The sequence below is a fragment of the Niveispirillum sp. CC-CTL257 genome, assembly GCF_059489915.1.
Genome location: NZ_JCAJXE010000001.1, coordinates 2,177,844 through 2,290,183, shown reverse-complemented (window position 1 = coordinate 2,290,183; position 112,340 = coordinate 2,177,844). Strand labels below are relative to the sequence as shown.

The window sequence follows — 112,340 nt, the reverse complement described above, 5'->3', positions numbered from 1 at the left end:
CAAGCGGGATGCGGGCCGCATCTTCCCCATGCCGTTGGGCTATTCCCTGCTCAACATCACCCTGGAAAGTGCGGCCCCGACGGCGGATGCCGCCGTGGCGGGCTGAGGGCCTGTCATGACCGGTCCCATCATGCTGGTGGTGATGATCGTGGGGGTGGCCTTTGCCCTGGCCCTGGAACAATCCATGCGCCGCGTCCGCGACACCCGTCGCCGTGTCACACAACTTGTCGGCAAAAAGCAGCAGCAGGTGGAACGGCTGCGCGTGGCGGGGCGGGAAAGTCTGACGCTGGGCCGGGAGGTGCGCAACCAGCAGCGCACCGTCGATCATCTGATCGAGGAGATCAGTCAGGTAGACGGGGAGCTGCAGCGTCTGGCCCACCCCGCCAACCGCACCTTTGTTCTGGACGAGAAACGCGGACCTGCCGATGCCGGCTGGCACGTGACGGTGGAGGCACCGACCGTCTCGGTTGGCCGCTATGGCCCCCCCTGGCAGGGCCAGCGTCGGTTCCGCGTCTGGGCCCCTGACGAACATGCGGCCCGCGCCAAGGTGGAAAAGCGGTATGGTGCCGATCAGGGCTATACCATCATCGCCGTGTTCCCCGCCCCGCCGCCGGTCGCCAACCGCAATGGCGACCCGGCGATGGTGTAGTTAGGCTGCCGCCTTCGCCTCCAGCACGGCCTGTTTCAGCAGGGCCAGCCGGTCATTGCCGAACACCATCTCGGTACCGTTGACCACAAAGCTGGGCACGCCGAAACAGCCGGCGGCCACGGCGGTCTGGACGTAGCTGTCCTGGATGCGGGCCGTTTCCGGATCGTCCAGCATGGGCTGGAACAGATGCGGTTCGATGCCCGCCGTATCGTTGGCGATCTTGATGCACAGGGCGTCGTCCGCCGGGCTGACCCCATCCACGAAGATCGCCTTCATCAGGGCGCGGGCAAAAACCTGCCCCGCGTCAAACCGGCGGGCGGCCACACAGGCCAGCGCCAGACGCGGCGGGTTCGGCATCACGACGTCCTTGTAGTCACGCAGCGGCACGCCGTAGAGCCTGGCAAAGCGGGCCAGATCGGTGCGGCGGTATTCGGGCCTGAACTGCCCTGAATGCGGCACGGCCTGTTCCACATCATATCCGGCGGCCTTGATGATGGCGCGGGCCGACACGGGATACCAATCCACCCGGCAGCCCGTTTCGATCTGCAGCTTCATCATCTGTGTCCCGGCCAGATAGGCATAGGGGCTGGCGGGCGAGAAATAGAAATCGACGGTGACGGGACCGGGCATGGCGGCCTTCATTTCCTGTGCGGGATGACAAGGGACGAATGGCGGAAAGCCTTGCCAGCCTATGGCCGCCGTTGCAAGGGGGATGCGGGAAGCCGCCACAGCTTTGACCGGAAAAGGGGAATTGCCCGGTTGAAAATCCCGTATTGCCTTGGAGCCCGCCTTTGGGGCATTGTGCGCCCCCGCGCATGGTGGGGGCCTGTAGCTCAATGGTTAGAGCCGGCCGCTCATAACGGTCTGGTTGGGGGTTCGAGTCCCTCCGGGCCCACCAATTTTTTCAAGGGGTTAGCGTCGCCACAACGGCGACGCTAACATCTCGTAAGTGAGCTGTAAGTGCAACGGGCGTCGGCGGACGCTGGCGAACCGGAGCGAATCTCCAGTCGCTGGATTTTGGACGTCGCTTCCACTCTGATGATGGCCGATACGGCACGCTTCCATCATCACTCTTCGTCCTACCATCGCGCGCTTCTCTGCAGATTTGTGGCGTTCCGAGTGCTTCTTGAGCTGGTAGCGTCATAAGCAACGACCCATGTAATTGCCTTTCCATCGCTCGATGGCGTTATAAAATTGGGTTATTGAATACATTTGTGGGCAAGTTTATTTGCCTATTCGTTTTAGGTTTCCAGAAAATCGACGCCGTAATTTTGTCGATCCGAGCATGACCTTGTCGCGCGGAATCCCATCCTGCCGTCTGGATTTCTATGATCCGATTGTGTTAGCTCATAGGTTGACTGAGTACGTTGCTGCTGAGGCATATAATTTTATGAGTCAGAGCTTCTTTGACCGGCCCATTCTGAACTCTCCCTACGCCTATCCGGGGCGGCATTGGGAGCTGGCTGCTGATCGGCAGCCAACCAACCGCATTGTAGAGGCGCGGCGTCATTCTGACCTGATTACCCCTGTGCCCATGCCGAAGAAGCGTAAGAAGGCAGCACAGCAGGACGAACTGAATCTGGGTGCGGGCGACGGCCTGTCCACCACGGAGCAAGAATACAACCCCACCCCCATCATCAACGAGATCAGAACCTACGTTGATCAGTGGCGGAACCTGCCCAATCCAGACCAGTGGCAGGTGACGCCGGAAACTGCCCGCCTGCTTCAGCATTGGCGGCATCACAGTTTCCAGGGCGTGCGGCCCTTCTTTTGCCAGGTGGAGGCGGTGGAAACCGTCATCTGGCTGACAGAGGTGGCACCGAAGCTGGGGCAGCGTACCGCGAAATTCTGGCGACATATCAAGGGGGCGAATGCCCAGGCCAATCCGGCCTTGATTCGTCTGGCCCTTAAACTGGCGACGGGTGCCGGCAAAACCACTGTCATGTCGATGCTGATCGCGTGGCAGACGGTCAATGCCGTCCGCCACCCCAACAGCAAAATGTTCTCGCGCGGGTTCCTGATCGTGGCCCCCGGCATCACCATCCGGGACCGTTTGCGGGTGCTACTGCCCAATGATCCGGACAGCTATTACCGTAACCGGGAAATCGTGCCATCCGACATGCTGGCCGATATTGATCGGGCCAAGATCGTCATCACCAATTACCACGCTTTCAAACTCAGAGAGAAGTTGGAGGTCAAACCCGGCACCCGCGCCCTGCTGGAAGGGCCGCGCGGGGAGAAGCTGCTGACCCAGGAAACGGATGGCGAAATGCTGCGCCGGGTCATGGGCGACCTGATGGGCATGAAGAATGTCGTCGTCCTGAATGACGAGGCGCACCATTGCTACCGCGAACGGGTGAGTGATGACGAGGACGCCCTGGATGACCTGAAGGGCGATGAGAAGGACGAGGCCAAGCGCAATAACGAGGCGGCTCGCCTGTGGATTTCCGGGCTGGAGGCCATTCAGCGCAGCAAGATCGGCATCGGTGCCGTTTATGACCTGTCGGCCACGCCCTTCTTCCTGCGCGGGTCGGGCTATGCGGAGGGCACGCTGTTCCCCTGGACGGTCAGCGATTTCTCCCTGATGGACGCCATCGAATGCGGGATTGTGAAGCTGCCGCGCGTGCCTGTGGCGGACAATATCCCCGGTGCTGAGGTGCCGAAGTTCCGAAACCTGTGGGAACATATCGGCAAGAAGATGCCCAAGAAGGGGCGCGGGGCCGGCAAGGTGCTGGACCCGCTGACCCTGCCGTCGGACCTGCAAACGGCATTGGAGGCGCTGTACGCCCACTATGCCCAGACGTTTGAGCTGTGGCGGCGGGAGGGGATCGGCGTGCCGCCGGTCTTCATCGTGGTTTGCAACAACACCGCTTCTTCCAAGCTGGTTTATGATTTCATCTCCGGCTTCCATCGGCAGAACCCGGACGGCACGCAGACCCTGGAAAGCGGGCGTTTCCCGCTGTTCCGCAATTATGATGAGTTCGGCCAGCGTCTGGCCCACCCCAACACCCTGCTGATCGACAGTGAGCAGTTGGAGGCCGGCGACGCCCTGCATGATGATTTCCGCGCCATGGCGGCGATGGAGATTGAGCAGTTCCGCAAGGAACGCATCGCCCGCACCGGCGATATCCAAGCGGCGGGTGATATCTCCGACACCGACCTGCTGCGCGAGGTGATGAACACCGTCGGCAAGAAGGGCAAGCTGGGGGAGCAGGTGCGCTGCGTCGTCTCCGTCTCCATGCTGACCGAAGGGTGGGACGCCAACACCGTCACCCATGTGCTGGGCGTGCGCGCCTTTGGCACACAATTGCTGTGTGAACAGGTGGTGGGCCGCGCCCTGCGCCGCCAATCCTATGATCTGAACGAGGATGGCCTGTTCAATGTCGAATATGCCGACGTGCTGGGCATTCCGTTCGACTTTACGGCCAAGCCCGTCGTCGCCCCGCCGGCCAAGCCGCGGGAGACGGTGCATGTCCGCGCCGTCCGGCCCGACCGTGACCATGCGGAGATCATTTTCCCGCGCGTTGAGGGCTATCGTGTCGAACTGCCGGATGAACGGCTGCGCGCCACCTTCGGCCCTGACCATGTGCTGGACCTGAACCCTGATCTGGTCGGGCCGTCCGTGACCAAGAACCAGGGCATCATCGGTGAAGGGGTGGACCTGACCATCAAGCATCTGGAAAAGATGCGTGAGGCCACCATCCTGTTCCACCTGACCAAGCACCTGATCTATCAGAAGTTCCGCGATCCGGGGGACGAACCGAAACTGCACCTGTTCGGCCAGTTGAAGCGCATCGTGCGCGAATGGCTGGATGGCGGCTATCTGCGCTGTACCGGCGGCACCTATCCGGCCCAGGTGATCTATCAGGAAATCGCCGACATGGCTGCGGAGAAGATCAAGGGTGCCATTACCCAGAGCTTTCTGGGCGAACGCCCGGTAAAGGCCATTCTGGACAGCTATAACCCCACCGGCTCTACCCGCTTCGTCAATTTCAACACCTCCAAGACCGACCGCTGGCAGACCGACCCGGCCAAGTGCCATGTCAATTGGGTGATCTGCGACAGCGATTGGGAGGCGGAATTCTGCCGGGTGGCAGAGGCGCATCCCCGCGTCCTGGCCTATGTGAAGAACCAGAATCTGGGCCTGGAAGTGCCCTGGCTGGACGGGTCCACGTCCCGCAAATACCTGCCCGATTTCATCGTCCGCCTGGATGATGGCGGGGCGGAACCGTTGAACCTGATCGTGGAGATCAAGGGGCAGCGCGGGGAGGATGCCAGGGCCAAGGCCAACACCATGCGCACCTACTGGGTGCCCGGCGTCAACAACCTGGGCAAGTTCGGCCGCTGGGCCTTTGCCGAGTTCACTGAAGTGTTCGAGATTGAGAAGAATTTCGGCACGCTGGTGGATGGGTTCACGCTGGGGAGGGTTGCTTGAGCGTCGCCCATTGCAATTTGGGAAATTACAATAGGATCGTAGTCTTTTTGCCATTTGCTATGCAGAGGGAGTTAATATGACCATCTACGGCAGTATCGAAGTTGTGTCTCTTGATACATTGAAGATAAATGTGTCGACAGAATTCATCATTCATGAGAATGGGGGTTTTGAATGGCGTGATCGTAATATACCAGAGTCACTTCTAAAGGAAATATTCATTAGATGCTACGTATCGCTTGGAGGAAAGTCATATCTGATTGGTATTGCGTATAGCTTGGATGAAGCGCAGACGATAATATGGTGTGAGATCCAGGAAATAATTCGGATTTTTAATTTGATTAGGGATAAAGCGGAAGAAAATGAGGCGCTTTCAAAGCGACTAAAAAAACTTAAAGAAGATTGCGAGAGACAAGTCATTGAATTGATTGCGCAGAAGAAGAAAGAGAAAGAGAAAGAGAAAGAGAAAGAGAAAGAGAAAGAGAAAAAACTAAAGCAAGAACAAGAACAAGAACGCAACAACCCATTTAAACGCTAAAAACTACAGGCTTAATCGATATGAAGGTGTTTCCATGATGCCTGTCTGTGGCACCCTTCAGAAAGCGAAAGGCCCCGGCAATTGCCAGGGCCAGACGCCGACCGGAAATTTCCAATCCATTTGTCCTTCATATGGGCGAACGCCGTCGAAAAGTCAATCCACCATGGGTGGAATTTGTTAAAATGAAAATCAACCTCTGTTACTTTGTTTGATCCCACCTGCTTCCCTAACCGTCGAGTGTGAGTTCCCATGCCGCCCAAATCCAAGCAAGACCTGACCGTTGAAACCCGGCGTCATGCGAACGGGATGGGAAAGAACCAGCCGACGGCGAAGCTGGCGACGGCGATGGAACAGGCGCAGCGGCGGGCGGAGGAGGCAAGCGATGAAGACTGAGATCATCCAGCAACTGACCGACAGTTTCGAGGACCACGCTCAGGAGGCGGATGGCGTCGAATACTGGCTGGCCCGCGATGTTCAGCATCTGCTGGGCTATGCGGAATGGCGCAATTTTCAGCGTGTCGTCACAAAGGCGAAAACCGCCTGTGAGGTTTCCGGCCACCTGATCGAACACCATTTTGTTGACGTCACCAAAAAGGTCGATCTGGGTTCCGGCAGCCAGCGGGAGATTGACGATCTCATGCTGACCCGCTTCGCCTGTTACTTGATTGCCCAGAATGGCGATCCGGGGAAGCCGGAAATTGCCTTTGCCCAGACCTATTTTGCCATTCAGACCCGCCGCGCCGAACTGATCGAACAGCGGTTGCTGGAGGCGGAACGCTTGATGGCGCGGCGCAAGCTGACGGAGACGGAAAAGGAACTGTCGTCTGTCATCTATGAACAGACCGGCGGCAATCAGGATTTTGGCATGATCCGCAGCAAGGGCGACAAGGCCCTGTTCGGACGGTCCACCCAGGAAATGAAGGCCCGGTGGAAGGTGCCGGATGGTCGCCCCCTGGCGGATTTCGCGCCGACCATCATCCTGAAGGCCAAGGACTTCGCCACCGAAATCACCATCTTCAACGCCCGCGAACATGCCATGCGCACGGAACGCCAGATTTCTGCCGAACATGAGCATAATAACGCGGCCGTGCGGGCAACGCTGCTGGACCGGGGTATCCGGCCGGAGGCGTTGAAGCCCGCGGAAGATATCAAGAAGGTCGAACGCCGGCTGGCGGCGGACGAACGCAAATCTCTGGCGAACCCGGATCGGTTGCCGGAGTAAATGCAGTATTACAAACTTCTGCCTTTGGAGAAAAAATGGAACATCCATTTATGTTTTTTGTTAACCACAAGGGCTTGGCATCTTTTCCTAGTGGGAAAGTGGAAAAAATGCCTGAAAAAATGCCTGGCTTTTACGCGTGTGTTCCTGGGTTTCCGGGGCCAATCGGCCCATGTTTGTACTGGGAAGCCATCGCAATTTGCGCTTTTTATTATGAGTGCATAAATGAATATTATAATATAATCATGAAAGCTTATGAAGATTGCATCTCAGGGCCGGATGATGTGGAGGGGTGCGATGTATCAAACCCCAATCTACACCTTAGGGAAATCAAAGAAGAAAATCAATTATTTTTGTATAACTTTATCAATGAGGACTGGGGTAAGCTTGAAATTTTTCAATACGAGCATGTCGATAATCAGGGGGAAACACGTTATCTTGAGGATTGCGCAGAAGAGCTTTGCGGAAGAACATTCAAGGAGATGTGGGAGGAATTCACAGAAAAAGTTAATGATCTTGGCTATGCAAACACCAATTCTTATAATTAATGCACAGTTCATTATCGGGACATTCATTGGGTGAGCGATAATTGCCAATGAGATATTTTGAAGGCAATCGGAATTTAACCAAATCCGGCGCAGGATTAATCGACTATTAGTGGAATATTTGATCGCTTTCGTCAATTTTTCCTAGCGCCACACCAGCTTCCATAACCTTTGAGTGAACCTCCATGCCGCCCAAATCCAAGAAAGACCTGACCGTTGAGACCCTGCGTCATGCGGAGGCGACGCGGAAGAACCTGCCGACGGCGGAGCTGGAGACGGTGATGGAGCCGGAGCAGCGGCGGGCGGTCAGGGTGGAGTATGAGCGGCGGAACCGGGATCTGGACCCGCAACTGGTCTGGCGGGGCAAGGATGAACAGGATTGGTCGGATCTGGTGGTCCAGGCCCCGCCCCTGTTCATCCAGGAGAAGGTCCACCCCAAGGTGCTGATCGACGATCTGCTGCGCCAGACGCGGCAGAAGCGGGCGGAGGAAGGGCCGGAATATCCCGACCTGTTCGCCGATTTCAACGGCCTGCCGGAGAAGGAGGCGGCGACCGAATTCTATACCCACGACGCCCATTGGCAGAACCGCATGATCCTGGGCGACAGCCTGTCCGTCATGGCCAGTCTGTCCATACGCGAAGGGCTGCGCGGCAAGGTGCAGGCGATCTATTTCGACCCGCCCTATGGCATCAGGTTCAACAGCAATTTCCAATGGTCCACCACCAGTCATGTCGTGAAGGATGGCGACCGGGGCCATATCACGCGCGAACCGGAACAGGTGAAGGCCTTCCGCGATACTTGGCGCGACGGCATCCATTCCTACCTGACCTATCTGCGCGATCGCCTGACCGTGGCCCGCGACCTGCTGACCGACAGCGGCAGCATCTTCGTCCAGATTGGGGACGAGAATGTCCACCGCGTGCGGGCGGTGATGGATGAAGTGTTTGGGGAGGATAACTGTTGCGCTCAAATTACTGTGATAAAGACAGCGAGCCAAACCTCTGAATTTATCGCAGGTACAGCGGACTACATTCTTTGGTACGGGAAGCAGAAAACTTTCACCAAGTATCGCGCGCCCCTTCTCCAAAAGGGAATGGAAGATGATAAATCCGGTGTTTACCGATGGGTAAGAGGGGACGACGGGTCTTTTGTTCCGGTAGATAATAGTAAGCTACAGCCCGGAGAAACGACAGGTATATGCCGACAAGATAACATTACATCTCAAAGGCCGCCCGGAAATTTTCCTGTCACTGTAGATGGTAAAATTTACGGACCAGGAAAGGGGTACTGGAAAACAGGCGAAATTGGGATCAATAGACTTATTCGAGCGGGTAGAATTAAAGCCGCAAAAAATAGTCTGACCTATGTCCGATTTATTGACGATTTCCGTGCGCAAGCTATCGGCAACGTATGGTCTGATACAGGCACAGGGAGTTTCACGGATGAGAAAGTTTATGTCGTCCAGAGTGGGGTGAAGGCGGTTCAACGCTGCCTCCTGATGACCACCGATCCCGGCGACCTCGTGCTGGACCCCACCTGCGGGTCTGGCACCACGGCTTATGCGGCGGAGCAATGGGGGCGGCGCTGGATCACTATTGATACCAGCCGTGTCTCCCTGGCGCTGGCGCGGGCCCGCATCATGGGGGCGCGTTACCCCTATTACCTGCTGGCCGACAGCGCCGAAGGGCAGCGCAAGGAGGCGGAGGTGACGCGCAGCGCCCCGCGCCTGGGACGGACCGGCGGCGATATCCGCCTGGGCTTCGTCTATGAGCGCGTGCCGCATATCACCCTGAAATCCATCGCCAATAATACCGAAATCGACGTGATCTGGGACCGGTTCCAGGCGGAGATGGAACCGCTGCGGGCCGACCTGAACCGCGCGCTGGGCAAGGATTGGGCGGAATGGGAAATCCCGCGTGACGCGGATGCCAAATGGCCGGACGCGGCCAAAGGGCTGCACGCGCAATGGTGGGAACGGCGCATTGCCCGCCAGCGGGAAATCGACGCCTCCATCAATGCCAAGGCGGATTTCGAATATCTGTTCGACCGCCCCTATGAGGATAAGGGCCGCGTGCGCGTGGCCGGTCCCTTTACGGTGGAAAGCCTGTCACCGCACCGGGTTCTGGCCGTCGACCAGGATGATGAACTGGTCGACCTGCTGGACGCCGCCGAAGGCCGGCGCAAGGCCGCCCAACGTGACGAGGCCGATTTTGCCGCCACCATCCTGGAGAACCTGAAATCCGCCGGGGTGCAGCAGGCGCACAAGGATGGGCGTATCAGCTTCACCAGCCTGACCGGCTGGCCCGGCCGCTTCATCGCGGCGGAGGGGCGGTATGTGGAGGATGAGCAAGAGGCGGGGCGTGCCGACGGCACGACAGGGAAGCCGGCAAAGGAGAAGCGGGCGGGCATCTTCATCGGTCCGGAATTCGGCACCGTGGCCCGGGCCGATCTGGTGGCCGCCGCGCGGGAAGCGGCGGATGCCGGCTTTGACGTGGTGATTGCCTGCGCCTTCAATTTCGATGCCCATTCGGCGGAATTCGACCGGCTGGGCCGCGTGCCCGTGCTGAAGGCCCGGATGAATCCCGACCTGCATATGGGCAAGGACCTGAAGGCCACGGGGGCCGGCAACCTGTTCACCCTGTTCGGTGAACCCGATGTGGATATTCAGACCCAGGATGATGGCCGCATCGTGGTCCAGATCAGGGGCGTGGATTTCTTCAAGGCCGGCAATATCCACACCGACGATACCAGCAGTATCGCCGTCTGGTTCATCGATACGGATTATAACGAAGAAAGCTTCTTCGTCCGCCACGCCTATTTCCTGGGGCAGAATGACCCGTACAAGGCGCTGAAAACCACCTTGAAGGCGGAAATCGACGCCGATGCCTGGGCCACGCTGAACAGCGACACCAGCCGCCCCTTTGACAAGCCCAGAAGCGGCCGCATCGCGGTGAAGGTGATCAACCATCTGGGCGATGAGGTGATGAAAGTGTTCAGCGTGGGGTGACAGTATGGATGAGCGTCAGCGCTTTATGCAGGCCTTCCGGGAAGCCAACGCCAACCCGGAATTCATCGCCCGCCACTTCGCCGATGTGCTGCGCGACCTAATGCGCGCGGTGGCGGTGCAGGATGCCACGCTGGGCGGGCAGACCTACAAGGCTGCCCAAGCCTGGGAAGAGGTGGAGCAATTGCTGGCACTGGCCGATCCGAAGATCGACATGCGGACCATCTTCGACCTGGCTGTGGATGATATCCGGGCAGGTCTGGCGGTGGCCGAAAATGACGAACGCGGGCAGTTGCGCCTGGATGTCGCGCGGGCCGCGACGCAGTTCCTGATTGAGAAATCATGTGCTGACAACGCCGCCACGGCCAGGGCCTCTGGGCGGTGGGATAGGCTACTGCATTCGCTGTCGCTGCTTGGTTATCGCCGCGGCGGGGCGTCAGGCCGATAGTTCGTCAATCTTCCTGAACAATACACCCCGCAGTTCCCGCAGCTCCTCAAACGCCGCATCTACCATCTCCGCCGACACGACTTCTCCCCTGCGGTCTGCCAGCCACAGTTTCAGCAGGCCGCCGACGCGGCCGAGGTCGGCATGCAGGCGGATCAGTTCCATGATGGCGTCGTAGTCCAGCATGCTGCGGATCGGGTGGTTCAAGCCGGCGGTGCGCAGGTAGGCGGACAGGGATAGGCCAGCCATCTTCGCCATGGCTTCGATCCGTTCCCGTTCATGGTCGTTGACCACGACGCGCAGGGTACGTTGCCGGTCCCTGGGGGCCTGAGCCGGATCGTCGGGCCGGTCCTTCATTGTCATGTCCATCCTTCTCCCGCTCTTGGCCCGGCGGATGCCGGATCGCGTCGAGCCGTCGGCGAGTAAGCTGTAATGTTGGGCTGTTGGCCAACATTACCTATCCTGCCCGGCTGCGCATATAGTTCAGGTGTTCGCGAGAATACTGATTTCTTCGCAGCTCATCGATATTAGTCTGAAGTATGTATTATTGTTCGTCTCTGTTCGTATTGGTTCTGAGCATTTTTTAGACTATTCGCCCCAATGTGATTTTACGTTACCGACTGTTCTCGCCGATTCGTATCGGTAAGCCAGAGGTGATTACATGACAGCAAGACGACAATTGACGGCGGGCAGGGTGGCGTTCCTGGCCCGCCGTGATGCCATCATGGCGGAATTGGAGAAAGGCTGGTCGATATCGGCCGTCTATCGCCAATTCGCGCCGCATCTGCCCTTGGGGCTGCGCCAGTTCCAAATCTATGTGCGGCGGTATCTGGTCGAGAAGGTGATGCCGCCCTTTGTACCGCCATCGCGCGGGCAACCGTTCGTGCCGCCGCCGCCGGCTCCCCCAGCATCAACGATCTCGCCGCCACCCGCCGCGCCCAAGCCGGTCCCGTCTGGCCCGGCGTTCGGCCCGGCGGGCAGGGTCGATCCAACCAACCTCTACTGATAGGGACATGAAAATGTGGGAAGTGCATGTGGTGTTTCAGAGCAAGGGCGGCATTGGCAAGTCCCTCGTGGCGACGTTCCTCACCCAATACCTGAGAGAAAAGTGGGCGTTTCCCAGCCAGGTTCTGGCCGTGGATGCGGATGGGCTGAACAATAGCTTTTCCAACACCCTCCAGGCAGGGGCGGCGGTGGTCGGCGCGGACATGGCCACCCTGACCGACGCTATCCGCGCCCATCAAGGGGACGTGGTGATTGATACCGGCCCAAGTTCGTATCTGGCCATGGGGGATTGGCTGACGTCACCGGAGACCGTGTCAACGCTCCTGAAAGAGGGCTGGACCATAAAAGTGCATTCCATCGTGGTCGGTGGTTGGGCGCAGGCGGAGACGCTGCAGGGCCTGCTGCATGCCATACAGGTCCTACCGCCCCAAATCCGGCTGATCGTGTGGCTCAATGACTATTTTGGGCCGGTACTCACCCCCACGGGTGCAGATTTTGAGACAATGAAAGTCTTCACCGAAAACAGACACCGGATATGGGGGCTGATCCGCCTGAGAATGCGGGGCCGTGACCTGCATGTGCGCGACCTGATGAAGATGCTGGCGCGTCGGCAGACGTTTGCGGAGGCGGTCAGTGATCCCACCGGTTACACCTTGGAGCGCTCACGGCTGGGCCTGCTGCGGCGCGAGATTTTCGGGGCAATCTCGCTGGTGCCGTGACTTATCCACAGTCGCGCGAGAAGGGAGGGATATAGGGTGGGTTGCCCTCCCCCTGTCCCTACGGCCCCGTGATGAAAGAGCGGGCCAGGGGGAGGGCTCTTCTCTGTTCTTCTTCTCTTCTCAGTGCCAGTGGCAATGCGGGTGGCATTACAGTGTGCAGTGCCACCCGCATTACAGGCGGCAATGCAGCGTGCATAACGGGTTTCGTTGTTTTTCAAACTCTTAGGTGGTCGATCTCCATCTTTTATTGGCTTTCGCTCGTCCTTCTGCGGCTGCCGTAGCTGCTGCCGCCAACTTCTCGTCCAGCATCGGAATGCGAAGCTGACCAGCATCGTCGGTGTCAATCCGACGCAAACGTTTCAGCTTTTCCAGCAAAGTTGCGGCCTTCGCGGCGTCCAATGGCAAGATATCCACAAGGGTGGCTGCACCGATTGGACCGGGGGCTGAGATGTAATGCGCGATCAACAACGCCCACGCGCCGATGTCCCGCATATCCCGGAGCCCGCTATACAGCCCATACAGGTCATGCCTGCCGAGCTTGATCCATTCCGCCGCTGCCGTGGCTGCTCGATCCCCTGGTGATGGCGGCAGGGTGCCCGCGTCCCTGGGGCTCATTGATCTGCCCGTAGGGATCAAAGTGCGTCATGGGGGCTCTTACCGGTCTTCCCGGTGACCTGGGCGGCGTCGGCAAGACGTTTCAAGTACGCCTCGCGTTCGCCGATGGGGACAAGGGTCTTGCGGCCGGATTTCAGCACCTTGATCCGGCCGGCCTTCACTTCGGCATAGAAGCGGGTCTTCCCGATGGAGAGTGAATGGCAGAATTCAGCCACTGTGCAGGCCACGGGGGTGATGCGGAGTTTGTCAATTGTCATGATGGCACCATTGCCGTTGATCGGAATGGTTCGTGATCATATGCAGATGCTCGCGGTCATCTATAGGGCGAGAGCCAATTTACGAATGGCTAAAATTTACCCATCCTTTTCTTCCGAAAAATACTTGACAAGCTAAACGTAGAACAGAATTGAATTATCGTCGTTTATTTCCCTGTTTCCGGCTCGCTCCCATTCTTGACGACAAAGGTCGATCCCAACATCTGGGTGCTTGTCGCGAAGATTTAACCATCTGCGAACGTCAGATTTAACGACCCCCTCGGTAACATAAGGGTCAACAATCCTGATGAAGTCAAAGAGCCATCCAATGCATTGACTAAATCTGTTCGATAGAATGCTCCCGCCGTTCACATAAATGGCGTAGTCCGTCAGTTGGATTAGGTCATCTCGGATATCTCTTCTTGCATTTATCGATATGCCTTTCTTTGAAACCCTGGTTCTCGAGATTCCGTCCTTGATGCTGTCGATCAATATATTAAAATGATAATCAAATAATTCTTTATCAAATAAGTCGCATGGCGCTATTCCGTTGGTCTTTGCGCGTTGCCTTTCTTTCTGTTCGACGGTAGAGGTCATGTCAATGTCGGTAAACAAAGTAGAAAATGTTGTCTCGTCGATTTGATCGAGTTTTGATTTTAACTTAGTCGACGCAGATAGCAGTGAGCGTAGCTCTCGCTTCACCATAATGCATTTGTCATTCGCATTGTGCCGCACTGTGTGTCTGCGCACGTAGTCGATTGCCTCGTTCAGCCGGTTCCGAAGCTCCGGCCCTCCCCCCGTGCTGCGTGCGATGCGCGCCCAAAGCTCATCTGAAATATGGCTCATATCGCCCCTCCCACTCACCCAACCAACCGTGCCACTGCCGCCGCTTTATGCTCCGGGGCCAAGTGGGCATAGCGTAGTGTCATCTGATAATCGGAATGCCCCAGCAACTCCCGGACGGTGTTCAGGTCCACGCCGCGCATGACCAGCCAGGATGCGAAGGTGTGACGCATGTCGTGCCAGCGGAATTTCGTGATGCCGGCGTCCTTCAGAACCTCCTCCCACGAACTGCGCACATTGTCGAAGGGGCCACCGTCACGGCTGGGGAAGACAAGGGGGCTGGTTTCCATCCGCTGGGTGTTCCAGGCGGCCAGCACCTCCATGGCGGCGCTGTTCAGGGGGATGTGGCGGGTCTTCTGGCTTTTGGCCTTGAAGCCATGAATGGTCAGGATGGCGCGATCCAGATGCATATCATCCCAAGTCAGGTTCGCCAGTTCCCCATAGCGGAGCCCGGTGTGCAGGGAGACCAGCACCATCGGTTTCAGGTGGTCGGCATAGGGCACGGCCCGCAGGTCCGGCAGCAGGGGATATTTGCGCACGGTCCGCCATGCATTGGCGCTGTCCCGGCCCGTGCGTAACCGCTCCTCCCGGTCGTCCAGCGCGGTCAGCAGGCGCTTATGCTCATCATCGGTCAGGAAGCGTACCGTGGCCCGGTCATCCACGCGGGTGCGCTTTACCTTCTCGATTGGGTGGGTTTCGATGAAGCCCCATTGCTGAGCCTTGCCCAGCGATGATTTCAGGTCGTCCAAGTCGCGGTTGACGGTGGATGGCTTGGTGCCGGCCTTCAAGCGTTCCGACCGCCAGCGCTCCACCAGCAATGGGGTAATCTCGCTGAGCTTCAGAGGGCGGAACTCGGCAAAGCTGGTGTTCAGCCGCCGGAGGGTTCCCTTGTGGGTGCGGACATTGGCGATGGCCCAACTTCCATATTCCCCGTCCACGAAACTGCCGAATGTGTGTTCCTGGGCGGGCATGGCCACCTCTGCCGCCGGGTCCTTGCCCTGGAAGGCGGAACCCAGGATGTCCTTCGCCTGGTCACGGGCCTGCTGCGGGGTGACGACGCTGGTACGCCCCAGGCTCATCCGTTTGCCGCGCGCATATTCGACGTAATAGGTCATCGCCCCGCTCGGCTGCACCCGCAGCAGCAAACCCTTCAGGCGGGTGTCCCGGACCTCATAGGGCCGATCAGCCGGTTTCAGGCTTTTGATTAGCGGCAAACCCAGCAAACCTTGCACGGCGAATCCCCGTTTAAGTGCAACGGCACGAGCTTGCCGTAAGTGCAATGTAAGTGCAAGATTGATTTTGAACGGCGTTCTATGCTGATGTCCGTCAAAGGTCGTGGTTGGCTGATAAGTGCCATATATGTCTGAAAATATTATGTTTTCTGGCGTTCTTGCGCGTTCGTTGCCGTTCGTCCAAAATCTGGAAAAATGCCGCTCATAACGGTCTGGTTGGGGGTTCAAGTCCCTCCGGGCCCACCAGATTGAAAGGCCGTCGGCATTTTGATGCCGGCGGCCTTTCTGCATTCTGGGCTGGCTGACGCTCTCGCAGATGTGAGTCTTGCGATGTAACTGTATGCGTAGATGATAGAGTTATGCCCGCGTCACGGGCATTAGGTTTCGCCCGCGCTTCGGCCTCTGTCGCATTCTCCGCCGCTCGCCGCGCCCTCTCGCCCATCAGTCCTTACGGATATCGGTTTCGGCGCACCCATTTTCCAACGCTTGTTACAAAAAAGTTGGGCAACCGGACGATTTGGCCTTGCCGTCATGCATACACAGAACGTATAGAATTTATACACAACAAGCGATGGCGCCGGATGGATCAGGGGTTTGGTGGATAATTCGACTTCCGCCTTCCGATGATCTGATACCGGGTGCCGCACAGGACAGGGTCGGTCGTAACGGCTCTTCAAGGGGAGGTTCGAGATGTCTATGCGTGCGCAATTGTCGTGGCGTCCGTCCTTGCTGGCCGTGGGCCTGGCGCTGCTTTCGGGTGTGCTGCCGGCGGGCGCGCAGGAGAAGAAGGCGGATGCCGGCCCCATGCTGGATGAGATCGTGGTGGTCAGCCAGAAGCGGGCGGGTGCCGTGGATGTGCAGGCCGTGTCGGTCGCCATCACCGCCTTCGACGCCAATGCCATTGAAAAGAGCTTTGCCACTGATCTGGTGGATGTGGGCCGCATGGCGCCGAACATCCAGCTGAACCAGTCGGGTACCTTTGGCGGCTTCTCCAACTTCTTCATCCGCGGCATCGGGTCGTCCAACACGATCCGCACCGTTGACCCGGCGGTCGGCACCTTTGTTGACGGCATCTATATCGGCTTCGGCCCCGCCTCCATGCAGGACACGTTTGACATTGCGTCGGTTGAGGTGCTGCGCGGGCCGCAGGGCACGCTGTTCGGCAAGAATGTGACGGGTGGTGCAGTATCGGTGCTTTCCACCCGGCCAACCGGTGAGTTGGGTGCAGATATCAAGGTCACCTATGGCAATTATGACCGCATGGACGTGTCGGCGGCGGTGCAGTTCCCCATTGTCGAGGGTGAGTTGGCCGGCAAGATCGCCGCCATGTCGAAAAGCCGCGATGGCTATTTCAAGAACCTGACGACGGGCCGCAACAAGCCGGATGTCGATACCTCCATTCTACGCCCCACCCTGCGCTGGACGCCCAATGAGGTGCTGACCGTCGATCTGATCGGCGAATATTACCGGGACAAGGGCGGGTCATCGGCGTCGCAGAACCGGGACAGCCGGGTCAATCCGCGCATGCTGCTGGTTAATGGTCAACTGGTGGCCTCGCCCGCGACCGTGCAGCGCGTGTTCGGCTATACCCCGCCCACGGACAAGTATGACATCAACCATAATGACCAGGGCTATGTCGACACGAAGGCCGGCCACGGGATTATCGATGCCAGCCTGGATCTGGGCCATGGCATCGTCTCGCTGGTCACCGGTTATCGCGAGGTGAAGTTCAACTCCTCCACAGACTTTGACGGTTCGCCCTATGTGGTGTTCGAATTCCCGGACAACCGGGAGCGTCAGCACCAATATTCGGGCGAGCTGCGTTATGCCTCTAACTTCTCCGACACGGTGGAGTTCACGGCGGGCCTCTATTATTTCACGCAGGAAATGTACATCGCCGAACGCCGCGCGGCCTATGCCAGCGGTCCGGCGACAGCACCCGTCATTTCCCGCACCGTTGGTATCGCCAAGACCGATGACAGTTCCTATGCCGTCTTCGGCCAGGGGTCGGTGAAGTTCACCGATCAACTGTCGCTGATCCTGGGTGGCCGCTATACGGTGGAGAAGAAGGAGATCGAACTCTGCCCCTTCAACGCCGCCCTCTATACCAGCCTGAATTTTGAAGCCTGTCCCGTGGCGCGCCTGAACGGCGACGACAAGTGGAACAGCTTCTCGCCCAAGATCGGCCTGGATTATAAGGTCGATGATGATGTGCTGCTCTATGCGTCCTGGACCAAGGGCTTCCGCTCTGGCTCCTTCAATGCCCGCGCCACCAATGCTGCCGTGCTGGGGCCGGTGGATCAGGAAACCGTGTCCTCCTATGAGGCGGGCATGAAGAGTGAGCTGATGGGGCGGCGCCTGCGCCTGAATACAGCGGCCTTCCTGTCGGATTACACCAATATCCAGCGCACCGTGTCCGATACCGTCATCGTCAATGGCCTGCCGACAGTGACGCAGGTACCGCGTAACGCGGCTTCTGCCACCATCTGGGGTCTGGAACTGGAAGGGTCGTTCCTGGTCACCGATGCCCTGACGCTGGATGCCTCGCTGGGCTATACCAATGCCGGTTATGATAGCTTCGCCAATATCGATACGAACCGGAACGGTGTGTATGAGCCGGCCATCGACGGGCCCATCGCCAAGGATCTGAAGTTCGAGCGCGTGCCGAAATGGCAATATGCCGTCGCGGCCAGCTATGAGGTGCCGGTGTCGGACACCAGCTCCCTGCGCTTCCGCACCTCCTACACCTGGGTGGATGATCAGTTCATCGATACGCTGAACAGCCCGTCCCTGGCGCTGAAATCCTATGGTCTGTGGGATGCGTCGGTCAGCTACTCCCTCAATGACAGCTACACCGTATCTCTGTTCGGGCGTAACCTGAACGATGCTGAATATTATGATTTCGGCTTTGACGGCGGCACGCACCGCGCCGTCTGGGGTGGCACACCGCGCACCTATGGTGTGGAGCTGTCGGCGAAGTTTTGAGGCAACGTCCCGTAGGTCAGGTCGAGGCGTCAGCCGAGCCCTGACAGATCAGGCATGAAGCTTGTCCCGTCAGGGCTCGCTCCGCTCGACCTGACCTACGGCCAAGAGGGAAAACCCATGGCAACGACCCTGACCCTGGAACAGCGCATCGCACGGCTTGAGGCGCGGGCCGAGATCAATGATCTGGTGGCCCGCTACGGCCTGACCGTCGATGACCGTGACCTGGAGGGGCTGGCGGACCTGTTCACGGAGGATGGGGCTTTCCGGTCCAAGGACGGGGTGTTGGACGCCCGAGGCCGGGCGGCGGTGATTGAGCAATATCGCGGCCGGTTCGCAGCGCTCGGCCCCTGCAACCACTTCACCCATGATAAGATCGTCAGCTTCGATGATGCCGATCCTGATCGGGCCACGGGGATCGTCACGTCCCATGCCGAGGTCTGGCGCAATGGTCAGGCCATGTTGACGGCCCTGCGCTATCAGGATGAGTATCGGCGCGGGGCCGATGGCAAATGGCGCTTTGCCGACCGGTTGCTGACCTTCTTCTATTATCTGCCCGTGACGGAATATGCCGAGGCGCTGGGCGATCCGTTGCGCCAGCGGGCCTATGGCGACCGCCGCCCGGCCGATTTCCCGGAGGCACTGCCGACATGGCGGCTGTACCACCAGCAGGGCGGGAATGCCGACTGATGACCCACAGCCTGATGTCCGGCATCGACACGCCCGAAACCAAGGCCGCCGCCCGGCCCGTGCCGCGTGACGGGCTTTACGCCTGGTATGTCACGATCCTGCTGACGGTCGCCTATGCGGTGGCCTTCGTGGATCGGCAGATCCTGAATTTGCTGGTGGAGCCGATCAAGGGGCAGTTCACCCTGTCGGACACGCAGATCAGCCTGTTGCAGGGCCTGTCCTTCACCCTGGCTTATGTGCTGATGGGGCCGCTGTTCGGGCGGTGGACGGATATTGGCAATCGCCGCACCATCATCTGGACCGGGGTCACGATCTGGTCGGTCTTCACCATCTTTTGCGGCCTGTCTCAGACCTATTGGCAGTTGTTCGGGGCGCGGATGGGGGTGGGCGGGGCAGAGGCCTGCCTGATGCCGGCGGCCTGGTCGCTGCTGTCCGATTATTTCAGCAAGGACAAGCTGCCGCGCGCCATGAGCATCTTTCTCATGGGGCCGTATCTGGGCGGCGGTCTGGCGCTGATCTTCGGTGGGCTGGTCATCCAGCAGCTGGGCCATGTCGGGCCGGTGGATGCCGGTCCCTTCGGTCTGCTGGCACCGTGGCATCTGGCCTTCATCGTGGTGGGCGGGCCGGGTCTGGTTCTGGCGGCCCTGATGCTGACAGTGCGTGAACCACCACGGACCAAGGTAGTGGGGCAGGCGGAGCAGGAGCGGTTTACGCTTTCGCAGATATGGCAGTTTCTGAATGAACGGCGTGCCTTCTATGGCGCGTTCTATGGTGGCATGTCGCTGCATGTCATTGCGCTTTATGCCTTTCCGGCCTGGATCCCCAGCTTCCTGATCCGGCATTACGGGGTGTCGATGGCCTCGGTCGGGCTGGAATATGGGGCGTCGGTGCTGCTGGCGGGGTCGCTGGGCGTGTGGTGCGGGCCTTATGTGGCGAAGTTTCTGGCCGGGCGCGGCTATGTTGATGCCGCCTTCCGCACGCCGGCCCTGACCACGCTTGGCGTGGTGCCGTTCGCCGTGCTGCTGCCCTTCTGCCCGACCTATGATCTGGCGCTGGCGGCGGCGGTGGGGGTGACCTTCTTCTACACGCTGCCCATGGCCATGGCGGCATCTTCCATCCAGATGGTGACGCCCAACCGCATGCGCGGGGTTGTTTCCTCCCTCTATGTTTTCACGGTTTCCATCGTGGGCCTTGGGCTGGCCCCCACCTTCATCGCGCTGATTACCGACCGGTTGTTTGGTGATCCGGGCATGGTCGGCTGGTCGCTGGCCCTGGTCTGTTCGGTTTCCAGCATCGGGGCGTCGATCCTGATGCTGCGCGGTCTGGGCGCGTTCCGCGCGGCCCTGGCCGAAGGGGAGAAAGTGTCGTGAAGGTTCTTGTCTTCGGCGCTACCGGCGACCAGGGTGAGGCACAGTTGCGCCGCCTGATCGCCGCCGGCCACACGCCCGTTGCCGTCGCGCGCGACCCGTCGAAACTGGGTGTCGCTGGCGTGGACAGCGTGGCGGCAGATTACCGCGATCCCGACAGTCTGGCCCGCGCCCTGGACGGGGTGGAGGCCCTGTTCATCACCATGCCGTCCACATCGTTCCAGGCGGCGGAACCGTTGATCCGGGCGGTCGATGCTATCGGAAAGGCGGCGCGGCGACAGGGGCTGCGTATGGCGGTCTTCAACAGTTCGATGATCATCAAGGAGGAGAAGCGGGGCTTTGCCGCCCATGATGCCCGCTGGGAGATGCGCGAAAGGCTGCGCGACAGCGGTGTGCCGACCGTGTCGGTCCAGCCCGTGATCTATCTGGATAATCTGCAGCGCGCCTGGGCGCGGCAGCACATCCTGGGGGAAGGCCGCATCTTCTATCCCCATCATCCGGACCTGGATGTCTGCTGGATTTGCCAGGATGATGTGTCGGACCTGATGATCGCGGCGTTGGATCGGCCCCACCTGTCGGGCCGCGCCTATAATGTCGGCGGGGCGGAGGCTATACGGGGGCCGGATCTGGCCCGGCGGCTGGGGGCTGTGCTGGGCCGGTCCCTGCGGTTTGATCCGCGCCCGATCCCCGATTTCTGCGAGGCGATGGCAGGCGTGTTCAGGGATGTGACTACCCTGGACCATGAGCGCCTGACCGGTGAACTGCGCCGCATCTATGAATGGTACAATTTCGGGGAAGAAAAGCCCTTCTCCGTTGATATGGGCCCGATCCTGGCCGACCTCCCCGTGGCGCTGACGAGACTTGAAGATTGGGCGGCGCGTCAGGATTGGCAGCTCAACTAAACTCTCAGTGGAATATTAGATACATTTATTAATGATTTTGCATGTCTTGGGGGTGTGCCATTTTTAGTGAGTGCATATATCAGGCTTTCCTTTATTGACTCCGGATTGCTGCAAGGTCCAATGATTATTTCTTCAATCAAATCTCCCATATTGAATTTCGTGCCGCTATCTGAATTTATTTTATCTAAACTAAGCACATGTACTCGCTGAGGAATACCATTTATCGTCTCATATTTCATTGGAATACTGTAATTCTCATCATTTATTTCTGTATTTGTAGAATCAAAAATAATTCTCCACTCTGCCTCTTCTTTAAATCCTCTGTGTTTCAGTGAAAATATTGATGCCTTAATTACGGCGCCAAGTGCATGCTTCATTATGCTTACTGGTACATTGTAATTCATTTTATAAAGATGCGCTCTCAATCTTTCCATTGTTTTGTTCATTTCTAATATCATGTCAGGGCCATTTGTATATAATACTGGAGAAACATAGGTTGGTGTCTGGATGACGCTTGATAGTATTGTGTTGTTTTTGAAGACAATTGAGACGCCTGAGTTCCTTCCGTATGCCCTCCACATTGAGAGGCGACCATCTCCGTATTCCTTTTGATTGTGCTCACTGAGGCACAATACAAATACATTCTTCTTGAGATTCAAGGCATTGCTCTCTGTTGGATCGAATGTTCCGTCACAGTCTTGTTGGCATTTGCTTAAAATTTGTTCAATCTGTTTACTTAATTGATAGTCATCATGTGACCAGACAAAATTAAATATTTCCATTCCATGGTCTACTTCAGCAACATCATTCATTGAAAGAAGATTACGCATCCATAATTCTTGGTTAATTATTATCTTGTAGGCTGAATCGGCTGATGTATAATGAGCAAAATGAATGCCTCTTTCCTTTACTTCGTCCGCGCGACGAACGGAATATCCAAAAATGGCACTCTGTATTTCGTTAAAATATTCCATGGTGACCACTCACGATGCTCTGTGGGTTGATGCATTACGATAGCATTAGGGGCTTGTTTTTACACTCTGTAACTCGTTAGATTGTAACGTCAAACTGGCACCTCTCGCCTAGACGTAAGAAGTTGGCTTGGCCGTGTTAATCTGGATAGCTAGGCAGCGGCGTCCAGGCCGGCATAGAGTGCCGGCACCGGTGGGGAGGGGTGGTGATGATCCTGATTGTCGAGGATAGCGAGGAACAGCGCATCATCCTGTCGGCCATCATCGCCCATTCCAACCTGGGCCCCAGCCAGACCGTTGGAAGTGCCGAGGAAGCGTTGCAGGCGTTAGAGATTGACAGGATAGACGGGCCCGCACCCGATGTGCGCGCCATCCTGATGGACATCATGCTGCCCGGCATGGACGGGATCAGTGCCGCCGCCCGCATCAAGGCGAACCCGCGTCTGGCTCCCATTCCCCTGATCGTCATTTCGGCGCTGGAAGAAAGCGAAAGCCTGGCCGCCGCCTTTGCCGCCGGGGCCGCCGATTACATTGTGAAGCCGGTGCAGCCGGTGGCGCTGGCCGCCCGGTTGCGTACCACCCTGCGCCCCTCATCGGGTACACGGCTGAAGTCCGTGGATTGCCGGCAGGCGCTGGACGGCATCTTCGTGTCCGGCGTGCGGCTGGATGTTGCCATTGCCGACTGGCCAGAACTGAAGCTGGAACTGGGCCAGCATGGCGCAGAGGAAATCCGGGAAAAGCTGATCGAGGCCTTTTCATCCGTGCATGAACGGGCCGACAAATGGGTGTGCCGGGCGGGGGAGGGTGGTTTCTCCCTGCTGGTCGCGGGTGAGGAAAACGGTGCCGGCCTGTTGCAGCTGGCCGAAGAAATCGCCTGTGACATGCCCTGGCCGGCGGTGCGCGTGACCCTTTGCCCGGTGGGTGCGGCATGAAGGCGGACGATATCGGCAAGACCGTCGCCGCCCTGGTTTCCCGCCTGCCCACGGGGGCGGCACGGTTGCTTTATGGCGAGCTGGCGGGGGCGGGGGAGGCCAATGCCAAGGTGGCAGTGGTGCGCCGCGCCCTGGTGGAACGCATCAACGCCTCGCGACAGCAGCATGGCCGCCGCCTGTTCACCCAGCTGTTCGAACCCTTTATCACCGCCGATCTGGAAATGCTGCGCCCCGGCCATTCCGGCATCGGGGCGCTGCATACGGTGGATATTGGCGCCGTCTGGACCCAGGCGGCGGCGGGACCGCTGGCCAAGCTGGCAGCGGAGATCGAGGCGAAGCTGCCGACGCTGGTGGCCGAACGGCCCCTGGACCTCGTGCTGTCCCTGCCGGAAATCCAGGGATTGCAGGAGCAGGCCCGACGCGGAGTGCTGGAATGGCTGACGGGCGATGCCGCCCGGCTGCATAAGGTGCTGGCGGCGCTGAACAATTGGCGCGCGGCGGAGTTGCGGCGGTTGGGGGCGGATTTTGCGCCGCGTGCCCTGACGACCGAGGATCTGATCACCATCCGGGGCGCATTGACCCATGGCGCGTCCCTGCGTCCCATCGCGCAGGCGGTGCTGGCCGACAGCGGATCAGCGGAAACCATGGTGGAACTGGCGGGGTCGTTTGCCCTGCATCCGATCCAGTCCATAACCACGCCGGAAGCGCGCATGGCGTTGTATCTGGTGCCGCTGTCGCTGCTGCACCGGCGGCGTGCCTATCGGTCGGTGGTGCCGTTCCTGTTGGATGGCTCACCCACGGTGCAGGCCCGTATCCTGGAGGCCATGGACAGCCATTTTGGCCGTACCTGCGCCCGCATCGGCAAGGAGGCGGGGTTGCTGGCTGGGGCCGGACAGCCCATCAAGGGGCCGCTGGCCGCCACGACCCTGCGCCGGCTGGTGCTGGGAGAGGAGTTGGGCCATCTGGACGCCATCCTCGGCATCTATGAAGAGTTTGAAATCCTGGATGATCCGCGCCTGGGTGCCCAGGCGCGCGATTACATGGATCAGATGGTGAAGGCAGTGGAGCGCACGCTTTACCCCGCCTTGATCGACCGCTGTGTGGCGGCGGGGCGCGCGGTGGAACGGGCGATCCCGGATCAGGACGCGCTGGAATGGGCGCTGGGCCTGTGCGTGCGCTGGCGCGCCGTCATTGGCCGCGTCATGCATTGGGGCACCGGCCATAGCAATTTCAAGGAGCAGGTGCTGGAACTGGCCAAGGCGGGTTTCCAGTCGGCCCTGTCCGATCCGCGCGCCCTGTCCCCGTCGGACCGGCTGGGCCAGGCGGTGCGCATGCTGCAAATCTCCAAACCGCTGGGCGGCGGGGCGGAGGGGTGGATCACCCTGCTGGACAAGGGCCTGGTGCGCACCGTCAGTGACCGATTGCGGCAGGAGGACCCGTTGCGCGACGGCGAACGCGATCTGGCCGCCGCCCTGATGGTACTGGTGCGCGACGAACTTCGTCGGACCCGGCATTGGCGGGATACAGGGCTTGTCGCCCTGGATGAACTGGCCCTGGCGGCAGGGCTTTGACGCCCTGCTGGACTAGGCCCTTTGGCGGGGTCTCCGCCTATCGAAATTGTTCTATTTCCGAATAGATTAAGTTTTACCTATTCTTCTGGATACGCATCTACGGTGGCCCTGGACGGCTTGATCCCGTAGAAATTGCGAGACATGAAGAGTTCATTTTATTCCTTCCTGTTCAAAAGGTTAGAGCCTATCCGAATGGCTCGGGTTTCCTCTCTTTTCCCGCCGCTCCCCCATCGACCAAGGTTTGCCCGCATGTCCCAGACGATTATCCCCGTCATCCTTTCCGGTGGCAGTGGTACGCGGTTGTGGCCCCTCTCGCGCGAACAATATCCCAAGCAGTTCCTGCCGTTGGCCGGCAGCCGCAGCCTGTTGCAGCAGACGGTGGAACGCTGCATGGCGGCGGGCCTGGGCACGCCCATCCTGGTGGGGGCGGAGGCGCATCGATTTGTGCTGGCCGAACAGTTTCGCGACATGGGCATTACCCCGCGTGCCCTGGTCCTTGAACCCGCCGCGCGCAACACCGCACCCGCCATCGCGGCGGCGACATTGCTGGCGCGGGAGATTGACCCGGAAGCCCTGCTGCTGGTCTTGCCCGCCGATCATGTGATCCGAGATGGCGCGGCCTGGGCGGCTGCGGTCCATGTTGCCGCCAAGGCGGCGGCGCAAGGTCATCTGGTGACCTTTGGCATCAAGGCGGAAACACCGGAGACAGGGTTCGGCTGGATCCGCCCTGGTGCGGGGCTGGACGGGATCGAGGGGGCCTTCAAGGTGGAGCGTTTCGTTGAGAAACCCGCCTTGCCCAAGGCGGAGGAACTGCTGCGGGAGGGTTGCTCCTGGAACAGCGGCATGTTCCTGTTTGCGGCATCGGCCATGCTGGAGGAACTGACGCGGTTTGAACCGGCACTGCTGACGGCGGTGGCTTCATCCGTGGCAGGCCGGGCCAGCGATCTGGATTTCGTGCGTCTGGCGGCGGACGCCTTCAAATCCGCGCCGTCGGTCAGCATTGATGATGCCGTCTTTGCCCGCACTGACCGCGCCGCCACCGTACCCTGTTCCATCGGCTGGTCCGATGTCGGGTCCTGGTCGGCGCTGCATGAGGTGGTGGAGAAGGACGGGGACGGCAATGCCACGCGCGGCGATGTCATCCTGCGCAACTGCCAGGGGTCCTATGTACGCACCGATGGGGTACTGACGGCGGTGCTGGGCCTGTCGGATGTGGTCGTTGTCGCCACGTCGGATGCCATCCTGGTGGCGCACAAGGATGCGGTGCAGGATGTGAAGGGCGTGGTGCAGAAGCTGAAGGCGGACAAGCGCAAGGAGGCCGAAAGCCGCCCCCGCGTCTATCGCCCCTGGGGCTATTACCAGTCGGTGCATGCCGGCGACCGGTTCCAGGTGAAGCGCATCACCGTGAAGCCCGGCCATAAACTGTCGCTGCAAAAGCATTTCCACCGCGCCGAACATTGGATCGTGGTGAATGGCACGGCGCTCGTCACCCGCGATGGTGAGGAGATCCTGGTCCGCGAGAACGAGTCCATTTACCTGCCATTGGGCGCCGTCCACCGGCTGGAGAATCCTGGCAAGGTGCCGCTGAACCTGATCGAGGTGCAGTCGGGTTCGTATCTGGGCGAAGATGATATTGTGCGGCTGGAGGACACGTATGGCCGTGCCTGACGAACCGCCGGGGTCAGGGGGAAAAGTGGCGCCGGATTACCGCCTCCGCCGGCTTGCGCTGCACGGTGAAGTCGGTGTCCTGCGGGCCGCCGGCGTCGGGATCGCTGAACCAGCGCCAGAGCAGGATGTCGTGCAGGCCATGGCGGTTGAGGGCGGTCAGCCAATGGTCCAGGACACGGGCCTGCAAATCGCCATCGGGATGGGCGTCGCGTTCTTCCGGGCTTTCCCAGGGTTTGGCCTGTCCACCCACCGCACTGCGCAGGCCCAGTTCGCCGATCCAGAGCGGACCCTGTCTGGCCAGGGCGGCGGCCAGCGCGTCAATCCGGCCCGCCAATCCGGCATCATCTGCGCCCAGCGGCGGGTAGAGGCTGATGGAGGGGATGTCCAACAGGGTGCGAAAGGGCAGGCGGTCCAGCTCCCCATCCCAGTGCGCGACATAGGTCAGGATGCCCCGGAAGCGGGCGCGAACATCTGCAATGATGCCGGTCCAGGTGGGATCGCCGCTGACGCCGCGCAGCTCCGTTCCCAATGCCAGGGCTTCGGCCCCTTCTTCCTGTGCCAGGATGGCAAGATCGAGAAGAATGGCGCGGTATCGGCGCAACCATTCCGCCTGATCCGCCGCTTCCCTGAATTCGATGGCCCCGGCCCAGGTCTGTGGCACCCAGACATGGGGTTTCACCATGACCTTCATGCCCAGGTCTTTCGCCTGCCGGATGCCGGCGCGCAGGTGGTCCAGGCTGATGGCGTCGCCCAGTACGATCCGCGGGTCATGGGGACCCGACTGCCACAGGAACGGGATCAGGGCGACGGCATTGCCGCCCAGGTCGCGCAGATGGCGCAGGGAGCGTTCGCAGGCAGGCGAACCCAGCGGCGCGTCGGGCGTGGCGATCAGGTTCACGCCGCGCCACGGCACCTTGCCGGCGCCCGCACAGCCGGTCGGCAGGAGGCCCAGCCCCGCCAGACCTGCTGCAAGTTTCAGTATCCTGCGCCGCGAGGCATACCCTTCCCGCCGCAATCCGCAACCCTCCGCCCCTTCACTGCCGGACGCCATCGGGCACCGGCCACGGCCCCCTGTCAATGGTAAGCCCCATGCGCCACGCCCTGATCGCCGCTCTGTTCACCGCAACCGCCCTGGTCGCCCCGGCCCTGGCAGCCGATCCGGTAAAGCCCGGCACACGCAGCGTGACGCTGCGCGACCTGGGCTACCCGGACGGGGTCACCCTGTCCGGCATCTCCGCCCGGCAGGATATCTTCTTCCCGCTGCCGGCCTGGGTGCCGACTGACAATCTGAAGCTGGAAGCGAGGCTGGTCGGCAGTCTGGCCGAGGGGCAGCGGGCGTCCGTTCAGGTGCAGGTCGATGACAACCCGCGCTGGACGGGTGGGTTGAGCCAGACCTACAAGGACTACGCCCTGTCGATGTCCCTGTCGCGGCCCGACATAAGGCAGGGTTTCGCCAAGGCCAGCATCATCTGGGGCGCACAATGGACCGATAATCGTTGCGTCGATCAGCGGTTACCCGGCGGCTTTGTTACCTTGTCACCCGACAGCGCCGTGACCTACAGCATCGACCCCGCCAAGATCGACAGTGTCCGGGCCGCCTGGTCGGCGCTGGGGCTGCGTGTGCATCTGTTGCTGCCGGCGGGTGACCTGACGGTCACACAGTTCCAGGCGGCGGTGAAGCTGGCGGGTGACCTCCAGCGGCAGGGCCGCATCGTCACCTTTGATCGCCTGCCGACCCCGGATGCTGTTTCGGATCTGTCCGCCCCTCCGGCGACGACCGGCAGCATCGTGATCGCCACCAAGGCAGAGGTGGAGGCGCTGGGCGCTGCTATCCGTGCCCAGCCCGGCAAGGACACGCTTTGGCAATTGCGCGACGGCGGGGCCGGGGCCGATATCGCCCTGCTGCCCCTGGCCGAGGGGGTGGCGCTGGCCCTGCTGGACGGGATTGATGGGGAGAAGGTCCGGGTTCTGACCGATGGCTGGTCGCCGCTGGCCGACACAGGTGCGCAGGCGGTGAAGGTGGCCAAGCCGCTTCCGGCCAGCCTGATCGGCACTGATGGCATTCCCTTCGCCGCCCTGGGTCTGGGGCAGGGTGTACAGGAACTGGTCGACCGGGCGGAATGGCCGCTGCGCCTGGATTATACTCAGGTACCGTTGGGGCAGCGTCCGGCGGCGCTGGAGATTGAGCTGGCACCCGGCAGCACCATGGGCGACCGCCCGCAACTGCTGCATGTCTTCGTCAACAATACCCTGCTGCGTAGTGTTAGCCTGCCTGATGGCGGCAAGGTACAGCGCCTTTCGGTGCCGCTGCCCGACGGTCTGCTGGGCCGGTCCAACGCCATCCGCATCGTGTTGCAGCGGCAGCCGTCGGGCGGGGATTGCCGCGAGGCACCGCTGGCCAGCCCGGCGCAGATCCTGCCCGGCAGCCGGGTCACCCTGACGCCCGATGCGGCCAAGCCCGGCGATTTCTATGCCCTGTCACCGGCCATGGAGAAGGGCGCGACCCTGGTCGTGACGGCGGAGCAGCTGAAGGATGTCGCGGCGGTGAACCTTGCCGCCCGCATCGTGGCCGATCTGGTGCCGGCACAGGCACCCCTGTCGGTGATCGTGGGCGATGGCAAGGCCAAGCCCGCCACCCCCTTCATTCAGCTGCCGGGTGCCAGCCTTCCGGCCAAACCCGACCTGCCCGTGCGTCTGGATGGCGGGGCGGTATCGGTGAAGGACCGGTCGGGGCAGACCCTGCTGGATGTCACGGGCACCAGCGGCCTCATGACAGCGCAGCTGGCCAGCCTGGACGGTATGCCGGGGCTGTCGCTGGCCACCAATGATGGCCGTATTTCGCCCCTGATGCCGCGTCTGGCCTTTGACAAGGGCAATGTCGCCTTTGCGGACGATACCGGGGTGCTGATGGCCTTTGACACGGTGCGCGACCGCGCGGTGCGGGTGGTGGTGGCCGATGATGCCGGCTGGGCCGACTGGCTGGATCGGTTCCGCATCCTGCTGGTGCTGGGGGCCTGGGGTCTGCTGACCCTGGTCGGTGTGGGCGCGCTGCGCCGCTGGTATCGCAACCGCGCGCCAAAGGCTTGATCAGGCATGGCCATCATTCCGCCTCCTGCCGCCCCCAGCAACGGCGACATCGTCCCCCCTATCGGTGAGCTGCTGCTGGCCAAGGGGTTGCTGACGGTGGCGCAGGTGGAGCGTGCCCTGGAACTGCAGCGCAAATGGAAAGTGCCCTTCGGTGACATCGTCATCTCCCAGGGCATGGTGAAGGCGCGTGAATTTTATCGCACGCTCGCCGACCGTTTCCGCCTTCCCTTCATCGACATGATGGCCGAACGGCCCGAGGAAGGGCTGGTGGAAAAGGACAAGGTGGATGATTACAGCCGCCTGCTGCTGCTGCCCTGGAAGAAGGAGGGCGATGTGGTCACGGTGGCGACCGCCGATCCGGGGCCGCGCGCCATGCTGTTCGCCCGCCAGACCTATGGTCCCAAAACCCGGATGGTGGTGACGTCGAAATTCGACATCGTCTGGACCCTGCAACGCCTGTTCGAGGCGGAGTTCAACCATCTGGCCGTCCACGCCCTGGCCGATATGGACCCGACCAGTTCGGCCCGGACGGTGGTGACGCCGGGCCAGACCTTGTTCCTGTATGGCCTGCTGTCGGTCTTCCTGCTGGGTCTGGCCTTCGCACCCATTGGCACCCTGATCGTGACCAATGTCATCATGGCCCTGTTTTATCTGGGCAATTTCTTCTTGAAGACCATCCTGGTCTGGTTCGGATCGGATGCCAAGCAGGTGGACCGCAAGGTGACGGATGCAGAGGTCGCGGCCCTGCATGATGATGACCTGCCCACCTTCACGGTCCTGGTGCCCATGTACAAGGAGCCGGAGGTGCTGCCCATCCTGGCGGCGGCGCTGCGCCGGCTCGACTATCCCATCGCCAAGCTGGACATCAAGCTGGTGCTGGAAGCCGGCGACCACGAGACGATCAATGCCGCCAAGTCACTGGGCCTGGAGGGCATTTTTGAGATCATCCGGGTGCCGCCGACCAAGCCGCAGACCAAGCCCAAGGCCTGCAATTATGCCCTGCGCTTCGCCCGTGGCGAATATCTGGTGATCTTCGACGCGGAGGATCAGCCGGAGCCGGATCAGTTGAAGAAGGTGGTGGTCGCCTTCCGCAAGGCCCCGCCCAATACCGCCTGCATTCAGTGTCGCCTGAACTATTTCAATGCCAATGAGAATTGGCTGACCCGGATGTTCACGCTGGATTACTCGCTCTGGTTCGACTTCATGCTGGGCGGGCTGGAACGGCTGAATATTCCCATCCCGCTGGGTGGCACCTCGAACCATTTCCGCATGGATGTGCTGACCAAGCTCCATGCCTGGGACCCGTTCAATGTGACGGAGGATGCCGATCTGGGCGTGCGCCTGACGCAGAAGGGCTATCGCGTCGGTGTCGTGAATTCGACCACGTTCGAAGAGGCGAATGTCTCCATCCCCAATTGGGTGCGCCAGCGGTCACGCTGGATCAAGGGCTATATGCAGACCTATCTGGTGCATATGCGCGACCCGATCCATCTCTATAAATCCGTGGGGGCCGGCGGTTTCTGGGGGTTCCAGTTCTTTATCGGCGGCACCATGCTGTCGGGCCTGCTGAACCCGATTTTCTGGGGTTTCTACCTGATCTGGCTGCTGATCGGCGGCACCTGGCTGGACCCGCTGTTCCCCACGGCGCTGCTGTATCTGTCCTTGTTCAACCTGCTGGCCGGCAATGGCCTGTTCACCTACATCTCCATTATCGCGCCGGTAAAGCGGGGATGGACCAATCTGGCGCCCTGGGGCCTGACGGTCATCGGTTATTGGGCACTGATGTCGGTCGCGGCCTATAAGGCGCTGTGGCAGCTGGTGAAGAACCCGTTCTATTGGGAGAAGACGCAGCACGGTCTGTCGCAGGCGACCAAGCAGGAGGTGGCGAAGGCCCTGGCCAGCATGGGGCAGTCATCATGAGCATGGCTTCGACCCCTACCCGCAGCTTTGTGCCCGTCCATCTGGATCAGCGCGGCAGCCGGCCCGTACCGCGCTGGCTGTTTGCGGTGTCGCTGGCCCTGCTGATGCCGCTGATCGGGTTTGTGGCATCCTGGCCGATGCAGGAGGGCTGGCTGGCCCCCGCCATGGCTGACCGCTGGACCCGCGCGCTTCTAGCCACCGCCGATGTTGGGGCCTTCCGGGACCTGACGGGCACGGCCTATCCGGTTCTGCCCCTGTCCTTCGACATGGGTGTCGCCCTGATCCCCGGTCTGGGGGGCGTGCCGGCCCCGCTGGTCGTCAATGTCCTGATACTGTCCATCGCGGCGACGCTGTGGGTGCGTATGCTGGTGGCCGGCGGGCATCGGTTTGTGCCGTCACTGATCACGGTGGGGCTGCTGGCCTGTGCGCCTTCGCTGTCGCTGAGCGTGGCGGCGGGCGGGGCGGCACCGCTGGGTGTGCTGGCCTTCACCATCGCCGTCTCCTCCTCCCTGCGGTTGGCACGGCGGGGAGAGGTGAATGCCATGATCGCGCTGGGCGTGTCGCTGGCCTGTCTGGCGCTGGCCGATGCGGCGGGCGCCTATCTGGTGCTGGCGGCAGTACCCTTCATCGCCCTGATGCTGCCGGCGCGCATGGTGGCGACATCGGCGTCGGGCAGTTTGCTGGTCGTGATGTTCCCGCTGATGTTCGCGTCCCTGGCCCTGTTCTATGCGAACTGGGTGTTTGGCGGCTCGCCCCTGGCCTTTGCGGCGGGGGTGGATGCGGCCATCCATGGCTCTGCGGCGCATGTGGGGGACAGTTCCTGGCTGATGGGACCGGGCGGGAGCATGGGCATGGCGGTGCTGGTCGGCGCCGCCCTGATTCTGACCAATGCCCCGCTGCTGCCCGTGGGCATTCTGTTCGGTGATGGCGGGGCGCGGCGTGTGCTGTTGCTGCTGACCGGGATCGTGCTGACGGCGCTGGTGCTTACCTCTGCTACGTGGTTTCTGGGCGATCCGGGGCGGTTGCTGGCCTATATGGCGCCGGTATCGGTGCTGGCGGCGGCGGTGACGGGGCGCAACCGGCTGCGGGGTGGTCTGATGCCGCTGCTGGCGGCGGTGGGCCTGCTGACGGGCTGGTGGGCGCAAGGGCAGGTTGGGGACGCCGATACCACGGGCTGGCGTCAGGCTGTGCTGGGGGCCGGACAGGTGGCGGGGGATGCGCAGGGCGAACTGGCCCTTGGCCGTTTCCTGCGCGATCTGGATGATGTCGCCATCGACGGGTTGACGGCGGGTGCCGTGGTGCCGGGCCGGGGCCGGGCGGCGGGTCTGGTCCTGCCCAGCAATGACCGGTTGAAGGCCGATCTGATCGTCCGGCAACTGCGCACAACCTATGTGGCTCTGCGCGACCCCGTCAGTGCCCCTGGAACGCGCGACCGGATCGCACAGGCGCTGCCCGATCTGTGGCATGATGCGGGAACAGGGGCGGTTTTGATTTATGACCGGGGGGACTGGCGCGTCTGGCGTTTGCCGACCGACAGCGGGAAAAGGGGTGAGTGAGATGATCCTGATTGTTGAGGATCTGGAGGAAGTCCGCGAGTTGCTGTCGGCCCAGCTGACGGCCTGCGGCTATGGCCCGATCATAAAGGCCGGCAGTGCCGAGGAAGCACTGGCGGCCCTGGATGTGGAGCGCACCGATGGGGAAGAATGCCCCATCGATATCGTCCTGATGGATATCATGCTGCCCGTCATGGACGGGATCACAGCCACCTGCCTGATCAAGGAAAACCCCCGTCTGGCCGATGTGCCCGTGATCATGGTCTCCTCGCTGGAGGATGAGGAGACCTTGAATCAGGCCTTCATCGCCGGTGCCTTTGACTATGTCGTGAAGCCGGCGACGCTGGTGGCCTTGCGCGCCCGGGTGCAGTCGGCCTTGCGTTGGCGGACGGAGGCGCGGCGTCGCCGGGCGCGGGAAGGGGAGTTGGCTGAACTGACCGCCGACCGCCGCCACGCGCCAGGATCCGACGCGCGCGGTATCGCCGGCCTGGGTTGGCCCGGACCCGCGCAATGCGGACAGATGCTGGCCGAACGGGCGCAGCGTCACCATGCGGGTGCCGTCCTGTTCGCCGCCATTGATGATTTCGGTCGCCTGGAAGAGGTGGATGGCGCCGACCCGGCGGCGGCACTGACCCGCCGGGTCATGGAACTGGCCGCCGGTCTGCCGGGGCGTATTGGCGATGTGCTGGCCATGGCCGGCGATGGTCGGTTGGCCGTGCTGTTCGAAGGCAGTGACCATGCCGCCGTCCGGGAGACCGCCGAACGTCTGGTCGATCTGGTGGCCCGCGCCCGCATTCCGCACCCGCGTTCCAACGCCGGCCCGCATGTCAGCCTGTCTGCCGGGTATGGCACGGGCGTGGAGGCGGCCAGTCTGGCCCGCCGCGCCCTGGACCAGGCCCGCACCCATGGCGGGGCCCGCATCATTGACGGCGGCACCCTGCCGCCGGAGGATTTGTGACCCATGCTGCTGCGTACATGCCTTCGCCTGCTGTCCCTGCCGTTGCTTCTGTCCGCCAGTCCGGCCCTTGCCGGGGCTTGGCCACAGGCGGCGGGGACCATGGAGGTCATCGCCGGTGCCACCTATTCAGAATCGGACAGCGGCTTTGATGGCCGTGTCGGCGGCACCAACCCGAAATTCCGCAAGCTGGAAGTGGCCCCCCTGATCTCCTGGGGTGTGGGCGGTGACACGACCATCAGCTTCCAGCCCTCCTGGCAACGGTTGAAGGCCGATAATGCGGTGGGCGGCAGCGATAAGGGGGCGGGTCTGGCCGATGCGGAATTCGCGGTGCGCCAGACCGTGTGGCAGGACGGGGCGGACATCATCGCTCTGCAGCCCCTGATCCGTTTACCCCTGGGTTATGACAAGGGGGACGTGCCGCCGCTGGGGTCGGGCAAGGCCGATGCGGAGATGCGGGTGCTGTACGGCCACGGATTCGATGGCGGCTTCATCGACGCGCAGTTCGCCTACCGCACCCGTGGCGGCCCGGCGGCGGATGAACTGCGCCTGGACCTGACGGCAGGGTTCCGCCCTGATGCCGATTGGCTGCTGCTGGCGCAGAGTTTCAATGCCGTCAGCGTGGGTACGCCCGGTGCCGGCTATGGCGATGTCCGCCGGTACAAGGTGCAACTGTCGGCCGTGCGTCAGTTGACCGACGATCTGGGCCTGCAATTCGGCCTGTCCAAGGCCATCGGTGGCCGCAATGCCGGCGGCGAGCGCATGGCGCTGCTGGCGCTGTGGTGGAAGTTCGGGGGGCGGTAGGACGAATGCGGGGCAATCAGTGCGCCGGCGTGGGGAAATGTGGGACGCCACAACGAGCAACAGACCCGAAGTGCGTTCGAATTCAAATATTTAGGGAAAATAGATGGCGGAGAGGGTGGGATTCGAACCCACGGTACCCTTGCGGGTACTTCGGTTTTCGAGACCGACGCGTTCGACCACTCCGCCACCTCTCCGCATGACCCCGCCGCGCTTGATTCCCGGCGGTCAACCGGGGCGTCCTGGCGAAGTGGCGCGGAACCTACACAAACAGCCGGCGTGATGCAACAGTCCTTTTTCACAGCACCGCGACAATATATAAGGAACTCCATGCGGCGGATGGACCCCACCCTTGCAGGGCGCGGGGGGCGAAGACCTAAGGAAATGAGTCTGTTCCTGGTTGACAGCCCGTCTCGGACAGGTATATTCCGCCGCCTCTGGAAACGGAGCCTTTTCGGCTGCCGTATTCCTTTTTGCGGCAGAATGGAAGGGGCCATCCCATTGGCGGGGGTTCCCGGATCTTTAAGAAGTGGTGGTTAGAATGTTCGCAGTCATCCGCACCGGCGGTAAGCAGTACAAGGTCGCGGCCGGCGACGTCATTCGGGTTGAGAAGCTGGCCGGTGAGGCCGGTGCTTCCCTGAAGCTGGACGAAGTCCTGCTGGTCAGCAACGAGGGCACCACCACTGTCGGTACCCCCCTGATCGCCAACGCCGTTGTCACGGCTGACGTTGTCGCCCAGGATCGCAACGACAAGATCATCATCTTCAAGAAGAAGCGCCGCCAGAACTACCGCCGGAAGAACGGCCATCGTCAGGAAGTGACGGTGCTGCGCATCACCGGTATCCAGGCCTGAGCGCCTTTTTGAAGCATTCGGTAAGGAGTTAGATCCATGGCACATAAAAAGGCAGGCGGCTCGTCCCGCAACGGTCGCGATACCGCTGGTCGCCGTCTGGGCGTCAAGCGCTTTGGTGGTGAGCTGGTTCTGGCCGGCAACATCCTGGTCCGTCAGCGCGGCACCAAGTTCCATGCTGGCGAAAATGTCGGCATCGGCAAGGACCACACGCTGTTCGCCCTGGTCGACGGCAATGTCGAGTTCAAGACCGGCCTGAAGGGTCGCACCTTTGTCGGCGTCAACGAGCTGATCGTTGAAGAAGCCGCTGCGGCTGCTGAGTAAGGTCTGTCCGTCGGCCCTGGTCGATGGTTGGAATTTGACGGGTCGGGGGAGCGGGCAACCGTTCCCCCGATTTGTTTTGAGTTTTTGATGTCCCCTCAGGCGCCGGTCGCCGCCCTTGGGTGCCTCCCGTTCCTGTTGTAGAAGTCGGTGCCGCCATGAAGTTCCTTGATCAGTGTAAGATCTACCTGCGTAGCGGTGATGGCGGCCCGGGTGCGGTGGCGTTCCGGCGTGAGAAGTTCATCCCCTTCGGCGGCCCCGATGGCGGCAATGGCGGGCGTGGCGGCGATGTGGTGATCGAGGCCGTCGATGGCCTGAACACCCTGATCGACTATCGCTATCAGCAGCATTTCAAGGCCAAGAAGGGCGACCATGGCATGGGCTCGTCCCGCAACGGTGCCCGTGGTGCCGATGTGGTGCTGCGCGTGCCGGTGGGCACCCAGGTGCTGGACGAGGATCAGGAAACGGTGATCGCCGACATGACCGAGGCCGGTCAGCGCATCGTGCTGCTGAAGGGCGGTGATGGCGGTTACGGGAACGAGCATTTCAAGACCAGCACCAACCGCGCGCCCCGCAATTTCGGCCCCGGCTGGCCGGGGGAGGAGCGCTGGGTCTGGCTGCGTCTGAAGCTGATTGCCGATGCCGGCCTGCTGGGCCTGCCCAATGCCGGTAAAAGCACCTTCCTGGCCGCCGTGTCCCGCGCCCGGCCCAAGATCGCCGACTATCCCTTCACCACCCTGGTGCCCAACCTGGGCGTGGTGAAGGCCGGTGAGGAAGAATTCGTCATCGCCGATATCCCCGGCCTGATCGAGGGCGCACATGAAGGCCACGGCCTGGGCACCCGCTTCCTGGGCCATGTCGAGCGTACACGCGTGCTGCTGCACCTGATCGACGGCACACAGGACGACGTGCAGCTGGCCTATCGCACCATCCGGCGCGAGCTGCGCATGTATGGCGGCGGTCTGGCTGACAAAAAGGAAATCGTCGTCCTGAACAAGGTCGACGCCCTGACCCAGGAAGAGATCGAGTTCAAGCGTACCAAACTGCGCCGGTCGGCCAAGAAGCCCGTGCTGGTCATGTCGGGTGCGGCGGGTGAGGGCGTGCAGGAAGTGCTCTACGCCCTGTTGAACATCATCAAGGAAGGCCGTGCCGAAGAAGGCATGGCGGCGGCAGAGGCGGCGTACAGGGCGCGGTATCGGCCGATTGAGGATTGAGGATCAACCGCTTATGCGATGCTGATTTGGTGCTGAGACTTCACTAGGGTTGAATTTTGTGGCAGTCTTCATCTGAATATTGGGGGTGAAGATGGTGCGAGCCGCCGCGCTACTGAAATTTATTCTGATATTGCTCGTTGCACTGCCGCTAGCGGCGTGCGTGAGTGCGGCAGGGGACAGCTATACCAAGCCGCAGCCCCCGGCGACCGGCAGCGTGGTTTATTTCTTCCGCCCCAGCTCCTTTTTGGCCGGTAATGTACCTTACCGGGTGACGCTAAACGGCCAATTTGCCGGCACAGTCTTGAATCGAGGTTACCTGCCCCATTCTGTCGCGGCGGGAAAATATGTTGTTGGTCTTGAGGATGAGCCGGGCTTCTTGGGGATGCCGGCTCCGCTGTATTCTGGTCTCACTTTTGTAGCAGAAGAAGGCAAGGTGCATTACGTGATGCTGCATACGGGCGCGCGCGAAGGCCCGATTCTGCTCGGGGTTGAATCAATCGTGCAAGTAAGGATGTATGAGTTGCCTGAGTCTCAGGCACAAAAGCATCTGCTACCCTTGAAGTTGAGTGTTATGCCAGCCAGGCCTGAAGAGTAACTCCATCAGCTTTGCGACCCCCATGCACCCCCATCGCCCCCGCCCACCCGTGCTGCGGCGTTGACTCTGGCGGCGACATCCCTATCTTGCACCGGTTAAACGGCTGGCCTTTGCCATCCCGTGCCCTTTGTCATGCGGAAAGGCCCCGGTTTCGGGGTGACGGCGTTGAAGAAGAAGCTGTTCATCAAGACCTATGGCTGCCAGATGAATGTCTATGACAGCGACCGCATGGCCGATGTCCTGGGGCCGCTGGGGTACGAGCCGACGGATACGCCCGACGGCGCCGACATGGTGATCCTGAACACCTGCCATATCCGCGAAAAGGCCTCGGAAAAGGTCTATTCCGAGCTGGGGCGCATCCGGCACCTTCAGAATGAGAAGGCGGCGGACGGTGGGCGCATGGTGGTGGCCGTGGCCGGCTGTGTGGCACAGGCCGAGGGCGCAGAGATCATGATGCGCGCGCCGCATGTGGACATGGTGTTCGGTCCGCAGACCTATCACCAATTGCCGGAAATGGTGACGCGGGCCGTGCGCGGGGCCGGGGGCGTGGTCAATACCGATTTCCCGGTGGAGAGCAAGTTCGACCTGTTGCCCGAAGAAAGCGCCAAGCCGCAGGGGCCGGCGGCTTTCCTGTCGGTGCAGGAAGGGTGCGATAAGTTCTGCACCTTCTGTGTGGTCCCCTATACGCGCGGGTCGGAATATAGCCGCCCCGTGGGCCAGGTGTTGAACGAGGCGCGGCGGCTGGTCTCGCATGGCGTGCGGGAGATCACGCTGCTGGGTCAGAATGTGAATGCGTTCCATGGTGAGGGGCCGGAGGGCAAGGTCTGGGGCCTGGGCCGGTTGATCCGCGAACTGGCAGAGATCGATGGGCTGGAGCGTATCCGCTACACCACCAGCCACCCGCGCGACATGGATGACGACCTGATCGATGCGCATGGGACCGTGCCGCAGCTGATGCCGTTCCTGCATCTGCCGGTGCAGTCGGGCAGCGACCGTATCCTGGCGGCCATGAACCGCAAGCACACGGGCGATGATTACCGCCGCCTGATCGACCGGCTGCGCGCACGTCAGCCTGATCTGGCCCTGTCATCGGATTTCATCACCGGCTTCCCCGGAGAGACGGATCAGGATTTTGCCGACACGCTGCGCCTGATTACCGATATCGGCTTTGCCCAGGCCTATAGCTTCAAATATTCCGCCCGTCCCGGCACCCCCGCCGCTTCGCTGGAAGGCCGGCAGGTGGACGAGAAGGTGAAGGATGAGCGGTTGCAGGCGGTGCAGCAATTGCTGAACGCCCAGCAGGTGGCCTTCAACCAGACCATGATTGGCCGCACCCTGACGGTGCTGTTCGACCGGGTGGGCAAGCTGGAGGGGCAGTTGCTGGGCCGCAGCGCCTATATGCAGTCCGTCTATGTGCAGGCCCCGGCCCGATTGATGGGCCAGATGGTGGATGTGCATGTCACCGGCGCCTTTGCCAACAGCCTGTCCGGCCATGTCGTGACCGGCGAAACCATAACCCAGGCCGCCCCGGCGGTGGAGGCACACGCTTGACCAACCTGGAACTGTCGTTCGACGATAACCGCCTGCTGCCGCTGCTGTTCGGGGAGCATGGTCAGTTCCTGACACGGCTGGAAAAGCAGACGGGCACAAGGCTGATGTCGCGCGGCAATGTCCTGTCCATCACGGGCGGGGATGAGTCGGCGCAGGCCGCCCGTGCCGCCATCCTGGCCCTGTGGGACCGGGTGAAGGCCGGCATGCCCGTGGGGCCGGGGGAGGTGGATGCCGCCGCCCGGCTGGCCATCAGCGCGGACGTGCAGACCAGCGGCAATGCGCTGGCCCAATTGTCCGACCCGCGCGCCGGCCTGAAGACCAAGCGCCGCACCATCACCCCGCGCAGCGCCACCCAGGCCCGCTATCTGGAGGCGCTGGCCGAAAGCGAGCTGGTGTTCGGGCTTGGGCCCGCCGGTACGGGCAAGACCTATCTGGCGGTGGCACAGGCGGTCAGCCTGCTGATGCAGGGTTCCATCGAACGCATCATCCTGTCGCGGCCCGCCGTGGAGGCGGGGGAGCGGCTGGGCTTTCTGCCCGGCGACATGAAGGAAAAGGTCGATCCCTACCTGCGCCCGCTTTACGATGCGCTGCATGACATGCTGCCGGGTGATCAGGTGACCAAGCGGTTGGAGACGGGTGTCATTGAGGTGGCACCGCTGGCCTTCATGCGCGGTCGCACCCTGTCCCATGCCTTTGTTATCCTGGACGAGGCGCAGAATACCACGCCCATGCAGATGAAGATGTTCCTGACCCGCCTGGGCGAGGGCAGCCGCATGGTGGTGACGGGCGACGTGACCCAGATCGACCTGCCCAGCGGTCAGAAATCCGGCCTGCGTGAGGCGCTGAGCATCCTGCGCGGGGTGGAGGGCGTGTCGTTCGTGGAGTTTTCCGACCAGGATGTCGTGCGTCACCCGCTGGTGGGACGCATCGTCCGCGCCTATGACGCGGCCGACCGCGCGCGTGATGCGAATGGCGTGAAGTCATGACCAAAGGTCAGGACTTCACGCACCCTCAGGCGCCGGGCGCCGCCATCCGGCGGCTTGGCTCACGCGGCATGAGCCGCGCGGCGGCAGTCGCCGCCGAACCATGGGTCAATGGCCTTGACCCACGGTCTTTTGCGCTTGAAGGGGCATGAGCATGCCGGATCGTGTTGAGATTGCCCTGTCCATTGAGGATGAACGCTGGGAAGCATCGGTTTCTGATGTGGAAGCCCTGTGCGAACGGTCGGCCCGCTCCGCCCTGACCGCTGCCCATACGCAGGATCCGCACTGGTTGCCCGAAGGCCCGATTGAGATGTCGGTGATCCTGGCCGATGACGATACGGTTCAGGAACTGAACAAAAACTATCGTGGCAAGGACAAGCCCACCAATGTCCTGTCCTTCGCGCTCTACGCCGATGGCGGCGGGGAAGAGGGCGAGGATGAGGGCTTTGACGGCGAAGAACAGGACGAAGACGAGCCTGACGATGAGGATGTGGAATTCCTGTCGCCAGAGGCCCCGGTTCCTGTAATATTGGGCGATGTGATTCTGGCGTTTGAAACGGTGGAACGCGAGGCGCGTGAACAACGCAAGGCCTTTGCCGACCATCTGGCCCACCTTGTGACCCACGGCGTTCTGCATCTCCTGGGTTACGACCATATTGAGGATTCCGAGGCCGAACAGATGGAACGGCTGGAGACCCAGATACTGTCGGGGCTTGGCATCGCCGACCCCTATGCCGGGCTGCCGGAAGGACACCGCGCGCCTGATGATCCGGGGGACCTGTCCCCGGACCCGTCCCCTTAACCCCAGAAAGATGATGGCCGACCTCAGCGACAGTCGATCGCCCCGCGAAGACGGGGCGGAAGAAAATGGAACCCTCGCCCAGCACCTGCGTGGCTGGCTGCGATCAATTCTCGGGGTACGCGGCGGCGATACGCTGCGCGACACGATCGAGGAATTGATCGAGGAGACGGGACCCAAGGAGCCCTCCATGGCGGAGGGAGAGCGGGCCTTGCTCGCCAATATCCTGAAGCTGCGTCACCGCACCGTGTCCGATGCCATGGTGCCGCGCGCCGATATTGTCGGCGTGCCCATGGGCATCTCCCTGCCCGACCTGATCAAGCGTTTCTCCGAAGAGGCGCACAGCCGCATGCCCGTGTACCGGGAGGAGCTGGATGACGTGGTCGGCATGGTCCATATCAAGGACGTTCTGGCCTGTGTGGCCGGTGCCCGCGAATTCGACATGCAGGCCATCACCCGCGAGGTGATGATCGTCGCCCCCTCCATGCCCGTCCTCGACCTGCTGCTGAAGATGCGGCAGAAACGCCAGCATCTGGCGCTGGTTGTCGACGAGTTCGGCGGCATTGACGGTCTGGTTTCCATCGAGGATCTGGTGGAAGAGATCGTGGGCGAGATTGAGGATGAGCATGACGATGCCGAGGAAAGCGCCCTGACCCCGCGCGCGGACGGCACCGTCGATGTTGATGCCCGCATTCCGGTGGAGGAATTCGAGGCGCAGCTGGGCCGTTATTTCGACGCTGACGAGCTGGAGGATGTCGATACGCTGGGTGGGCTGGTCTTCGCCATGGCGGGCCGTGTGCCGTCGCCGGGCGAAGTGCTGAAACATCCGGGTGGGCTGGCATTCGAAATCCTGGATGCCGACCCGCGGCGCATCAAGATGCTGCGCGTCCATAATCTCGTCACGAACAAGGACGATGATGCGGACGAGCCTCAGCGGGCGGTTGGGTAAGGCGGTTTCCGGATAGTCCTTATCGCGTCGCCATCCGCCAGCATCATCTTGCCTGGATATCCCGCATGACATACCCCGCCGTTTGCCCCCGTCTCGCCATGCTGGCCGGTCGGGTTACTGGTCTGCGGGGCTGGAAGCGGCTGGGGCTGGCCGCACTGGCGGGTGCGGTGGCGACGCTGGCCCTGCCGCCTGCCTATGCCTTGCCCCTGCTGTGGCTGGCCTTTCCGCTGTTGGTCTGGCTGCTGCGCGGGTCGGACCGGACACGGACCGATTTTGCCATCGGCTTCGCCTTTGGTGTCGGCCATCATGTGCCGGGTCTCTACTGGATCAGTGCGGCCCTGTTCACCGATATCGGTCGCTTCTGGTTCATGCTGCCCTTTGCCCTGCTGGGCTTGCCCGCGCTGCTGGGCCTGTTCCTGGGGGCCGGAACCGCCGTTTATGGCTGGACCCGGCGGCGGTTTGGCCTGACGGGGTGGGCGGAGGCGGTTGCGCTGGGGCTGGCCTGGGTTGCTGTTGAATATGCGCGCGGGCATCTGTTCACGGGCTTTCCCTGGAACCTGCTGGGGTATGGCTGGGTGCCGGTCTTGCCGGTGCTGCAATTCGCGTCCGTGGCCGGCATCTATGGACTGTCGTTGCTGACCGTTATGGTCGCCCTGCTGCCGGCGACCCTGGTAGCACCGAAGCCGTCCTGGCGACCGGCACTTGCGGGTGTCGCGGCTTTGGTGGTTGTGGCCGGATGGGGCGGCTGGCGCATGGCGGGGCAGGGGCTGGGCGATGTGCCGGGCGTCATGCTGCGCGTGGTGCAGCCCAATATTCCGCAAGAGCTTAAATGGAAGGAAGAGGCGAAGATCAACAATCTGCGCCACCTGACTTCCATGTCAGGCGAGGAAGGGTGGGAGCGCGTCACCCATGTCATCTGGCCGGAAACCGCGGTGCCGTATTTCCTGTCGTCCGACAATACCAATGCCGATCAGCAGCCGTTGACCCGGCTGTTGACGCAAGTGGCCCCGCCGGGCGGTGCCCTGATCACGGGCGGTAACCGACTGGCGACCGATGCCGATGGCAATTACATCTATTTCAACAGCCTGTTCGCCCTGACCCAGGGCGGACAGGTGGTGGCCAGTTTTGACAAGTTCCATCTGGTGCCGTTTGGTGAATATCTGCCGTTTCGTTCCCTTCTGCCAAAGGGCATGAAGGCGGTGGCGTCGGCGGCCGATTTCTCAGCCGGCCCCGGCCCGCAGGCCCTGTCGTTGCCCGGTGCGCCGGCGGCCAGCCCCCTTATCTGTTACGAGGTCATCTTTCCACGTGCGGTGATGCCGCGAGAGGGCGAAAGGCCCCACTGGCTGCTGAACCTGACCAATGATGCGTGGTATGGACAGACCGCCGGTCCGCACCAGCACTTCGCCATTACGGTCGTGCGGGCGGTGGAAGAGGGCGTGCCCCTGGTACGCGCGGCCAACACAGGTATCTCCGGTGTTATCGACGCATACGGGCGGATCAGGGGAAGCATACCGCTTGGCGATAGCGGAAATCTGGATATTTCACTACCGCAACGCGCCGATTTCGTGCCATTGTATGCAGACTTTGGCGACCTAGTTCCCGCCCTGATCTGGCTTGGCCTCTTATTGGCTGTCTTTGGGATGGGGCGTCGCCGGGAAACGGCCTGATGCTGTCACCGCCGCTGATTTGGGTATGCTGACAGTCTATATCCTTACGGATACAACGGTAAGTGTGCCGCATACCAAAGATTAGAGGTTAATCGCTTGACGACATGCAAACGTATGTCGCAGGATTGGGATAACGCCATTCTGGAGGTTGTCCTCATGCAGACCGAAACCCGTGGCCGTCGTGGTGGCGGCCGACCCAAGCTCGGTAAGCCGAATCCCATCGATGTTCATGTCGGTACGCGTGTGCGTCTTCGCCGCACATTGCTGGGAATGAGCCAGGAAAAGCTGGGGGAGGCGATCGGCCTGACCTTCCAGCAGGTTCAGAAATATGAGCGCGGAGCCAACCGTATCGGCGCGTCTCGACTGTTCGATCTCAGCCGTGTGCTGGACGTGCCGGTTTCCTTTTTCTTCGACGATATGCCGCATCCTGACGGATCTCCGAACCCCGCCCCGACCCCGATGCCGGAAGCGGGCGAGCCCGATCCGATGGCGAAGCGTGAGACGCTTGAGCTGGTGCGTGCCTATTACCGGATCACCGATCCGGCCGTGCGCAAGCGCATCTTCGAGTTGACCAAGGCTGTCGCCGGCCCCGCCGACGCTGCCTGATCGGCGGAAGAGGGCAGGTTTGGCCGTTTGTGGGTCTTGCTTCCCCTCATGCACGCTTGACCCTCATCTAAAAGATTGCCACAAACACGCTGCTCCGTTCATTCTGGGGCGGCGTGTTTTTTTTATGCTCAGAAACTGACCAGCCGAGGCGACCAAGTGGCCAAGTCGAACTACGTCTTTACGTCCGAATCCGTGTCCGAAGGTCACCCGGATAAGGTGTGCGACCGTATCTCCGACGCTGTCGTTGATCTCTACTTGTCGGAAGACCCCGTCGCCCGTGTGGCATGCGAGACGCTGGCAACCACCAACCGCATTGTCATCGCCGGTGAGGTGCGTGGCCCCGGCAGCCTGCTGAAGAAGGTCGAAGAGGTGGCCCGTGAGGCCGTTCGCGACATCGGCTATGAGCAGAAGGGTTTCCACTGGGCCACGGCTGAGGTTGCTGTTCACCTGCATGCGCAGTCCGCCGACATCGCCGTCGGCGTCGATGCCGCCGGCAACAAGGACGAGGGTGCTGGCGACCAGGGCATCATGTTCGGTTACGCCTGCACTGAGACCCCGGCCCTGATGCCGGCCCCGATCTATTACAGCCATCTGCTGCTGAAGAGCCTGGCCGAAGTGCGCCATTCCGGCACCACGCCCTGGCTTGGTCCCGATGCCAAGAGCCAGTTTTCCTTGCAGTACCGGGACGGCAAGCCGGTGGGCGCCACCTCCGTCGTGCTGTCGACCCAGCATTCCGAGAGTGTGAGCCAGGAGGAGATCCGGGAGACCGCGCGCAAGCACGTCCTGTCGATCCTGCCTGAAGGCTGGATGTGCCCGGAAGAGGCATTCTATGTGAACCCGACGGGTCGTTTCGTGATCGGCGGTCCCGATGGCGATGCCGGTCTGACCGGTCGCAAGATCATCGTGGACACCTATGGCGGTGCGGCCCCGCATGGCGGCGGTGCCTTCTCTGGCAAGGACCCGACCAAGGTTGACCGTTCCGCCGCCTATGCCGCGCGCTATCTGGCCAAGAATGTTGTCGCCGCCGGTCTGGCCGACAAGTGCACAATCCAGCTCAGCTATGCCATCGGCGTTTCGCATCCGCTGTCAGTCTATATCGACACGGCCGGCACTGGTCGCGTGGATGAAGACAAGCTGTCCGACGTGCTGCGCCAGCTGATGAATCTCAGCCCGCGCGGCATTCGCGAGCATCTGAATCTGAACCGTCCCATCTATGCCCGCACCGCCGCCTATGGTCATTTCGGCCGTGAGCCGGATGCCGATGGTGGTTTCAGCTGGGAGAAGACCGATCTGGTTGCCGATCTGAAGTCGGCCTTCGGCGCCTGATACTTTCGGGCGGTTCTGGTCCGCCCGATACCCTATCGCAACGGCCCGCCTAACCGGCGGGCCGTTTGCTATTCCGACCAATCGTTGAAAGCCAGTCGAGTCGCACAATGTCCGAAGACAACATCCCCCACCGCAAGGTTCTTTATGGCCGCCGCCTGGGCCGTCCGCTGCGCAAACAGCGGCTGGAAGTGATGGAGACGCTGCTGCCGAAGATGAAGCTGACGGCGCCGCCGGAAGGGGAACGTCTGGACCCGGCAGCCCTGTTCGACACACCCAAGCGGGATCTGTGGTTTGAGGTCGGTTTCGGCGGTGGCGAGCATCTGGCGTGGCAGTCCGAACGTAATCCCGATATCGGCTTCATCGGCTGCGAACCGTTCATCAATGGCGTTTCCTCCCTGCTGAAGCATGTGGCGGAGGGTGGGCAGGACAACATCCGCGTTGTGCCCGATGATGCCCGCCCCATCCTGGATGCCCTGCCCGACGCGTCGGTGGGGCGTGCCTTCGTGCTGTTTCCCGATCCCTGGCCCAAGGCGCGCCACGCGTTCCGCCGCTTCATCGGGCCGGTCAACCTGCCGCGTCTGGCTCGCGTGTTGAAGGATGGAGCAGAACTTCGTATCGCGTCGGATGATCCGCAGTTGCAGCGTTGGATGCTGGAACATACCTGGCGCTATCCGGATTTTGAGTGGACGGCCAGAACGGCTGAAGATTGGCGCATCCGTCCCGAAGATTGGCCCCAGACAAGATATGAGAAGAAGGCATTGGATGCGGGTCGTGTTCCCATGTTCCTGCGGTTCATTCGCAAGAAGAGGGCGACCTGACCTTTTGCGCAGGCCTGGAACCTGCGTATTTAACGCTACCTAGCCCTTTGGACCCGCCAAAATTGCGGGGCTTGGCGTCATCATTCCGATCCTATGATTTCGTTCCGGGTGAAACGGCCCGGCACCGTCCAGACGGTAGGGGAGGATTGAATGAAAAAGCTCCGCGACCTGCGCATCGGGATGAAGGTCAATATTGCCATGGGCATGCTGGCCCTGGTGGCCATCATCATGGCCTTGATGGGCCTGTCCGCCATGTCCGTCTATCAGGGCGAGGTGGAACGGATGGGGCGCGATACACAGCGCGCCGTCCTGTCCGAACAGATCAATGGACTGATCAACGGCGTCGTTATGGACAGCCGTGGCATCTACATGGCCCGCGATGCGGCAGAGGTGGAGAAGTTCGCCAAGCCGATGACGGCCAGCCTGGACCTGCTGGACAAGCGTCTGGGCGAGTATCAGGCGTTGGCCCAGGGTGCGCAGAAGGCTGCTATGGACGAGGCGGTGGCCAGGGGCCGTGAGTTCGTGACCTTTCGTCGGGAACTGATCCGTCTGGGGCAGGCGGAGGGGGCACCAGCCGCTCGGGCCTATGGCGACAATGATGCCAACCGCGCCAACCGTCAGGCTTTCAACAAGGCCATGGTTGCCCTGTCCGAACAGCAGGTGGCCCGCGTCAAGACCGTCATCGGCGAGCTGGACAGTTTCGCCACGCAGAAACGCATGATGATGATGGTCATTGCGACCGCCGGCATCATCGGCTCTGTTGGTTTTGCCATCTGGCTGGTGTCGCGGCAGGTGACGGGGCCGCTGGTTGCGGTTGCGGGGACCGTGCGGCAGATGGCTGATGGTGACCTGTCTGCCCAGGTCCCGGAAACCGGACGGGGTGACGAGATCGGGCAGATCGCCGATGCCTTGGACGTGTTCAAGCGCGGCCTAGCAGAGGCCAAGCGCCTGGAGGCCGCCCAGAAGGCAGAGCAAGCCGCGAAAGAGGAACGGCAGCGCCGGTTGGAAAAGCTGACCAACGATTTCGCCTCCAAACTGGGAGAGGTCTCAACCGCGTTGGCCCGGTCAGCGCAGGATATGCGCGACAGTGCCGAAGGCTTGACCGGCGCTGCCAAGGCCGCCGCGACCCAGGCCGCGGAAGTGGCCAATGCATCGGACGAAAGTGCGGCCGGGGTGCAGAGCGTGGCTGCCGCGACGGAGGAGATCAACGCCTCCATCTCTGAAATCGCCCGTCAGGTGGTGGAAGCCAACAATGTCGCCCGCGCCGCCGTGGAGGATGCGGGCGAAACCAGCCGGACCATGGATGGGCTGCAGGGGGCTGCGGGCCGGATTTCGGAGGTGGTGGGCCTGATCCAAGGCATTGCGGCGCAGACCAACCTGCTGGCGCTCAACGCCACGATCGAGGCGGCGCGGGCGGGCGAGGCCGGTAAGGGTTTCGCCGTCGTGGCGTCGGAGGTGAAGGCGCTGGCCATGCAGACGGGCAAGGCGACGGAGGACATCACCTCCCAGGTGGCCAATATCCAGCGGGAAACGGGGGCCGCGGTCACCGCCATTGCCCGTATCGCCAATACCATCGACAAGATCGGGGAGATTACGACGGCCCTGGCCGCCGCTATCGAGGAACAGCAGGCCAGCACCAATGAGATCGCCCGCACCGTGCAGGATGTCGCCAATGGCACCCAGGCCGTCTGTGACGCGGTGCAGGGTGTCAGTCAGGCAGCGGCCAATACCGGGGGTGCGGCCGCCACGGTGCATGGCACCGCGTCGGACGTGACGCGGCAGTCCGTGGTGTTGAACACCGAGGTCGACCGGTTCGTGAAAACCATCATCGCGGCGTGAGGTGTGCAACCCTATGCGGGGCGTGTTCCCCGCATAGGGTTGATCTGTGTGATTATCCGACCAGACGCTGCAGGATCTGCACGGCGTTCAGCGCCGCGCCCTTCAGCAACTGGTCGCCCGCCAGGAACAGGGCGATGGAACGGCCCGACGGGTCGCCCTGATCACGGCGAATGCGGCCGACCAGCACGTCACCCTGGCCCGACGCCTCGTTCGGCATGGGGAAATGATTGTTGGCGGCATCATCGACAATGCGCACGCCGGGTGCATCGCTCAGGATGGCGCGGACCTCATCCGGGCTCACCACCTCGTCAAATTCCACGGTCACCGCCATGGAATGGGCGCGCAGCACGGGCACACGGACGCAGGTGATGGAGATATGCAGGTCGGGACGGCGCATGATCTTGCGCGTCTCCTCAATCACCTTTTCTTCCTCGCCGTTATACCCCGTCTCCGGATTGACGGCGGCATTGTGGGAAAAGACGTTGAAGGCGTAGGGATGCTTCAGCACCTTCGGTTCGTAATGCTGACCGGCCAGATAGGCAGTGGTGGAAAGGCGCAGCTCCTCCATGGCCGCCGCACCCGCACCGCTGGCGGCCTGATATGTCGCGATATTCACGCGGCGGATGGTATGGCGGGCATTCAGCGGGGCCAGCGGGACGGTTGCGATGATGGCGACGCAGTTGGGGTTGGCGATGATGCCGGGCTGTGCCGGGATCACGTCCAGGTTCACTTCAGGCACCACCAGCGGGATGGCCTCATCCATGCGGAAGGCGGATGAATTGTCGATGACGACGGCACCGGCGGCTACGGCCTTCGGGCCGAACTCCTTCGACACGCCGCTGCCAGCGGAGAACAGGGCATAGTCAATGCCCTGGAAGCTATTATCGGTCAGTTCCTCAATGACCAGTTCGCCACCCGCAAACGGCACGGCCTGCCCGGCGGAACGCTTGGAAGCCAGCAGCCGGACGGTGGACAGGTTCAGGCCCGACTTTTCCAGGCATTCACGGATTTCAACGCCCACGGCACCGGTGGCACCAACCACGGCGACGGAAATGGCCCGCCCCTCAGCAGAGCGGGCGGCTTTGTTCGGGCTTTCGGGGGCAACGCGGATATTCATGGACCCTGTTCCTTGGCTGTATCTGTGCCGGTGACAGGGTCTGGTCCACCATGGGCCGCCCCGTCCGTTCCCGGCGGGGCATCTGGCTTCTGTCGTTCGCGTCAGACCGCGCGCATGACAAAAAGCCCGCCCCGCAGGGTGGTCTTTTTAGTCATGGTGGTAGTGGTCTGAATGAGCATCGACATGGGCTTGACGATGCCCATCGGGACGGGGCGTGTAAACCCGTTGCCGCGCTTGTGCTCTCTGCGTCTGGTGCATGACTTGGCGTTTCCAGACTATTTGTTGCGGTTTTTTGTGGACGGTGGGACTATATAGCCGAGCGTGATTGTACCTGAAGGGTGCGTGTTTAAATGTCCATGGAATTGAATGACCCCAAGACCTTGGAAGCTATTGGGATTTTGGCTGGTGCCCTGGACGATGTCACGGGTCCGGAGCGGCTGGAATGCCTGATGGCCGCCAATGCGTTGCGTCAGGTTGTGGAAACCCGGTCGGAGAATGCGTTGGTATTCGCGCAGCAGGCCTTTGAGTCCCTGGATGAGGGGGTGCGCCGCCGCGTGGAGAATGAGGCGACAACCACCGCTATCAAGGTTGTCGAACAGGCGAAGAAGAAGCCGAACCCCCGTATGGTGCGCGCGCAGCGCCCAAAGGCCAGTGGCAGCTTCCTGGACGCATTGAATGGTGGCCAGCTGAAAACCGAACGGAAGTGGTAAGGGGCGGTTCCGACCGTCCAGCCCACGATCAAGGCGCCCTGGACCGGGCGCCTTTTTTGTGATTTTATGGCGAACAAACCAAGTACAAAATCAATGCGACAGAGGGGGCACCATGGCCGATGCGGGGAATGTTCCCATCGTCAATCTGGACAGTCTCAAGCCCGATGGTTTTCCGCCCGAACAGGGGCCCAGGGGCGAAACGGCGGATCGCTTCGCGCCGCTGATTGCGCGGATCGGCCCGCTGATCGGTACCCGGCATTTGGGCTGCATGCTGACGGTGCTGCCACCCGGCAAGCGGGCGTTTCCGTTCCATAACCACCGGGTGAACGAGGAGCTGTTCATCATCCTGGAAGGAACCGGGACCCTGCGGTTGGGGGAGGGGCGGCATCCGGTGCGGGCTGGCGACATCATCTCCTGCCCGCCGGGCGACGCCAGCACCGCGCACCAGATCATCAATGATGGAGAGGTGGACCTGCGCTATCTGGGCATCAGCACCATGATGTCGCCGGACATTGTGGATTACCCCGACAGCGGCAAGATCGGCATCTCCCATGTCGGCAGCGGCATGCGCATGATCACCCGGCCGGGTGCCGCCGTGAATTACTGGGAGGATGAGTAAAGGTCACGCCTCGTCCGGGTCCACGATGTCCAGCGATATGGCGGCGGTATTGATCAGCAGCTTGCCCGCATGTTCGAAATTCACCGTGACCCGCTGGCCTAGCACTGACTGAACCTGCCCCAATCCCCAGTCCGGCTGGGACGGGTGGCGGACAAAAATGCCAGGGGCCAGGAAATCGGTCATTTGAGTGGTTTCCAGTTGGGTGCCGCCATCCTATCCTACCCGTCGGTGATACGGCACGCCACCCCTGCCGAAGGGGGACGTACCACAGCGCTGAGGATGCGGATGAGCCTGGGAATTCGGGCCGTGGAGCTGCTTTGCTCCCGCCTGTGCCATGATCTGGTGGGGCCGGTCGGGGCCATCAATAATGGCGTGGAACTGCTGGATGATGGCGGGGACGCCGGTGGGGAGGCGCTGGACCTGATTGCCGACAGCGCGGAGACCGCGTCGGCACGGTTGCGGCTTTACCGCGTGGCGCTGGGTGCTGCTGGCGGGCAGTCGCTGTCGGCGGGGGACGCGCGCGCGGCGCTGGAGGGGTGGTTTCGGGGCGGTAAGGTCCGGCTGGAATGGCATGCCACCCCGTTCGACCCGCCGCCGGGCCTGCTGAAAACGGCTCTGCTGGCGGCCCTGCTGGCGGAGGAGGCGTTGCCGCGCGGTGGGTCCATACGGGTGACGGGCGGCGATGCCGGCCTTCAGGTGTCGGGCACCGGTATCGGCTGCGCGCTTCGTCCGGAGATGGGGCCGGCGCTGGCCGGGCAGGTGCCGGAGGCAGAACTTGGGCCCCGCTCCGTGCTTTCCCATGCCACTCCCCTTTTGGCCAGGGCCTATGGATTGTCATTCGCCGTGGAAAGTCCCGCCGGGGGAGGGGCAGGGGGAGGGGAGGTACATTTCCGAATCCAGACCGGGTATGTCTGATTTTCCCTTCGGATTCGGGGTGATGATGCGCTTTGGCAACTGTTCAACCACACCGTGAGCGGGGTGCGCACGGCTTGTTCCGGGGCGTGTCATATCCTGATGGCCGAACCTAACCGAAAAGAGGTAATGTTCCCCTTGCCAAAGCCATGTCCGACAGGCCATCAATTTCCTCACGACACACCGATTTTAACCTAATTCCGACACTCTTTCATTGGCCGACGGGCGGCCGGGCGCGTACAAGGGTTCTTCACCGGACTGAAGACCGGCGTATGACGCGGAAACTGGGATTTCCCGAAACGGGGCGTGGACCATGGATGATCTGCTGAGTGAATTCCTCACTGAGACCAATGAGAACCTCGCCGTCCTCGACGTCGAGCTGGTAAAACTGGAGCAGAACCCCAACGATCCGGGGCTGTTGTCGAACATCTTCCGTCTGGTTCACACCATCAAGGGTACCTGCGGCTTCCTGGGTCTGCCCCGGTTGGAATCGGTGGCGCATGCCGCCGAGAACGTGCTGGGCAAGTTCCGTGATGGCGAACTGCATGTTTCTCCTTATGCCGTGTCGCTGATCCTCGAATCGCTGGATACGATCAAGGGCATCCTGTCCGTTCTGGAAGCGACCGAGGCAGAACCGCCGGGTGGCGATCAGGATCTGATTGACCGGCTGAACGCCATGGCCGAAGGCAAGGAGCTGCCGAAGGCCGCTGCTGCGGCCCCAGCACCTGCCGCTTCCGCGCCGCCTGCCAATGATCCCGATGAGTTGTTCACACCGGTTCCCGCCCATCTGACGCACACGCTGGCCCCGGCGACTCCCCCGCCGCCCCCGCCGCCCACCCCGGCTCCTGTTGCCAGGGTTGAGGCACCGGCCCCTGTGGTCGAGGCTGCCGCCCCGCCGCCGGCACCGCCGCCCCCGCCGCCCCCGCCCCCGCCCCGCGCTGAGCCGCAGGACGATGTGCGTGGTGAGTCCAAGGAAAGTGCCCTGGCCCAGCAGACGATCCGCGTGCATGTGGACCTGCTGGAAAACCTGATGACCATGGTTTCCGAGCTGGTGTTGACCCGTAACCAGCTGTTGCAGATCCTGCGCTCGCAGAAGGACAGCGAATTCGCGGCCCCCCTGCAGCGCCTGAACCATGTCACGTCGGAGCTGCAGGAAGGCGTCATGAAGACGCGCATGCAGCCCATCGGCAATGCCTGGGCAAAGTTGCCGCGACTGGTCCGCGATCTCAGCCACGAACTTCATAAGAAGATCGAGCTGCAGATGCTGGGTGCCGAGACGGAACTGGACCGTCAGGTTCTGGAACTGATCAAGGACCCGCTGACGCACATGGTCCGCAATTCCGGCGACCATGGTCTGGAAATCCCGGCTGATCGCGTTGCCGCCGGCAAGTCGGAAACGGGCCGCATCACCCTGAACGCCTATCATGAAGGCGGTCACATCATCATCGAGATCGCGGACGATGGCCGTGGTCTTGCGCTGTCGAAGATCAAGGCCAAGATTATCCAGAACGGTCTGGCGACCGAGTCGGAACTGGCCCAGATGTCCGACGCCCAGATACAGCAGTTTATCTTCAAGCCCGGCTTCTCCACCGCTGCCAAGGTCACTTCCGTGTCCGGCCGTGGCGTTGGCATGGATGTGGTGAAGACCAACATCGAAAAGATCGGCGGCACCATCGAGATGCGGTCGGTCGAAGGGCGTGGCACGACCTTCACCATCAAGATCCCGCTGACCCTGGCCATTGTGTCGGCCCTGATCGTCGAGTGCGCGTCCGAGCGCTTCGCCGTTCCGCAGATCAGCGTGATCGAGCTGGTGCGTGCCGCCAGCGACAGCGAGCACAAGATCGAGCGCATCAACGGTGCCCCGGTCCTGCGCCTGCGCAACCGCCTGCTGCCGCTGGTCAGCCTGCAGAACCTGCTGAAGCTGGGCGTGGCCGAGGATGACGACAAGCGCGAGACGTTCATTGTCGTCAGCCAGGTTGGCAACTACACGTTCGGCATCATCGTCGACCGCGTCTTCGATACCGAAGAAATCGTGGTGAAGCCGGTGGCGCCGATCCTGCGCCATATCGAGCTGTTCTCCGGCAACACGATCCTGGGCGACGGCTCGGTGATCATGATCCTGGACCCCAACGGCATCGCCACCGCGTCCGGCTCCATGGGCGGCTCCGCCGACAATGCCCAGACCAACGCGCAGGAAGTGGCCAAGGCCGCCCGCCGCGAGGACGACAAGATGGCCTTGCTGCTGTTCAGCGCCGGGGATGGTGGGCCGAAGGCCGTGCCGCTGTCGCTGGTCGCGCGTCTGGAGGATATCGACCTTAATCAAGTTGAACTGTCCAACGGCGAACCCGTGGTGCAGTATCGCGGCCGCCTGATGCCGCTGGTGCCGATCGATCCCAACTGGAAGATCACCCGCGACAAGCGCCAGCCTGTGGTGGTGTTCGCCGATGGCGACCGTTCCATGGGTCTGGTCGTGGACGAGATCGTCGATATCGTCGAGGATCGCCTCCAGGTCGAACTGGGCACCGAGCGTCAGGGCTTCCTGGGTTCCGCCATCATTGCCAATAAGGCGACCGACGTCATTGATGCCGGCTTCTATCTGACCCGGGCCTTCAAGGACTGGTTCGGCAATGCCCATGACACGTTTGAAGACGAGCGGCAGCACCGCGTGCTGCTGGTCGATGACAGCCCGTTCTTCCGTAACCTGCTGACGCCGCTGCTGACCGTTTCCGGTTATGATGTGACGGCTGTGGAAAGTGCCGATGAGGCGCTGGCGCTTAGCGAGTCGGGTGAAGAATTCGATGTCATCGTCTCCGACATCGAAATGCCGGGGATGAGTGGTCTGGATTTCGCCCAGGCGGTCCGTTCCTCTGCCCGCTGGTCCACGACGCCGCTGGTCGCCTTGTCCAGCCACGCCGCCCCGCGCGACCTGGAGCGTGGCCGTCAGGCCGGCTTCAATGATTACGTTGCCAAGTTCGACCGTGAGGCCCTGCTCCTCACCCTGCAGCAGACCATTGCCGAGAAAGGTGCCGCATGAGTGCCCGCCTCCCCGCCGTCAAGAAGGCCGGTTCCCAGGAAATCGCCACCGTGAAGAACGAGGATTTCGTCACGGCGACCATCGCGAACCAGCTTTTCGGCATCCCGGTGCTGCAGGTCCAGGACGTCCTGGGTCCGCAGAAGATCACCCGTATTCCGCTGGCCCCGCCTGAGGTTGCCGGTTCGCTGAACCTGCGCGGCCGCATCGTCACCGCCATTGATGTCCGCCTGCGCCTGGGCCTACCGCCCCGGCCGGCAGACGGCAAGCCGGTGATGAGCATCGTCGTCGATCATAAGGGGGAGCTTTACTCCCTGATGGTCGATAATGTCGGCGAGGTGCTGTCGCTGTCGTCGGATGACTTTGAACGTCATCCGGCGACCCTTGATCCGCGCTGGCGGGAAATCTCCACGGGCATTTATCGCCTGAAAGAGACCCTGCTTGTCGTTCTCGATGTCTCAAAGCTCCTGAACTTTGCTAACATCGAAGCGGCCTAACCCGCACCCGGCAATCGAGGTCCGTTGATGAAGTCCTGTCTGGTCGTCGATGACAGCCGCGTTGTCCGCAAGGTAGCGCGCAAAATTCTGGAAGAACTCAGCTTCTCTTGCGACGAAGCCGAGGATGGCAAGCAAGCCATGGAATATTGCGCCAAGCGGATGCCCGATGCGATCCTGCTGGACTGGAACATGCCGGTCATGACCGGCATTGAGTTCCTGCGCCGGCTGCGCAAGATGACGGGCGGTGAGGGGCCGCGGGTCGTTTTCTGCACCACGGAAAACGATCTGGCCCATATCCAGGAAGCCCTGTCGGCCGGTGCCAATGAGTACATCATGAAGCCGTTCGACAGCGACATCATCCAAACCAAGTTCCAGCAGGTCGGCCTCCTCTAAGGCCGTCCGGGATTGCAGGCAATGAACGAGCTTCCCGGAAAGACGGTGCCCAATGCGGCACCGACCGGAACAGAGCCCTACCGGGTCATGGTGGTGGATGACAGTGCCGTCATCCGCGGCCTGCTGACCCGTTCGCTTGAAGGCGATCCGGAGGTCAAGGTCGTGGCCTCCGTCGCCAATGGGCAGATGGCGATCAACACGTTGCAGCGTCAGGCAATCGACGTGATCGTGCTGGATATCGAGATGCCGGTGTTGGACGGGCTGTCGGCCCTGCCGCACCTGCTGAATGTCGATCCGCATGTCAAGATCGTCATGGCATCGACCCTGACGGCGAAGAATGCCGATATCAGCCTGCGCGCGCTGAAGGCCGGTGCGGCGGATTATATCCCTAAACCGTCCTCCACGCGTGAATTGACCAGTGCGGATGACTTCAAGCGCGAGTTGACGGAAAAGGTCAAGGCGCTGGGCATGGCCGCCCGCAAGGCGGACCCGCGCAAGGGTGCGGCGGCAGCACCTGCGGCACCCGGTGCGGCCCCCGCGCCGCGCCCGGCACCGGTGGGCAATGTAGCACCGACCACCAGCTTTACGCTGGCCACCCCTATCCGGCCCAGGCCGGAGCCGGGTCCGATCACGCTGCGCCCGTTGCCGGATTTCCGCCCCGACATTTTGGCCATCGGTTCTTCGACCGGCGGGCCGCAGGCCCTGTTCGAGGTATTGAGCCACCTGAAGGATGTGAAGCAGCCGATCCTGATAACCCAGCATATGCCCGCCACCTTCACCACCATCCTGGCCGAGCACATCACCCGTCAGTGCGGCGTGCAGTGTGCGGAGGCCAAGGAAGGCGAGGTGATCGTGGGTGGTCGTGCCTATGTCGCGCCGGGTGATTTCCATATGCTGGTGGTTCAGAAGAATGGGCAGAACTGTCTGACCCTGACCAAGGACCCGCCGGAGAATTTCTGTCGCCCCGCCGTGGACCCGATGCTGCGCAGCATCGTCCGGGCCTATGGCAAGCGGGTGCTTGTGACCATTCTGACCGGCATGGGGCATGACGGTCAGCGGGGTTCCGAAACGGTTGTCCAGGCCGGCGGTGCCGTGCTGGGCCAGGACGAGCCGTCCTCCGTGGTATGGGGCATGCCGGGAGCGGTGGCGAATGCGGGGCTGTGCAGCGCCGTCTTGCCATTGAAGGAAATCGGGCCTTACATTCGTAAGATCGCATTGAGGCAGGCAGCATGAAGGTCGAAGATTTCGATATGTTCTGCACCATGCTGCGGCAGCGGTCGGGTCTGGTCCTGACCCCCGATAAGGCCTATCTGCTGGAAAGCCGGTTGATGCCGGTGGCCCGCAAATGGGGTCTGAAGGGGTTGGATGAACTGGCCGCCACGGTGCGCAGCAAACGGGACGAGGCGTTGCTGCGTGACATCACGGAGGCGATGACCACGAACGAGAGTTCGTTCTTCCGTGATCAGAAGCCGTTCGACCAGTTCAAGGCGGTGGTGTTGCCGGCCCTTCTGGCCAGCCGTGCCGCCAAGCGGACCATCCGCATTTGGTCCGCCGCCTGTTCGTCGGGCCAGGAAGCCTATTCGCTCTCCATGCTGTTGAACGAGGAAGGGGCAAAGCTGGCCGGCTGGAAGATCGAGATCATCGGCACCGATCTGTCCTCGGAAATGGTCAACAAGGCCAAGGCCGGCCTTTATACCCAGTTCGAGGTGCAGCGCGGCCTGCCCATCACCCACCTTGTGAAGTATTTCAAGCAGGTGGGCGACAAGTGGCAGTTGAATGATGATATTCGTAACCGGGTCCAATTCCGCGAATACAATCTGCTGACCGACCTGACACCGCTTGGTCAGTTCGACGTCATCTTCTGCCGCAACGTGCTGATTTATTTCGATCAACCGACCAAGGGCAAGGTCCTGGAATCCATGGCCAAGCTGCTGCCGCCGGACGGCGTGCTATATCTCGGCGGCGCGGAAACGGTGCTGGGCATTACCGAAAAGTTCAAGCCTATGGAAGGCCAGCGCGGCCTTTACGTCCTGGCCAAGTAGCATGCCCGACCTCCGTGCCCTGGTGGATGACGAGCTTGCTGTCTACCGCCAGACGCTTGCGGATGGTGACGTGGCCGGTGCTTGGGTGGCGCTGGAACGCGCGCATATCCTGGGCCAGATGGATTGGCGGCAACATTGCAGGGTCCATCTGCTGATGCTGAGCCTGGGTCTGGCTACGGGCGACTGGTTGGAAATCCGTGGGCAACTGTTCCGCCTTCTGTTGGCGGCACCGGGGTCGATCACGCGAAAGGCGCCGCTTGGAAACAGTGGCCGCTCTAATATCTCCGCCTTTCTGCCGCAACCGATTGCACCTGATCTGGCGGCTAAGCTTGGCGATGGGCCTTCCGCCTGATCCTGAAACTATCCCCCTGCACACATACGGTCTGCGCTGCAATTTGATAGGCTGTTAAAGGTTTAGCCTTTCAAGCCTTCCCTAACGGTTGATCTCATGCGCCGGCATTTCGTGCTGTTCCTGATCGGTCTGGTTCTTCTGTCCTGCGCCCCTATGGCGCGGGCGGAGAAGGTGCGGTTCGGTCTGCGGGAGGCCGCACCCCTTGTGGAAACAGCGTCGGACGGGAAACTACGCGGGCTGGAATATGAGTTGCTGTCAGCCATCTTCTCCGCCGCCGGCATTGAACTGGAACCCTATGTCGGCTCCAACGCCCGTCTGGCATTGGCGGCGGGGGAGGGGACGGTGGATGGCTTCGCGCCGGTCGTCGGTGCGCCGCCGGTGGGACTGATGTTGACCGACAGTTACATCACCTATCGCAATGTCGCGATCACCCTGTCGTCGCGCGATATCAGGCTTGGGACGCCGTCGGACCTGAAAGGGCTGCGGGTCCTGGCCTTTCAGCGGGCTTCAAAGGTTCTCGGCGCGGAATTTGCCTCGGCCGTGATCGAATCCGGTGATTACCGGGAGGAGCCGGTACAGGCGCTGCAGGCCAAGGGGCTGCTCTATGGCCGTTACGACGTACTGGTCGGCGAATCCCGCGTTCTTCAGTACCATATCGCCCAGGTACTGAAGGCCGGCGGGGCACCGGTGCGCAGCCTGCCGATCGTCGAGCACCGGCTGTTCCCACCCAATCATTACTGCGCCGGTTTCCGCGATCCCATTCTGGTTGAACGGTTCAATGAGGGACTGCGCAGGATCAGGGCGGACGGCACCTATGACGCCATTGTCAACCGCTACGACGCCACTCAATAGGCCTTGTCGATCCGCACTGCGCGCACACGATTAATGATAGACCAGCCATTGGACAGTTCGCCCACGGGCGCCACGGTCCAGTCCCACTCCATTTCGCCGGTGGGCAGGTCCGCGCCGAACAGCGGGTCCTCCATCTCCGTCACCCGTCCATCGGGGTCGATGACGCGGCGCTGCACGTCGCCCACCAGCAGGGTGGGGCAGTCGAAGCCGCGCAGATGGTTCAGATGGGCGGCCACGATGGCGCGGGCATAGGCGGGCAGATCGCTACCGGGCCAGCGCTTGTCCATCTGGCGCAGCGGCACCAGTGGCAATTGCGAGACAAGGTTGGCCGACACCACAAGCCCGACATCCGGGTCATCCCGGAAGTCGGCGCAGGCCGGGACCGGCAGTGACGGGGTCGAAGGATCGTCCAGGGCGGCGGCGACCCCCGTCAAATCACGCTCCAGCAGGTGGATTGCGGTGTGACGGCGGGCCAGGCGTCGGGCGGCCGGCGGGTGGGCGATATCGACCAGCAGCACACGCCGGAACCGCGACAGCAACTCTGCCATCGGTAGATCCAGGCAAGGGCCGGAGCCCATGATGATGGCGGTTCCCTTGCCGGCAGGGGCCTCTGCCATAGCGGTCAGGATGCGGCGGCGCGTGCTTTCCTGATGCGGGGCCCAGGCGGCGGCACAGCGGGCAGCGCGGCCCACACAGGCGACGGCGGCATAGCGATATCCCAGCCGCACGAAGGCCGGCGCGCAACGTGTGCGCAGGCTGATCAGGAATTCGCGAAGCATCGCCACCCGGCGCCAATGAAAAGGGTCCGTCCCGGACAACCGGAACGGACCCGTCACATAACACAGGCACGCCTGTAAACTATATCTCTTACTTGGCCTGGGCGGTCTGGATGCGCTGGCGCAGAGCCTCCAACAGGGCTTCGAACTTGCCGCCATTGCTTTCAATCAGGCTGGCAAACTCGGACCGCTGCGTCACGCTCATCGAGACGTTCTCCACGATCACGTCGATGATCTTGGAGCTGCCATCCTTGGAGCGCACACGCCACGACACGTTCACAGGCGGCTGACCATTAGGGCGCAGCACCTGCGAGCTGACGACGGCGTCATTCTCGCCCGAGGCCTGGGCACCGCCGACCTTGAACTTCTCACCGGCATACTGGCTGAAGCGTTCGGCATAGACCTCCACGATCATCTGCTCGAACAGGGTCTGGTATTCTTTCTTCTGGGCGTCGGTGGCGACGTTCCAGTAGCGTCCCAGCACGAAGCGGCTGATCGTGTTGATGTCGAAATTCTGGTTCAGCAGGTCGCGGAACACAGCCTTCGCCTGCTCCTTGCTGACCTTGGGGTCAGCCAGGGTGGCGATGGCCTTGTCACCCAAGCCCTGCACGAAATCGGCTGAGGCATGGGGACCCTTGGCGGCCTGGGCGTGCGTTGTGGTGGGCACCAGAACCGGCACCGCGACGGCGGCGACACCTGCCAGCATCCAGAATGCGGCACCGGCCAGCGGCGAACGGCGGTTTTGGGTCTGCTTAGTCACGTCATCAATCCTTCTTGTACTGGCGTCATCATTTCCGGTGGCCGGGCCATCGGCAGTGACGCGCGTCACGTCCGGTCATCTATGGCATTAACCATTTGTCATGCTCATGGATAGCCAACAATTGCGTCCGATCTGCGGCGCAAAAGCCATATCGCGATGGCATAATCGTTGTGAACCGCGTTCGGCGCGGGGCGGCCACGCCGAACGCGCCGCAACAGGTCTTGCGTAGACATAAAGATATCTTTATATATTGATCCGAACCAAGAATGGGTCGGGTCGCATGGAATTCCTGTTGAATGCCCTGAAGGCGGCGGCGGAGCCGACAAGATTGCGACTGTTGTCGCTCTGCGCCCATGGCGAACTGACCGTGACGGAGCTTACCCAGATTCTGGGGCAAAGCCAGCCGCGCGTGTCCCGCCATCTGAAGCTTCTGTGCGAGGCGGGGCTGCTGGAACGGTTCCGTGAAGGCATCTGGGCCTATTACCGGTTGGCCGAACGGGGGCCGGTGGCGGAACTGGCCCGCACGCTGGTTGATGCCATCCCCGGCGATGATGAAGGGTTGGGGCTGGACCTGGAGCGGCTGGACCTAATCAAGCAGGGGCGGCGGGAAGCGGCGGACAAGTATTTCAGTGAGAATGCCGCCCGCTGGCACGAGATCCGCGGCCTGCATGTGCCGGAGCGGGATGTGGAGGCGGCTTTGCTGTCGCTGCTGCCAGCGACGGGTGTGGAAGATCTGCTGGATGTCGGCACCGGCACCGGTCGCATCCTGGAACTGTTCGGGGAACGGATTTCGCGCGGCCTTGGCATTGATGCCTCGCGGGAGATGCTGGCCGTCGCCCGCGTGAACCTGGAACAGGCGGGCCTGCGCCATTGTCAGGTGCGGTTGGGAGATATGTATCAACTGGCGCTTGCCGGACAGAGCCAGGACGCCGTGATCTTCCATCAGGTGCTGCATTATGCCGAGGAGCCGGCGGATGCCATCGCAGAGGCGGCACGGGTTTTGCGTCCCGGCGGCACCATGCTGGTGGTCGATTTCGCCCGCCATGACCTGGAATATCTGCGCGAACAGCACGCGCACCGTCGCCTGGGCTTCACGGATGAAGAAGTCTCTGGCTGGCTGCGCCGGGCCGGCATGCGCCCCGATCCCGTCGTCACCCTGCCGGGTGATCCCCTGACCGTCTGCATCTGGCGGGCCACCCGCACCGATGCCCCTGCCACGCGGCCCCGTCCGCTGGCTGTCGCCTGAAGGATAGTGCCATGAGTCTGAGCGACCTGATGGACGCCGCCGCCAACCCGGCCCCGCTGATCACCGCCCCCGGCGACCTGACCGTCAGCTTCGAATTCTTCCCGCCCAAGACGGAGAAGATGCATGAGAATTTGTGGACAGCCATCCGCCGGCTGGCCCCGCTGAACCCGGCCTTCATGTCGGTGACTTATGGTGCCGGTGGTTCCACGCGGGAACGCACCCATGCCACCGTGACGGCCATCCAGGCCGAAACCGGAATCCCGGCGGCAGCTCACCTGACCTGTGTGGCCGCCACCAAGGAAGAGATCGACGAGATCGCGCGCAATTACTGGGATGCCGGCATTCGCCATATCGTGGCCCTGCGCGGTGACCCGCCGCCGCGCGCCGATGGCACCGGCGGCCTGGGTGGTCGCGGGTATGAGCCGCATCCCGGCGGCTATGCCTATGCCGCCGATCTGGTGGCCGGTCTGAAGCGCATCGGCGATTTCGATATTTCCGTCGCCTGCTTCCCGGAAGTGCATCCGGAAGCGCCCAGCGCCCAGATCGACCTGGACAATCTGAAGCGCAAGGTTGATGCCGGGGCCAACCGCGCCATCAGCCAGTTCTTCTTCGATGTCGATGCCTTCCTGCGCTTCCGCGACAAGGCGGCGGCGGCCGGCATCAATGTCCCCATGGTGCCGGGTATCCTGCCCATCCTGAATTTCACGAAGGCGGCGGAGATGGGAGAGAAGTGCAACACCGCCATCCCCACCTGGATGCGCGACCTGTTCAATGGCCTGGATGAAGCGCCGGAAACCCGGCATCTGGTGGCGGCCACGGTGGCAATCGAACAGTGCCGGTACCTTGAAAAGCATGGGGTGAAGCAGTTCCACTTCTACACCATGAACCGCGCCGACCTGACAGTTGCCATCTGCCACATGCTGGGTATACGGGCCATCAAGGCATAATGACCCGCATCCGGGTTCTCCCGGCCTGTGGATATATTGATCGGCCTTGATCATGAAAAAAGCCCCCGGCCCAGGAGGGGTGGGCCGGGGGCAGTCAGGGACGCCGGGGTTTAAGGGGCTGCCAAGCTTCTTTTACGGCTTGTCGGTACGGATCAGGGAACGGGTGTTCTTGCCATATTCGAACTCCGCCATCTGATCCAATTGGGCGGTGGTCAGGTTGCGGACCTGGACATGATTGTTCCCGGCCAGCATGTCGGCGTCGCTGATATCCACAGCGATGTTCTTCTCACCCAGGCCCATGAAGCCGCCGGACGAGATCACCAGTTTTTCCGCGTCGCCGCTGCTGGCATTCAGGATCACATCCTCCACCTCGCCCAACTCCTTGCCGTCGGCACCGATCACGGTGCGGCCCAGCAGGCGCTCGGCGGAGGTGCGGTCGATGCCGGGGCGCGGTTCGGCCAGGATGCTGGGCGGCGTGTCGCGTTCGGGCATCACGGCGGCGGGCGGTTCGCCCACCTGACCGGGTTCAACCGTTCCCGGAACCGGGGGGACGGGTTCGGTGGTGCCGGGGGGCACTGTCTGGGCCATAGCAGCGGTCCCCAGCAGCAGGGCCGTCAGGGTGGCGGCACCGATCAGTTGCGTGCGCATGGTCTGTTCCTTCCCTTCCGAAGTTGCTCAAGGGCACACCGGGATTGATCCCGGACCCATGTCAGAACAACGGAAGACGAAGGTGAATGTTGCGCAGGGCGCTGTGACCTTTGGTGGTTGGTATTACACCCCGCCGGCGGCACCGCGCAGCTGATCGGCGATCTGGGCCAGACGCGTCCCCAGGTCACGGGCGGCGACGGCGCTGGCATTCTCGTTCTGGCGTGAGGAGGATCGCAGCATGTCGATGGCGCGCGACAGGTCCACCGACAACCCGTCCAGGCGCAGCACGCGCTCGCGCAGGTTCTGCGTCAGTTCCGACACGATAGAGAGGTCGGTGCGCTCCCGGCCCCGCGTTTCTTCCAGAACGGCGCGCACGCTGTCGGTCGTGCTGTCCAGCCGGTCGCCCAGCCGGTCGATCCCGTCCAGGCGGGCCTTCAGCGCATTGGCGATGGCCAGAAGGTCGGCATTCTCCCGCTCGCGGCCCGCATTGTCGGATGCCGCCAGGGCGTGCAGCGCTTCGGTCGCGGCGGCAAGGCCACCAGCCATGCCCTCGATATTCTGGATACGCTGCTGCAGCTTATCGACCAGACCCAAGGCCTGATCCACGGCCACCTTCTCGCGATTGTCGGTGCTGGCCACCAGGGCATGCACGGCCTCGATCGCGGCGCGCAGGCCGCCGGTCAGGTCGATCAGGGCCTGCGGGGTGTTGTCGCGGTCGCGCTGGGCGTCCAGTTCGGCGGCGACTTCCTTCATGTCGGCCAGCAGCCGTTCTTGCTGTCCCACGGTGCGCGACAGGGTGGTGGTGGCAATATGCGCCTCCGACGACAGGGCCTTGGTTTCCTGCCGCAGGTCGGAAGTAAGATCGCGCAGGCGGGCGGTGGCATCATCCACGCCGCCCGTCAGGCTCTGCGCCAGACGGCCCGCTGTCTCCCCGATCTCCTTCACCCGGTCGCCGATCTGCGTGGCGCTGCCGCGCATGCGGGTCAGAAGGTCAGCGATGGCTTCATGCTGTCCCGGCTCCACGCGGCGGCGCTCAAACTCCTGCCGCAGCCCGTCGCTGGTCAGGCGCAGGGCGTCGACCGCATCGGCCATGCTGTCGGCCCGGTCGGAGACGTCGGCCATCAGGCTGGAGAATCGGAACTGGATGTCCTGGAACTGCTCTGCCAGCGGTTCCAGCTTGCCGCGCGTCATATCCTCGGCAATCTCCGCCGACTGCTGCAAACTGTTGCGGGCCAGGCTCATGCTGTCCAGTGCCGTTTCCAGCTTGTAGCTGATCTCCGACGAGCGGTCGTCCAGAAGGTCGGCGGCGCGCGACACCTGCATGCCGGCATCTTCCAACCGGGCGGCGGCCTTTTCCGTCGCCTCGTCAAAGCGGCTGGTGACACCGCCCAGCGTCGCGTAAAGCGCCTTCTCGCCCTCTTCCATGGCGTCCGCCGCGCGGGTGATGCGCGATCCGGTCTGATCGACCGTGCTGGCCAGCAGGTCGCCCGACGCGCGCAGCAGCTTTACCGCCGACAGCAGACCCTGCTGCGCCTCTTCCATGGAGTGCGACAGGGCCTTGGCGGCGTCGCGCGCCTCCACGGTGGCCAGACGGATGTCGCTGTCGCTTTCCGACAGGCTGCCCAGGGTTTCGATGACCTTAGTTTCGGTCTTGGCGGCGGTATCGGCCAGATGGTCGGCGTTGGCGCGCAGGGCGTCGATGATGTCATCCAGGCCGACATGGCCTTCGCCGCCGTCAAAGGCGCGGACCTGTGCCACGGCATGGCCCAGCATTTCGGTGGCCTGCCGGATTTCGCGGTTGCTTTCCGTCACGGTACGCACGGCGGCGGAACAAAGCTGGTTCACCTGGCCCAGCGTCTCATTCAACTGCTGCTTGGTGTCGCCCACGATGCGGCTGACATCATTGCCCAGCATGGCCAGCGACCCGCCAGCCCCGCGCAGGCGCGCCGTCAGCGCCTCGAACAGGTCGGCATAGTCGCCTTCGAATTTCAGGCGCAGGCGGCCATCTTCGGTGGCGACGGAGATATCGGGGATTTCGGCGGCCTGTTTGCGGAACCCGTCAATGGCGCGGGCCAGGTCCCCGAACTCATCCTCCCGCTCCGCCCCCCAGACGGGGGCGCGCCAGTCACCACGCGCTACGCCATTGACGGCCCCTGTCAGTTCGCGCAGGGGCCGCAGGACGCGGGCACCCATCAGTGACAGAAAGGCGAACAGGGTGCCCACCAGCACCAGAACGGCGGCCCCGCCCAGCCACAGGCCACGAGTCGCCACATCCTCCAGCCGGGCCAGTTCGACGGCATGCAAACCGCGTGACCGCTGATCGATGCGGTCGGCCAGGGCGGCATAGCGGGTCAGCAGGATGATGGGCGTGGTCTGGCCCAGGGCGGCGGGGCCGCTGTTGGCCGATTCCAGGGCACGGCGGGCACCATCCAGCAACCGTTTCAGATCGGCGGCCAGCTCCAGTTCCTGCGGCGTCAGGCGCTTGCCCTGCAAACCGCGCAGGGCCTGATCGGCGGCCTCCAGGCTGGTACGCATTTCGGCCCGCGCCTCGGCATTGCCGGTTTCCGCGAACTGCGCCAGCGCCGACAGGAAGCCGCCATGGCCCATACGGTCCTGAAAATCGATCAGCAGTCTGGTCTTGGCCAGCTGGTCGCCCGGCACTTCCATACTGCCGGACTGCACCTGAAACTGTGCCATCTGAAAGGTGGCGCCGGCCGCCAGCCCGCCGACAATCAGCGTCGCGCCAAGGGCAACGGCGGTGCTGAGATTGCGCAGCGACGACAGCCGCGATCCCGTGCCCCGCTCCATATTGCCTCCCCGCCGCTTCATATTGGGTCAATCGCGGCAGAGACTAACCAATTCTTGTGCCAACTTCATCCATTCGTTGGCATATCGCCTTCCGTTCGGGGCAGATTGATCCAGGAAGGCGGCATCGGGGACAATGTCGCCCCGCCACAGAGCAACGGCACAGCCCCCGACAGGGCGTCCAGCCGGATCAGCGCCAGGGCCAGATCATCCCGGCCCGACCGGATTTCACCGACATCCGCGCCATCGCGGGTGACGATGGTTCCCGCCTCGGGCAGGGCCCCGGTCACCTGCACTGGCAGCAGCCGCTTCTTCACCAGTCCGCGATATTTCGTGCGTGCCGTCAGTTCTTGGCCCACATAGCAGCCCTTGTTCCAGCCGACGCCCGCCAGCTCGTCAAAGCCATTGTCCAGAAGGATCGACTTTTCCGGTATCAGATCGCGGCTGCCATCGGGAATGCCCAGGGTCAGGCGTGCGCGGTCCCAATCGGCGAATTCGCCACTGGCCGGTGTATTGGCGGGCAGGATGAAACGGTGGCCAAGGCTGGCCTGACGCGGATCGACGATCTGCCACCCACCATCGACCCGTGTGACCGTGCCACGCTCTGCCTGTGTCCCATCCAGGCGCGCGAAGACGCCAAGCTGGCCTGTCAGGTCGGTCAGGTCCACCTTGGCCCGCAGTCGGAACATGCGCAGGCGGCGGATCAGATCGTCGCGGCGATCCGCTTCCACATCCAGCAGCAGCCGGTCCCCATCGGCCAGGATAATGAAATCATGCAGATATTTACCCTGCGCCGTCAGCAATGCCGACCAGACGGCCTTGCCTTCCAGATTGGTGACGTCGTTCGTCACCAACCCTTGCAGGAAGGTGATCCGGTCATCACCGCCGACGGCGATAAGGCTGCGGTTGGAAAGCGGGATCAGCGGCAGTTCGGCCATGATGGTGGTTCGTTCCGGGAACGGTTAACGGTCAGGCCCACCATATAGGCATGGGTGCGGCAATTCGTAGAGCGGATTGCGCTTCGCTTCTCCCCCAACCGGGTTTATGCAGGTGCCGAAGGGGCGCTGCGGATGACGGGCAGGGACGGCGCATCATGGCGATGGCACAGGACGGGCAGGACCCGGCCTTCACTTCCATATTCATCTTCTTCGGCACCCTGATTCTGGCGGTGCTGGCGCCATTGGTGCCGCTGGCCCTGGCGCCGGGGGTGACGGCGCTGGCCGTGCTGCTGACCGGCCTGTCGGTATGGCGCCGGCGATACCCAAGCCCGGATCGGTTTATCGGGCTGTCGCTGGGCCTGTTCCTGGCATGGTCGGGCATCAGCCTGTTCTGGAGCGTCGGCGGCAGCAAGGCGGTCGGCGCCTGGGCGGGGTTCCTTTACATATGGATACCGGCCTTTTGCCTGTTGTCACTGCTGCCCACGCTGACCGAAGAGATGGCGCGACGTGTGGCAGGGTGGCTGTTGCCGGCCATGGCGATGGGGGCTGTCCTGTTTGCGGTGGAATTGCCATTCAAGCAGCCGATCCAGCACCTGTTCGCCTCGGCGGACAAGGAGGCGCTGGATTTCGAACGCGACATCAACCGGGCGGCATTGCTGCTGGCCCTGATGGCGGGACCCGCCGCGCTGCTGATTTGGCGCATGGGATACCGTTGGGATGCGGTGGCCGCTATTGCCGTACCCTTGTTGCTGGTGACCGGCAGCACCAGCCAGTCGGCCTTGGCGGCGTTGCTGGGGCTGCTCGTCCTTCTGGGGCTGGCGCGCCTGTCCTGGCGTCTGGTGAGCTGCATGCTGGCGGTGGGGATCGTCGCGGGGCTGACCCTGTGCGGTCCCATCGCGGCCTGGATGAAACAGGCGGGTCTGGCCGATGCCGGCTGGATGCCCTACAGCTTCCGTCACCGCATCATGACCTGGGATTTCGTGGCTGGACGCTTAGGCGACCATCCCTGGCTGGGCTATGGCCTAGAAGGGTCACGCGCGGTGCCGGGGGGCGACGGTGTGTTTTTCATCCCTGGTGTCGGGGGCGTGCCTGTTCTGCCGGTCCATCCGCATAATCTGTTTCAGCAGGTGCGGCTTGAACTGGGCTGGATCGGGGCGGCCCTTTTCGGTCTGCTGCTGCTGGCCATCCTGCGCCGGCTGACCCGGCTGGACCCCGCCATCCGGCCCATGGCGCTGGCCCTGTTCGGCAGCGCTATTCTTACCCAATGTTTCGCCTATGGCGCGTGGCAGGCTTGGTTGATCTGCGGGATGCTGTTCGCCGGCATGCTGGTGGCGCTGGCGGGCCGAATCACGGCCCCTTCTTGACCAGACAGTCGGTGCCGGCGGCCTTCAGCTTCGCGCACAGGCCCGCTGCGGTCGTCTGATCGGCAAAGCCGGTCAGGAAGACGCGGGTATAGATGCCCTTCGCCCCCAGATCGGCCTGAACCATACTGGGCTGCCGCCCGCCCAACAAGGCTGCCTGCTTGGCGGCGATGCCTTTCCAATGCTTCTCCGCCTCGTCCCGCGAGGGCAGGGACCCGACCTGAACAACCCAGCCGCCAGCGGGCGGCGGCGGGCTTGCCATTGGCGCTGGAGCCGGGGCCGGGGCCGGCGGCGGTGCGACCGGCTTGGGTGCTGGCCGCGCGATGGGCACGGTGTTGGGCAGCGTCGGGGCCGTACCTGCCACGGTGCTGGCCGGTGGGGCGGCGGGTGTTGGTGCCGGTGCAGCTGCCACCGCTGCGGGTGGTGGCGGGGGCGGGGGCGATACGGGCTGTGCCGCCGGTGGTGGAGCTGCCGCCGGCTTGGCGGCGGGGGGCGCGCTGGTGGTCCGGGCCGGGGCAGGTGGCGGGGGTGGTGCCGTCGGCTTTGGTTCAGCCTTCGGGGCCTGTGTCGCGGGTTTGGGCGTCGCTGTGGCGACCTGCGGTGCAGGACCGGGGATGGGAGTCGGCGGGGCCAGGGGCTGGGTCATCCGCTCCGTCGCCGCCCGGATTTGTTCGGGCGTGGCTTGCGATTCGATCTCCTGCTCCAGCTTGATGGCGGCGACCAGTCGTTTGGCGGATGCGCGCTTGGCCCAGTGCAGGGCCTCCACGACATCACGCGGGGTGCCCAACCCGAAATAAGTCAGGGCGGCCAGATTATTCTGGGCATGCACGTCGCCCGCCTGTGCCGCCGGTCGCAGGAAGCTGAGCGCCTTGCCATAATCGGCCGGCATGTCCTGCCCGAACGCGTACAGCGCCCCCACCATGCTCTGCGCGCCGATATGGCCGCTGCGGGCAGATGATTCCAGCAGCGTGATACCGCGCCGCACATCCTTGGCGACGCCGCGCCCCTGGATCAGCATTTCGCCGGCCAGATACTGGCCCGAACTGTCGCCGGTTTCCGCCACGGCGTTGAACTCCTTGAAGGCCGTTGCGAAATCACCGGCGGAAAAGGCGATGCGCCCCGCCTGCAGGTCGGCCAGGGCCGGCAGGGTGCCGAACAATGTCAGCGTCAGAGCCAGGGCAGCGGGCGTGCGGCGGCGGGGAAGGTGCGGCATGCGGGCGACATCCGTCGAAAGGGGTGCCTCTTCTTCATAGCCGACACAGGCGCGCTTGACGATGCCCCTCAAACGGGCTTCAACCTGCGCCAACTGATCTTGAACCGGAGTTGCGCCTGATGGCCGCCAAGAAGAACCCGCTGAACCTGAACCCGTTGCAGTTGAAGACCCTGACCCTGTTCCAGGCCCTGGCGGAGTTCGAGGACATTACGCGCCCCGTCGGCGATGGAGCCGTGGAGGTTATGGAGCTGCCCTTCACCAGCCATGGCAACCATTTCCATCTGGGTCCCTGGCTGGTCTATGCCCAGGATGCCACGGGCCTGCGCAACATCGCGCCCTGGACGGCGTTGGAACGCAAGGGCCTGATCATCGGCAATTTCCCGATGTCGGTCACCCTGACGCGTGAGGGGCTGGAATATGAGACGGGGATGCGCCGTCAGATCCTGCAGGGGTCGGATCACTGATACGGCCAATCGGGTGGCGGCGACCACCGCCGCCCCGGCACCTGAGACCACAAAACACCCAAAACAAAACCCGCCGCGCCAATGAAGGCGGGCGGGTTTTTGTTTTAAGCGGGGGATGGTGCTGCCAACTGGAATCGAACCAGCGACCTCGTCCTTACCAAGGACGCGCTCTACCGACTGAGCTATGGCAGCGCCTTCATCCGCATCACCGCTGCGTCGTCGCCGCTGCGGTGGGCGGCTATGTGCCACTCCAACCCCCAGACCGCAAGCAAAAAAATCCCGGACCTGTCGATTTTTTCCGCATACTTGACGTGCAAGCGCGAAAAGGCCAGCAATCCAGCCATTTCCGCCCCAGGGATACAGGACCATGACAAGCACACCGCCCAAGAAGGATGAGCGCAAAGATCGCCTGGCCCAGGCGCTGCGCGATAATCTGCGCCGCCGCAAGGACCAGGACCGGGCGCGGGAAGCGCAGGAGGCCATGGAACGCGCCCTTGGCCCCGACCCAGCCGAAGGACAGATGCCCGACACCACGGCTTGAGTGGGCGATAGGGCTGGGCTACAAGGTCTTGCGCGCTGGCCCCGGTATGGGTGGCGCGGCACATTGGGGACGTGGGGGACCGACATGCCGATTATGCCCGACAGCTGGATACGGGAACAGGCGACCAAGCACGGCATGATTGAGCCGTTCGTGGAAGCGCAGAAACGTGAGGGCGTGATCTCCTACGGCCTCTCCTCCTATGGCTATGACGCGCGTGTCGCCCCGGAATTCAAGATTTTCACCAATATCGACAATGCCGTGGTCGATCCCAAGCGGTTCGATGCCACCAGCTTTGTCGATCGTGAAACCGATGTCTGCGTCATCCCGCCCAACAGCTTCGTTCTGGCCCGCACGGTGGAATATTTCCGCATCCCGCGCGATGTTCTGGTCGTCTGTCTGGGCAAGTCCACCTATGCCCGTTGCGGCCTGATCGTGAATGTCACGCCGCTGGAACCGGAATGGGAAGGGCATGTGACGCTGGAGATTTCCAACACCACGCCCTTGCCGGCCAAGGTGTATGCCAATGAAGGCCTGTGCCAGTTCCTGTTCTTCCAGGGTGCCAGCCCGTGCGAGGTCAGCTATGCCGACCGGGCCGGCAAATATATGAAGCAGCGCGGCGTGACACTGGCCCGCCTCTGACGGCCTGCCCCCGATCTGCCATCATCGCGGCCCATGGTGCTGGCCGCTCCACGATCTCTTTTTGACGAAACGAACATCCCATGGACAAGCTTCGCATCCGCGGCGGCAACCCGCTGAAGGGTCAGATCAGCATTTCCGGTGCCAAGAACGCCGCCTTGCCGCTACAGGCGGCCTGCCTTCTGACGGATGAGAAGCTGACGCTGACCAATCTGCCGCTGCTGGCCGATATCACCACCATGAACCGCCTGCTGGCCCAGCATGGGGTGGAGGTGCATATCAATGGCCGCGATGCGTTTGGCTCGTCGGGCCGGTCGGTGGAGCTGGATGCGGGCGATATTTTCAATCTGACGGCCCCCTATGATCTGGTGCGCAAGATGCGCGCCTCGGTCCTGGTGCTGGGGCCGCTGCTGGCCCGATTCGGTCAGGCCAAGGTATCGTTGCCCGGCGGCTGCGCCATCGGCACCCGCCCCGTCGATCTGCATATCAAGGGCCTGCAGGCCATGGGCGCGCAGATCGATATCGAAGGCGGCTATATCCTGGCCAGGGCCCCGGAAGGCGGGCTGGTCGGCGCGGAATTCGTCTTCCCGCAGGTGTCGGTGGGGGCCACCGAAAACCTGATGATGGCCGCCACCCTGGCTAAGGGTGAAACCATCCTGATGAATGCCGCGCGCGAGCCGGAGATCGGTGATCTGGCCCGTTGCCTGATCGCCATGGGCGCGGAGATTGAGGGGATCGGTTCCGACCGTCTGGTGATCAAGGGCAAGGACCGGCTGCACGGGGCGACCTATGCCGTGCTACCCGACCGCATCGAGGCCGGTACCTTCGCCATGGCCGCCGCCATCACGGGCGGGGAACTGGAACTTGTCGGTGCCCGCATGGCCGACCTGAAGTCGGTCGTGAAGACGCTGGCCGGGGCCAATGTGAAGGTGACAGAGACCGCCAACGGCCTTCTGGTTGCCTCCAACGGCGACCTGCTGGGCGTGGACGTGATGACGGAGCCCTTCCCCGGCTTTCCCACCGACCTGCAGGCCCAGATGATGGCCCTGATGTGCGTGGCCAAGGGGGCGTCGATGATCACGGAGACGATCTTCGAGAATCGCTTCATGCATGTGCCGGAACTGGCCCGCATGGGCGCCAACATCACGGTCCATGGATCGTCCGCCCTGGTGCGCGGCGTGCCGAAGCTGACGGGCGCGCCGGTGATGGCCACCGACCTGCGCGCGTCGGTGTCGCTGGTCCTGGCCGGTCTGGCTGCCCAAGGCGAAACCACCGTCAACCGCATCTATCACCTGGATCGCGGCTATGAGCGGGTGGAGGCCAAGCTGGCGGCCTGTGGGGCGGATATGGAGCGGGTGAAGGAAGAGGATTGAGGAGGCACCTCTGCCCGCTCATCAGTAGGACATCTTCTCCAAGATGTCCCCGAAAGCCGTCTCGATGACCGCGATGGACTGTCTGGATAAGTGCTTCCTATGATTGCCGGGTGTCACTTGTCGGATATGGCGATCCGGATCTTCATCTGTGGGGATGATATTGTGTCTGTCGGCAATGGCTTTGATTGTATCGGCGGAAACGTTTAGGTCCAGAAACCCGACCATCTCGGCAACCCAGCGTTTCTTTTCAAAGATGATATCTTCGTATTTGAAAAATCTGGAGTTGGGCAGCGTTTCCGACCATTGCATAAAGGTTCGCATATTTTCGAGTATGCCGAACTCCTTGCCCTGTTGAACAAACTCATCAATCGACAGGGCTAAAGACTCTGTCCGTCTGGACAGCAAGGAATCGCGGCTGGAACCCTGGCCGGGCAGGGCGTGACTTCGCGTGAGGGAGAAATAAAGCGAGACGATCACGTCGCGCGGATCGCGGACCAGAAAAATCTTTCTATGCCCTGCAATGGTGTCCAGGTTTCTTGTCCAGGGGACGCGCAAGACGCCATAGCAATATCCAATTCCGCTAATGACCGTTTCGATCGATTCCCTGAAGTCCCAATGATCATAGCCCGCGCTAAAAAATTCAGAATAAATATTAAGAAATGGAAAGTCAGACGCAGCGCAAAGATCGCTCATAATATTCTGTAGGAGCATGCTTCCGCATTTATGCGGGGAAATGGCGCAGATGCTATATGATTTATCCGTTGGCGGTACGTTTAATTGAAATATCGATCCATTGGTCCCTTCTAATATTTTAATCATATAGAGGGCCTTCTGCTGCTGGACGCGTGTCTTCGCTTGGAAAGCATAGTTCGCATCAGCGCTGGCGTCCAGGCAACGATACTATTCCTGCTCCCTACGCTACATCCCGGAACGGTCGCAGGTTGGCCAGGAATTGCTGTGCACAGGATTGCCAGGAGAAGGTCAGGGCATGGTCGCGACAGACCTGTGGGTCGATCTCGACGGCCTTCACGCAGGCCGCGCGTAAATCCTCACTCAACACGCCTGCCGGACTGTCACCGATCACGTCCAGCGGACCCGGTACGGGGAAGGCAGCAACCGGCAACCCTGATGCCAGCGCCTCCAGCAGGACCAGGCCGAACGTGTCGGTGCGCGACGGGAACACGAAGACGTCGGCGGCGGCGTAATGGCGGGCTAGGTCTTCGCCATGCTTGGCGCCGACAAACGTCACGCCTGGATATTTGGCCTTCAGTTCTGCCAGTTGCGGCCCATCGCCCACCACGACCTTGCTGCCGGGCAGGTCCAGCGACAGAAATGCCTCGATATTCTTCTCCACTGCCACCCGACCGACGGAGATGAAGACGGGGCGGGGCAGATGGGCGAACAGGTCCTTATCGTGCGGGCGGAACAAGTCGGTGTCTACGCCCCTCGACCAGCGGCGGATGTTGGTGAAGCCGCGCCGTTCCAGATCGGCCTCAATGCTGGCGGTCGCCACCATCACTGAATGGGCTGGCGCATGGAAACGGCGGATGAAGGCGTAGGACAGGGACAGGGGCACCGGCGCGCGGTCGCGCACATATTCCGGAAAGCGCGTGTGATAGGCCGTCGTGAAGGGCAGCTTGTGCTTCAAGCAGTACCGCCGTGCCGCGAATCCCAGCGGGCCTTCGGTGGCGATATGGATCGCGTCGGGCTGCGCCTCCTCAATCATCCGCCGCACCCGCCGACCCGGTGCCAGGGCCAGACGGATTTCCGGGTAAGTGGGCATGGGAATGGTGCGGAACCGGTCGGGGGCGATCACCTCCACCTTATGGCCCAGCCGCTCCAGTTCGGCCCGCGTCGTCGTCAGGGTGCGCACGACGCCGTTGACCTGCGGATGCCAGGCATCCGTGACGATCAGCAGCTTCACGCCGCTGCCTTCACCGCCTGCCGGGCGGCGACAATATCCGCCCAGCGCAGGATCTCCAGCCGTCCATCGGGATGTTCCACCAGTGCGGTGCATGATTCGACCCAATCCCCATCATTCACGTAAAGCACGCCATCCATGTCCCGCATCTCGGCATGGTGGATATGGCCGCAGATGACCCCGTCCACCTGCCGCCGGCGTGCTTCGTCGGTCAGGGCGGTCTCGTAATCGCCGATGAATTCAACGGCCTTCTTGGTCTTGTGCTTCAGGTAGGCGGACAGCGACCAATAGGGAAAGCCCAGCCTGCGGCGTCCCTTGTTCAACAGGGTGTTGAGCCAGAGCAGGAACGTGTAGGCCGTGTCACCCACGAAGGCCAACCACTTGGCATAGCGGACAACGGCGTCGAACTGGTCACCATGGATGACCAGATAGCGCTTGCCGTCGGCGGCAGTGTGGATCGTGTCCTCCAAGATGGTCACGCCCCCGAATTGCAGGCCGATATAGTCGCGAAACGCCTCGTCATGATTGCCGGGGATCATAAAGACCTGGGCACCCTTACGGGCGCGGCGCAGGATCTTCTGCACCACATCATTATGCGCTTGCGGCCAGTACCAGCTTTTCTTCAGCCGCCAGCCATCGACGATATCGCCGACCAGATACAGCACATCGGATTCGGTATGTTTCAGGAAATCCAACAGCATGTCGGCTTGGCATCCCCGTGTCCCCAGATGGATGTCCGACAGCCAGATGGCGCGATAGCGCAGCACGTTCCCGTCGCCCAGCATATGTTCCCCCACCGCCGGTCAACCCCAACCACCAATCGTCCGCCATGATTTAAAGACTAGCCATAGCGGATCGTGTCGTTCTATACCGCTTCATCTGGTGTATTGTCAGTCGGTCAATCGGTCATTTCTGCTGCCTCCGCGAAAACTTCTCGCGATTGTCACCAATATTACATTGCCACTTCATCGTTCCTTCATGGAGATGTACTGGAAATGTCACATGGGCTGGATCGCCGGGTCGCGATCATCTTTAACCCTGTGGCCGGACGGCGGCGACCGGGGCTGGTGGAGCAGGTGATGGCCGCTGCGACCGATGCCGGGGCAGTGATGTCGCTGCACACGACCGACGCCGCGGGCCACGCCACATCCATCGCCCGCGATCTGGCCCGGTCGGGGCTGGCCGATGTGATCGTCGCCGCCGGTGGGGACGGCACCATTAATGAGGTGGTGAACGGCATGGCCGCGTCTGGCCTGCTCGACCTGCCGCCGCTGGGTGTGGTGCCGCTGGGCACCGCCAATGTCCTGGCCCATGAACTGGGCCTGACAGGATCGGCGATGCGAATCGGGCGACAGCTGGCCCTGGGGCCGGTCCGGACGGTGCATGCCGGGATGGCCAATGGTCGGCTGTTCACCATGATGGCCGGGGTGGGGATGGATGCCCGTGTGGTGGCGGGAATCGACCCAGCCTTGAAGCGCCGGATCGGCAAAGGTGCCTATGCGCTGGGCGGCCTGCGGGAGATTCTGGCGGGGCCGGCGCTTGATTATGACGTGGCGTTGACGGCACCCGATGGCGGGATCAGCCGGCACAGGGCCGTCAGCTGTATCCTATGCAAGGGTCATTTCTATGCCGGAACCTTCGTGCTGGCCCCTGACGTGCGGTTGGAGCAGCCTGTGCTGCACGCGGTGCTGTTCACAAAGCCGGGGCGGCTGGCGGCCCTGACCTATGCCGGTGCCATGACCTTCGGCCTGCTGCCCGGACGGTCGGATGTCCTGATCCTGCCAGCGATCAATGCCCGGATTGACGGGCCGGTGGCGGAGCCGGTGCAGGGAGATGGCGACATCATTGCCCGTCTGCCGGTTGACATCTCTATATGGGGTGGGTGTCTGCGCGTGGTGGGTGGAGGTGATTAATCCGCCTTGCGGGCGGCCGGGTGCAGCCGTTCTGTCGGCTCCACATGCGCCAGGCAGTCGATGATCTCCGCCCCCTGCCGGAACCGGAACCAGCCTTTGCCATCATAGAAGGAAAGGCTGTAGGTGCCGTAACTGTCGCGTTCCAGGCGCAGGCTGGGTTCCTTCAGGCCCGGCAGCCAGACAAGGATCCAGTCCCGTTCCCGGTTGCTGGACCGTTCCATCTTCTGCCACAGGCCCCGGCGGCGGCGGTCGGCCAGGATGGATCCCCAGGCGACCATGTCCATGGGGGTGAAACGCTGACGGGCGAAGGGCAGAATGACGCACATGGCATGGCCTCGGGCTTTGGTGGCACGGGCATCTCCGCACCTGGGTTCAGCCTGTGCCCGCCCCCTTAATGCGGCCTTAATCCTTGACGGTCCAAAAGCATAGGGCATGCGAAAGGTCAGGTTCGTGGCCCGTCGCGAAAAACCCATTTCGCAACTGCACAGCGTAATGATGCGACCAAGGTCGTAAACCGGCGCGCTTCCTGGCCAAATCCAAGGGAAGCGGTGCAAAACCGCATACCCCCAATCCACAGGCGCGCTGTTGCGTAGGGGCTATGGCTGTGTTACATGCTCGCTCGCTCGACACCGGTGGGTCCTCCTCCGGGATGGCCGATCATTGCTAACGCCCTGAAATTATTCAGGTCCACGGACTTTAACCGAGGTTACCAGTGGCAACCGAAGGGACTGGCGTCTCCGAACTCGCCTCGCGCTATGCGAGCGCTCTGTTCGATCTCGCGGATGGGCAGCAGGCCCTGGACCAGACGGCCCAGGATCTGACGTCCGTCAAGGCTCTGCTCGCTGAAAGCGCGGACCTCCGCCGCTTGATCGGCAGCCCGCTGCTCGCCCGCAACGACCAGGAACGCGCTATGGAAGCCGTCCTGAGCGCGGCTGGCATCGGGGAACTCGTGCGCAAATTCGTGGGGCTGGTGGCGCGTAATCGTCGCCTCTTCGCGTTGCCGGGCATGATCGATGGATATCTGGCCGAACTGGCCCGCCGTCGTGGCGAAAGCACGGCGCGCGTCACCGTTGCTCGTCCGCTGACGGATGCGCAGTGGACCGCCCTGGCCGCCGCCCTGAACAAGGGTGAAGGCTCCAGCGTCAAGTTGGATGTATGGGTCGATCCCTCGCTGATCGGCGGCATGATCGTCAAAATCGGTTCCCGCATGGTGGATAGCTCCGTGCGTACCAAGCTCAATAAGCTGAAACTCGCCATGAAAGGGGTTGGATAATGGAAATCCGCGCCGCTGAGATTTCCGCGATCCTGAAGCAGCAGATCGCGAACTTCGGCACCGAAGCCGATGTCGCCGAAGTGGGCCAGGTGCTGTCCATCGGTGACGGCGTGGCCCGTATCCATGGCCTGGACAAGGTCCAGGCCGGCGAGATGGTTGAATTCCCCGGCGGGGTCAAGGGCATGGCCCTGAACCTCGAAACCGACAATGTCGGCGTGGTGATTTTCGGTTCCGACCGTGCCATCAAGGAAGGCGACGTCGTCAAGCGTACCGGCGCCATCGTTGAGGTGCCGGTGGGCCGTGGCCTGCTGGGCCGCGTTGTTGATGGTCTGGGCAACCCGATCGACGGCAAGGGCCCGCTGACCGACGTGACCCGTCAGCGCGTGGAAGTGAAGGCCCCCGGCATCATTCCGCGTAAGTCGGTGCATGAGCCGATGCAGACCGGCCTGAAGGCGATTGACGCCCTGGTGCCGGTCGGCCGTGGCCAGCGCGAGCTGATCATCGGTGACCGTCAGACCGGCAAGACCGCCATCGCTCTGGATACCTTCATCAACCAGAAGGGCATCAACAAGGGCGACGACGAGTCTAAGAAGCTGTATTGCATCTATGTCGCCGTGGGCCAGAAGCGCTCCACCGTGGCGCAGATCGTGAAGACCCTGGAAGAGAACGGCGCGCTGGAATATTCCATCGTCGTCGCCGCCACCGCTTCCGAGCCGGCACCGCTGCAGTTCCTGGCCCCCTATACGGGTGCGGCCATGGGCGAGTTCTTCCGCGACAATGGCATGCATGCCCTGATCGTTTATGACGATCTGTCCAAGCAGGCCGTTGCTTACCGTCAGATGTCGCTGCTGCTGCGCCGTCCGCCGGGCCGCGAAGCCTATCCCGGCGACGTGTTCTATCTGCACAGCCGCCTGCTGGAACGCGCCGCCAAGCTGAACGATGCCAATGGCAATGGTTCGCTGACGGCCCTGCCGGTCATTGAGACCCAGGCTGGCGACGTGTCCGCCTACATCCCGACGAACGTGATTTCGATCACCGACGGCCAGATCTTCCTGGAAACGGGCCTGTTCTATCGCGGCATCCGTCCCGCTATCAACGTTGGTCTGTCGGTGTCCCGCGTGGGCTCCGCCGCACAGATCAAGGCGATGAAGCAGGTTGCCGGCACCATCAAGCTGGAACTGGCCCAGTATCGTGAAATGGCTGCCTTCGCGCAGTTCGCTTCCGATCTGGATGCCACGACCCAGCGTCTGCTGAGCCGCGGTGCGCGCCTGACGGAGCTGTTGAAGCAGCCCCAGTTCAAGCCGATGCCCGTGGAAGAGCAGGTCGTGTCGATCTTCGCCGGTGTGAAGGGCTATCTGGACAAGATCCCGACCAACGACGTGAACCGGTTCGAGGCTCGCTTCCTGGACGAAATCCGGGCCAAGGGTGCCGACATCCTGGCCGCGATCCGCAATGAGAAGGCGATTTCCAAGGAAACTGAAGAGAAGCTGAAGGCTTTCCTCGAAGGTTTCGTCAAGGTTTTCGCCTGATCCAAGTCCCGTAAGGGGCCTCATTGAGAGCATAGGGCTGTCATGCCGAGCTTGAAGGACATCCGAAACCGGATCGCCAGCGTCAAGTCGACGCAGAAGATCACGTCGGCCATGAAGATGGTCGCGGCCAGCAAGCTGCGCCGCGCCCAGGAGCAGGCTGAGGCCGGCCGGCCCTATGCTGAACGCATGGGCCGGATGCTGGCCTCATTGGCGGCCAACGTGGCCGGCGGTCCCGGTGGCCCCCGCCTGATGACCGGGACGGGCAGCGATCAGACCCACCTGCTGGTGGTTATGACGGCTGACCGTGGTCTGGCTGGCGGTTTCACCAGCTCCGTGGTGCGCGACACCAAGCGCGCCATCCTGCGCTTGCAGGCCGAGGGCAAGACCGTGAAGCTGCTGACCGTGGGCCGCAAGGGCCGCGATCTGCTGCGTCGCGAGTTCCCCTCGCTGATCGTCGCGACGTTCGAGGAAGTGGGCAAGAAGAAGCTCTCCTTCGCCGACGCTGACATGGTGACCGCGAAGATCCTGGAGCTGTTCGACGCCGGTCAGTTCGACGTCGCCACGATCGTCTACAACAAGTTCAAGTCGGCGATGACCCAGATCGTCACCTTCCAGCAGGTGGTGCCGTTCGCGGCTCCCGAAGCGGGTGACGCCCCGGTCGAAGCCGGCGCCGTTTACGAGTTCGAGCCGAGCGAAGAGGCCATCCTGGCCGATCTGCTGCCGCGCAATCTGGCCATCCAGGTCTATTCCGCCTTGCTGGAGAGCGCCGCGTCGTTCTTTGGTTCGCAGATGACCGCGATGGACAATGCCACGCGCAACGCCGGCGAGATGATCAAGAAGTACACGCTGGTCTACAACCGCACCCGCCAGGCTTCGATCACGAAGGAACTGATCGAAATCATCTCTGGCGCGGAAGCGTTGTAAACCCACCCGCATTCACGACGAAGTCAAGGTTCCGAGGGAGCTTACCCCATGGCTAACAACAGCAACGCGGTCGGCCGCATCACACAGGTTCTTGGTGCCGTCGTGGACGTGCAGTTCAACGGCGAACTGCCGCCAATCCTGAACGCGCTGACCACCCAGAACGAGGGCAAGGCCCTGGTTCTGGAAGTCGCGCAGCATCTGGGCGAGAACACCGTCCGCACCATCGCCATGGACACGACCGACGGTCTGGTCCGTGGTGCCGAGGTGGTGGATACCGGCAACTCGATCCTGATGCCCGTCGGTCCGGCCACCCTTGGCCGCATCCTGAACGTCATCGGCGAGCCGATCGACGAGCGCGGCCCGGTCGGCAACGACAAGGTCCTGCCGATCCACCGTGACGCTCCGGAATTCGTTGAGCAGGCGACCGACGCCGCCCTGCTGATCACCGGCATCAAGGTCATCGACCTGCTGGCCCCGTACCTGAAGGGCGGTAAGATCGGCCTGTTCGGTGGTGCGGGCGTGGGCAAGACCGTGACCATTCAGGAACTGATCAACAACGTCGCCAAGGCGCACGGTGGTATGTCGGTGTTCGCCGGCGTGGGTGAGCGTACCCGCGAAGGTAACGACCTGTACCACGAAATGATCGACGCCGGCGTTATCAAGACCGACGGCCCGGGCTCCAAGGTGGCCCTGGTCTATGGTCAGATGAACGAGCCGCCGGGTGCCCGCGCCCGCGTCGCCCTGTCCGGTCTGACCATCGCCGAATATTTCCGCGATGAAGAAGGCCAGGACGTGCTGTTCTTCGTGGACAACATCTTCCGCTTCACCCAGGCGGGTGCCGAAATGTCGGCACTGCTGGGCCGTATCCCGTCGGCCGTGGGTTATCAGCCCACCCTGTCCACCGACATGGGCGGCCTGCAGGAGCGCATCACCTCGACGAAGAAGGGTTCGATCACTTCGGTGCAGGCCATTTACGTGCCCGCCGACGATCTGACCGACCCGGCCCCGGCCACCTCCTTCGCCCACCTCGACGCCACGACCGTGCTGTCGCGCTCCATCGCTGAAATGGCCATCTTCCCGGCCGTGGATCCGCTGGACTCGACGTCGCGCGCCCTGGACCCCCGCATTGTCGGTGAGGAACACTACAACACCGCCCGCAAGGTTCAGCAGGTGTTGCAGCAGTACAAGGCCCTGCAGGACATCATCGCCATCCTGGGCATGGATGAACTGTCGGAAGAGGACAAGCTGGTCGTGGCCCGTGCCCGTAAGATCCAGCGCTTCCTGTCGCAGCCGTTCCATGTGGCCGAAGTGTTCACCGGCACGCCGGGCGTTCTGGTTGCTCTGGAAGACACCATCAAGGGCTTCAAGGGCATCGTGAACGGCGACTACGACCACTTGCCGGAAGCTGCCTTCTACATGGTCGGCACCATTGAGCAGGCCGTGGAAAAGGCCCGCAAGATGGCCGAGGCCGCCTAAGGTTCGCTCTGACCCCTTGCCCCCGGTTCGCCGGCGGCAAGGGGCAGCTGCACAGGAGGGGGCAACCCTCCTTGACGCGTTTTACTAGGGTTCAAGCCATGGCCGACAAGGTTGAATTCGAGCTGGTGTCGCCGGAAAAGCTGCTGGTGTCGCAGCCGGTGCATATGGTGGTGGTGCCGGGGGCCGAGGGCTTCCTGGGTGTCCTGCTGGGCCATGCCCCGATGATCGTCACGGTGAAGCCGGGCATCATCGACATCTATGCCAATGACATGGCGACGATCACCCAGCGCATCTTCGTCGCAGGTGGTTTCTGCGAGATCACGGCTGCCCGCGTCACCATCCTGGCTGAAGAGGCGTCCGATCTGGACGCCGTCCGTGGCCTGGATCGCGCGGCCCTGGAAAAGCAGTTGGCCGACCTGACGGAAGATCTGGCTGACGCCAAGTCCGACGGTGAGCGCCACACGCTGGAAGGCAAGGTCGCCATCGTGCAGGCCAAGCTGGACGCGCAGGCCGGTACCTTGCACTAAGCAGCTTGATCGGCACCGGGAACAGCGTCACATATGTGTCACGTTTCCGGGGCGATGAGAGCGGTTATCACGGGGGCGCCTTGCGCCCCCGTTGCTTTTTCGACCCATCCGGCCCATCTGTCAGCAACCGCGCGCCCCAACTGGCTGCGCGATCTTCAGCAGCGAAGTGGAAGTTATCGTCATGGCGAATGCGCATTGGACCGTCGAGGGCCTGCCCTGGGACAAGCTGGACCAAGCCAAGGCGTCACCCGACATGCTGAAGCTGGCCAAGGCGGCTGCCCTGGTGGAGTATAACGGCCACATCTATGCCGATTACCTGTGCAACGTCTTCCGCGAGGACCCCGTCTTCTGCGACGTGGTCCGGCAATGGGCCATCGAGGAAGTGCAGCATGGCGAAGCCCTGGGCACCTGGGCGTCGCGCGTCGATCCCTCCTGGGATTTCCAGGCAGCGGTGAAGCGTTTTCGCGACGGGTACCAGATCGACATTGATGCCATGGAGAGCAAGCGCGGCAGCCGCGCTGGCGAACTGGTCGCCCGCTGCATCGTGGAGACGGGCACGTCCAGCTATTACACAGCCCTGGCCGAGGCGACGGAAGAGCCGGTCTTCAAGCAGATCTGCAAGCATATCGCCGCCGACGAGCTGCGCCATTACAAGCTGTTCTACGATCATCTGAAGCGCTATCTGGAATCAGAGAAGCTGAACCGGGTGCAGCGCCTGCTGGTCTGCCTTTCGCGCATCAATGAGACGGAGGACGATGAGCTGTCCTACGCCTTCTATGCCGCGAATTACTGGACCCGCCCCTATGAGCGGGTCGAGAACAATGCCGAATATACCAGCCTCGCCTATTCCTTCTACCGCCCGCACCATGTCGACCGTATGGTGGGCATGGTGTTCAAGGCATCCGGCCTGAAGCCGCATACCTGGCTGCACAGCTGGGCGGCCAAGTTCGCGTATAAGCGCATGCATCAGAAGGCCGAAACGGCACGTCTGGCGGCGTGAATAAAGGGGGCGACACGCCCCCTTTTTGCTGTCAATGCAGCCGCTGTGACACCGGCCCCTCAATGGTCAGACGCGGTTCATCCTCGTCCATACCGTCGCGCAGGATATCCAGCAGCCGGCCCGCATCCGGCGTACCGCCCAGCGCCTCACACAGGCACCCCAGCAGTTCGGGCACCATCTGTATCAAGGCGGTATTGCCCGGCAGGAAGCGATGCAGGATCAGGCCGTTTTCGACGGCATCCAGCATCAGGCTGGCCGCCGGACCGGCCATTGCCAGGGCCGGGGGCAGGGGTGCGGGCACGGGGGCTTCCCCCGTCGTGGCAAAGGACCGCATGTTGCGTTCCATGATGAACCCGCTGACAGGGCCATCGACCACCTGCATCGCGGCATTGGTGCCCGCCTGTTCCAGAAGGACGCGGCGCAGTTTGCGTAAGGCCGCGATGACGGCAGCGGTCTGGTCTGCCTGACCGGTCTTCCGCTGGCCGGCGGCATTGAAGGCGGTCCGCACAAGGGTTGGAATGGGGTTCTGTATCTGTTGCGGTTCAGTCTGGGTCTGCTGGGTCGTCATGGCGCGATCCTCCTTCACGAAGCGATGCCCCTTGGTCATCGGCGCGCCCTCGCGGACCCCAGCATGGGCATCCGTGGCGGCACCTGTCTTGTGACGTAGGGTGTCGCGGGGATCGCTTCAAGGGTCGGCGGCGGAACCATTCCGGGGTATCCTGTGGCACCGCAACATGGGATGGCCGTGATGGTGTTGAAGCAGATCATGCGCCGGCTGGGCCGAGGGAGTACGGTTGCAGCCGCGCCGGCATCCCCGAATCGGCCCGCCGGCATGGCGCTGGCCTTGCAGGGCGGCGGCTCGCTGGGAGCCTTCACCTGGGGCGTGCTGGACCGGTTGCTGGACGAACCCGGATTCGCACCGGTGCGCCTGTCGGGCGCTTCTGCCGGGGCTGTCAACGCGGTGGCCTTGGCCAGTGGCTGGGCCAAGGGCGGGGCCGGAGGGGCGCGGGACGCGTTGAACCGGGTCTGGCGGCGGGTGGGGGAATGCGGGGTGGGGGCCTTGGGCTTTTGCCCCAGTTGGGCCAATAATGGCATCACCCAGGCCGTAAACAGCGCTGCCTTCGCCATGGCGACCCGTCTGTTTTCGCCCTACGCCCTCAATCCCCTGGGCTTCAACCCGCTGCGGTCGATCCTGGTGGAGGAGGTGGATTTCGCGGCCCTGACCCTGCCCACGACCCCGGCCCTTCTGATCTCCGCCACCCGCGTGCGTGATGGGCAGCCGCGCCTGTTCAGCAATGCGGAGATCGGGGTCGATCAGCTGCTGGCCTCCACGACCCTGCCGACCCTGCATCAGGCCGTGGAGATAGATGGCGAGGATTACTGGGACGGCGGTTACACCCTGAACCCGCCCATCCGCGCCCTGCTGGACGGACCGTCCGTGGGCCGGCTGCTGGTGGTGCAGGCCATGGCCAACTGCACCGACGACACGCCGCGCACGGCGGCGGCGATTCGCGAACGCCTGAATCAGATCACCTTCTCCCGCCCACTGGAGGCGGAAATGGAACTGGTGCGGGAGGTGCTGAAGCGGGGGGAGGGGCCGGAAGAACTGGACCTTCTGTCCATTGACCCGCTGGACCCGGCCTTGGGCGAGCTGAACGGCCTGCGCATCGACATGGAGTATCTGCTGGCCCTGAAGGCCCATGGGCGGGCACAGGCGGGGCAGTGGTTGGCGGAGACTAACGCACCAACACCTTACCCGGATTCATGATCCCGTCCGGGTCCAGCAGCCCCTTCACCTTGCGCATCAGGTCCAGTTCCACCGGGTCCTTGATACGGGCCAGGTCCTCGGCCTTGTGATTGCCGATGCCATGTTCGGCGCTGATGCTGCCGCCATGGGAGAGGGCCTGTTCGTGGACAAGATCGGTGATGGCATGGGCGTGCGCCAGATAGGCGGCCCCCTCCATCCCCGCCGGGCGGCCAACATTGAAATGGATATTGCCGTCACCGACGTGGCCGAACGGGTAGGGCCGGATGCCGGGCATATAGGCAGTGACGGCTTGGATTGTGGCGGCCAGGAAGTCGGGGATGCGGCTGACGGGCACCGAAACGTCAGTATGGACCGCGCCGCCGATCTTGCGCCCGATCTCCGGCAGGCTTTCGCGGATCAGCCACAATTTGCGCTGCTGTTCCAGGCTGTCGGCGAAGATGGCGTCGGTGACCAGCCCCTGGTCCAGCGCGGCTTCCAGCACCGCCTCGACCTGCCTGCGCAGTGTAGGTCCCGGCATGCCACTGCTGGCTTCCAGCAGCACATACCAGGGCGAGGGGGCGGACAGAGGGTCCTGGTCACGGCCCAGGATTTCCCGCGATCCATCAAAGGCAAAACGCGGCATCAGCTCAAAAGCCGACAGGCTGTCGCCTGTGCCGGTGCGGGCCAGACCCAGAAGGGCGACAGCGGCGGCGGGGCTGGGTACTGCGATCAGGGCGGTTTCGATCTGGCGCGGGCAGGGATAGAGCTTCACCGACGCGGCGGTGATGATACCCAGCGTGCCTTCCGCGCCCAGGAACAGGTGCTTCAGGTCGTAACCGCTATTGTCCTTGCGCAGGGTCCGCAGCCCGTTCCAGACCCGCCCGTCAGGCAGCACCACCTCCAGACCCAGCACCAAATCGCGGGCGTTGCCGTAACGCAGGGTCAGGATGCCGCCGGCATTGCTGGACAGATTGCCGCCCAGCATGCAGGTGCCTTCCGCCCCCAGCGACAGGGGGAAATAACGGTCCGCCGCCTGTGCCGCCGCCTGGATGTCGGCCAGGATGCACCCGGCTTCCGCCACCAGCGTGTAATCCGCCGCGTCCAGGGTGCGGATACGGTTCAGCCGGCCCAGGTTCAGCAGGACAGCCCCCGTGCCCGGTCGCACCACCGTTCCGCCCACCAGCCCCGTATTGCCCCCTTGCGGTACAATGGGCACGTGGCGTTCGGCGCACAGGCGCACGATGGCGGACACCTCATCTGTCGAACCGGGGCGCAGCACGGCCAAGGGGTAACTTTCCTCCCGCCGGCGCCAGTCAAAGGCGAACGCCGCCATGTCCGCGCCGGTCAGGACGTTTGACGGGCCGATCAGGCGGGCGAAGGCGGACAAAAGATCGCTCATGTCCGGGGGGCCGCCGCCCGGCGCAGCCGGTCATTGATGGCGACACCCAGACCCTTGTCCGGCACCGGCATGACGGCGATGCCCGACAGGCCGGGCCGGTCCAGGGCGCGCAGCATGGCGAACAGATTGGATGCCGCCTCCGTCAGGTCGCCATTGTTGGACAGGTTCATGCGGACCGCCCCGCCGCGCAGGAACTGGTCAGGACCAAAGGCCAGCAGCGCCTCATCCTCGCCTACATTGGTCGCGTCCAGCCGCACGGGCAGGCCCGGCGCATAATGGCTGGTCAGCATGCCGGGGGCCTTCACCCCGTCTGCGGCGGTCGCCAGATCAACGGGACCCAGCACGCTTTCCAGCTCTTCGCGCGTCACCGAACCGGGACGCAGCAGCAGCGGTCGCTCGCCCGTCAGGTCCAGGACGGTCGATTCGACACCGATGGCGCAGCGCCCGCCTGCCAGGATCAGTTTCAGCCGCGCGCCACCGCCATCGGGAAACTCCTCCACCACATGCATCGGCGTTGTCGGGCTGACGTGGCCCGAGACATTGGCCGATGGAGCCGCCAGGGGACGGCCGGATGCCTGGATCAGGGCGCGGGCAACCGGATGGGCAGGACTGCGCACCGCCACCGTATCCAGCCCGGCGGAAACCAGCAGCGACAGGGGCGCATCGGCCCGGCGTGGCAGGACCAGGGTCAGCGGGCCGGGCCACCACATCTCCATGGCGCGGGCGGCGCGGTCATCGATATGGACCAAACCCTCTGCCGCCCCCGCATCGGCCACATGCACGATCAGCGGGTTGAAGCTGGGGCGACCCTTGGCGGCGAAGATGGCAGCGACCGCCGCGTCGTTCCCGGCATCGCCGGCCAGCCCATAGACGGTTTCTGTGGGCATGGCGACCAGATGCCCCGCCGCCAGCACCTTTGATGCCTGCGCATAGGCATCCGGCCCCGGCGGTAGCACGCGCGGGCGATCAGGATGCGGCGGCGGGGCCGGCGCGTCATGGTGATGGTGGCTGGGATCGTCGCAGCAATGATCGTGGGGCACGGGACCGGTCCTGGAATTCTCTGCCGTTACGATAACGACGCCGGGCGACCCGATCACGGGCTTTCCGTGCATTCCGGCGATGCCACAACCCGTAGCGCGGATTACGGCGTCGCCTAATCCGCGGGCCAACGCTGCCGGGATTGCCGCGGATTACAGCGTTGCCTAATCCGCGCTACGCCACACCGGGCTTCAGCGAGAAGACGATACCCCAGCCGTCCGGGTCTTCGAAACAGACGGCCCGGTTCAGCCAGTAGGGATTTTCCGGCTCTGCCGGCACGCCACCCCGCGCCTGGATGGAGGCAGATACGGAAAGCAGGTCCTCGCGGCTGTCGACATAAAGCACCAGCAGATTGTCGCGCGTCGGCGCGGGGCAGGGGCTGCCATCCTTATGCTGCGTGAATTCCAGATGCGTGTCCCAGCCGGGAAGGCCGATCATCACCCCATCGTAGCCGGCATGGGTGCCATCATCGATCCAGCCGCCAATGACCTCCAGCCCGATCACGTCGCGGTAGAAGGCGGTGAGCTCCTTCAGCCGGTCCGTGGGGCGGGCGATGCGTACACGGGTGATGGGAAGATGGCGGGGCCACTTGGTACTGGTCATCGATCTGCCTCATGTTGCGGTGCGGCGCTTGCCGCCCGTCCATCATGTGGGCACACTGGCGTTCAGAACAAAGGGCGGCAAGGGGCAGGATATGGCGGGGCGTGTCATCACCATCGCGCAGCAGAAGGGCGGGGCGGGCAAGACGACGCTGGCCATCCATCTGGCCGTCACCTGGGCGCGGGCCGGCAAATCCGCCGCCTTGGTCGATATCGATCCGCAGGGCAGCGTTTCTGCCTGGTACGCGGCGCGGGAGGCGACGCTGGGTGCCGATGCCACCGGCATCACCCATCTGCAAATCTCCGGCTGGCGCACCCAGCGGGAGGTGGAACGGCTGGCCAGGACCCATGATGTGGTGGTGATCGACAGCCCGCCCCATGCCGAAACCGATGCCCGCATCGCGGTACGCACCGCTGCCCTGGTGGTGGTGCCGGTACAGCCCAGCCCCATGGACCTCTGGGCCACGCGCCCGACGCTTGATCTGGCGCGCGCCGAGAAGCGGCCTGTCATGCTGGTCATGAACCGGGTGCCGGCACGTGGCAAGCTGGTCGATGCCGTGGCCGAGAAGGCGACGGAACTGGGCGTGCCGGTGGCCACCGAAAGCCTGGGCAACCGTATCGGTTTTGCCGGATCACTGATGGAGGGACTGACCCTGGCGGAGACGGACCCCAAATCCAAGGGCGTGGAAGAGCTGGAGGCGCTGGCCGCCGAGATATGGGCGGCGTTGGACTGATGGTGAAAGCCGGAAGTGGTCCGATGTCTCCACTTCGCGTGATTGGTGTGTGTTAACCATCTTGCTAGGTTCGGCCCCTCAACGCAGGTGGGGGAAGCAATGCGTAAGTTGATGGGGGCACTCGCCCTTTTGTCGATTCTGTCGGCACCGGCCGTGACGGCGGCGGATGCGCCGGTGGAGGTCATGGTGCTGGGCACTTACCATTTCGCCAATCCGGGCCAGGACAAGGTGAATGCCCAGATCGACCCGGTCACGACGCCGGCCAAACAGGCACAGCTGGAGCAGGTGGCCGAACGGCTGGCACGGTTCAAGCCGACAGTCATCGCCGTCGAACGGGTGGCCAAGGATCAGGCGACGATGCTGGATCACCGCTATGCAGAATTCACGCCCGCCGATCTTCTGAAGAATCCCGATGAACGGGTGCAGATCGCCTATCGCTTGGCAAACAAGCTGGGCCTGAAGACCGTCTATGCTGTGGATGAGGTGGCGGCGGAAGGGGAGCCCGACTATTTCCCCTTCGATCCCGTTCAGAAATGGGCGGAGGCCAATGGCAGGACGGGCACCATCGACGCCATGTTCGGCCCCATCCAGGCTTGGGTGGCGCAGTTGGAGAAGGATCAGAAGACGAGGCCTATCGCCGATATCCTGGCCGACCTGAACGCACCGGATCATCCCATCGCCATCAAGAGCATGGGCGAGGGCTATTACCGGCTGCTGGCCCTGGGCAAGGGGCGTGACCTGCCGGGGGCCGACCTGAACGCCCGCTGGTATGCCCGCAATGCCCGCATCTTCGCCAAGCTGACCCAGGTGGTGAAGCCGGGCGACCGCGTGCTGCTGGTCTATGGTTCCGGCCATAATTACTGGCTGCGCCATTTCGCCAGCGAAACAGGCGGGTTCAAGCTGGTGGAAGTGGGACCTTACCTGCGACGCTGAGCGGGGTTACCGCACCATCGCCAGTTCCACCGCCGGACGCATGGCGATGGCGGCGGTGTAGCCCAGCTGGATCAGTTCTTCGGCCCGTTCGAATTCCAGGATGCCGATATGGCCGATGCGCGGCGTGATCAACACGTCGGGCGGTTCGCCGGCCAGACGTGACCGGGTGATGCGGTCCTGCATGATGTCCACGGAGCTGGCCATCACCTCCAGAATACCAGGGGCGGGGGAGCGCGGGGGCTTGGCGAAGCGGGCCTGGAACTGCTGGCGCGCATTCTCCCCCACCTCGTTCAGTTTGGCGGCCAGCTTGGCCAGGGGCTTGGGCACGGGGCGGGGGGCCATTTCGGCATCGGCCGTGCCCTCGATCGGGTGTTCGGGCAGGGAGACATTGACGGGACCCAGCTGTGCCTTGGACAGGCGGGGCATCTGTGACAGGTCGCCATTCAGGTTGATGGCGATCACCACCTCAGCCCCCAACGCCCGGCAGAGCGAGACGGGAACCGGGTTCACCAGGGCGCCATCGGCCAGCCACATATTCTGAAACGGCACGGCGGGGAACATGCCGGGAATGGCGGCAGAGGCGCGGACGACGTCCAGCAGATGCCCCTCGCGCAGCCAAACCTCCTTGCCGGTGGACAGGTCGGTGGCGACGGCGGCAAAGGGGATGGGCAGCGATTCGATGGGAATGTCGGTATGTTCGTTGCGGAACCGCTCATACGCCTTTTCGACACTGACCAGCCCGCCGCGTGAGAAGGTGAGGTCCAGCAGCTTGATCGTGTCGAGCATGCCGAATCCCATCGCGAATTCCTTCAGCTCCTCCAGCTGATCCGTCAGATAGGCGGCACCGACCAGGGCACCGACCGAGGTGCCGGCGATGACATCGGGCTTCAGCCCGAATTCCGTCAGCGCGCGCAGCACGCCCACATGCGCCCAGCCGCGCGCCGCACCGCTGCCCAATGCCAGACCGATTTTCATAATGCTGTCCGTTTCCGCTGTCATAATCGCCTGCGACCGCGCGGAACCTTGCGCGAACGGGGCCTTGGGGGCAATACATCCTAGGTAATCTACCCAAAGGAAGATCGATGCGCTCCGTTATTGCCCATCTGTTATGGCCGCTGCTGGTCGCGGTCTGCATCGCCGGCTACTGGTATGGCGGGCAGGTGGGGCATCCTGTCTTGGCCTTCAACATCACCTATTTCGGGCTGGCGGTGACCTTGCTGATCCTGGAACGGGTCATGCCCTATGAACAGGCATGGATGCAAAGCGATGGGCAGCTGCTGAATGATATTGCGCATACGGTGCTGAACAAGGGGGTGGGACAGGTGATCGCGGCCTCCATCGCCATGCTGGGCCTGACCCAGGCGGGGCCGGAGGCGGCATCCGGTTTTTGGCCCGGTGACTGGCCGCTGTGGGCACAGGTTCTGCTGGCCATGATCCTGGGCGAATTCGGGCTCTATTGGGCGCACCGGACATCCCACGAATTCCGCGCCATCTGGCATTGGCACGCCATCCATCACAGCGTCACCAAGCTGTGGATCGTCAATACGGGCCGGTTCCATTTCCTGGATTCGATCTGGAAGACGGCCTTTGCCCTGACCATTGCCGGGCTGGCGGGGGCGCCCAAGGATGTAATCGTCTGGGTGCTGGCCATCACGACCTATATCGGCTTCCTGACCCACTGCAATGTCGATATGCGCTGTGGCCCATTGAACTGGGTCTTCTCCACGCCGGAACTGCACCGCTGGCACCATAACCGCGACCCGATTGAGGGCAACGTGAACTATGGGGAGAATTTCATTCTGTGGGACATAGTGTTCGGCACCCGCCACCTGCCATCCGACCGCAAGCCGCCGGCCAATATCGGCTGCAAGGATGCCGTGCCCGACAGTTTCCTGGGCCAACTGGCCTATCCGTTCCAGGCCTGGGCCCGGCGCGACTTCTTCAATAAGAAGAAGGCGGCGTAACAGGAACGCCGCGCAACTGTCACAAGGGCGCAAGACCTTGGGTGCTGGTTTGTGCTATGGCGTGAAGATGTTCTTTTCCAAGGGGGATTTCCGATGCGCATCGCCGTCATCGGCACCGGCTATGTCGGTCTGGTCTCTGGTGCCTGTTTTTCCGAATTCGGGGTGGAGACGATCTGCGTCGATAAGGATCAGGGTAAGATCGATCGGCTGCTGAAGGGGGAAATCCCGATTTATGAGCCGGGGCTGGATGCCCTGGTGGAAAAGAATGCCAAGGCGGGGCGACTGTCCTTCACCACTGACCTGCCGACTGCCGTGGCCGGTGCGGATGCGGTGTTCATCGCCGTGGGCACGCCGTCACGCCGCGGCGATGGGCATGCCGACCTGTCCTATGTCTATGCAGCCGCTGCGGAGATCGCGGCGGCCCTCGACCCCGACGATTACACGGTCATCGTGACCAAGAGCACGGTGCCTGTGGGTACGGGGCGCGAGGTGGCGCGCATCATCCGCAAGACGCGGCCGGAGGCGGATTTCGACGTGGCATCCAACCCGGAATTCCTGCGCGAAGGGTCGGCGATTGAGGATTTCATGCGTCCCGACCGCGTGGTGATCGGCACTGACAGCGACCGGGCGCGCCAGGTGATGCGCGCGCTGTACCGCCCGCTGTTCCTGATCGAGACGCCGATGGTCTTCACCAGTCTGGAGACATCAGAACTGATCAAGTACGCCGCCAACACCTTCCTGGCCGCCAAGATCACCTTCATCAACGAGGTGGCGGACCTGTGCGAGAAGGTGGGCGCCGATGTGCATGATGTCGCCAAGGGCATTGGCCTGGATAACCGCATCGGCAAGAAGTTCCTGCATCCCGGCCCCGGCTATGGCGGGTCGTGCTTCCCTAAGGACACGCTGGCCCTGGTGAAGACGGCGCAGGATTATGGCAGCCCGTTGCGCATCATCGAAACCGTTGTGGATATCAACGACAAGCGCAAGAAGGCCATGGCCGACCGCGTGATCGCCGCCTGTGGCGGGTCGGTGGCGGGTAAGCGCATCGGCGTGCTGGGCGTCACCTTCAAACCCAATACCGACGATATGCGCGATGCCCCGTCGTTGGATATCGTGCCGGCTCTGCAGGAGGCGGGGGCCATTCTCGCCGCCTATGACCCTGCCGGTCGGCATGAAGCGGAGAAGATGCTGCCCGGCGTGGAATGGGCCGACGATGCCTATGGCGCGCTGAACGGTGCCGATTGCGCCCTTGTCCTGACGGAATGGAACGAATTCCGCATGCTGAACCTGTCCCGTATTTGCAAGGCCATGAAGGCACCGGTGCTGGTCGACCTGCGCAACATCTTCAATCCTGAAGACGCGGAAATGGCCGGCTTTGCCTATCACTGCGTCGGTCGTCCTGGGCGGGTGAAGAAGGCGAAGGGCGAGGTTCATTGAGATGGCGTGGCGCCGGTCGGCGATCATCGACCGGCGCTATCTGCCTCAAATCCCCTGACCGCCCGACACCTCAATCCGCTGCGCAGTCACCCAGCGGTTTGCCGGCGACAGCAGCCCGGCGATCATCGGGCCGATATCGTCGGGTACACCGACCCGGCCCAGCGCCGTCATATCGGCGAAGAACTTGTTGAATTCCGGCGTGTCGCGCACGGCCCCGCCGAAGAAGTCCGTCTCGATGGCACCCGGTGCCACGATATTGACGGCGATGCCGCGCCCGCCCAATTCCTTCGCCATATAGAGCGTCAGGGTCTCCATCGCCCCCTTCACGGCAGCGTAGGCACCCCAGCCCGCCGCCGACACCCGCGTCAGGCCGGAGGACAGGTTGACGATCCGCCCGCCATCCTGAATCAGGCCCAGCAGCGCCTGGGTCAGGAAGAAGGGTCCCTTGAAATGCACGTCCACCAGCCTGTCGAACTGCTCCATGGTCGTGTCGGCGATCAGGGCATGGTCGCCATGGCCGGCATTGTTGACCAGATGCTCGAACCGGTCCCGGCCCCAGTTGGCCGTCAGGGCGGTGCGCAGCCGTCCGGCGAAGTCCGCGAAGCTGCTGGCGTTCCCGACATCCAGCTGCAGGGCCAACGCCTTGCGGCCCAGCGCCGCTATCTCCGACACCACGGCCTCGGCCTCCTCCGCACGGCTGTGATAGGTGATGATGACGTCGCCGCCATTGCGGGCGACGGACAGGGCGGTGTTGCGGCCCAGGCCGCGGCTGGCGCCGGTGATCAGGGTGATGGTGGACATGGGCTCAATCCTTCATCTCGGGGGACTTTCCGTGCCGGTCCGTCCCGGTTGCCGATGACGGGTTTATAAGGCCACTGGCCGTTATTCGTCGTTGCCGGAACCTGGGAGATACTTGCCTAATCCTCCAAATGCGCTTGCCGAAGGGGTGGGGGTGAGGCAGGATCAGCGGCATGAATAACGACCTCCTCCACGCTGTCCGCCGTTATCTGGAGATGCACGCCGATCCGGCCGGCATCGCCCATACCCCCATCGCGGGCCTGACGACCATCCGGTCTCCGACGCCCACCGGGCTGGTCCATGCCATCTCCAAACCTCTGGTCTGTCTGGTTCTGCAGGGGACCAAGCAGGTGACGATGGGCGCTCGCAGTTTCACCTTCGGCGCTGGCGATTCGTTGCTGATCACCGCAGATGTGCCCATCGTCAGCCAGATCACCCAGGCCAGCGCCGAAGCACCCTACATGTCGCTGGTGCTGGACCTGGACCTTGCCCTGATCGCCGATCTGGCGCTGCAGATGGGGCCGGCGGCGGCAAGCGATGTGGCACCTGTGCGGGTTGACCCCACCGACGCGGAGGTGGCGGACGCGGCCCTGCGCATGATGCGCCTGCTCGACAGGCCGGCGGCGGTGCCGGTCCTGCATGGGCAATTGGTGCGGGAGCTGCATTACTGGCTGCTGTGCAGCCGGCACGGTGCCGATATCCGTCGCCTGGGTTGGCCCGATAGCCATGCCAGCCGGGTGGCGCGCGCTGTTGCAATCCTTCGGGCTGATTATGCGCAGCCGCTGCCGGTGGAACGGCTGGCCGCGGTGGCGGGGATGAGCCCATCCTCCTTCCACCAGCATTTCCGCGCCGTCACGTCACTGTCACCGTTGCAGTTCCAGAAGCAGTTGCGCCTGATTGAGGCGCGGCGACGGATGCTGGCCCAGGGCGACACCGTCGCCACGGCGGCCTTTGCCGTGGGCTATGAAAGCGTGTCGCAATTCACCCGCGAATACCGCCGCATGTTCGGGCAGCCGCCGGCACGGGAAACGGAAGCGGCGCGTGGCCGGGTGGCGGCCTGAGTTGTCAGCAAGCGCCGGTAACGCCCGCGTGGGCACTACCTTCAACGCCCCGAAACAAACCCGCCTTTTGCGCTGTTGAACGGGCTGGCGGGCGGTCGCGGGTTGTGCTTTGCTGCCCCCATAAAATGCTTAACCAACCCTACTTCAGGTGACGGAAACATGACCCTGGCGCACAATTTCCATCCCACGGTCCTGCGCGAATACGATATTCGCGGCATCATCGGCAAGACGCTGACGACCGACGATGCAAGGGCCATCGGCCGGGGCTTCGGCACCATGGTGGTGCGCGGGGGCGGCAAGAAGGTGGCCATCGGCTATGATGGCCGCCTGTCGTCCCCGTCGCTGGAAGCCGCCGCCGTCGAAGGGTTGAAGTCTGTCGGCCTGCATGTGGTACGCATCGGCCTGGGCCCCACGCCCATGCTGTATTTCACGGCGCGCCACCTGAAGCTGGATGCCGGGATGATGATCACCGGCTCGCACAATCCGCCGGATTATAATGGCTTCAAGATGATGATCGGCAAGGCGCCGTTCTTCGGCAGCCAGATCCTGGAAATCGGCAAGATCGCCGCCGCTGGCGACTTCGAAGCCGGCGAGGGTTCGGAAGAGACGATCGACATCCAGGACGCCTATGTTGACCGTCTCGTTGCCGATTATGACGGCACGCGCGACCTGAACGTGGTCTGGGACAATGGCAATGGGGCGGCGGGTGAAATCCTGCGGCGTCTGGTCAAGAAGCTGCCGGGCAAGCACACGCTGCTGTTCGATGATATCGACGGCACCTTCCCCAACCACCATCCCGACCCGACCATTCCCGAGAACCTGGAAGACATCCTCCATAAGGTGGCCGAGACGAAGGCTGACCTGGGCATTGCGTTCGACGGCGATGCCGACCGGATCGGTGCCGTGGATGAAAAGGGTCGCATCGTCTGGGGCGACCAGCTTGTCGCCATCTATTCCAAAGATGTGCTGGCCAACCATCCCGGTGCCACCATCATCGCCGATGTGAAGGCCAGCCAGAGCCTGTTCGACCAGATCGCCAAGCTGGGCGGCAAGCCGCTGATGTGGAAGACGGGCCATTCGCTGTTGAAGGCCAAGATGGCCGAAACCAACAGCCCGCTGGCCGGCGAGATGTCGGGTCACATCTTCTTTGCCGATAAGTATTATGGCTTCGACGACGCGCTGTACTGCGGCGTTCGCCTGCTGGGCATCGTGTCGCGTATCGCCGCCCTGTCGGCCCTGCGCGATGAACTGCCCGACATGCTGAACACCCCGGAGGTTCGCTTCCAGGTGAATGAGGAGCGCAAGTTTGCCGCCGTGGACGAGATCAAAGCCCGTGTGAAGGCGGAAGAAGCCGCTGGCGGGGCCGAGGTCAATGACATTGACGGCGTGCGGGTGAAGAGTGCCGATGGCTGGTGGCTGCTGCGCGCATCCAACACCCAGGACGTGCTGGTGGCCCGTGCCGAAGCGTTCAGCCCCGAAGGATTGGAGCGGCTGAAGGGCGCTATCAAGGACAATCTGGCCAAGAGCGGCATCGCCGCCCCGGCTGATTTCTGATGTGACGGTGGTGGGGGAGGGCGCCATGGACGCGGCTTCCCCCGCCGATCCCACCCGCGACTGGGCACAGTTGCGGCGCGATGCCGAAACGGGCATCGAAAGCATTCGGGCCCATTTCACCGGCCATGCCTATGACATGCATGACCATGACGAATTGCTGCTGGGCGTCACCGAACAGGGCGTGCAGTCGTTCCGTTGTGGCCGGCAGCAGGTGGTCAGCGTTCCGGGCCGCGCCATCCTGATCGAACCCGGCCAGCCGCATGACGGGCACCGCCCCGATCCGGCGGGTTTTACCTATCAAATGCTGTATCTGCCCCTGTCTTGGGTTCGGGAACGACGCGACCATGCCGCCGGACCGCTGGCCCCGCTGGGGTTCCGACAGACGCTGTGGGAGGATGCGGGCCTGTGCCAGGACATTGCCCAGGCCTTCCGCGCCCTGCATGGGCGGGAGGGACGGCTGGCCCGCGATCTGGCGCTGGACCGGCTGCTGGGCCGGTTGTGGCAGCCCGACCTGTGGCGCACCGAACCCGTCGGCCATCGCCCGCACCGGGCAGCCAGTCGGGCGCGTGAGGCGCTGCATGACCATATGGAAACGGATATCGGACTGGCCGACCTGGCCGACATGGCGGGGACCGACCGGTTCCGCCTGAACCGGCAGTTCCGGGAAGCCTATGGACGTTCCCCCCATGCCTATCTGGTGCAGTTGCGGCTGAAGCGGGCCAAGGCGCTGCTGGCAGCGGGCAGGGTACCGGCGGATGTGGCGGCCAGCGTCGGGTTCGCGGACCAGAGCCATCTGGGCCGCTGGTTCCGCCGCGCCTATGGCACGACACCCGCTGCCTATCGCCAAATCTGCACAAATCTTCCAGACGGGCGGGAGGCGGTGTCGGCATCCTGAACCTCCATTACCGGAGGGACATGATGTTCGATACCAAGGTCGCCCTGATCATCCGCGACGATCTTCTGCCCTGGCAGCGGCTGAACGTGGCCGCCTTTCTGGCGACCGGCATCGCCGCTGGCGCGCCGGAAGCGCTGGGCGAACCCTATCTGGATGCGCAAGGGATGGTGTTCGGGCGCATGCTGGGCCAGCCCATCCTGGTGTTCCAGGCGGGCAAGGACGGGTTGGAGCAGGCGGCACGGGTGGCGCGGGAACGTGGGCTGCTGGCCATCCCCTATATCGCCGGCATGTTCCGCACGGGTAATGACGCAGACAACCGCGCCTGCTTCCGAGCCGAGGACCCGGCGGCACCCGACTGGGTCGGGATCGGGCTACGCGGTCCGAAGAAGGGGGTGGAGAGGGCAACCAAGGGTTTGTCCCTCCATCCCTGATGTCATTTTTCGCCACCAGTGCAGAAAAGGCGTGCCCTCTGATTTTGAATCATCCCAAGGTATTCAGACAATTGTTTCAATCTGGAAGCAATTACCCATATTTGGCAGCAGATTCGCGATGTGGCTTGTAATATCGCGAATTTAATGATGCTTTAACCAAATCTCCACTTGGAACCCCTATCCGAATTGGATATATCGTTTCGTCAGAAACGATAAGGCTGCCGTTACGGAAGGCGGCATCCCTGGGGTGGACGATCATGTTGAAGTTGCGGGAAACGCTGCTGGGCGTCGTGGGCGCACTGGCCGGGCTGGCTATTGTTGCATCCCTTTTCGGGTGGCAGACATTGAATGCCGGGGAGCGGCAGCTGGCTTCCATCTATGCCGAACGCGTGGTGCCGATGCGCGACCTGAAGATCGTGTCGGACGCCTATGCCGTTTTCATTGTCGACACAACCCACAAGGTGCGGCACGGCACGGTTTCATGGGCGGAGGCGGCCAAAGGCGTGGAAACGGCCAAGGCGGAGATCAAGGCCCGCTGGCAATCCTATCTGGCGCGTCCGCATGACAGCGACGAGACGGCCCTGGTGCGTGAGGCGCAGAGCCGGTTCGGGGCAGCCGATGCCGCGATTGAGCAGCTTCAATCCCTGCTGCGAGCCCAGGACCGGGCGGGGATCGTAACCTTCGCGGAGGCGACGCTGTACCCAGCCATCGATCCGGTGACGGAAACCATCGTGAAGCTGACCGACCTGCAGGTCCTGCGGGCCGAAGCGGCGTATGAGGCGGCATCGGGGCAGGGCGTATGGCTGCGCGGGCTGAATATCGGTCTGGTGGTGCTGGTGCTGGCCCTGGGGGCGGCTGGATTGCTGGTCGTCCTGCGCGGGGTTATCCGCCCTGTGCGTGACCTGACGGGCGCTATGGGGGTTCTGGCGGGCGGTGCCTTGGATGTTGCCATTCCTGGCACCGCGCGCCGAGATGAAGTGGGCGACATGGCCCGCGCCGTTCTGGTTTTTCAGCAGGGTGCACAGGAAAACCAACGCATGTTGGCAGAGCGTGCGGCGGCAGAGACTGAGCGGATTCGCCGACTTGAAACGCGCGAGGCCCTGGCTGCTGCCTTTGAACGGCAGATCACCCGTATGCTGGGCACGCTGGAGGAGGCGGGCAGAGACATGGCGCAGGCCGCCGCCACCATGGCCGACCTGTCGGCGCAGACCGACGCCCAGGCCATGGGTATCGCCGGTGCTGCCGAGCAGGCCGCCAGCAATGTCCAGAGCGTGGCGGCATCGGCGGAGGAGTTGGCCGTCTCCATCTCCGAGATTGGTCGGCAGGTGGAAGATAGCGGTCGCATGTCAGCCGACGCGCTGGACGGTGCCCGTCGCACTGACGCCATCGCCACCGGCCTGTCGGATGCGGCGGGGCGGATCGGCAATGTGGTGCAACTGATCGCAGAGATCGCCAGCCAGACCAACCTTCTGGCGCTCAACGCCACCATCGAGGCCGCGCGGGCCGGGGAAGCGGGCAAAGGGTTCGCGGTAGTGGCTTCAGAGGTGAAAAGCCTGGCCAATCAGACAGGCCGCGCGACGGAGGAGATCACCCAGCAGATCGCCCTGATCCAGCAGACGGCGGCGGATGTCGTGTCGGCCATCCGCGACAGCAGTGCCACCATCGACGATATCGCGCATATCGCCGCCGCCATCGCCGCCGCTGTGCGTCAGCAGGAAGCCGCTACGGCAGAGATCGCCCGCAATATCCAGCAGGCGGCCCAGGGTACGGAAGAGGTCAGCGGCGGCGTGGCGCAGGTGCGCGACGCCAGTGGTCAGGCGCGGGCGGAGACAGGCCGCGTCCTGTCTACCGCCACGGCGTTGGGGGAGCAGTCCCGCGAACTGGGCGGCGTGGTCACACGCTTCCTGGGTGACCTGAAGGCAGCGTAGGCGCGGCTATGCCAGCCGCCCGGCTGCCGATGTCAAGTCGCGCAGCTGTTCCGCCTGCTCTTCCGTCCACTGGCCGGGCTTCAGACGCCAGCCCCAGTTACCGTCGGGCAGGCCGGGGACATTCATGCGGCCTTCGGTGCCCAGGCCCAGCACATCCTGCACGGGCGTGATGACCATTTCGGAATTCACGCCCAGGGCGAAGCGGATGAAGTCCCAGTGCAGGTTCTGCCCATCGCTATTCAGATAGGACCGGATGCGCTGCCCCAGCTCCCCGTCCAGCCCGCCGCGCGAGGCAACCCAGCCCAGGATCGTGTCATTGTCATGGGTGCCGGTATAGAACACTGAATGCGCGGCATAGCGGTTGGGATCGTAATGCCAGGGTTCGAAATGGTCGCCCCATTCGAACGGCAGCACCCGCATGCCGGGGAAGCCGAAATGGTCGCGCAGCCGCTCCACCTCTGGCGTGATGACGCCCAGGTCTTCGGCGATGATGGGCAGTTCCCCGAACCGGTCCTTCAGTGACTGAAACAGCTCATAGCCGGGGGCGGGCACCCAATGTCCATTGATGGCGGTTTCTTCATGCGCTGGGATTTCCCAATAGGCCTCGAACCCCCGGAAATGGTCGATGCGGACCATATCCACGGTTTCCAGCGTCTTGGCGATGCGCCGGTGCCACCAGGAGAAACCCTCGGTCCGGTGCGCGTCCCAGCGGTACAGCGGGTTGCCCCAGCGCTGACCGGTGGCGCTGAAATAATCGGGCGGCACGCCGGCCACGATGGTGGGGCGGCCCGACCCGTCCAGTTCAAACAGATCGCGGCGTGACCAGACATCGGCGCTGTCACCTGCCACGAAGATCGGGATATCGCCCATGATGCGGATGCCACGTGCATTGGCATCCTTCTTCAGGGCCATCCATTGCCGGAAGAACAGGAACTGCTGCACCTTGATCTTCTTGATCTCAAAGGACAGCGTGTGCCGCGCCTCCCCGATGCCGATCGGGTCGCGGCTGGCATACAGCGCGTTCCAATCCAGCCAGGCGGCCCCGCCATGCTTGGCCTTGAGGACCGTGTAGAGCGCATAATCGTCAAGCCATTCAGCATCGTTGCGTGCCCGGAACAGTTCGAAATCACTCCATTCCTCATCATGGCTGGGACGTTTCAGGAAATTGCCGGCGACGATGTCCAGGGCGGCCAGCTTGGCGGCGGCGACCCCGTCATAATCCACCCGTTCCGCCTCATTCCCCGGCAGGCCTGCCAGGATGGATGCGTCGGCAAAGCCGTCGGCCACCAGATCGTCGAAACTGATCAGCAGCGGGTTGCCGGCGAAGCTGGACAGGGCGGAATAAGGGCTGTTGCCCAGGCTGGTGGGGGCCAGGGGCAGGATTTGCCACACGCTTTGCCCGGCCGCCTGCATGCGCTCCAGGAAGGAGCGGGCGGCGGGTCCCATGTCGCCGATGCCGTGCCCGCCGGGCAGGGAGGTCGGGTGCAGGAGAAGGCCGCTGATGCGCTGAATATTCATGGCTGGGCGGGGCCTTCCTGTAAGGGTGCTGGAGGAAATGTCACAGATCGCAATGGGTTGGCCGGTCACCCAGCCCCAACCGCCTGCAACCTGTACGGTTGCAGGGACTATTGGTACCGATCATGGCGTCTGGCGTCTGGTCAGACAAGGGGCCGATTGCCCATGGGGCCAATGCGTGGCACTTGAACCGCCGGGCTGGCGGACATACAGTCCGGCACTTCCGAATGACAGTGCCGAAGCCATGACCGACCAGACTCTGCCCCCCGACATCGCCGCCCTCAGCTTTGAGGATGCGCTCGCCGAGCTGGAGCGGATTGTCCGTCAGCTGGAGGAAGGCAAGGCCAAGCTGGACGATGCCATCCAATCCTATGAGCGTGGCACCTGGCTGAAGCGGCACTGCGAGGCCAAGCTGCGCGAGGCGCAGGCCAAGGTGGACCGTATTACCATCGCTGCTGACGGCACCATCGGTGCCGAGCCCGCCCGTCTGGATTGAAGGCCACCATCGAATGCCCTCCTTGCCCAAGACCCTGACATCCGCCATGGCGGATACCGTTGAACAGGTCGAAGCCGCCATCGAGGTGCTGCTGCCGCGCACCAACCTGATGGAGGCCCGCCTGTTCGATGCCATGCGTTATGGCTGTCTGGGTGGGGGCAAGCGCCTGCGCCCGTTCCTGGTCATGGAAAGTGCCCGCATGTTCGGGGTCAGCCCGGCCTGTGCCCTGCGCACGGCGGCGGCGGTGGAGTTCATCCATTGCTACAGTCTGATCCATGATGATCTGCCCGCCATGGATGACAGTGATCTGCGCCGGGGCCGCAAGACCGTGCATCTGGAGTTTGACGAGGCGACGGCCATCCTGGCCGGCGACGGGTTGCTGACCCAGGCTTTCGAGATCCTGGCCGATCATGAAACGCATGAAGACCCGCAGGTTCGCTGCAAGCTGGTGGCGGCACTGGCCAAGGCTGCCGGCCCGCGCGGTATGGTCGGCGGGCAGATGCTGGATTTGATCGCCGAGACCACGCCGCTGGATATCGGCGCCATCACGCGGCTTCAGCGCCTGAAGACCGGTGAGATGATCGCTTTCTCCGCCGTGGCCGGAGCCATCCTAGGCAAGGCAGGCGCGCCGCAACACCACGCGCTGCAGGCCTATGCCCACGACCTGGGGCTGGCCTTCCAAATCGCCGATGATCTTCTGGATGTCGAAGGCACCCAGGACGAGGTGGGCAAGCCCGTGGGCCGTGACGATGTCGCTGGAAAAGCCACATTCGTCTCTATCCTGGGTACCGAGCGGGCGCGTGATCAGGCGCGCCGGCTGGCCGGTCAGGCGGCCCAGCACCTTGAGATTTTCGGGGACCGGGCTGATATGCTGCGTCAGGTGGCGCATTATGTCGTTGAGCGGCGCACATAAAAACAAAGTAAGAGGTGGGGACGATGTCCCAGTCGAAGACGCCGTTGCTTGACCAGGTAAAGGTTCCCGCCGATCTGCGGCGGTTGCAGCCCGCACAATTGCGCCAGTTGGCCGATGAACTGCGCAATGAGACCATTGACGCCGTGTCGGTCACGGGTGGGCATCTGGGCGCGGGTCTGGGTGTGGTCGAACTGACCGTGGCCCTGCATTACTGCTTCGACACACCAACCGACCGGTTGATCTGGGACGTGGGGCATCAGGCCTATCCGCACAAGATCCTGACCGGTCGGCGCGACCGTATCCGCACCTTGCGCATGGGTGGCGGCCTGTCCGGCTTCACCAAACGGTCGGAGAGCGAGTACGATCCCTTCGGCACGGCCCACAGCTCCACCTCCATCTCCGCCGGTTTGGGCATGGCCGCGGCGCGCGATCTGGCGGGGCGTACCAATAATGTGGTCGCCGTCATCGGGGATGGCGCCCTGTCGGCCGGCATGGCCTATGAGGCGATGAACAATGCCGGCGCGTTGCAGTCGCGCCTAGTCGTCATCCTGAACGATAATGACATGTCCATCGCGCCGCCGGTGGGGGCGCTGTCGGCCTATCTGTCGCGGCTGATTTCGTCCAAATCCTATCGCGGCTTCCGCGATTTCTCCAAGCAGGTGGCCGAACATCTGCCACGCCCGCTGCTCAACGCTGCACGCCGGGCGGAGGAATATGCAAGAGGCATGGTCACCGGCGGCACCCTGTTCGAGGAACTGGGCTTTTACTATGTCGGCCCCATCGACGGGCATAATCTGGACCATCTGCTGCCCATTCTGGAGAATGTGCGCGACGATCCGCGCGGCGGTCCCGTGCTGGTGCATGTCGTCACGCAGAAGGGCAAGGGCTATGCCCCGGCAGAGGCATCGGCCGACAAGCTGCATGCGGTCGGCAAGTTCGACGTCATCACCGGCACCCAGGCCAAGCCCAAGGCCAATGCCCCCAGCTATACCCGCGTCTTTGCCGACAGCCTGATCAAGGAAGCCGAGAAGGACGAGAAGATTGTCGCCATCACGGCGGCCATGCCGTCGGGGACGGGCCTCGACCTGTTCCAGCAGAAATTCCCCAAGCGCAGCTTCGACGTGGCCATCGCCGAACAGCATGCCGTGACCTTTGCCGCCGGGATGGCGACCGAAGGTTTCAAGCCGTTCTGCGCTATCTATTCCACCTTCCTGCAGCGCGGGTATGACCAGCTGGTGCATGACGTGGCCTTGCAGAATCTGCCCGTGCGCTTCGCCATCGACCGGGCCGGTCTGGTGGGTGCGGACGGAGCCACCCATGCCGGGGCCTTCGACGTCGCATACCTCGCCTGCTTGCCCAACATGGTGGTGATGGCGGCGGCGGATGAGGGGGAACTGGTGCACATGGTCGCCACCTGTGCCGCCTATGATGCCGGGCCCATCGCCGTCCGTTATCCGCGCGGCGAAGGCGTCGGCGTGGACATGCCGGAACAGGGTGTGCCCCTGCCCATCGGCAAGGGCCGCATCATCCGCGAAGGGGCCAAGGTTGCCATCCTGTCGCTGGGCACCCGTCTGGCGGAGGCGTCAAAGGCGGCCGAGGATCTGGCAGCCCTGGGCCTGTCTACAACGGTGGCCGACGCCCGCTTCGCCAAGCCCATCGACATGGAACTGGTCGAACGGCTGGTCCGCACCCACGAGGTGCTGATCACCATCGAGGAAGGCAGCATCGGCGGCTTCGGCAGTCATGTCCTGCATCATCTGGCGGCGGAAGGCCTGCTGGACATTGGCTGCAAGGTCCGGCCCATGGTCCTGCCCGATACGTACCAGGACCATGACAGCCCGGTGAAGCAGTATGAGGAGGCCGGCCTTCAGGCCCGCAACATCGTTGACATAGCCCTGAAGGCGCTGGGTGTGGAGGCGAAGGCGGCGGTGGGGGCGTGAGGTGGGATCTGCAGCTGGGTTCCGTGTAACGCTCCACGCTGCAGGCCTGAGAAGAAATTATGAGGCTTTGTCATTTTTTGTGTTGACGCTGCAGCCTTGGTGGGGCATAAAAAATCAAATGCGGCATCGTAGTGATTTATTTTCCTTGTGTGTGTGCCAAAAATAGGACATTTTCGCCTTTCCGGTAAAGGAGATGCGAAAATGCGAATTCACTACAAGCGTCTACCTGTTCAGTTCTGCGCCCTCAGTAGCGGTGCAGAGCCGGTGCGCGACTGGTTGCTGACCTTCAGCAAAGATGAACGTGCGCGGATAGGTGAAGCTCTGAGCGTCATTGAATTCGGTTGGCCGATTGGAATGCCAACCTGTCGTCCTATGGGCGATGGGCTTTTCGAGGTGCGCACAAATCTTCAAAGCCGCATCGTGCGGATACTGTTTTGTGTGCATGAAGGGCGAATGGTCCTGCTTCATGGGTTTATCAAGAAAACCCAGGAGACTCCGCAAGCCGATCTTGAATTGGCCAAGGACCGGATGAGGAATCTCTGACGCTATGCCGTTGGCTCTTGCGTCGGAAGGCGAGGGAAGGGCTATGGAAGATAAGCGCACTTATGTCGGGTCTTCGTTGGACGACCTTTTGGCAGAAGACGGCACCTTGGAGATCGTCAAGGCTCGCGCACTGAAGCGGGTCATAGCTTGGCAGCTCTCCCAGGCCATGGAAGCCAAAGAGTTTACCAAAACGGAAATGGCCGAGCGCATGGGCACAAGTCGGACGTCGCTGGACCGGTTGCTTGATTCCTCAAACGCTTCGGTCACGCTCTTGACCCTGGAGCGTGCGGCCACAGCGGTTGGTAAGCGGCTACACATTGAGCTGGTTGACGCCTAACCCTAGCACCTCAATCTGCCAATCCCACGTCAGCGCAATCGCGCTGGTCGCCTGAGCCATCTGGGCTGATTTCAGACGACCGATGATAGTGCCAACCGTTCACCGCGCGCCCTTGCAAGCTGTGGCCGGACGGATGACACTGCCTCTGGTCCACGACAGGGGAAACCGTGAGCACCGGATCGACAAGACGGGACATGCTGCTGGCGGGCGGTGCCGTTCTGGCCCTGGCCGGTGGCGTCGTCGTGGGCAGAGCAAAGGCAAAGCAGGGGACAAGCATGTATGGATTGATCGGCCGCATGATCGCCGCACCGGGCAAGCGGGATGAACTGGCTTCTATCCTGCTGGAAGGCACCGGCGCCATGCCGGGATGCCTGTCCTATATCATTGCCGCCGATCCGACCAATCCGGATGCGCTGTGGATCACGGAGGCGTGGGACAGCAAGGACAGCCACGCGGCCAGCCTGAAACTGCCCGCCGTTCAGGCTGCCATCGCCAAGGGCCGTCCGCTGATCGCTGGCTTCGACAGCCGGTCAGAAACCACGCCCCTTGGCGGCCATGGTCTGGTCAGGGCGGGGTAGGGTTCCCGAAGAAGTGCTGAAACGCCAGATCGGTGCGCACCACATAGTCGTTTTCGAACGACAGGATGCGGCGGGCCCATTGCTTCTGGCTGTCCAGCACCTTCTGAAAGAACGGATCGGCGGACTTCGCCGCGATCACCTTGTCCCAGGCCGTCAACTGCGCCAGCAGAACACTGTCAGGCGTCTTGACGACCTCCACGCCCTCGGTCTTCAGCGCCTCAAGATCGGCGGAATAGCGGTCCATGGCCTTCCAGGACATGTCGGCGGATGATGCCTCTGCCGCGACACGCAGGATGGTCTGCATCTCTTCGGGCAGGCCGTCATAACGCTTCTTGTTGAAGATGATCTCAAACATCTCTGCCGACTGGTGGTAGGAGCCGACCATATAGGTGCGGGTGACATTCTGGAACCCCAGCGCCCGGTCGGAGGAGGGGTTGTTGAACTCCGCCCCGTCCAGCAGGCCCCGGTCCAGGGCGGGCACGATATCGCCTGCCCCCATGACGGTTACGGCCACCCCCATCTCGCGCGCCAGTTCGGCGGCCAGCCCCACGGTGCGGTAGCGCATGCCCTGCATATCCGCCGGCCCCGTGATCTCGCGCCGGAACCAGCCCAGCGGCTGGCTGGGCATGGGGCCGGTCAGGAAGCCGACAAGATCAAGCTTCAAAACCTGCTGCACCAGTTCGTCATAGAGCGCCTGACCGCCGCCATATTTCACCCAGCCCAGCACATGGTCGGCCTTCCAGCCGAGCGCCGGCGGCGTGCCGAACAGGGAGAAGGCAGGATGCCGGTTGTACCAATAGGCGGTGACGCCATGCCCGCCATCCAGCGTGCCCTTCACCACCGCGTCCTGCAATTGCAGCGGCCCGACAACGGCACCCGAGGGCAGCATGTCCAGGCGCAGCCGCCCACCCGCCAGCTTGTTGACCAGGCTGGCATAGTCGCCAGCGAACTCATGGAAAATGTCGCGGGCGGGCCAGGTGGACTGAAACCGCAGGCTGACCGTCTGCGCACGCGACACATTGGGCATGGACACGCCGGCCACCGCCATGCCGGCGGCCGCACCGCCGGCCCCCGTGATGAAGCGCCGCCGCGAGGACCGGTCCGGCGTCCCTGCCGGTGCCGTCTCTGGGCGTTGGATAGGCTGCTTCATGCGGCGGAACCTCCCGGCTTGACCGTTCAAATTGCGCGGATGGTAAACGCGAAGCCCGCCTTGTTCAAATTTCCGTGCATTGCAAAAGAGAATTTCGCGATCGCACAATAGTTTACCGGCCTTGCCAACTGTTTCAACTGTCCCCCTGACCGAAAGAACCACGCCGAAAGGATGGTTAATGGCGCTGCCCGCGCGAATTTGCCCATCCGCGCCCACGGGGATTCGTGGTAGGGTGGACTATTGCTTTCGTTTGGAGTCTTTCGACAGTGACCTCGCCCAGCAATACCGGACGCGACGATGCGCGCCCCGCCGATGCCCATGCCGGGACGGCGGATGACAAGATCCAGTACAGCACCATGATCCCCTTCATCCTTGTCCATATCGCCTGTTTTGGCGCCATCTGGACCGGTGTGGCTTGGCAGCATGTGGTGCTGGCCCTGGTCCTGTACGGTGCCCGCATGTTCGGTATCACGGGCGGGTATCACCGCTACTTCTCCCACCGCTCCTACAAGACGGGCCGGGTGGTGCAGTTCCTGCTGGCCTTCCTGGCGCAAAGCTCGGCGCAGCGCGGGGCGTTGTGGTGGGCGGCGACCCATCGCCATCACCACAAATATTCCGATACGGAACATGATGTGCATTCGCCCCGTCATAAGGGCTTTTTCTATTCCCATATGGGCTGGATCTTTACGGAAAAGCACAATGGGGCGGATTACAAGACCATCGGTGATCTGACCAAGTTCCCGGAACTGGTCTGGCTGGACCGTTACTATTATCTGCCGCCGGTGCTGCTGGGTGTTGCCACCTGGGCGCTGTTCGGCTGGGGCGGTCTGGTCGTTGGCTTCCTGTGGAGTACGGTGGCGCTGTACCATGCCACCTTCTGCATCAATTCGCTGGCCCATGTGCTGGGCCGCCCGCGCTATCTGACGGGCGATGACAGCCGTAACAACTGGGCACTGGCCATCGCCACCATGGGCGAGGGCTGGCACAATAACCATCATCACTATCAGTCGGCGGCCCGTCAGGGCTTCCGCTGGTGGGAGATCGACACCTCCTACTACATCATCAAGGCCATGCAGGCCGTGGGTCTGGTCTGGGACGTGCATGAACCGCCGGCATCGGTGATCCGCAACGAACAGCGCCTGGGCACCAAGGTGATTGAGGCGGCCGCCGCACAGCTGGCCGCCAGCTTCCAGGTGGAAAAGCTGACCCAGCAGGTGCGTGAGGCCCTGGCCCATACGCCGACCCTGGCCGAAATTGAGGAGCGGGTGCGTCAGGCCCGCGATCAGGCCAAGGTCCGGGTGGAGGCGCTGGTCGCCAATATCCAGCTGCCGCATCTGCCGACCACGGATGAGCTGCGTCAGCGCGCGTCCAACATGTTTGTCCGCACGCCCAGCATGGACGACATTGTCGAGCGCGCCCGCCAGATTCTGGTGGCCAATATCTGCACGCGTCTGGCTGCCGTTCCGGCCTGATCGTAAAGGGTAGGGTGTTTGGCCGGCACCGTCGGTGTCGGCCATCACAATTGTTCCTTAAGGTCGATGCATATCCGCCCCGTTGAATTACCTCGGGCTTTCCTCTTCCCTTCGCGGGTGCGGGACGTTAATTTACGTCCCTAGGGGCGCCTTTAGACGATATGGATTTATGAAAATGACCCGTTTTACCGCCAGCCTGCTGCTTTCCGCAGCGCTGATCGCCGCGCCGGCAACGGCCCTGGCCCAGTCGACTCCGGCCGCCCCTGCTGCTGATGCTCCGCGCGTCACCGGTGCCGCTGCCGGTGCCAACAAGGCCACTTTCTTCGCCTCTGGCAACCTGATCCCGCTGGCCGGCGTTGCCGCCGTGGCGGCCGCTGGCGTCATCGCCGCGACCGTTGGTGGTGGTGATGATGAGAACGGCCCGCCGATCACCACGCCGACCACCAGCAGCACCACGACGGCAACGTCCACCCGCTGATCGGTTGGTTCGTCCCTGCTTTGAAAGCCTCGCCATCCCCGGATGGCGGGGCTTTCTTCTTTTGTGATGCCGGGTTAGAGCAGTTTACGGGTTACCGTAAACTGGTCCGGCGGCGACTGCCGCCGCGCCGCACATGCGGCGTGAGGCCAAGCTGCGGATGCAGCGCCGGCGCGTGAGGAAAAAGAAAGGAAGGGGGCGTGTTCCCGACTGCCGGAAATACGCTCCCGGAAAAACACCATGGAACAGACAGCCGATCTTGAGATTTTCGTGGTGACGACACCCGGCCTGGAACCCGCCCTGTGCGCGGAGATGCAGGAGAAGGGCTTCGCCAAGCCGGTCATCGCCAAGGGTGGCGTCACCACGCATGGCCCCTGGTCCGAGGTCTGGCGCGCCAATCTGGAACTGCGCGGTGGCGCCCGCGTCCTGGCCCGCATCGGGTCCTTCCGCGCCATGCATCTGGCACAGTTGGACAAGCGGGCGCGCAAGTTCCCATGGGGGCAGGTGCTGCGCGCCGATGTACCGGTGCGGGTGGAGGCCAGTTGCAACAAATCCCGTATCTATCATGCCGGGGCCGCCGCCCAGCGCATTGCCAAGGCCATTGCGGAGGAATTGGGCGCACCCATCACCAAGGATGCTGAACTGGTGGTGAAGGCGCGCATTGATGATGATCTCTGCACCTTCTCCATCGACACATCGGGGGAGGCGCTGCACAAGCGCGGCTATAAGGAGGCGGTGAACAAGGCGCCGATGCGCGAGAATCTGGCCGCCCTGTTCCTGCGCCAGTGCGGCTATACCGGCACGGAACCCGTCGTCGATCCCATGTGCGGCTCTGGCACCTTCGTGATTGAGGCCGCCGAGATGGCCGCCGGGTTGAGCCCCGGCCGCGCCCGTCCCTTCGCCTTTGAACAACTGGCCAGCTTCGATCCCGCCGCCTGGGCCACCCTGCGCGGCACACCCACCGCCGCCGACACGCCCCTGCGCTTCTACGGTAGCGACCGCGACGCCGGTGCCGTGAAGATGAGTCAGGCCAATGCCGAACGCGCCGGCGTGGGTGCCATCACCACCTTCCGCGCCCATGCCATCAGCGACCTGGAGCCGCCCGAAGGCCCCCCCGGCCTCGTCATCGTCAACCCGCCCTATGGCGGCCGCATCGGCGACACGCGACAGCTCTACGGCCTCTATGGTGCCTTCGGCAAAACCATGCTGAACCGCTTCAAGGGCTGGCGCGTCGGCGTGATCACCAACGAGGCGGCCCTGGCCAAGGTCACGGAACTGCCCTTCCTCGCGACCCTGCCGCCGGTGTCGCATGGCGGGTTGCCGGTGACGCTGTACCGGACGGGGGTGTTGGGGGGTGGGTGAGATTAAAACCAAAAAGCCCCGCTGGTGACCAGCGGGGCTTTTTTGATGATCGCTTGGCGTCCCCAAGGGGATTCGAACCCCTGTTACCGCCGTGAGAGGGCGGTGTCCTAGGCCTCTAGACGATGGGGACTAGAGCCGTGCGAGGCGCGCTTTCTATGCGAAAGGGACGGGGGTGATCAAGCGGTTTTTTCACCCCCGGCGCATTTTTCCGCTTATCAGCGCCCAGCCCAGCCGATCAGGGCCTTGGCCTCTGCCCCGTCCCAATGGGCGGCACCGGCCAGACGGCCAACTTCGCGCCCCTCGGCATCGACCAGAATCGACAAGGGCAGGCCTTCTTTCAGGGGGAAGGCCTTCATGCTGGTCATCTTCCGATCCAGATAGATGGGCAAGGATTTGATGCCCGCCTTCTCAAAAAACGGCCCAACCTCGTTCAGGCCGCCCCGGTCCACGGAGATGGCGACGACCTGGAACTTGTCGCCGCCCAGGTCGGCCTGCAACCGGTCGAGTGCCGGCATCTCGCGGATACAGGGTGCGCACCACGTGGCCCAGAGGTTGATCAGCAGCACCTTGCCCTTGAAGGAGGCCATATCGACCGGGTTGCCATCCTTGTCGGTGATGGTCATGGGCGGCAGGGCGGGGCGGTCGGGGCTGGCCACGAAGGGGCGTGCCTCGCCCTGGAAAACCGGCATCGCGGCGGAGGGGGGCGAGACCGCCGCCGGGGTGGGCGGCGCGGAACTTTCCTTCTTCTCGCCGCAGCCCCCCGTTACGAGAATTGCTGTACCCACGGCCACGATTGTTGCGATGCGTCGGAAAATCGCCATTCTGCCCTCTATCGAACTTTGTGCGACAGAGTTCGTGCCCGACGGCCCCGCCGTCAACCCCGCAAACCGACGCAGAATGACGATGACCGAGAAAACCGCCCAGAAAGCCGCCGCCGGAACCGACGCCAACGCGCTGTGGGGCGGGCGATTTGGCTCTGGTCCCGCCGCCATCATGCAGCAGATCAACGCCTCCATCGGTTTTGACCAGAAACTGTGGGCGCAGGATATTGCGGGGTCGAAGGCGCACGCCACGATGCTGGCCGCCCAGGGCATCATCTCTGTTGGGGACCGCGACGCCATCCTGTCCGGCCTGGATCAGGTCGCGGCGGAGATTGCCGAGGGTCGTTTCACCTTCACGGTGGAGAATGAGGATATCCACATGAATGTGGAATCCCGTCTGAAGGAGATCATCGGCGAACCTGCCGGTCGCCTGCACACCGCGCGGTCGCGCAACGATCAGGTGGCGACCGATTTCAAGCTATGGGTGCGCGACGCGTTCGACCGGCTGGACAAGGACATCCAGGCCCTGCAGGCGGCCCTGATCGACCGGGCGGAACAGTTCCCGGACCTGATCATGCCCGGCTTCACGCATTTGCAGACGGCGCAGCCGGTAACCTTCGGCCACCATCTGCTGGCCTATGTGGAAATGCTGGGCCGTGACCGGGCGCGCATGCGCGATGCCCGCGCGCGGCTGAATGAATGCCCTCTTGGGTCCGCTGCACTGGCTGGCACGCCGTACCCCATCGACCGCGATGCCACGGCGGCGGCCCTTGGCTTTGACCGGCCCACGGCCAATTCGCTGGACGCCGTGTCCGATCGCGACTTCGCGCTGGATTATCTGGCCGCGGCCAGCATCTGCGGCACGCATCTGTCGCGTCTGGCCGAGGAAATCGTGATCTGGTGCACCAGCCAGTTCCGCTTCATCCGCTTGACCGATGCGTTTACCACCGGCAGTTCCATCATGCCGCAGAAGCGCAACCCCGACGCCGCCGAGCTGGTACGGGCC

Annotated in this window: 110 protein-coding genes and 4 tRNA genes (2 of these 114 cut by a window edge); 81 read left to right on the top strand and 33 right to left on the bottom strand. The window is 62.9% G+C overall.

What is annotated here, in order from left to right; all coding sequences use genetic code 11:
- On the top strand, positions 1–106 hold the 3' end of the coding sequence (locus ABC729_RS10665; protein ID WP_495607577.1) for a hypothetical protein. Its footprint begins 458 nt before the window's first position; only the last 106 of its 564 coding nucleotides appear in the window; its start codon lies beyond the left edge, outside the window; the stop codon is at positions 104–106.
- Between the two features lie 9 nt (positions 107–115).
- Positions 116–649, top strand: a complete 534-nt coding sequence (locus tag ABC729_RS10660) for a hypothetical protein (RefSeq protein ID WP_495607576.1) — start codon at positions 116–118, stop codon at positions 647–649.
- On the opposite strand, the gene ABC729_RS10655 is transcribed toward ABC729_RS10660, so the two are convergent.
- Positions 650–1,279 carry a 2-hydroxychromene-2-carboxylate isomerase gene (locus ABC729_RS10655; protein ID WP_495607575.1) on the bottom strand — a complete coding sequence of 210 codons (630 nt, stop codon included), beginning with the start codon at positions 1,277–1,279 and terminating at the stop codon, positions 650–652.
- A 192-nt stretch (positions 1,280–1,471) separates the two neighbouring features.
- Here ABC729_RS10655 and ABC729_RS10650 point away from each other — a divergent pair.
- From ABC729_RS10650 to ABC729_RS10615, 8 genes are all read left to right on the top strand, one after another.
- Positions 1,472–1,547 (top strand) — tRNA-Ile (locus tag ABC729_RS10650).
- A gap of 492 nt (positions 1,548–2,039) precedes the next feature.
- A complete protein-coding gene (locus ABC729_RS10645) occupies positions 2,040–5,084 on the top strand; it encodes a BPTD_3080 family restriction endonuclease (RefSeq protein ID WP_495607574.1) in 3,045 nt (1,014 codons plus the stop codon).
- Between the two features lie 76 nt (positions 5,085–5,160).
- Complete coding sequence (locus ABC729_RS10640; protein ID WP_495607573.1) at positions 5,161–5,619, top strand: hypothetical protein; 459 nt, start codon at positions 5,161–5,163, stop codon at positions 5,617–5,619.
- A 249-nt stretch (positions 5,620–5,868) separates the two neighbouring features.
- Positions 5,869–6,012 (top strand): hypothetical protein, encoded by a 144-nt coding sequence (locus ABC729_RS10635; RefSeq protein WP_495607572.1) that lies wholly within the window; start codon positions 5,869–5,871, stop codon positions 6,010–6,012.
- Positions 6,002–6,841: a DNA damage-inducible protein D gene (gene dinD / locus ABC729_RS10630; protein ID WP_495607571.1), complete on the top strand. Its 840-nt coding sequence runs from the start codon at positions 6,002–6,004 to the stop codon at positions 6,839–6,841. The genes ABC729_RS10635 and dinD overlap by 11 nt, the downstream gene beginning before the upstream one ends.
- A 35-nt stretch (positions 6,842–6,876) precedes the next feature.
- Positions 6,877–7,386 carry a hypothetical protein gene (locus ABC729_RS10625; RefSeq protein ID WP_495607570.1) on the top strand — a complete coding sequence of 170 codons (510 nt, stop codon included), beginning with the start codon at positions 6,877–6,879 and terminating at the stop codon, positions 7,384–7,386.
- Positions 7,387–7,568: 182 nt separating this feature from the next.
- Complete coding sequence (locus tag ABC729_RS10620) at positions 7,569–10,391, top strand: site-specific DNA-methyltransferase (protein WP_495607569.1); 2,823 nt, start codon at positions 7,569–7,571, stop codon at positions 10,389–10,391.
- A gap of 4 nt (positions 10,392–10,395) precedes the next feature.
- Positions 10,396–10,836 (top strand): hypothetical protein, encoded by a 441-nt coding sequence (locus tag ABC729_RS10615; protein ID WP_495607568.1) that lies wholly within the window; start codon positions 10,396–10,398, stop codon positions 10,834–10,836.
- Here the strand turns inward: ABC729_RS10615 and ABC729_RS10610 are convergent.
- A complete protein-coding gene (locus ABC729_RS10610; protein ID WP_495607567.1) occupies positions 10,825–11,196 on the bottom strand; it encodes a plasmid mobilization protein in 372 nt (123 codons plus the stop codon). The two genes, ABC729_RS10615 and ABC729_RS10610, sit on opposite strands and share 12 nt — an antisense overlap.
- A gap of 298 nt (positions 11,197–11,494) precedes the next feature.
- On the opposite strand from ABC729_RS10610, the gene ABC729_RS10605 reads away from it, so the two are divergent.
- Both ABC729_RS10605 and ABC729_RS10600 read left to right on the top strand, forming a co-directional pair.
- Entirely contained in the window at positions 11,495–11,839 is a 345-nt protein-coding gene (locus tag ABC729_RS10605; protein WP_495607566.1) for a hypothetical protein, read from the top strand.
- Between the two features lie 7 nt (positions 11,840–11,846).
- Entirely contained in the window at positions 11,847–12,557 is a 711-nt protein-coding gene (locus tag ABC729_RS10600; protein WP_495607565.1) for a P-loop NTPase family protein, read from the top strand.
- A gap of 222 nt (positions 12,558–12,779) precedes the next feature.
- Here ABC729_RS10600 and ABC729_RS10595 read toward each other — a convergent pair whose 3' ends face one another.
- The 4 genes from ABC729_RS10595 to ABC729_RS10580 all read right to left on the bottom strand — a co-directional run bounded on the left by ABC729_RS10595 (position 12,780) and on the right by ABC729_RS10580 (position 15,501).
- The gene (locus ABC729_RS10595) at positions 12,780–13,172 is read right to left on the bottom strand and encodes a hypothetical protein (RefSeq protein ID WP_495607564.1); all 393 of its coding nucleotides are present in this window, start codon (positions 13,170–13,172) and stop codon (positions 12,780–12,782) included.
- 17 nt (positions 13,173–13,189) lie between these two features.
- Positions 13,190–13,429, bottom strand: a complete 240-nt coding sequence (locus tag ABC729_RS10590; RefSeq protein ID WP_495607563.1) for a MerR family transcriptional regulator — start codon at positions 13,427–13,429, stop codon at positions 13,190–13,192.
- A gap of 132 nt (positions 13,430–13,561) precedes the next feature.
- Entirely contained in the window at positions 13,562–14,272 is a 711-nt protein-coding gene (locus ABC729_RS10585; RefSeq protein ID WP_495607562.1) for a hypothetical protein, read from the bottom strand.
- A 14-nt stretch (positions 14,273–14,286) separates the two neighbouring features.
- Entirely contained in the window at positions 14,287–15,501 is a 1,215-nt protein-coding gene (locus ABC729_RS10580) for a site-specific integrase (protein WP_495607561.1), read from the bottom strand.
- Between the two features lie 690 nt (positions 15,502–16,191).
- Between ABC729_RS10580 and ABC729_RS10575 the strand changes: the two genes are divergently transcribed.
- The 4 genes from ABC729_RS10575 (at position 16,192) to ABC729_RS10560 (ending at position 21,442) form a co-directional block, all read left to right on the top strand.
- Complete coding sequence (locus tag ABC729_RS10575; RefSeq protein ID WP_495607560.1) at positions 16,192–18,486, top strand: TonB-dependent receptor; 2,295 nt, start codon at positions 16,192–16,194, stop codon at positions 18,484–18,486.
- Positions 18,487–18,603: 117 nt separating this feature from the next.
- The gene (locus tag ABC729_RS10570; RefSeq protein ID WP_495607559.1) at positions 18,604–19,173 is read left to right on the top strand and encodes a nuclear transport factor 2 family protein; all 570 of its coding nucleotides are present in this window, start codon (positions 18,604–18,606) and stop codon (positions 19,171–19,173) included.
- On the top strand, positions 19,173–20,543 hold the full coding sequence (locus tag ABC729_RS10565; protein ID WP_495607558.1) for a spinster family MFS transporter: 1,371 nt from the start codon (positions 19,173–19,175) through the stop codon (positions 20,541–20,543). The genes ABC729_RS10570 and ABC729_RS10565 overlap by 1 nt, the downstream gene beginning before the upstream one ends.
- Positions 20,540–21,442: an SDR family oxidoreductase gene (locus ABC729_RS10560; RefSeq protein ID WP_495607557.1), complete on the top strand. Its 903-nt coding sequence runs from the start codon at positions 20,540–20,542 to the stop codon at positions 21,440–21,442. Before ABC729_RS10565 ends, ABC729_RS10560 begins: the two co-directional genes overlap by 4 nt.
- Here ABC729_RS10560 and ABC729_RS10555 read toward each other — a convergent pair.
- A complete protein-coding gene (locus ABC729_RS10555; protein WP_495607556.1) occupies positions 21,439–22,416 on the bottom strand; it encodes a DUF2971 domain-containing protein in 978 nt (325 codons plus the stop codon). The two genes, ABC729_RS10560 and ABC729_RS10555, sit on opposite strands and share 4 nt — an antisense overlap.
- Positions 22,417–22,622: 206 nt before the next feature.
- Between ABC729_RS10555 and ABC729_RS10550 the strand changes: the two genes are divergently transcribed.
- From ABC729_RS10550 to ABC729_RS10540, 3 genes are all read left to right on the top strand, one after another.
- Positions 22,623–23,345, top strand: coding sequence for a response regulator (locus ABC729_RS10550; protein WP_495607555.1), 723 nt, complete (start codon positions 22,623–22,625; stop codon positions 23,343–23,345).
- Positions 23,342–24,916 (top strand): hypothetical protein, encoded by a 1,575-nt coding sequence (locus tag ABC729_RS10545; RefSeq protein ID WP_495607554.1) that lies wholly within the window; start codon positions 23,342–23,344, stop codon positions 24,914–24,916. Before ABC729_RS10550 ends, ABC729_RS10545 begins: the two co-directional genes overlap by 4 nt.
- A 249-nt stretch (positions 24,917–25,165) precedes the next feature.
- Complete coding sequence (locus ABC729_RS10540; RefSeq protein WP_495607553.1) at positions 25,166–26,584, top strand: mannose-1-phosphate guanylyltransferase/mannose-6-phosphate isomerase; 1,419 nt, start codon at positions 25,166–25,168, stop codon at positions 26,582–26,584.
- 13 nt (positions 26,585–26,597) lie between these two features.
- Here the strand turns inward: ABC729_RS10540 and ABC729_RS10535 are convergent, their stop codons facing one another.
- The gene (locus tag ABC729_RS10535) at positions 26,598–27,635 is read right to left on the bottom strand and encodes a glycoside hydrolase family 113 (protein ID WP_495607552.1); all 1,038 of its coding nucleotides are present in this window, start codon (positions 27,633–27,635) and stop codon (positions 26,598–26,600) included.
- A 38-nt stretch (positions 27,636–27,673) separates the two neighbouring features.
- Here ABC729_RS10535 and ABC729_RS10530 point away from each other — a divergent pair, with 38 nt between their 5' ends.
- From ABC729_RS10530 to ABC729_RS10510, 5 genes are read left to right on the top strand one after another with little or no spacing between them, the layout of a single operon-like run.
- A complete protein-coding gene (locus ABC729_RS10530; RefSeq protein WP_495607551.1) occupies positions 27,674–29,671 on the top strand; it encodes a cellulose biosynthesis cyclic di-GMP-binding regulatory protein BcsB in 1,998 nt (665 codons plus the stop codon).
- A 6-nt stretch (positions 29,672–29,677) separates the two neighbouring features.
- Positions 29,678–31,591, top strand: coding sequence for a glycosyltransferase family 2 protein (locus ABC729_RS10525; RefSeq protein WP_495607550.1), 1,914 nt, complete (start codon positions 29,678–29,680; stop codon positions 31,589–31,591).
- Positions 31,588–33,147, top strand: a complete 1,560-nt coding sequence (locus ABC729_RS10520) for a hypothetical protein (protein WP_495607549.1) — start codon at positions 31,588–31,590, stop codon at positions 33,145–33,147. Before ABC729_RS10525 ends, ABC729_RS10520 begins: the two co-directional genes overlap by 4 nt.
- 1 nt (position 33,148) lies before the next feature.
- The gene (locus ABC729_RS10515) at positions 33,149–34,102 is read left to right on the top strand and encodes a response regulator (protein ID WP_495607548.1); all 954 of its coding nucleotides are present in this window, start codon (positions 33,149–33,151) and stop codon (positions 34,100–34,102) included.
- 3 nt (positions 34,103–34,105) lie between these two features.
- Complete coding sequence (locus ABC729_RS10510) at positions 34,106–34,903, top strand: transporter family protein (protein ID WP_495607547.1); 798 nt, start codon at positions 34,106–34,108, stop codon at positions 34,901–34,903.
- Between the two features lie 104 nt (positions 34,904–35,007).
- On the opposite strand, the gene ABC729_RS10505 is transcribed toward ABC729_RS10510, so the two are convergent.
- Positions 35,008–35,097 (bottom strand) — tRNA-Ser (locus tag ABC729_RS10505).
- Between the two features lie 344 nt (positions 35,098–35,441).
- Between ABC729_RS10505 and rplU the strand changes: the two genes are divergently transcribed.
- The 13 genes from rplU to ABC729_RS10440 all read left to right on the top strand — a co-directional run bounded on the left by rplU (position 35,442) and on the right by ABC729_RS10440 (position 48,418).
- Positions 35,442–35,753: a 50S ribosomal protein L21 gene (rplU, locus tag ABC729_RS10500; protein ID WP_054165740.1), complete on the top strand. Its 312-nt coding sequence runs from the start codon at positions 35,442–35,444 to the stop codon at positions 35,751–35,753.
- Between the two features lie 36 nt (positions 35,754–35,789).
- The gene (gene rpmA / locus ABC729_RS10495) at positions 35,790–36,074 is read left to right on the top strand and encodes a 50S ribosomal protein L27 (protein ID WP_495607546.1); all 285 of its coding nucleotides are present in this window, start codon (positions 35,790–35,792) and stop codon (positions 36,072–36,074) included.
- A gap of 155 nt (positions 36,075–36,229) precedes the next feature.
- Positions 36,230–37,285 carry a GTPase ObgE gene (gene obgE / locus ABC729_RS10490; protein ID WP_495607545.1) on the top strand — a complete coding sequence of 352 codons (1,056 nt, stop codon included), beginning with the start codon at positions 36,230–36,232 and terminating at the stop codon, positions 37,283–37,285.
- A 91-nt stretch (positions 37,286–37,376) separates the two neighbouring features.
- On the top strand, positions 37,377–37,880 hold the full coding sequence (locus ABC729_RS10485; protein ID WP_495607544.1) for a hypothetical protein: 504 nt from the start codon (positions 37,377–37,379) through the stop codon (positions 37,878–37,880).
- Positions 37,881–38,012: 132 nt separating this feature from the next.
- Positions 38,013–39,431 (top strand): tRNA (N6-isopentenyl adenosine(37)-C2)-methylthiotransferase MiaB, encoded by a 1,419-nt coding sequence (gene miaB, locus ABC729_RS10480; RefSeq protein WP_495607543.1) that lies wholly within the window; start codon positions 38,013–38,015, stop codon positions 39,429–39,431.
- Positions 39,428–40,417, top strand: coding sequence for a PhoH family protein (locus tag ABC729_RS10475; RefSeq protein WP_495607542.1), 990 nt, complete (start codon positions 39,428–39,430; stop codon positions 40,415–40,417). The genes miaB and ABC729_RS10475 overlap by 4 nt, the downstream gene beginning before the upstream one ends.
- 151 nt (positions 40,418–40,568) lie before the next feature.
- Positions 40,569–41,216: an rRNA maturation RNase YbeY gene (ybeY, locus tag ABC729_RS10470; RefSeq protein WP_495607541.1), complete on the top strand. Its 648-nt coding sequence runs from the start codon at positions 40,569–40,571 to the stop codon at positions 41,214–41,216.
- Positions 41,217–41,229: 13 nt separating this feature from the next.
- A complete protein-coding gene (locus ABC729_RS10465) occupies positions 41,230–42,162 on the top strand; it encodes a hemolysin family protein (RefSeq protein ID WP_495608669.1) in 933 nt (310 codons plus the stop codon).
- Positions 42,163–42,227: 65 nt separating this feature from the next.
- Positions 42,228–43,829, top strand: coding sequence for an apolipoprotein N-acyltransferase (gene lnt, locus ABC729_RS10460; RefSeq protein ID WP_495607540.1), 1,602 nt, complete (start codon positions 42,228–42,230; stop codon positions 43,827–43,829).
- A gap of 156 nt (positions 43,830–43,985) precedes the next feature.
- Positions 43,986–44,435, top strand: coding sequence for a helix-turn-helix domain-containing protein (locus tag ABC729_RS10455; protein WP_495607539.1), 450 nt, complete (start codon positions 43,986–43,988; stop codon positions 44,433–44,435).
- Between the two features lie 156 nt (positions 44,436–44,591).
- Entirely contained in the window at positions 44,592–45,761 is a 1,170-nt protein-coding gene (gene metK, locus ABC729_RS10450; RefSeq protein ID WP_495607538.1) for a methionine adenosyltransferase, read from the top strand.
- A 107-nt stretch (positions 45,762–45,868) separates the two neighbouring features.
- A complete protein-coding gene (trmB, locus tag ABC729_RS10445) occupies positions 45,869–46,579 on the top strand; it encodes a tRNA (guanine(46)-N(7))-methyltransferase TrmB (protein WP_495607537.1) in 711 nt (236 codons plus the stop codon).
- Positions 46,580–46,729: 150 nt separating this feature from the next.
- Positions 46,730–48,418: a methyl-accepting chemotaxis protein gene (locus ABC729_RS10440; protein ID WP_495607536.1), complete on the top strand. Its 1,689-nt coding sequence runs from the start codon at positions 46,730–46,732 to the stop codon at positions 48,416–48,418.
- A 52-nt stretch (positions 48,419–48,470) separates the two neighbouring features.
- Here the strand turns inward: ABC729_RS10440 and ABC729_RS10435 are convergent, their stop codons facing one another.
- The gene (locus ABC729_RS10435) at positions 48,471–49,535 is read right to left on the bottom strand and encodes an aspartate-semialdehyde dehydrogenase (protein WP_495607535.1); all 1,065 of its coding nucleotides are present in this window, start codon (positions 49,533–49,535) and stop codon (positions 48,471–48,473) included.
- 350 nt (positions 49,536–49,885) lie between these two features.
- Between ABC729_RS10435 and ABC729_RS10430 the strand changes: the two genes are divergently transcribed.
- Both ABC729_RS10430 and ABC729_RS10425 read left to right on the top strand, forming a co-directional pair.
- A complete protein-coding gene (locus ABC729_RS10430) occupies positions 49,886–50,245 on the top strand; it encodes a hypothetical protein (RefSeq protein ID WP_495607534.1) in 360 nt (119 codons plus the stop codon).
- A 112-nt stretch (positions 50,246–50,357) separates the two neighbouring features.
- Complete coding sequence (locus ABC729_RS10425; RefSeq protein WP_495607533.1) at positions 50,358–50,864, top strand: cupin domain-containing protein; 507 nt, start codon at positions 50,358–50,360, stop codon at positions 50,862–50,864.
- A 3-nt stretch (positions 50,865–50,867) separates the two neighbouring features.
- Here ABC729_RS10425 and ABC729_RS10420 read toward each other — a convergent pair whose 3' ends face one another.
- Positions 50,868–51,047 (bottom strand): DUF3553 domain-containing protein, encoded by a 180-nt coding sequence (locus ABC729_RS10420; protein WP_495607532.1) that lies wholly within the window; start codon positions 51,045–51,047, stop codon positions 50,868–50,870.
- Positions 51,048–51,149: 102 nt separating this feature from the next.
- Here ABC729_RS10420 and ABC729_RS10415 point away from each other — a divergent pair, with 102 nt between their 5' ends.
- The 8 genes from ABC729_RS10415 to ABC729_RS10380 all read left to right on the top strand — a co-directional run bounded on the left by ABC729_RS10415 (position 51,150) and on the right by ABC729_RS10380 (position 58,943).
- On the top strand, positions 51,150–51,779 hold the full coding sequence (locus tag ABC729_RS10415) for a histidine phosphotransferase family protein (protein ID WP_495607531.1): 630 nt from the start codon (positions 51,150–51,152) through the stop codon (positions 51,777–51,779).
- Between the two features lie 310 nt (positions 51,780–52,089).
- Positions 52,090–54,810, top strand: coding sequence for a hybrid sensor histidine kinase/response regulator (locus tag ABC729_RS10410; RefSeq protein WP_495607530.1), 2,721 nt, complete (start codon positions 52,090–52,092; stop codon positions 54,808–54,810).
- Positions 54,807–55,304, top strand: coding sequence for a chemotaxis protein CheW (locus ABC729_RS10405; RefSeq protein WP_054170231.1), 498 nt, complete (start codon positions 54,807–54,809; stop codon positions 55,302–55,304). Before ABC729_RS10410 ends, ABC729_RS10405 begins: the two co-directional genes overlap by 4 nt.
- Before the next feature lie 27 nt (positions 55,305–55,331).
- Entirely contained in the window at positions 55,332–55,697 is a 366-nt protein-coding gene (locus ABC729_RS10400) for a response regulator (protein ID WP_495607529.1), read from the top strand.
- Between the two features lie 21 nt (positions 55,698–55,718).
- Positions 55,719–56,930: a protein-glutamate methylesterase/protein-glutamine glutaminase gene (locus ABC729_RS10395; RefSeq protein WP_495607528.1), complete on the top strand. Its 1,212-nt coding sequence runs from the start codon at positions 55,719–55,721 to the stop codon at positions 56,928–56,930.
- A complete protein-coding gene (locus ABC729_RS10390; RefSeq protein WP_495607527.1) occupies positions 56,927–57,739 on the top strand; it encodes a CheR family methyltransferase in 813 nt (270 codons plus the stop codon). Before ABC729_RS10395 ends, ABC729_RS10390 begins: the two co-directional genes overlap by 4 nt.
- Position 57,740: 1 nt before the next feature.
- Positions 57,741–58,091 carry a DUF3703 domain-containing protein gene (locus tag ABC729_RS10385; protein ID WP_495607526.1) on the top strand — a complete coding sequence of 117 codons (351 nt, stop codon included), beginning with the start codon at positions 57,741–57,743 and terminating at the stop codon, positions 58,089–58,091.
- A gap of 96 nt (positions 58,092–58,187) precedes the next feature.
- Complete coding sequence (locus ABC729_RS10380) at positions 58,188–58,943, top strand: substrate-binding periplasmic protein (protein WP_495607525.1); 756 nt, start codon at positions 58,188–58,190, stop codon at positions 58,941–58,943.
- Here the strand turns inward: ABC729_RS10380 and ABC729_RS10375 are convergent.
- Positions 58,937–59,722, bottom strand: a complete 786-nt coding sequence (locus ABC729_RS10375) for a hypothetical protein (protein ID WP_495607524.1) — start codon at positions 59,720–59,722, stop codon at positions 58,937–58,939. The genes ABC729_RS10380 and ABC729_RS10375 overlap by 7 nt on opposite strands.
- 88 nt (positions 59,723–59,810) lie before the next feature.
- Positions 59,811–60,479 carry an MlaC/ttg2D family ABC transporter substrate-binding protein gene (locus ABC729_RS10370; RefSeq protein ID WP_495607523.1) on the bottom strand — a complete coding sequence of 223 codons (669 nt, stop codon included), beginning with the start codon at positions 60,477–60,479 and terminating at the stop codon, positions 59,811–59,813.
- A 280-nt stretch (positions 60,480–60,759) separates the two neighbouring features.
- On the opposite strand from ABC729_RS10370, the gene ABC729_RS10365 reads away from it, so the two are divergent.
- Both ABC729_RS10365 and metF read left to right on the top strand, forming a co-directional pair.
- Positions 60,760–61,725, top strand: coding sequence for an ArsR/SmtB family transcription factor (locus ABC729_RS10365; RefSeq protein ID WP_495607522.1), 966 nt, complete (start codon positions 60,760–60,762; stop codon positions 61,723–61,725).
- Positions 61,726–61,736: 11 nt separating this feature from the next.
- The gene (metF, locus tag ABC729_RS10360; protein WP_495607521.1) at positions 61,737–62,672 is read left to right on the top strand and encodes a methylenetetrahydrofolate reductase; all 936 of its coding nucleotides are present in this window, start codon (positions 61,737–61,739) and stop codon (positions 62,670–62,672) included.
- A 132-nt stretch (positions 62,673–62,804) separates the two neighbouring features.
- Here metF and ABC729_RS10355 read toward each other — a convergent pair whose 3' ends face one another.
- From ABC729_RS10355 to ygfZ, 3 genes are all read right to left on the bottom strand, one after another.
- Positions 62,805–63,320: a PRC-barrel domain-containing protein gene (locus ABC729_RS10355; protein ID WP_495607520.1), complete on the bottom strand. Its 516-nt coding sequence runs from the start codon at positions 63,318–63,320 to the stop codon at positions 62,805–62,807.
- Between the two features lie 123 nt (positions 63,321–63,443).
- A complete protein-coding gene (locus ABC729_RS10350; RefSeq protein ID WP_495607519.1) occupies positions 63,444–66,128 on the bottom strand; it encodes a HAMP domain-containing protein in 2,685 nt (894 codons plus the stop codon).
- A 65-nt stretch (positions 66,129–66,193) separates the two neighbouring features.
- Positions 66,194–67,063, bottom strand: a complete 870-nt coding sequence (gene ygfZ, locus ABC729_RS10345) for a CAF17-like 4Fe-4S cluster assembly/insertion protein YgfZ (RefSeq protein ID WP_495607518.1) — start codon at positions 67,061–67,063, stop codon at positions 66,194–66,196.
- A 155-nt stretch (positions 67,064–67,218) separates the two neighbouring features.
- Between ygfZ and ABC729_RS10340 the strand changes: the two genes are divergently transcribed.
- A complete protein-coding gene (locus ABC729_RS10340) occupies positions 67,219–68,427 on the top strand; it encodes an O-antigen ligase family protein (RefSeq protein WP_495607517.1) in 1,209 nt (402 codons plus the stop codon).
- Here ABC729_RS10340 and ABC729_RS10335 read toward each other — a convergent pair.
- Positions 68,411–69,709 (bottom strand): SPOR domain-containing protein, encoded by a 1,299-nt coding sequence (locus tag ABC729_RS10335; protein ID WP_495607516.1) that lies wholly within the window; start codon positions 69,707–69,709, stop codon positions 68,411–68,413. The two genes, ABC729_RS10340 and ABC729_RS10335, sit on opposite strands and share 17 nt — an antisense overlap.
- 47 nt (positions 69,710–69,756) lie before the next feature.
- On the opposite strand from ABC729_RS10335, the gene ABC729_RS10330 reads away from it, so the two are divergent.
- A complete protein-coding gene (locus ABC729_RS10330; RefSeq protein ID WP_495607515.1) occupies positions 69,757–70,101 on the top strand; it encodes a hypothetical protein in 345 nt (114 codons plus the stop codon).
- Positions 70,102–70,217: 116 nt separating this feature from the next.
- Here the strand turns inward: ABC729_RS10330 and ABC729_RS10325 are convergent.
- Positions 70,218–70,293 (bottom strand) — tRNA-Thr (locus ABC729_RS10325).
- The gene (locus tag ABC729_RS10320; RefSeq protein WP_495607514.1) at positions 70,284–70,445 is read right to left on the bottom strand and encodes a hypothetical protein; all 162 of its coding nucleotides are present in this window, start codon (positions 70,443–70,445) and stop codon (positions 70,284–70,286) included. Before ABC729_RS10320 ends, ABC729_RS10325 begins: the two co-directional genes overlap by 10 nt.
- 23 nt (positions 70,446–70,468) lie before the next feature.
- Here ABC729_RS10320 and ABC729_RS10315 point away from each other — a divergent pair, with 23 nt between their 5' ends.
- The 3 genes from ABC729_RS10315 to murA all read left to right on the top strand — a co-directional run bounded on the left by ABC729_RS10315 (position 70,469) and on the right by murA (position 72,651).
- Positions 70,469–70,642: a hypothetical protein gene (locus ABC729_RS10315; RefSeq protein ID WP_188595103.1), complete on the top strand. Its 174-nt coding sequence runs from the start codon at positions 70,469–70,471 to the stop codon at positions 70,640–70,642.
- Positions 70,643–70,726: 84 nt separating this feature from the next.
- A complete protein-coding gene (dcd, locus tag ABC729_RS10310; protein ID WP_495607513.1) occupies positions 70,727–71,281 on the top strand; it encodes a dCTP deaminase in 555 nt (184 codons plus the stop codon).
- An 80-nt stretch (positions 71,282–71,361) separates the two neighbouring features.
- Positions 71,362–72,651 carry a UDP-N-acetylglucosamine 1-carboxyvinyltransferase gene (gene murA / locus ABC729_RS10305; RefSeq protein WP_495607512.1) on the top strand — a complete coding sequence of 430 codons (1,290 nt, stop codon included), beginning with the start codon at positions 71,362–71,364 and terminating at the stop codon, positions 72,649–72,651.
- A 21-nt stretch (positions 72,652–72,672) separates the two neighbouring features.
- On the opposite strand, the gene ABC729_RS10300 is transcribed toward murA, so the two are convergent.
- The 3 genes from ABC729_RS10300 to ABC729_RS10290 all read right to left on the bottom strand — a co-directional run bounded on the left by ABC729_RS10300 (position 72,673) and on the right by ABC729_RS10290 (position 75,357).
- Complete coding sequence (locus tag ABC729_RS10300; RefSeq protein WP_495607511.1) at positions 72,673–73,344, bottom strand: sulfotransferase domain-containing protein; 672 nt, start codon at positions 73,342–73,344, stop codon at positions 72,673–72,675.
- Between the two features lie 220 nt (positions 73,345–73,564).
- Positions 73,565–74,575, bottom strand: coding sequence for a glycosyltransferase family 4 protein (locus tag ABC729_RS10295; protein ID WP_495607510.1), 1,011 nt, complete (start codon positions 74,573–74,575; stop codon positions 73,565–73,567).
- Positions 74,572–75,357: a UDP-2,3-diacylglucosamine diphosphatase gene (locus ABC729_RS10290; RefSeq protein ID WP_495608668.1), complete on the bottom strand. Its 786-nt coding sequence runs from the start codon at positions 75,355–75,357 to the stop codon at positions 74,572–74,574. Before ABC729_RS10290 ends, ABC729_RS10295 begins: the two co-directional genes overlap by 4 nt.
- A gap of 210 nt (positions 75,358–75,567) precedes the next feature.
- Between ABC729_RS10290 and ABC729_RS10285 the strand changes: the two genes are divergently transcribed.
- The gene (locus tag ABC729_RS10285) at positions 75,568–76,485 is read left to right on the top strand and encodes a diacylglycerol/lipid kinase family protein (RefSeq protein WP_495607509.1); all 918 of its coding nucleotides are present in this window, start codon (positions 75,568–75,570) and stop codon (positions 76,483–76,485) included.
- Here the strand turns inward: ABC729_RS10285 and ABC729_RS10280 are convergent.
- Positions 76,482–76,811 carry a hypothetical protein gene (locus ABC729_RS10280; RefSeq protein WP_495607508.1) on the bottom strand — a complete coding sequence of 110 codons (330 nt, stop codon included), beginning with the start codon at positions 76,809–76,811 and terminating at the stop codon, positions 76,482–76,484. The genes ABC729_RS10285 and ABC729_RS10280 overlap by 4 nt on opposite strands.
- Before the next feature lie 386 nt (positions 76,812–77,197).
- Between ABC729_RS10280 and ABC729_RS10275 the strand changes: the two genes are divergently transcribed.
- The 6 genes from ABC729_RS10275 (at position 77,198) to ABC729_RS10250 (ending at position 83,214) form a co-directional block, all read left to right on the top strand.
- Positions 77,198–77,758: a F0F1 ATP synthase subunit delta gene (locus ABC729_RS10275; protein ID WP_495607507.1), complete on the top strand. Its 561-nt coding sequence runs from the start codon at positions 77,198–77,200 to the stop codon at positions 77,756–77,758.
- Positions 77,758–79,287, top strand: coding sequence for a F0F1 ATP synthase subunit alpha (gene atpA, locus ABC729_RS10270; protein WP_102110679.1), 1,530 nt, complete (start codon positions 77,758–77,760; stop codon positions 79,285–79,287). The genes ABC729_RS10275 and atpA overlap by 1 nt, the downstream gene beginning before the upstream one ends.
- Positions 79,288–79,329: 42 nt before the next feature.
- Positions 79,330–80,211, top strand: a complete 882-nt coding sequence (locus ABC729_RS10265; RefSeq protein WP_102110680.1) for a F0F1 ATP synthase subunit gamma — start codon at positions 79,330–79,332, stop codon at positions 80,209–80,211.
- A 48-nt stretch (positions 80,212–80,259) separates the two neighbouring features.
- Positions 80,260–81,687 (top strand): F0F1 ATP synthase subunit beta, encoded by a 1,428-nt coding sequence (gene atpD, locus ABC729_RS10260; RefSeq protein WP_495607506.1) that lies wholly within the window; start codon positions 80,260–80,262, stop codon positions 81,685–81,687.
- 98 nt (positions 81,688–81,785) lie between these two features.
- Positions 81,786–82,214 carry an ATP synthase F1 subunit epsilon gene (gene atpC / locus ABC729_RS10255; RefSeq protein WP_495607505.1) on the top strand — a complete coding sequence of 143 codons (429 nt, stop codon included), beginning with the start codon at positions 81,786–81,788 and terminating at the stop codon, positions 82,212–82,214.
- Between the two features lie 181 nt (positions 82,215–82,395).
- Complete coding sequence (locus ABC729_RS10250; RefSeq protein WP_495607504.1) at positions 82,396–83,214, top strand: acyl-ACP desaturase; 819 nt, start codon at positions 82,396–82,398, stop codon at positions 83,212–83,214.
- 31 nt (positions 83,215–83,245) lie between these two features.
- On the opposite strand, the gene ABC729_RS10245 is transcribed toward ABC729_RS10250, so the two are convergent.
- Entirely contained in the window at positions 83,246–83,821 is a 576-nt protein-coding gene (locus tag ABC729_RS10245; protein ID WP_495607503.1) for a hypothetical protein, read from the bottom strand.
- Between the two features lie 141 nt (positions 83,822–83,962).
- Here ABC729_RS10245 and ABC729_RS10240 point away from each other — a divergent pair, with 141 nt between their 5' ends.
- Positions 83,963–84,982, top strand: a complete 1,020-nt coding sequence (locus ABC729_RS10240) for a patatin-like phospholipase family protein (RefSeq protein ID WP_495607502.1) — start codon at positions 83,963–83,965, stop codon at positions 84,980–84,982.
- Here ABC729_RS10240 and ABC729_RS10235 read toward each other — a convergent pair.
- The 3 genes from ABC729_RS10235 to ABC729_RS10225 form a co-directional block, all read right to left on the bottom strand.
- Positions 84,951–86,360 carry an FAD-binding oxidoreductase gene (locus tag ABC729_RS10235; protein WP_495607501.1) on the bottom strand — a complete coding sequence of 470 codons (1,410 nt, stop codon included), beginning with the start codon at positions 86,358–86,360 and terminating at the stop codon, positions 84,951–84,953. The genes ABC729_RS10240 and ABC729_RS10235 overlap by 32 nt on opposite strands.
- Positions 86,357–87,316: an L-threonylcarbamoyladenylate synthase gene (locus tag ABC729_RS10230; protein ID WP_495608667.1), complete on the bottom strand. Its 960-nt coding sequence runs from the start codon at positions 87,314–87,316 to the stop codon at positions 86,357–86,359. Before ABC729_RS10230 ends, ABC729_RS10235 begins: the two co-directional genes overlap by 4 nt.
- A 256-nt stretch (positions 87,317–87,572) precedes the next feature.
- The gene (locus ABC729_RS10225; protein WP_495607500.1) at positions 87,573–88,001 is read right to left on the bottom strand and encodes a VOC family protein; all 429 of its coding nucleotides are present in this window, start codon (positions 87,999–88,001) and stop codon (positions 87,573–87,575) included.
- A gap of 91 nt (positions 88,002–88,092) precedes the next feature.
- On the opposite strand from ABC729_RS10225, the gene parA reads away from it, so the two are divergent.
- Both parA and ABC729_RS10215 read left to right on the top strand, forming a co-directional pair.
- Positions 88,093–88,731, top strand: coding sequence for a ParA family partition ATPase (gene parA / locus ABC729_RS10220; protein WP_495607499.1), 639 nt, complete (start codon positions 88,093–88,095; stop codon positions 88,729–88,731).
- A 99-nt stretch (positions 88,732–88,830) separates the two neighbouring features.
- The gene (locus tag ABC729_RS10215; RefSeq protein ID WP_495607498.1) at positions 88,831–89,664 is read left to right on the top strand and encodes a DUF5694 domain-containing protein; all 834 of its coding nucleotides are present in this window, start codon (positions 88,831–88,833) and stop codon (positions 89,662–89,664) included.
- Positions 89,665–89,670: 6 nt separating this feature from the next.
- Here ABC729_RS10215 and ABC729_RS10210 read toward each other — a convergent pair whose 3' ends face one another.
- Complete coding sequence (locus ABC729_RS10210; protein WP_495607497.1) at positions 89,671–90,639, bottom strand: patatin-like phospholipase family protein; 969 nt, start codon at positions 90,637–90,639, stop codon at positions 89,671–89,673.
- Between the two features lie 107 nt (positions 90,640–90,746).
- Here ABC729_RS10210 and ABC729_RS10205 point away from each other — a divergent pair, with 107 nt between their 5' ends.
- Both ABC729_RS10205 and ABC729_RS10200 read left to right on the top strand, forming a co-directional pair.
- The gene (locus ABC729_RS10205) at positions 90,747–91,628 is read left to right on the top strand and encodes a sterol desaturase family protein (protein WP_495607496.1); all 882 of its coding nucleotides are present in this window, start codon (positions 90,747–90,749) and stop codon (positions 91,626–91,628) included.
- Between the two features lie 93 nt (positions 91,629–91,721).
- Positions 91,722–93,065, top strand: a complete 1,344-nt coding sequence (locus tag ABC729_RS10200; protein ID WP_495607495.1) for a UDP-glucose dehydrogenase family protein — start codon at positions 91,722–91,724, stop codon at positions 93,063–93,065.
- Positions 93,066–93,110: 45 nt separating this feature from the next.
- Here ABC729_RS10200 and ABC729_RS10195 read toward each other — a convergent pair whose 3' ends face one another.
- Positions 93,111–93,866: an SDR family NAD(P)-dependent oxidoreductase gene (locus ABC729_RS10195; protein WP_495607494.1), complete on the bottom strand. Its 756-nt coding sequence runs from the start codon at positions 93,864–93,866 to the stop codon at positions 93,111–93,113.
- A gap of 170 nt (positions 93,867–94,036) precedes the next feature.
- Here ABC729_RS10195 and ABC729_RS10190 point away from each other — a divergent pair, with 170 nt between their 5' ends.
- From ABC729_RS10190 to ABC729_RS10170, 5 genes are all read left to right on the top strand, one after another.
- Positions 94,037–94,924: an AraC family transcriptional regulator gene (locus ABC729_RS10190; protein WP_495607493.1), complete on the top strand. Its 888-nt coding sequence runs from the start codon at positions 94,037–94,039 to the stop codon at positions 94,922–94,924.
- A 159-nt stretch (positions 94,925–95,083) separates the two neighbouring features.
- Positions 95,084–96,478 carry a phosphoglucomutase/phosphomannomutase PgmG gene (pgmG, locus tag ABC729_RS10185; protein WP_495607492.1) on the top strand — a complete coding sequence of 465 codons (1,395 nt, stop codon included), beginning with the start codon at positions 95,084–95,086 and terminating at the stop codon, positions 96,476–96,478.
- 25 nt (positions 96,479–96,503) lie between these two features.
- On the top strand, positions 96,504–97,373 hold the full coding sequence (locus ABC729_RS10180; protein WP_495607491.1) for an AraC family transcriptional regulator: 870 nt from the start codon (positions 96,504–96,506) through the stop codon (positions 97,371–97,373).
- Between the two features lie 20 nt (positions 97,374–97,393).
- A complete protein-coding gene (locus tag ABC729_RS10175) occupies positions 97,394–97,804 on the top strand; it encodes a DUF2000 family protein (protein WP_495607490.1) in 411 nt (136 codons plus the stop codon).
- Positions 97,805–98,061: 257 nt separating this feature from the next.
- Entirely contained in the window at positions 98,062–99,732 is a 1,671-nt protein-coding gene (locus tag ABC729_RS10170; RefSeq protein ID WP_495607489.1) for a methyl-accepting chemotaxis protein, read from the top strand.
- 6 nt (positions 99,733–99,738) lie between these two features.
- Here ABC729_RS10170 and malQ read toward each other — a convergent pair whose 3' ends face one another.
- Complete coding sequence (malQ, locus tag ABC729_RS10165) at positions 99,739–101,319, bottom strand: 4-alpha-glucanotransferase (RefSeq protein WP_495607488.1); 1,581 nt, start codon at positions 101,317–101,319, stop codon at positions 99,739–99,741.
- A 172-nt stretch (positions 101,320–101,491) separates the two neighbouring features.
- Here malQ and ABC729_RS10160 point away from each other — a divergent pair, with 172 nt between their 5' ends.
- The 6 genes from ABC729_RS10160 (at position 101,492) to ABC729_RS10135 (ending at position 106,054) form a co-directional block, all read left to right on the top strand.
- The gene (locus ABC729_RS10160; RefSeq protein ID WP_094457321.1) at positions 101,492–101,743 is read left to right on the top strand and encodes an exodeoxyribonuclease VII small subunit; all 252 of its coding nucleotides are present in this window, start codon (positions 101,492–101,494) and stop codon (positions 101,741–101,743) included.
- 13 nt (positions 101,744–101,756) lie between these two features.
- Complete coding sequence (locus ABC729_RS10155) at positions 101,757–102,656, top strand: polyprenyl synthetase family protein (protein ID WP_495607487.1); 900 nt, start codon at positions 101,757–101,759, stop codon at positions 102,654–102,656.
- A 23-nt stretch (positions 102,657–102,679) separates the two neighbouring features.
- On the top strand, positions 102,680–104,596 hold the full coding sequence (dxs, locus tag ABC729_RS10150) for a 1-deoxy-D-xylulose-5-phosphate synthase (RefSeq protein WP_495607486.1): 1,917 nt from the start codon (positions 102,680–102,682) through the stop codon (positions 104,594–104,596).
- Positions 104,597–104,797: 201 nt separating this feature from the next.
- Positions 104,798–105,139 (top strand): type II toxin-antitoxin system RelE/ParE family toxin, encoded by a 342-nt coding sequence (locus tag ABC729_RS10145; protein WP_495607485.1) that lies wholly within the window; start codon positions 104,798–104,800, stop codon positions 105,137–105,139.
- Positions 105,140–105,182: 43 nt separating this feature from the next.
- On the top strand, positions 105,183–105,476 hold the full coding sequence (locus tag ABC729_RS10140) for a helix-turn-helix domain-containing protein (RefSeq protein ID WP_495607484.1): 294 nt from the start codon (positions 105,183–105,185) through the stop codon (positions 105,474–105,476).
- A 167-nt stretch (positions 105,477–105,643) separates the two neighbouring features.
- The gene (locus ABC729_RS10135; RefSeq protein ID WP_495607483.1) at positions 105,644–106,054 is read left to right on the top strand and encodes a putative quinol monooxygenase; all 411 of its coding nucleotides are present in this window, start codon (positions 105,644–105,646) and stop codon (positions 106,052–106,054) included.
- On the opposite strand, the gene ABC729_RS10130 is transcribed toward ABC729_RS10135, so the two are convergent.
- Entirely contained in the window at positions 106,041–107,204 is a 1,164-nt protein-coding gene (locus ABC729_RS10130; RefSeq protein WP_495607482.1) for a TRAP transporter substrate-binding protein, read from the bottom strand. The genes ABC729_RS10135 and ABC729_RS10130 overlap by 14 nt on opposite strands.
- Positions 107,205–107,470: 266 nt before the next feature.
- Between ABC729_RS10130 and ABC729_RS10125 the strand changes: the two genes are divergently transcribed.
- The 3 genes from ABC729_RS10125 to ABC729_RS10115 all read left to right on the top strand — a co-directional run bounded on the left by ABC729_RS10125 (position 107,471) and on the right by ABC729_RS10115 (position 110,513).
- On the top strand, positions 107,471–108,676 hold the full coding sequence (locus ABC729_RS10125) for an acyl-CoA desaturase (protein WP_495607481.1): 1,206 nt from the start codon (positions 107,471–107,473) through the stop codon (positions 108,674–108,676).
- A 175-nt stretch (positions 108,677–108,851) separates the two neighbouring features.
- A complete protein-coding gene (locus ABC729_RS10120) occupies positions 108,852–109,154 on the top strand; it encodes a hypothetical protein (RefSeq protein ID WP_495607480.1) in 303 nt (100 codons plus the stop codon).
- A 237-nt stretch (positions 109,155–109,391) separates the two neighbouring features.
- On the top strand, positions 109,392–110,513 hold the full coding sequence (locus ABC729_RS10115; protein WP_495607479.1) for a THUMP domain-containing class I SAM-dependent RNA methyltransferase: 1,122 nt from the start codon (positions 109,392–109,394) through the stop codon (positions 110,511–110,513).
- Positions 110,514–110,567: 54 nt separating this feature from the next.
- Here the strand turns inward: ABC729_RS10115 and ABC729_RS10110 are convergent.
- Both ABC729_RS10110 and ABC729_RS10105 read right to left on the bottom strand, forming a co-directional pair.
- Positions 110,568–110,643 (bottom strand) — tRNA-Glu (locus ABC729_RS10110).
- Between the two features lie 85 nt (positions 110,644–110,728).
- Complete coding sequence (locus ABC729_RS10105) at positions 110,729–111,334, bottom strand: TlpA family protein disulfide reductase (RefSeq protein ID WP_495607478.1); 606 nt, start codon at positions 111,332–111,334, stop codon at positions 110,729–110,731.
- An 82-nt stretch (positions 111,335–111,416) separates the two neighbouring features.
- Between ABC729_RS10105 and argH the strand changes: the two genes are divergently transcribed.
- Positions 111,417–112,340, top strand: partial view of an argininosuccinate lyase gene (gene argH, locus ABC729_RS10100; RefSeq protein WP_495607477.1) — the 5' portion only. It continues 495 nt past the right edge of the window; 924 of the gene's 1,419 nt are visible here — the first part of the coding sequence; the start codon lies at positions 111,417–111,419; its stop codon lies beyond the right edge, outside the window.

Bases quoted from the DNA above. Each gene is read 5' to 3' on its own strand.
- ABC729_RS10660 (WP_495607576.1), top strand. From the start codon at position 116: ATGACCGGTCCCATCATGCTGGTGGTGATGATCGTGGGGGTGGCCTTT.
- ABC729_RS10655 (WP_495607575.1), bottom strand. From the start codon at position 1,279: ATGCCCGGTCCCGTCACCGTCGATTTCTATTTCTCGCCCGCCAGCCCC.
- ABC729_RS10645 (WP_495607574.1), top strand. From the start codon at position 2,040: ATGAGTCAGAGCTTCTTTGACCGGCCCATTCTGAACTCTCCCTACGCC.
- ABC729_RS10640 (WP_495607573.1), top strand. From the start codon at position 5,161: ATGACCATCTACGGCAGTATCGAAGTTGTGTCTCTTGATACATTGAAG.
- ABC729_RS10635 (WP_495607572.1), top strand. From the start codon at position 5,869: ATGCCGCCCAAATCCAAGCAAGACCTGACCGTTGAAACCCGGCGTCAT.
- dinD (WP_495607571.1), top strand. From the start codon at position 6,002: ATGAAGACTGAGATCATCCAGCAACTGACCGACAGTTTCGAGGACCAC.
- ABC729_RS10625 (WP_495607570.1), top strand. From the start codon at position 6,877: ATGGAACATCCATTTATGTTTTTTGTTAACCACAAGGGCTTGGCATCT.
- ABC729_RS10620 (WP_495607569.1), top strand. From the start codon at position 7,569: ATGCCGCCCAAATCCAAGAAAGACCTGACCGTTGAGACCCTGCGTCAT.
- ABC729_RS10615 (WP_495607568.1), top strand. From the start codon at position 10,396: ATGGATGAGCGTCAGCGCTTTATGCAGGCCTTCCGGGAAGCCAACGCC.
- ABC729_RS10610 (WP_495607567.1), bottom strand. From the start codon at position 11,196: ATGACAATGAAGGACCGGCCCGACGATCCGGCTCAGGCCCCCAGGGAC.
- ABC729_RS10605 (WP_495607566.1), top strand. From the start codon at position 11,495: ATGACAGCAAGACGACAATTGACGGCGGGCAGGGTGGCGTTCCTGGCC.
- ABC729_RS10600 (WP_495607565.1), top strand. From the start codon at position 11,847: ATGAAAATGTGGGAAGTGCATGTGGTGTTTCAGAGCAAGGGCGGCATT.
- ABC729_RS10595 (WP_495607564.1), bottom strand. From the start codon at position 13,172: ATGAGCCCCAGGGACGCGGGCACCCTGCCGCCATCACCAGGGGATCGA.
- ABC729_RS10590 (WP_495607563.1), bottom strand. From the start codon at position 13,429: ATGACAATTGACAAACTCCGCATCACCCCCGTGGCCTGCACAGTGGCT.
- ABC729_RS10585 (WP_495607562.1), bottom strand. From the start codon at position 14,272: ATGAGCCATATTTCAGATGAGCTTTGGGCGCGCATCGCACGCAGCACG.
- ABC729_RS10575 (WP_495607560.1), top strand. From the start codon at position 16,192: ATGTCTATGCGTGCGCAATTGTCGTGGCGTCCGTCCTTGCTGGCCGTG.
- ABC729_RS10570 (WP_495607559.1), top strand. From the start codon at position 18,604: ATGGCAACGACCCTGACCCTGGAACAGCGCATCGCACGGCTTGAGGCG.
- ABC729_RS10565 (WP_495607558.1), top strand. From the start codon at position 19,173: ATGACCCACAGCCTGATGTCCGGCATCGACACGCCCGAAACCAAGGCC.
- ABC729_RS10555 (WP_495607556.1), bottom strand. From the start codon at position 22,416: ATGGAATATTTTAACGAAATACAGAGTGCCATTTTTGGATATTCCGTT.
- ABC729_RS10550 (WP_495607555.1), top strand. From the start codon at position 22,623: ATGATCCTGATTGTCGAGGATAGCGAGGAACAGCGCATCATCCTGTCG.
- ABC729_RS10545 (WP_495607554.1), top strand. From the start codon at position 23,342: ATGAAGGCGGACGATATCGGCAAGACCGTCGCCGCCCTGGTTTCCCGC.
- ABC729_RS10540 (WP_495607553.1), top strand. From the start codon at position 25,166: ATGTCCCAGACGATTATCCCCGTCATCCTTTCCGGTGGCAGTGGTACG.
- ABC729_RS10535 (WP_495607552.1), bottom strand. From the start codon at position 27,635: ATGGCGTCCGGCAGTGAAGGGGCGGAGGGTTGCGGATTGCGGCGGGAA.
- ABC729_RS10530 (WP_495607551.1), top strand. From the start codon at position 27,674: ATGCGCCACGCCCTGATCGCCGCTCTGTTCACCGCAACCGCCCTGGTC.
- ABC729_RS10525 (WP_495607550.1), top strand. From the start codon at position 29,678: ATGGCCATCATTCCGCCTCCTGCCGCCCCCAGCAACGGCGACATCGTC.
- ABC729_RS10520 (WP_495607549.1), top strand. From the start codon at position 31,588: ATGAGCATGGCTTCGACCCCTACCCGCAGCTTTGTGCCCGTCCATCTG.
- ABC729_RS10515 (WP_495607548.1), top strand. From the start codon at position 33,149: ATGATCCTGATTGTTGAGGATCTGGAGGAAGTCCGCGAGTTGCTGTCG.
- ABC729_RS10510 (WP_495607547.1), top strand. From the start codon at position 34,106: ATGCTGCTGCGTACATGCCTTCGCCTGCTGTCCCTGCCGTTGCTTCTG.
- rplU (WP_054165740.1), top strand. From the start codon at position 35,442: ATGTTCGCAGTCATCCGCACCGGCGGTAAGCAGTACAAGGTCGCGGCC.
- rpmA (WP_495607546.1), top strand. From the start codon at position 35,790: ATGGCACATAAAAAGGCAGGCGGCTCGTCCCGCAACGGTCGCGATACC.
- obgE (WP_495607545.1), top strand. From the start codon at position 36,230: ATGAAGTTCCTTGATCAGTGTAAGATCTACCTGCGTAGCGGTGATGGC.
- ABC729_RS10485 (WP_495607544.1), top strand. From the start codon at position 37,377: ATGGTGCGAGCCGCCGCGCTACTGAAATTTATTCTGATATTGCTCGTT.
- miaB (WP_495607543.1), top strand. From the start codon at position 38,013: ATGCGGAAAGGCCCCGGTTTCGGGGTGACGGCGTTGAAGAAGAAGCTG.
- ybeY (WP_495607541.1), top strand. From the start codon at position 40,569: ATGCCGGATCGTGTTGAGATTGCCCTGTCCATTGAGGATGAACGCTGG.
- ABC729_RS10465 (WP_495608669.1), top strand. From the start codon at position 41,230: ATGGCCGACCTCAGCGACAGTCGATCGCCCCGCGAAGACGGGGCGGAA.
- lnt (WP_495607540.1), top strand. From the start codon at position 42,228: ATGACATACCCCGCCGTTTGCCCCCGTCTCGCCATGCTGGCCGGTCGG.
- ABC729_RS10455 (WP_495607539.1), top strand. From the start codon at position 43,986: ATGCAGACCGAAACCCGTGGCCGTCGTGGTGGCGGCCGACCCAAGCTC.
- trmB (WP_495607537.1), top strand. From the start codon at position 45,869: ATGTCCGAAGACAACATCCCCCACCGCAAGGTTCTTTATGGCCGCCGC.
- ABC729_RS10440 (WP_495607536.1), top strand. From the start codon at position 46,730: ATGAAAAAGCTCCGCGACCTGCGCATCGGGATGAAGGTCAATATTGCC.
- ABC729_RS10435 (WP_495607535.1), bottom strand. From the start codon at position 49,535: ATGAATATCCGCGTTGCCCCCGAAAGCCCGAACAAAGCCGCCCGCTCT.
- ABC729_RS10430 (WP_495607534.1), top strand. From the start codon at position 49,886: ATGTCCATGGAATTGAATGACCCCAAGACCTTGGAAGCTATTGGGATT.
- ABC729_RS10425 (WP_495607533.1), top strand. From the start codon at position 50,358: ATGGCCGATGCGGGGAATGTTCCCATCGTCAATCTGGACAGTCTCAAG.
- ABC729_RS10420 (WP_495607532.1), bottom strand. From the start codon at position 51,047: ATGACCGATTTCCTGGCCCCTGGCATTTTTGTCCGCCACCCGTCCCAG.
- ABC729_RS10415 (WP_495607531.1), top strand. From the start codon at position 51,150: ATGAGCCTGGGAATTCGGGCCGTGGAGCTGCTTTGCTCCCGCCTGTGC.
- ABC729_RS10410 (WP_495607530.1), top strand. From the start codon at position 52,090: ATGGATGATCTGCTGAGTGAATTCCTCACTGAGACCAATGAGAACCTC.
- ABC729_RS10405 (WP_054170231.1), top strand. From the start codon at position 54,807: ATGAGTGCCCGCCTCCCCGCCGTCAAGAAGGCCGGTTCCCAGGAAATC.
- ABC729_RS10400 (WP_495607529.1), top strand. From the start codon at position 55,332: ATGAAGTCCTGTCTGGTCGTCGATGACAGCCGCGTTGTCCGCAAGGTA.
- ABC729_RS10395 (WP_495607528.1), top strand. From the start codon at position 55,719: ATGAACGAGCTTCCCGGAAAGACGGTGCCCAATGCGGCACCGACCGGA.
- ABC729_RS10390 (WP_495607527.1), top strand. From the start codon at position 56,927: ATGAAGGTCGAAGATTTCGATATGTTCTGCACCATGCTGCGGCAGCGG.
- ABC729_RS10385 (WP_495607526.1), top strand. From the start codon at position 57,741: ATGCCCGACCTCCGTGCCCTGGTGGATGACGAGCTTGCTGTCTACCGC.
- ABC729_RS10380 (WP_495607525.1), top strand. From the start codon at position 58,188: ATGCGCCGGCATTTCGTGCTGTTCCTGATCGGTCTGGTTCTTCTGTCC.
- ABC729_RS10375 (WP_495607524.1), bottom strand. From the start codon at position 59,722: ATGCTTCGCGAATTCCTGATCAGCCTGCGCACACGTTGCGCGCCGGCC.
- ABC729_RS10365 (WP_495607522.1), top strand. From the start codon at position 60,760: ATGGAATTCCTGTTGAATGCCCTGAAGGCGGCGGCGGAGCCGACAAGA.
- metF (WP_495607521.1), top strand. From the start codon at position 61,737: ATGAGTCTGAGCGACCTGATGGACGCCGCCGCCAACCCGGCCCCGCTG.
- ABC729_RS10355 (WP_495607520.1), bottom strand. From the start codon at position 63,320: ATGCGCACGCAACTGATCGGTGCCGCCACCCTGACGGCCCTGCTGCTG.
- ABC729_RS10350 (WP_495607519.1), bottom strand. From the start codon at position 66,128: ATGGAGCGGGGCACGGGATCGCGGCTGTCGTCGCTGCGCAATCTCAGC.
- ygfZ (WP_495607518.1), bottom strand. From the start codon at position 67,063: ATGGCCGAACTGCCGCTGATCCCGCTTTCCAACCGCAGCCTTATCGCC.
- ABC729_RS10340 (WP_495607517.1), top strand. From the start codon at position 67,219: ATGGCGATGGCACAGGACGGGCAGGACCCGGCCTTCACTTCCATATTC.
- ABC729_RS10330 (WP_495607515.1), top strand. From the start codon at position 69,757: ATGGCCGCCAAGAAGAACCCGCTGAACCTGAACCCGTTGCAGTTGAAG.
- ABC729_RS10320 (WP_495607514.1), bottom strand. From the start codon at position 70,445: ATGGCTGGATTGCTGGCCTTTTCGCGCTTGCACGTCAAGTATGCGGAA.
- ABC729_RS10315 (WP_188595103.1), top strand. From the start codon at position 70,469: ATGACAAGCACACCGCCCAAGAAGGATGAGCGCAAAGATCGCCTGGCC.
- dcd (WP_495607513.1), top strand. From the start codon at position 70,727: ATGCCGATTATGCCCGACAGCTGGATACGGGAACAGGCGACCAAGCAC.
- murA (WP_495607512.1), top strand. From the start codon at position 71,362: ATGGACAAGCTTCGCATCCGCGGCGGCAACCCGCTGAAGGGTCAGATC.
- ABC729_RS10300 (WP_495607511.1), bottom strand. From the start codon at position 73,344: ATGAGCGATCTTTGCGCTGCGTCTGACTTTCCATTTCTTAATATTTAT.
- ABC729_RS10290 (WP_495608668.1), bottom strand. From the start codon at position 75,357: ATGCTGGGCGACGGGAACGTGCTGCGCTATCGCGCCATCTGGCTGTCG.
- ABC729_RS10285 (WP_495607509.1), top strand. From the start codon at position 75,568: ATGTCACATGGGCTGGATCGCCGGGTCGCGATCATCTTTAACCCTGTG.
- ABC729_RS10280 (WP_495607508.1), bottom strand. From the start codon at position 76,811: ATGTGCGTCATTCTGCCCTTCGCCCGTCAGCGTTTCACCCCCATGGAC.
- atpA (WP_102110679.1), top strand. From the start codon at position 77,758: ATGGAAATCCGCGCCGCTGAGATTTCCGCGATCCTGAAGCAGCAGATC.
- ABC729_RS10265 (WP_102110680.1), top strand. From the start codon at position 79,330: ATGCCGAGCTTGAAGGACATCCGAAACCGGATCGCCAGCGTCAAGTCG.
- atpD (WP_495607506.1), top strand. From the start codon at position 80,260: ATGGCTAACAACAGCAACGCGGTCGGCCGCATCACACAGGTTCTTGGT.
- atpC (WP_495607505.1), top strand. From the start codon at position 81,786: ATGGCCGACAAGGTTGAATTCGAGCTGGTGTCGCCGGAAAAGCTGCTG.
- ABC729_RS10250 (WP_495607504.1), top strand. From the start codon at position 82,396: ATGGCGAATGCGCATTGGACCGTCGAGGGCCTGCCCTGGGACAAGCTG.
- ABC729_RS10245 (WP_495607503.1), bottom strand. From the start codon at position 83,821: ATGACCAAGGGGCATCGCTTCGTGAAGGAGGATCGCGCCATGACGACC.
- ABC729_RS10240 (WP_495607502.1), top strand. From the start codon at position 83,963: ATGGTGTTGAAGCAGATCATGCGCCGGCTGGGCCGAGGGAGTACGGTT.
- ABC729_RS10235 (WP_495607501.1), bottom strand. From the start codon at position 86,360: ATGAGCGATCTTTTGTCCGCCTTCGCCCGCCTGATCGGCCCGTCAAAC.
- ABC729_RS10225 (WP_495607500.1), bottom strand. From the start codon at position 88,001: ATGACCAGTACCAAGTGGCCCCGCCATCTTCCCATCACCCGTGTACGC.
- parA (WP_495607499.1), top strand. From the start codon at position 88,093: ATGGCGGGGCGTGTCATCACCATCGCGCAGCAGAAGGGCGGGGCGGGC.
- ABC729_RS10215 (WP_495607498.1), top strand. From the start codon at position 88,831: ATGCGTAAGTTGATGGGGGCACTCGCCCTTTTGTCGATTCTGTCGGCA.
- ABC729_RS10210 (WP_495607497.1), bottom strand. From the start codon at position 90,639: ATGAAAATCGGTCTGGCATTGGGCAGCGGTGCGGCGCGCGGCTGGGCG.
- ABC729_RS10205 (WP_495607496.1), top strand. From the start codon at position 90,747: ATGCGCTCCGTTATTGCCCATCTGTTATGGCCGCTGCTGGTCGCGGTC.
- ABC729_RS10200 (WP_495607495.1), top strand. From the start codon at position 91,722: ATGCGCATCGCCGTCATCGGCACCGGCTATGTCGGTCTGGTCTCTGGT.
- ABC729_RS10195 (WP_495607494.1), bottom strand. From the start codon at position 93,866: ATGTCCACCATCACCCTGATCACCGGCGCCAGCCGCGGCCTGGGCCGC.
- ABC729_RS10190 (WP_495607493.1), top strand. From the start codon at position 94,037: ATGAATAACGACCTCCTCCACGCTGTCCGCCGTTATCTGGAGATGCAC.
- pgmG (WP_495607492.1), top strand. From the start codon at position 95,084: ATGACCCTGGCGCACAATTTCCATCCCACGGTCCTGCGCGAATACGAT.
- ABC729_RS10180 (WP_495607491.1), top strand. From the start codon at position 96,504: ATGGACGCGGCTTCCCCCGCCGATCCCACCCGCGACTGGGCACAGTTG.
- ABC729_RS10175 (WP_495607490.1), top strand. From the start codon at position 97,394: ATGATGTTCGATACCAAGGTCGCCCTGATCATCCGCGACGATCTTCTG.
- ABC729_RS10170 (WP_495607489.1), top strand. From the start codon at position 98,062: ATGTTGAAGTTGCGGGAAACGCTGCTGGGCGTCGTGGGCGCACTGGCC.
- ABC729_RS10160 (WP_094457321.1), top strand. From the start codon at position 101,492: ATGACCGACCAGACTCTGCCCCCCGACATCGCCGCCCTCAGCTTTGAG.
- ABC729_RS10155 (WP_495607487.1), top strand. From the start codon at position 101,757: ATGCCCTCCTTGCCCAAGACCCTGACATCCGCCATGGCGGATACCGTT.
- dxs (WP_495607486.1), top strand. From the start codon at position 102,680: ATGTCCCAGTCGAAGACGCCGTTGCTTGACCAGGTAAAGGTTCCCGCC.
- ABC729_RS10145 (WP_495607485.1), top strand. From the start codon at position 104,798: ATGCGAATTCACTACAAGCGTCTACCTGTTCAGTTCTGCGCCCTCAGT.
- ABC729_RS10140 (WP_495607484.1), top strand. From the start codon at position 105,183: ATGGAAGATAAGCGCACTTATGTCGGGTCTTCGTTGGACGACCTTTTG.
- ABC729_RS10130 (WP_495607482.1), bottom strand. From the start codon at position 107,204: ATGAAGCAGCCTATCCAACGCCCAGAGACGGCACCGGCAGGGACGCCG.
- ABC729_RS10120 (WP_495607480.1), top strand. From the start codon at position 108,852: ATGACCCGTTTTACCGCCAGCCTGCTGCTTTCCGCAGCGCTGATCGCC.
- ABC729_RS10115 (WP_495607479.1), top strand. From the start codon at position 109,392: ATGGAACAGACAGCCGATCTTGAGATTTTCGTGGTGACGACACCCGGC.
- ABC729_RS10105 (WP_495607478.1), bottom strand. From the start codon at position 111,334: ATGGCGATTTTCCGACGCATCGCAACAATCGTGGCCGTGGGTACAGCA.